The sequence below is a fragment of the Mesorhizobium sp. WSM4841 genome (assembly GCF_055811515.1).
This window is the reverse complement of sequence record NZ_JBVVQC010000001.1, coordinates 229,260-341,124: the sequence shown is the minus strand read 5'-3', so window position 1 is coordinate 341,124 and position 111,865 is coordinate 229,260. Positions and strand designations below refer to the sequence as shown.

113 protein-coding genes and 3 pseudogenes (2 of these 116 only partly in view) are annotated in these 111,865 nt (G+C 62.2%); 71 read left to right on the top strand and 45 right to left on the bottom strand.

Annotated features, from left to right (window positions below; all coding sequences use genetic code 11):
• The 4 genes in view from AC0L14_RS01645 to AC0L14_RS01630 are tightly spaced (at most 20 nt apart) and all read left to right on the top strand, a layout consistent with a single transcriptional unit that may run on beyond the window.
• Positions 1-377 carry the 3' portion of a hydrogenase-4 component E gene (locus AC0L14_RS01645; RefSeq protein WP_123147006.1) on the top strand. The gene continues 286 nt to the left of window position 1, outside the view, so only the last 377 of its 663 coding nucleotides appear in the window; its start codon lies beyond the left edge, outside the window; it ends in the stop codon at positions 375-377.
• On the top strand, positions 374-1,822 hold the full coding sequence (locus tag AC0L14_RS01640) for a hydrogenase 4 subunit F (RefSeq protein WP_473748466.1): 1,449 nt from the start codon (positions 374-376) through the stop codon (positions 1,820-1,822). Before AC0L14_RS01645 ends, AC0L14_RS01640 begins: the two co-directional genes overlap by 4 nt.
• Before the next feature lie 20 nt (positions 1,823-1,842).
• Complete coding sequence (locus AC0L14_RS01635) at positions 1,843-3,426, top strand: hydrogenase large subunit (protein WP_473748522.1); 1,584 nt, start codon at positions 1,843-1,845, stop codon at positions 3,424-3,426.
• Between the two features lie 11 nt (positions 3,427-3,437).
• The gene (locus AC0L14_RS01630) at positions 3,438-3,977 is read left to right on the top strand and encodes an NADH-quinone oxidoreductase subunit B family protein (protein WP_473748465.1); all 540 of its coding nucleotides are present in this window, start codon (positions 3,438-3,440) and stop codon (positions 3,975-3,977) included.
• 52 nt (positions 3,978-4,029) lie between these two features.
• Here the strand turns inward: AC0L14_RS01630 and AC0L14_RS01625 are convergent, their stop codons facing one another.
• From AC0L14_RS01625 to AC0L14_RS01615, 3 genes are all read right to left on the bottom strand, one after another.
• Positions 4,030-4,386, bottom strand: a complete 357-nt coding sequence (locus tag AC0L14_RS01625) for a DUF488 domain-containing protein (RefSeq protein WP_473748464.1) — start codon at positions 4,384-4,386, stop codon at positions 4,030-4,032.
• A gap of 45 nt (positions 4,387-4,431) precedes the next feature.
• A complete protein-coding gene (locus tag AC0L14_RS01620; RefSeq protein WP_473748463.1) occupies positions 4,432-5,688 on the bottom strand; it encodes an aminopeptidase in 1,257 nt (418 codons plus the stop codon).
• A gap of 84 nt (positions 5,689-5,772) precedes the next feature.
• Positions 5,773-6,687 carry a LysR substrate-binding domain-containing protein gene (locus AC0L14_RS01615; protein WP_473748462.1) on the bottom strand — a complete coding sequence of 305 codons (915 nt, stop codon included), beginning with the start codon at positions 6,685-6,687 and terminating at the stop codon, positions 5,773-5,775.
• Between the two features lie 98 nt (positions 6,688-6,785).
• Between AC0L14_RS01615 and AC0L14_RS01610 the strand changes: the two genes are divergently transcribed.
• The 3 genes from AC0L14_RS01610 to sbmA all read left to right on the top strand — a co-directional run bounded on the left by AC0L14_RS01610 (position 6,786) and on the right by sbmA (position 9,679).
• On the top strand, positions 6,786-7,001 hold the full coding sequence (locus AC0L14_RS01610; RefSeq protein ID WP_473748461.1) for a hypothetical protein: 216 nt from the start codon (positions 6,786-6,788) through the stop codon (positions 6,999-7,001).
• A gap of 117 nt (positions 7,002-7,118) precedes the next feature.
• Positions 7,119-8,279, top strand: coding sequence for a YbfB/YjiJ family MFS transporter (locus AC0L14_RS01605; protein ID WP_473748460.1), 1,161 nt, complete (start codon positions 7,119-7,121; stop codon positions 8,277-8,279).
• A 122-nt stretch (positions 8,280-8,401) separates the two neighbouring features.
• Positions 8,402-9,679, top strand: a complete 1,278-nt coding sequence (gene sbmA / locus AC0L14_RS01600) for a peptide antibiotic transporter SbmA (RefSeq protein WP_473528695.1) — start codon at positions 8,402-8,404, stop codon at positions 9,677-9,679.
• Between the two features lie 16 nt (positions 9,680-9,695).
• Here sbmA and AC0L14_RS01595 read toward each other — a convergent pair whose 3' ends face one another.
• Positions 9,696-10,712, bottom strand: a complete 1,017-nt coding sequence (locus AC0L14_RS01595; protein ID WP_473528694.1) for a polysaccharide deacetylase family protein — start codon at positions 10,710-10,712, stop codon at positions 9,696-9,698.
• Between the two features lie 282 nt (positions 10,713-10,994).
• Between AC0L14_RS01595 and AC0L14_RS01590 the strand changes: the two genes are divergently transcribed.
• Together AC0L14_RS01590 and der are read left to right on the top strand one after the other, a co-directional pair.
• Positions 10,995-11,660 (top strand): tetratricopeptide repeat protein, encoded by a 666-nt coding sequence (locus tag AC0L14_RS01590; protein WP_473528693.1) that lies wholly within the window; start codon positions 10,995-10,997, stop codon positions 11,658-11,660.
• A 118-nt stretch (positions 11,661-11,778) separates the two neighbouring features.
• Positions 11,779-13,212, top strand: a complete 1,434-nt coding sequence (gene der / locus AC0L14_RS01585; protein ID WP_473528692.1) for a ribosome biogenesis GTPase Der — start codon at positions 11,779-11,781, stop codon at positions 13,210-13,212.
• Positions 13,213-13,462: 250 nt separating this feature from the next.
• Here the strand turns inward: der and AC0L14_RS01580 are convergent, their stop codons facing one another.
• Complete coding sequence (locus AC0L14_RS01580) at positions 13,463-14,218, bottom strand: SDR family NAD(P)-dependent oxidoreductase (protein ID WP_473748459.1); 756 nt, start codon at positions 14,216-14,218, stop codon at positions 13,463-13,465.
• A gap of 188 nt (positions 14,219-14,406) precedes the next feature.
• On the opposite strand from AC0L14_RS01580, the gene AC0L14_RS01575 reads away from it, so the two are divergent.
• The 12 genes from AC0L14_RS01575 to AC0L14_RS01520 all read left to right on the top strand — a co-directional run bounded on the left by AC0L14_RS01575 (position 14,407) and on the right by AC0L14_RS01520 (position 22,891).
• A complete protein-coding gene (locus AC0L14_RS01575) occupies positions 14,407-15,003 on the top strand; it encodes a L,D-transpeptidase (protein WP_473528690.1) in 597 nt (198 codons plus the stop codon).
• A 199-nt stretch (positions 15,004-15,202) separates the two neighbouring features.
• Complete coding sequence (locus AC0L14_RS01570) at positions 15,203-15,343, top strand: ABC transporter (RefSeq protein ID WP_082982116.1); 141 nt, start codon at positions 15,203-15,205, stop codon at positions 15,341-15,343.
• 142 nt (positions 15,344-15,485) lie between these two features.
• Positions 15,486-16,085 (top strand): hypothetical protein, encoded by a 600-nt coding sequence (locus tag AC0L14_RS01565; protein ID WP_473748458.1) that lies wholly within the window; start codon positions 15,486-15,488, stop codon positions 16,083-16,085.
• Positions 16,086-16,242: 157 nt separating this feature from the next.
• The gene (locus tag AC0L14_RS01560) at positions 16,243-16,830 is read left to right on the top strand and encodes a protein-S-isoprenylcysteine O-methyltransferase (RefSeq protein WP_473748521.1); all 588 of its coding nucleotides are present in this window, start codon (positions 16,243-16,245) and stop codon (positions 16,828-16,830) included.
• Positions 16,831-16,840: 10 nt separating this feature from the next.
• Complete coding sequence (locus AC0L14_RS01555) at positions 16,841-17,620, top strand: hypothetical protein (protein ID WP_473487680.1); 780 nt, start codon at positions 16,841-16,843, stop codon at positions 17,618-17,620.
• Positions 17,620-18,507: an SDR family NAD(P)-dependent oxidoreductase gene (locus AC0L14_RS01550; protein WP_473487694.1), complete on the top strand. Its 888-nt coding sequence runs from the start codon at positions 17,620-17,622 to the stop codon at positions 18,505-18,507. The genes AC0L14_RS01555 and AC0L14_RS01550 overlap by 1 nt, the downstream gene beginning before the upstream one ends.
• A gap of 259 nt (positions 18,508-18,766) precedes the next feature.
• A complete protein-coding gene (locus tag AC0L14_RS01545) occupies positions 18,767-19,951 on the top strand; it encodes a cell wall hydrolase (RefSeq protein ID WP_473487679.1) in 1,185 nt (394 codons plus the stop codon).
• A 242-nt stretch (positions 19,952-20,193) separates the two neighbouring features.
• Positions 20,194-20,592, top strand: coding sequence for an AtpZ/AtpI family protein (locus AC0L14_RS01540; protein ID WP_023799399.1), 399 nt, complete (start codon positions 20,194-20,196; stop codon positions 20,590-20,592).
• Positions 20,593-20,662: 70 nt separating this feature from the next.
• Positions 20,663-21,421: a F0F1 ATP synthase subunit A gene (locus tag AC0L14_RS01535; protein WP_077381387.1), complete on the top strand. Its 759-nt coding sequence runs from the start codon at positions 20,663-20,665 to the stop codon at positions 21,419-21,421.
• Between the two features lie 83 nt (positions 21,422-21,504).
• The gene (locus tag AC0L14_RS01530) at positions 21,505-21,729 is read left to right on the top strand and encodes a F0F1 ATP synthase subunit C (protein WP_023799397.1); all 225 of its coding nucleotides are present in this window, start codon (positions 21,505-21,507) and stop codon (positions 21,727-21,729) included.
• Positions 21,730-21,789: 60 nt separating this feature from the next.
• Positions 21,790-22,389 (top strand): F0F1 ATP synthase subunit B, encoded by a 600-nt coding sequence (locus AC0L14_RS01525; protein WP_473528688.1) that lies wholly within the window; start codon positions 21,790-21,792, stop codon positions 22,387-22,389.
• A 10-nt stretch (positions 22,390-22,399) separates the two neighbouring features.
• Positions 22,400-22,891, top strand: coding sequence for a F0F1 ATP synthase subunit B (locus tag AC0L14_RS01520; RefSeq protein WP_473528687.1), 492 nt, complete (start codon positions 22,400-22,402; stop codon positions 22,889-22,891).
• Between the two features lie 264 nt (positions 22,892-23,155).
• Here AC0L14_RS01520 and AC0L14_RS01515 read toward each other — a convergent pair whose 3' ends face one another.
• Both AC0L14_RS01515 and AC0L14_RS01510 read right to left on the bottom strand, forming a co-directional pair.
• Positions 23,156-23,851 (bottom strand): ribonuclease HII, encoded by a 696-nt coding sequence (locus tag AC0L14_RS01515; RefSeq protein WP_473487676.1) that lies wholly within the window; start codon positions 23,849-23,851, stop codon positions 23,156-23,158.
• A 155-nt stretch (positions 23,852-24,006) separates the two neighbouring features.
• Positions 24,007-25,161, bottom strand: coding sequence for a PA0069 family radical SAM protein (locus AC0L14_RS01510; RefSeq protein ID WP_473528686.1), 1,155 nt, complete (start codon positions 25,159-25,161; stop codon positions 24,007-24,009).
• A 151-nt stretch (positions 25,162-25,312) separates the two neighbouring features.
• Between AC0L14_RS01510 and AC0L14_RS01505 the strand changes: the two genes are divergently transcribed.
• The 4 genes from AC0L14_RS01505 (at position 25,313) to AC0L14_RS01490 (ending at position 29,196) form a co-directional block, all read left to right on the top strand.
• Positions 25,313-25,819 (top strand): glycosyltransferase, encoded by a 507-nt coding sequence (locus tag AC0L14_RS01505; protein ID WP_473641512.1) that lies wholly within the window; start codon positions 25,313-25,315, stop codon positions 25,817-25,819.
• A gap of 188 nt (positions 25,820-26,007) precedes the next feature.
• Positions 26,008-26,943: a cyclase family protein gene (locus AC0L14_RS01500; protein WP_473528684.1), complete on the top strand. Its 936-nt coding sequence runs from the start codon at positions 26,008-26,010 to the stop codon at positions 26,941-26,943.
• A 192-nt stretch (positions 26,944-27,135) separates the two neighbouring features.
• Positions 27,136-27,963 carry an MBL fold metallo-hydrolase gene (locus AC0L14_RS01495; protein WP_473528683.1) on the top strand — a complete coding sequence of 276 codons (828 nt, stop codon included), beginning with the start codon at positions 27,136-27,138 and terminating at the stop codon, positions 27,961-27,963.
• Positions 27,964-28,221: 258 nt separating this feature from the next.
• Complete coding sequence (locus tag AC0L14_RS01490) at positions 28,222-29,196, top strand: phytanoyl-CoA dioxygenase family protein (RefSeq protein ID WP_473487670.1); 975 nt, start codon at positions 28,222-28,224, stop codon at positions 29,194-29,196.
• Between the two features lie 47 nt (positions 29,197-29,243).
• Here AC0L14_RS01490 and moaB read toward each other — a convergent pair whose 3' ends face one another.
• The 6 genes from moaB to AC0L14_RS01460 all read right to left on the bottom strand — a co-directional run bounded on the left by moaB (position 29,244) and on the right by AC0L14_RS01460 (position 32,958).
• Positions 29,244-29,801 (bottom strand): molybdenum cofactor biosynthesis protein B, encoded by a 558-nt coding sequence (gene moaB / locus AC0L14_RS01485; RefSeq protein WP_258119209.1) that lies wholly within the window; start codon positions 29,799-29,801, stop codon positions 29,244-29,246.
• Complete coding sequence (locus tag AC0L14_RS01480; protein WP_473748520.1) at positions 29,788-30,711, bottom strand: 4-(cytidine 5'-diphospho)-2-C-methyl-D-erythritol kinase; 924 nt, start codon at positions 30,709-30,711, stop codon at positions 29,788-29,790. Before AC0L14_RS01480 ends, moaB begins: the two co-directional genes overlap by 14 nt.
• A 4-nt stretch (positions 30,712-30,715) precedes the next feature.
• Complete coding sequence (locus AC0L14_RS01475) at positions 30,716-30,901, bottom strand: hypothetical protein (RefSeq protein WP_077381693.1); 186 nt, start codon at positions 30,899-30,901, stop codon at positions 30,716-30,718.
• Positions 30,902-30,982: 81 nt separating this feature from the next.
• A complete protein-coding gene (locus AC0L14_RS01470) occupies positions 30,983-31,849 on the bottom strand; it encodes a S49 family peptidase (RefSeq protein WP_473487669.1) in 867 nt (288 codons plus the stop codon).
• A gap of 84 nt (positions 31,850-31,933) precedes the next feature.
• Complete coding sequence (locus AC0L14_RS01465; RefSeq protein WP_473528682.1) at positions 31,934-32,734, bottom strand: tRNA1(Val) (adenine(37)-N6)-methyltransferase; 801 nt, start codon at positions 32,732-32,734, stop codon at positions 31,934-31,936.
• Positions 32,734-32,958, bottom strand: a complete 225-nt coding sequence (locus AC0L14_RS01460) for a putative signal transducing protein (RefSeq protein WP_023799382.1) — start codon at positions 32,956-32,958, stop codon at positions 32,734-32,736. Before AC0L14_RS01460 ends, AC0L14_RS01465 begins: the two co-directional genes overlap by 1 nt.
• A 162-nt stretch (positions 32,959-33,120) precedes the next feature.
• On the opposite strand from AC0L14_RS01460, the gene AC0L14_RS01455 reads away from it, so the two are divergent.
• On the top strand, positions 33,121-34,137 hold the full coding sequence (locus AC0L14_RS01455) for a polyprenyl synthetase family protein (protein ID WP_473487667.1): 1,017 nt from the start codon (positions 33,121-33,123) through the stop codon (positions 34,135-34,137).
• A gap of 149 nt (positions 34,138-34,286) precedes the next feature.
• On the opposite strand, the gene AC0L14_RS01450 is transcribed toward AC0L14_RS01455, so the two are convergent.
• Positions 34,287-35,435, bottom strand: coding sequence for a helix-turn-helix transcriptional regulator (locus tag AC0L14_RS01450; RefSeq protein ID WP_473528681.1), 1,149 nt, complete (start codon positions 35,433-35,435; stop codon positions 34,287-34,289).
• A gap of 298 nt (positions 35,436-35,733) precedes the next feature.
• Here AC0L14_RS01450 and AC0L14_RS01445 point away from each other — a divergent pair, with 298 nt between their 5' ends.
• Positions 35,734-37,509, top strand: coding sequence for a tetratricopeptide repeat protein (locus AC0L14_RS01445; protein ID WP_473528707.1), 1,776 nt, complete (start codon positions 35,734-35,736; stop codon positions 37,507-37,509).
• 66 nt (positions 37,510-37,575) lie between these two features.
• Here AC0L14_RS01445 and AC0L14_RS01440 read toward each other — a convergent pair whose 3' ends face one another.
• Both AC0L14_RS01440 and AC0L14_RS01435 read right to left on the bottom strand, forming a co-directional pair.
• Positions 37,576-39,411 (bottom strand): patatin-like phospholipase family protein, encoded by a 1,836-nt coding sequence (locus AC0L14_RS01440; RefSeq protein WP_473748457.1) that lies wholly within the window; start codon positions 39,409-39,411, stop codon positions 37,576-37,578.
• A 151-nt stretch (positions 39,412-39,562) separates the two neighbouring features.
• Positions 39,563-40,486, bottom strand: a pseudogene (locus AC0L14_RS01435) (NmrA/HSCARG family protein).
• On the opposite strand from AC0L14_RS01435, the gene AC0L14_RS01430 reads away from it, so the two are divergent.
• The 3 genes from AC0L14_RS01430 to AC0L14_RS01420 all read left to right on the top strand — a co-directional run bounded on the left by AC0L14_RS01430 (position 40,463) and on the right by AC0L14_RS01420 (position 44,750).
• Entirely contained in the window at positions 40,463-41,530 is a 1,068-nt protein-coding gene (locus AC0L14_RS01430) for a glycine--tRNA ligase subunit alpha (protein WP_473528679.1), read from the top strand. The pseudogene AC0L14_RS01435 and the gene AC0L14_RS01430 overlap by 24 nt on opposite strands.
• A gap of 404 nt (positions 41,531-41,934) precedes the next feature.
• On the top strand, positions 41,935-44,382 hold the full coding sequence (gene glyS, locus AC0L14_RS01425; protein WP_473748456.1) for a glycine--tRNA ligase subunit beta: 2,448 nt from the start codon (positions 41,935-41,937) through the stop codon (positions 44,380-44,382).
• 110 nt (positions 44,383-44,492) lie between these two features.
• Positions 44,493-44,750: an ATPase gene (locus AC0L14_RS01420; protein WP_473487659.1), complete on the top strand. Its 258-nt coding sequence runs from the start codon at positions 44,493-44,495 to the stop codon at positions 44,748-44,750.
• Between the two features lie 130 nt (positions 44,751-44,880).
• Here AC0L14_RS01420 and AC0L14_RS01415 read toward each other — a convergent pair whose 3' ends face one another.
• Positions 44,881-45,333, bottom strand: a complete 453-nt coding sequence (locus tag AC0L14_RS01415) for a hypothetical protein (RefSeq protein WP_473528677.1) — start codon at positions 45,331-45,333, stop codon at positions 44,881-44,883.
• 176 nt (positions 45,334-45,509) lie between these two features.
• Here AC0L14_RS01415 and AC0L14_RS01410 point away from each other — a divergent pair, with 176 nt between their 5' ends.
• From AC0L14_RS01410 to AC0L14_RS01400, 3 genes are all read left to right on the top strand, one after another.
• Positions 45,510-46,481 (top strand): L-threonylcarbamoyladenylate synthase, encoded by a 972-nt coding sequence (locus AC0L14_RS01410; RefSeq protein WP_473528676.1) that lies wholly within the window; start codon positions 45,510-45,512, stop codon positions 46,479-46,481.
• Between the two features lie 9 nt (positions 46,482-46,490).
• Positions 46,491-47,921 carry an FAD-binding oxidoreductase gene (locus tag AC0L14_RS01405; RefSeq protein ID WP_473528675.1) on the top strand — a complete coding sequence of 477 codons (1,431 nt, stop codon included), beginning with the start codon at positions 46,491-46,493 and terminating at the stop codon, positions 47,919-47,921.
• A gap of 184 nt (positions 47,922-48,105) precedes the next feature.
• Positions 48,106-48,672, top strand: a complete 567-nt coding sequence (locus AC0L14_RS01400; protein ID WP_473487655.1) for a DUF6101 family protein — start codon at positions 48,106-48,108, stop codon at positions 48,670-48,672.
• Here AC0L14_RS01400 and ubiA read toward each other — a convergent pair whose 3' ends face one another.
• Positions 48,673-49,656 carry a 4-hydroxybenzoate octaprenyltransferase gene (gene ubiA, locus AC0L14_RS01395; RefSeq protein ID WP_473748455.1) on the bottom strand — a complete coding sequence of 328 codons (984 nt, stop codon included), beginning with the start codon at positions 49,654-49,656 and terminating at the stop codon, positions 48,673-48,675.
• Positions 49,657-49,862: 206 nt separating this feature from the next.
• On the opposite strand from ubiA, the gene purD reads away from it, so the two are divergent.
• A complete protein-coding gene (purD, locus tag AC0L14_RS01390) occupies positions 49,863-51,140 on the top strand; it encodes a phosphoribosylamine--glycine ligase (RefSeq protein WP_473748454.1) in 1,278 nt (425 codons plus the stop codon).
• Positions 51,141-51,160: 20 nt separating this feature from the next.
• Here the strand turns inward: purD and AC0L14_RS01385 are convergent, their stop codons facing one another.
• Entirely contained in the window at positions 51,161-52,267 is a 1,107-nt protein-coding gene (locus AC0L14_RS01385; protein WP_473487651.1) for a glycoside hydrolase family 25 protein, read from the bottom strand.
• Between the two features lie 169 nt (positions 52,268-52,436).
• Complete coding sequence (locus AC0L14_RS01380) at positions 52,437-52,667, bottom strand: hypothetical protein (RefSeq protein WP_473487650.1); 231 nt, start codon at positions 52,665-52,667, stop codon at positions 52,437-52,439.
• A gap of 211 nt (positions 52,668-52,878) precedes the next feature.
• On the opposite strand from AC0L14_RS01380, the gene AC0L14_RS01375 reads away from it, so the two are divergent.
• Entirely contained in the window at positions 52,879-54,648 is a 1,770-nt protein-coding gene (locus tag AC0L14_RS01375; protein ID WP_473748453.1) for an acyl-CoA dehydrogenase, read from the top strand.
• A 56-nt stretch (positions 54,649-54,704) separates the two neighbouring features.
• Complete coding sequence (locus AC0L14_RS01370) at positions 54,705-55,463, top strand: crotonase/enoyl-CoA hydratase family protein (protein ID WP_473748452.1); 759 nt, start codon at positions 54,705-54,707, stop codon at positions 55,461-55,463.
• Here AC0L14_RS01370 and pdxH read toward each other — a convergent pair.
• Entirely contained in the window at positions 55,460-56,077 is a 618-nt protein-coding gene (gene pdxH, locus AC0L14_RS01365) for a pyridoxamine 5'-phosphate oxidase (protein ID WP_292186738.1), read from the bottom strand. The genes AC0L14_RS01370 and pdxH overlap by 4 nt on opposite strands.
• A 40-nt stretch (positions 56,078-56,117) precedes the next feature.
• On the opposite strand from pdxH, the gene AC0L14_RS01360 reads away from it, so the two are divergent.
• From AC0L14_RS01360 to AC0L14_RS01345, 4 genes are all read left to right on the top strand, one after another.
• Complete coding sequence (locus AC0L14_RS01360) at positions 56,118-56,594, top strand: RT0821/Lpp0805 family surface protein (RefSeq protein WP_473487647.1); 477 nt, start codon at positions 56,118-56,120, stop codon at positions 56,592-56,594.
• A gap of 99 nt (positions 56,595-56,693) precedes the next feature.
• On the top strand, positions 56,694-57,614 hold the full coding sequence (locus AC0L14_RS01355) for a DnaJ C-terminal domain-containing protein (protein ID WP_473528672.1): 921 nt from the start codon (positions 56,694-56,696) through the stop codon (positions 57,612-57,614).
• A 140-nt stretch (positions 57,615-57,754) separates the two neighbouring features.
• Positions 57,755-58,573, top strand: a complete 819-nt coding sequence (gene fabI, locus AC0L14_RS01350) for an enoyl-ACP reductase FabI (RefSeq protein ID WP_473487645.1) — start codon at positions 57,755-57,757, stop codon at positions 58,571-58,573.
• 54 nt (positions 58,574-58,627) lie between these two features.
• A complete protein-coding gene (locus AC0L14_RS01345; protein WP_473748451.1) occupies positions 58,628-59,215 on the top strand; it encodes a histidine phosphatase family protein in 588 nt (195 codons plus the stop codon).
• 145 nt (positions 59,216-59,360) lie between these two features.
• Here AC0L14_RS01345 and AC0L14_RS01340 read toward each other — a convergent pair whose 3' ends face one another.
• Both AC0L14_RS01340 and AC0L14_RS01335 read right to left on the bottom strand, forming a co-directional pair.
• Positions 59,361-60,149 carry a DUF1194 domain-containing protein gene (locus AC0L14_RS01340; protein ID WP_473748450.1) on the bottom strand — a complete coding sequence of 263 codons (789 nt, stop codon included), beginning with the start codon at positions 60,147-60,149 and terminating at the stop codon, positions 59,361-59,363.
• A 1,499-nt stretch (positions 60,150-61,648) separates the two neighbouring features.
• A complete protein-coding gene (locus tag AC0L14_RS01335; RefSeq protein ID WP_095491131.1) occupies positions 61,649-61,912 on the bottom strand; it encodes a DUF1344 domain-containing protein in 264 nt (87 codons plus the stop codon).
• A 277-nt stretch (positions 61,913-62,189) separates the two neighbouring features.
• Here AC0L14_RS01335 and aroC point away from each other — a divergent pair, with 277 nt between their 5' ends.
• Entirely contained in the window at positions 62,190-63,299 is a 1,110-nt protein-coding gene (gene aroC, locus AC0L14_RS01330) for a chorismate synthase (protein ID WP_473748449.1), read from the top strand.
• Between the two features lie 92 nt (positions 63,300-63,391).
• Positions 63,392-64,492, top strand: a complete 1,101-nt coding sequence (gene ribB, locus AC0L14_RS01325; protein ID WP_473487639.1) for a 3,4-dihydroxy-2-butanone-4-phosphate synthase — start codon at positions 63,392-63,394, stop codon at positions 64,490-64,492.
• 61 nt (positions 64,493-64,553) lie between these two features.
• Here the strand turns inward: ribB and AC0L14_RS01320 are convergent, their stop codons facing one another.
• On the bottom strand, positions 64,554-65,774 hold the full coding sequence (locus AC0L14_RS01320; RefSeq protein ID WP_473487638.1) for an MFS transporter: 1,221 nt from the start codon (positions 65,772-65,774) through the stop codon (positions 64,554-64,556).
• Positions 65,775-65,893: 119 nt separating this feature from the next.
• On the opposite strand from AC0L14_RS01320, the gene AC0L14_RS01315 reads away from it, so the two are divergent.
• The 7 genes from AC0L14_RS01315 (at position 65,894) to AC0L14_RS01285 (ending at position 73,464) form a co-directional block, all read left to right on the top strand.
• Entirely contained in the window at positions 65,894-66,538 is a 645-nt protein-coding gene (locus AC0L14_RS01315) for a TetR/AcrR family transcriptional regulator (RefSeq protein WP_473528666.1), read from the top strand.
• A 182-nt stretch (positions 66,539-66,720) separates the two neighbouring features.
• Positions 66,721-67,647 (top strand): histone deacetylase family protein, encoded by a 927-nt coding sequence (locus AC0L14_RS01310; protein WP_473528705.1) that lies wholly within the window; start codon positions 66,721-66,723, stop codon positions 67,645-67,647.
• A 3-nt stretch (positions 67,648-67,650) separates the two neighbouring features.
• Positions 67,651-67,902, top strand: coding sequence for an exodeoxyribonuclease VII small subunit (locus AC0L14_RS01305; protein WP_352965601.1), 252 nt, complete (start codon positions 67,651-67,653; stop codon positions 67,900-67,902).
• 111 nt (positions 67,903-68,013) lie between these two features.
• Positions 68,014-68,280: a DUF2277 domain-containing protein gene (locus AC0L14_RS01300; RefSeq protein WP_473528665.1), complete on the top strand. Its 267-nt coding sequence runs from the start codon at positions 68,014-68,016 to the stop codon at positions 68,278-68,280.
• Between the two features lie 10 nt (positions 68,281-68,290).
• Positions 68,291-69,211, top strand: coding sequence for a pirin family protein (locus tag AC0L14_RS01295; RefSeq protein WP_473528664.1), 921 nt, complete (start codon positions 68,291-68,293; stop codon positions 69,209-69,211).
• A 133-nt stretch (positions 69,212-69,344) separates the two neighbouring features.
• Positions 69,345-71,258 (top strand): 1-deoxy-D-xylulose-5-phosphate synthase, encoded by a 1,914-nt coding sequence (gene dxs, locus AC0L14_RS01290; RefSeq protein WP_473487635.1) that lies wholly within the window; start codon positions 69,345-69,347, stop codon positions 71,256-71,258.
• A gap of 610 nt (positions 71,259-71,868) precedes the next feature.
• Complete coding sequence (locus AC0L14_RS01285) at positions 71,869-73,464, top strand: ABC transporter substrate-binding protein (RefSeq protein WP_473487634.1); 1,596 nt, start codon at positions 71,869-71,871, stop codon at positions 73,462-73,464.
• A 139-nt stretch (positions 73,465-73,603) separates the two neighbouring features.
• Here AC0L14_RS01285 and AC0L14_RS01280 read toward each other — a convergent pair whose 3' ends face one another.
• Together AC0L14_RS01280 and AC0L14_RS01275 are read right to left on the bottom strand one after the other, a co-directional pair.
• Positions 73,604-75,793: an adenylate/guanylate cyclase domain-containing protein gene (locus AC0L14_RS01280; protein ID WP_473487633.1), complete on the bottom strand. Its 2,190-nt coding sequence runs from the start codon at positions 75,791-75,793 to the stop codon at positions 73,604-73,606.
• A 347-nt stretch (positions 75,794-76,140) separates the two neighbouring features.
• A pseudogene (locus tag AC0L14_RS01275) lies at positions 76,141-76,541 on the bottom strand (GFA family protein).
• Between the two features lie 176 nt (positions 76,542-76,717).
• On the opposite strand from AC0L14_RS01275, the gene AC0L14_RS01270 reads away from it, so the two are divergent.
• From AC0L14_RS01270 to AC0L14_RS01255, 4 genes are all read left to right on the top strand, one after another.
• Positions 76,718-77,512, top strand: coding sequence for a TlyA family RNA methyltransferase (locus AC0L14_RS01270; RefSeq protein WP_473487631.1), 795 nt, complete (start codon positions 76,718-76,720; stop codon positions 77,510-77,512).
• Positions 77,509-78,750, top strand: coding sequence for a class I SAM-dependent RNA methyltransferase (locus tag AC0L14_RS01265; protein WP_473748448.1), 1,242 nt, complete (start codon positions 77,509-77,511; stop codon positions 78,748-78,750). Before AC0L14_RS01270 ends, AC0L14_RS01265 begins: the two co-directional genes overlap by 4 nt.
• An 85-nt stretch (positions 78,751-78,835) precedes the next feature.
• Positions 78,836-79,207 (top strand): antitoxin Xre/MbcA/ParS toxin-binding domain-containing protein, encoded by a 372-nt coding sequence (locus tag AC0L14_RS01260; RefSeq protein WP_095492412.1) that lies wholly within the window; start codon positions 78,836-78,838, stop codon positions 79,205-79,207.
• The gene (locus tag AC0L14_RS01255) at positions 79,173-79,706 is read left to right on the top strand and encodes an RES family NAD+ phosphorylase (RefSeq protein ID WP_473748519.1); all 534 of its coding nucleotides are present in this window, start codon (positions 79,173-79,175) and stop codon (positions 79,704-79,706) included. The genes AC0L14_RS01260 and AC0L14_RS01255 overlap by 35 nt, the downstream gene beginning before the upstream one ends.
• A gap of 123 nt (positions 79,707-79,829) precedes the next feature.
• Here AC0L14_RS01255 and AC0L14_RS01250 read toward each other — a convergent pair whose 3' ends face one another.
• From AC0L14_RS01250 to AC0L14_RS01230, 5 genes and pseudogenes are all read right to left on the bottom strand, one after another.
• Positions 79,830-80,219 (bottom strand): type II toxin-antitoxin system VapC family toxin, encoded by a 390-nt coding sequence (locus AC0L14_RS01250; RefSeq protein ID WP_473748447.1) that lies wholly within the window; start codon positions 80,217-80,219, stop codon positions 79,830-79,832.
• Entirely contained in the window at positions 80,206-80,481 is a 276-nt protein-coding gene (locus tag AC0L14_RS01245) for an AbrB/MazE/SpoVT family DNA-binding domain-containing protein (protein WP_123147067.1), read from the bottom strand. Before AC0L14_RS01245 ends, AC0L14_RS01250 begins: the two co-directional genes overlap by 14 nt.
• 143 nt (positions 80,482-80,624) lie before the next feature.
• Complete coding sequence (gene tldD / locus AC0L14_RS01240; RefSeq protein WP_473748446.1) at positions 80,625-82,037, bottom strand: metalloprotease TldD; 1,413 nt, start codon at positions 82,035-82,037, stop codon at positions 80,625-80,627.
• Positions 82,038-82,118: 81 nt separating this feature from the next.
• Positions 82,119-82,611 (bottom strand): annotated as a pseudogene (locus AC0L14_RS01235) (GNAT family N-acetyltransferase).
• A 10-nt stretch (positions 82,612-82,621) separates the two neighbouring features.
• Positions 82,622-83,197 carry an invasion associated locus B family protein gene (locus tag AC0L14_RS01230; protein ID WP_473748445.1) on the bottom strand — a complete coding sequence of 192 codons (576 nt, stop codon included), beginning with the start codon at positions 83,195-83,197 and terminating at the stop codon, positions 82,622-82,624.
• A gap of 374 nt (positions 83,198-83,571) precedes the next feature.
• Between AC0L14_RS01230 and coxB the strand changes: the two genes are divergently transcribed.
• The 12 genes from coxB (at position 83,572) to AC0L14_RS01170 (ending at position 93,319) form a co-directional block, all read left to right on the top strand.
• Positions 83,572-84,456, top strand: a complete 885-nt coding sequence (gene coxB / locus AC0L14_RS01225) for a cytochrome c oxidase subunit II (RefSeq protein ID WP_473528658.1) — start codon at positions 83,572-83,574, stop codon at positions 84,454-84,456.
• A gap of 37 nt (positions 84,457-84,493) precedes the next feature.
• Positions 84,494-86,143 (top strand): cytochrome c oxidase subunit I, encoded by a 1,650-nt coding sequence (gene ctaD / locus AC0L14_RS01220; RefSeq protein ID WP_123147071.1) that lies wholly within the window; start codon positions 84,494-84,496, stop codon positions 86,141-86,143.
• A gap of 77 nt (positions 86,144-86,220) precedes the next feature.
• Positions 86,221-87,165, top strand: coding sequence for a heme o synthase (locus AC0L14_RS01215; RefSeq protein ID WP_473748444.1), 945 nt, complete (start codon positions 86,221-86,223; stop codon positions 87,163-87,165).
• 2 nt (positions 87,166-87,167) lie between these two features.
• Complete coding sequence (locus tag AC0L14_RS01210) at positions 87,168-87,329, top strand: hypothetical protein (RefSeq protein ID WP_077381685.1); 162 nt, start codon at positions 87,168-87,170, stop codon at positions 87,327-87,329.
• Between the two features lie 8 nt (positions 87,330-87,337).
• On the top strand, positions 87,338-87,979 hold the full coding sequence (locus tag AC0L14_RS01205; RefSeq protein ID WP_473748443.1) for a cytochrome c oxidase assembly protein: 642 nt from the start codon (positions 87,338-87,340) through the stop codon (positions 87,977-87,979).
• A gap of 1 nt (position 87,980) precedes the next feature.
• Complete coding sequence (locus AC0L14_RS01200) at positions 87,981-88,862, top strand: cytochrome c oxidase subunit 3 (RefSeq protein WP_473748442.1); 882 nt, start codon at positions 87,981-87,983, stop codon at positions 88,860-88,862.
• Positions 88,863-88,943: 81 nt separating this feature from the next.
• Entirely contained in the window at positions 88,944-89,330 is a 387-nt protein-coding gene (locus AC0L14_RS01195) for a DUF983 domain-containing protein (RefSeq protein ID WP_095492400.1), read from the top strand.
• Positions 89,327-90,082 carry an SURF1 family protein gene (locus AC0L14_RS01190; RefSeq protein ID WP_473748441.1) on the top strand — a complete coding sequence of 252 codons (756 nt, stop codon included), beginning with the start codon at positions 89,327-89,329 and terminating at the stop codon, positions 90,080-90,082. Before AC0L14_RS01195 ends, AC0L14_RS01190 begins: the two co-directional genes overlap by 4 nt.
• Positions 90,083-90,179: 97 nt before the next feature.
• Complete coding sequence (ispH, locus tag AC0L14_RS01185; RefSeq protein WP_258119018.1) at positions 90,180-91,190, top strand: 4-hydroxy-3-methylbut-2-enyl diphosphate reductase; 1,011 nt, start codon at positions 90,180-90,182, stop codon at positions 91,188-91,190.
• Between the two features lie 7 nt (positions 91,191-91,197).
• Positions 91,198-92,160 (top strand): homoserine kinase, encoded by a 963-nt coding sequence (locus tag AC0L14_RS01180; protein ID WP_473748440.1) that lies wholly within the window; start codon positions 91,198-91,200, stop codon positions 92,158-92,160.
• The gene (rnhA, locus tag AC0L14_RS01175; RefSeq protein WP_473637124.1) at positions 92,157-92,684 is read left to right on the top strand and encodes a ribonuclease HI; all 528 of its coding nucleotides are present in this window, start codon (positions 92,157-92,159) and stop codon (positions 92,682-92,684) included. Before AC0L14_RS01180 ends, rnhA begins: the two co-directional genes overlap by 4 nt.
• 41 nt (positions 92,685-92,725) lie before the next feature.
• Complete coding sequence (locus tag AC0L14_RS01170; RefSeq protein ID WP_473528650.1) at positions 92,726-93,319, top strand: histidine phosphatase family protein; 594 nt, start codon at positions 92,726-92,728, stop codon at positions 93,317-93,319.
• Between the two features lie 5 nt (positions 93,320-93,324).
• On the opposite strand, the gene AC0L14_RS01165 is transcribed toward AC0L14_RS01170, so the two are convergent.
• From AC0L14_RS01165 to AC0L14_RS01155, 3 genes are all read right to left on the bottom strand, one after another.
• Entirely contained in the window at positions 93,325-93,804 is a 480-nt protein-coding gene (locus AC0L14_RS01165; protein ID WP_473637159.1) for a DUF2938 domain-containing protein, read from the bottom strand.
• A 147-nt stretch (positions 93,805-93,951) separates the two neighbouring features.
• Entirely contained in the window at positions 93,952-94,434 is a 483-nt protein-coding gene (locus tag AC0L14_RS01160; RefSeq protein ID WP_473748518.1) for a redoxin family protein, read from the bottom strand.
• Positions 94,435-94,557: 123 nt separating this feature from the next.
• Entirely contained in the window at positions 94,558-95,364 is an 807-nt protein-coding gene (locus tag AC0L14_RS01155) for a protein-disulfide reductase DsbD domain-containing protein (protein WP_473487617.1), read from the bottom strand.
• 191 nt (positions 95,365-95,555) lie between these two features.
• On the opposite strand from AC0L14_RS01155, the gene AC0L14_RS01150 reads away from it, so the two are divergent.
• Positions 95,556-96,164 (top strand): YqgE/AlgH family protein, encoded by a 609-nt coding sequence (locus AC0L14_RS01150; protein WP_023799312.1) that lies wholly within the window; start codon positions 95,556-95,558, stop codon positions 96,162-96,164.
• A 128-nt stretch (positions 96,165-96,292) separates the two neighbouring features.
• Here AC0L14_RS01150 and AC0L14_RS01145 read toward each other — a convergent pair whose 3' ends face one another.
• The 4 genes from AC0L14_RS01145 to AC0L14_RS01130 all read right to left on the bottom strand — a co-directional run bounded on the left by AC0L14_RS01145 (position 96,293) and on the right by AC0L14_RS01130 (position 99,907).
• Positions 96,293-97,318: a transglycosylase SLT domain-containing protein gene (locus AC0L14_RS01145; RefSeq protein ID WP_473528647.1), complete on the bottom strand. Its 1,026-nt coding sequence runs from the start codon at positions 97,316-97,318 to the stop codon at positions 96,293-96,295.
• Between the two features lie 440 nt (positions 97,319-97,758).
• Positions 97,759-98,568 (bottom strand): class I SAM-dependent methyltransferase, encoded by an 810-nt coding sequence (locus tag AC0L14_RS01140; protein ID WP_473748438.1) that lies wholly within the window; start codon positions 98,566-98,568, stop codon positions 97,759-97,761.
• Between the two features lie 146 nt (positions 98,569-98,714).
• Entirely contained in the window at positions 98,715-99,011 is a 297-nt protein-coding gene (locus AC0L14_RS01135) for a hypothetical protein (RefSeq protein WP_473528645.1), read from the bottom strand.
• Between the two features lie 17 nt (positions 99,012-99,028).
• Positions 99,029-99,907 (bottom strand): LysR family transcriptional regulator, encoded by an 879-nt coding sequence (locus AC0L14_RS01130; RefSeq protein WP_473528644.1) that lies wholly within the window; start codon positions 99,905-99,907, stop codon positions 99,029-99,031.
• A 151-nt stretch (positions 99,908-100,058) separates the two neighbouring features.
• Between AC0L14_RS01130 and AC0L14_RS01125 the strand changes: the two genes are divergently transcribed.
• Together AC0L14_RS01125 and AC0L14_RS01120 are read left to right on the top strand one after the other, a co-directional pair.
• Positions 100,059-100,322: a DUF4242 domain-containing protein gene (locus AC0L14_RS01125; RefSeq protein WP_292180858.1), complete on the top strand. Its 264-nt coding sequence runs from the start codon at positions 100,059-100,061 to the stop codon at positions 100,320-100,322.
• A gap of 165 nt (positions 100,323-100,487) precedes the next feature.
• Positions 100,488-101,414: an oxygenase MpaB family protein gene (locus AC0L14_RS01120; RefSeq protein WP_473748437.1), complete on the top strand. Its 927-nt coding sequence runs from the start codon at positions 100,488-100,490 to the stop codon at positions 101,412-101,414.
• 163 nt (positions 101,415-101,577) lie between these two features.
• On the opposite strand, the gene AC0L14_RS01115 is transcribed toward AC0L14_RS01120, so the two are convergent.
• Genes AC0L14_RS01115 through thrC form a run of 4 tightly spaced genes read right to left on the bottom strand, consistent with a single transcriptional unit; the run spans position 101,578 to position 107,786 of the window.
• The gene (locus tag AC0L14_RS01115) at positions 101,578-104,466 is read right to left on the bottom strand and encodes an EAL domain-containing protein (RefSeq protein WP_473487611.1); all 2,889 of its coding nucleotides are present in this window, start codon (positions 104,464-104,466) and stop codon (positions 101,578-101,580) included.
• Between the two features lie 3 nt (positions 104,467-104,469).
• Complete coding sequence (locus tag AC0L14_RS01110; protein ID WP_473748436.1) at positions 104,470-105,066, bottom strand: GNAT family N-acetyltransferase; 597 nt, start codon at positions 105,064-105,066, stop codon at positions 104,470-104,472.
• A 15-nt stretch (positions 105,067-105,081) separates the two neighbouring features.
• Positions 105,082-106,374: a M16 family metallopeptidase gene (locus tag AC0L14_RS01105; RefSeq protein ID WP_095492384.1), complete on the bottom strand. Its 1,293-nt coding sequence runs from the start codon at positions 106,372-106,374 to the stop codon at positions 105,082-105,084.
• A gap of 14 nt (positions 106,375-106,388) precedes the next feature.
• Complete coding sequence (gene thrC, locus AC0L14_RS01100) at positions 106,389-107,786, bottom strand: threonine synthase (RefSeq protein ID WP_473748435.1); 1,398 nt, start codon at positions 107,784-107,786, stop codon at positions 106,389-106,391.
• A 126-nt stretch (positions 107,787-107,912) separates the two neighbouring features.
• Here thrC and AC0L14_RS01095 point away from each other — a divergent pair, with 126 nt between their 5' ends.
• Positions 107,913-108,587 carry a hypothetical protein gene (locus tag AC0L14_RS01095; protein ID WP_473487686.1) on the top strand — a complete coding sequence of 225 codons (675 nt, stop codon included), beginning with the start codon at positions 107,913-107,915 and terminating at the stop codon, positions 108,585-108,587.
• A 39-nt stretch (positions 108,588-108,626) separates the two neighbouring features.
• On the opposite strand, the gene AC0L14_RS01090 is transcribed toward AC0L14_RS01095, so the two are convergent.
• The gene (locus AC0L14_RS01090; protein WP_473487608.1) at positions 108,627-109,316 is read right to left on the bottom strand and encodes an HAD family hydrolase; all 690 of its coding nucleotides are present in this window, start codon (positions 109,314-109,316) and stop codon (positions 108,627-108,629) included.
• Between the two features lie 173 nt (positions 109,317-109,489).
• Between AC0L14_RS01090 and AC0L14_RS01085 the strand changes: the two genes are divergently transcribed.
• On the top strand, positions 109,490-110,623 hold the full coding sequence (locus AC0L14_RS01085; RefSeq protein WP_095492380.1) for a site-specific DNA-methyltransferase: 1,134 nt from the start codon (positions 109,490-109,492) through the stop codon (positions 110,621-110,623).
• 277 nt (positions 110,624-110,900) lie between these two features.
• Here AC0L14_RS01085 and vapC read toward each other — a convergent pair whose 3' ends face one another.
• Together vapC and AC0L14_RS01075 are read right to left on the bottom strand one after the other, a co-directional pair.
• The gene (gene vapC, locus AC0L14_RS01080) at positions 110,901-111,290 is read right to left on the bottom strand and encodes a type II toxin-antitoxin system VapC family toxin (RefSeq protein ID WP_473748434.1); all 390 of its coding nucleotides are present in this window, start codon (positions 111,288-111,290) and stop codon (positions 110,901-110,903) included.
• Positions 111,287-111,499, bottom strand: coding sequence for a type II toxin-antitoxin system VapB family antitoxin (locus AC0L14_RS01075; protein ID WP_135936002.1), 213 nt, complete (start codon positions 111,497-111,499; stop codon positions 111,287-111,289). Before AC0L14_RS01075 ends, vapC begins: the two co-directional genes overlap by 4 nt.
• A 183-nt stretch (positions 111,500-111,682) precedes the next feature.
• Here AC0L14_RS01075 and AC0L14_RS01070 point away from each other — a divergent pair, with 183 nt between their 5' ends.
• On the top strand, positions 111,683-111,865 hold the 5' end (the start) of the coding sequence (locus tag AC0L14_RS01070) for a transporter substrate-binding domain-containing protein (RefSeq protein ID WP_473748433.1). It continues 612 nt past the right edge of the window; 183 of the gene's 795 nt are visible here — the first part of the coding sequence; it begins with the start codon at positions 111,683-111,685; the stop codon falls past the right edge of the window.

Genomic DNA, 111,865 nt, shown 5'->3' with positions numbered 1-111,865 from the left:
GCATCGGTCCGACCATGCTTGCCGGCATCGGTCTGGTGGCTTTGTCGATGGTGCTGATGCTGCGGGTCACACCCGAAGCCGACCCGCTCGCCCGCGAGGATCTCGCATTCGCGCTGTCGATAATATTGCTGGGCCTGCTGGTGATGGTCACCCGCCGCAACGCCGTCAGCCAGGTTGTAGGCTTCATGTCGCTCGAGAACGGCCTGGTGCTGGCCGCCACCGGCGCCAAGGGCATGCCGCTGGTCGTCGAGATCAGCGTCGCCTTCTCGATCCTGATCGCCTTCATCGTCATCGGTGTCTTCCTGTTCCGCATCCGCGAGCGGTTCGACTCGGTGGATGTCGGCGCGCTCGACGACTACAGGGGAGAACGCCGTTGACCGCTCCCTTCGACGCGGTGGCCGCCATCCTGCTGATACCCGTCGGCGCGGCCGCACTTCTGGCGGCGCTGCCGAACTACCGGATGTCGGCAGGCCTGAATGTCGCCGCGAGCTTCCTGACCTTGCTCGCCGCGCTGTCGCTGTTCGTCACCGATCGGCCGCAGCCAGGCCAATACCTGCTCGTCGACGATCTCAACATCGTTTTCATCGTGCTCAACACATTCGTCGGCTTCACCACCAGCGTGTTCAGCGCCTCCTACATTGCGCACGAACTGGAGACCGGCCGGCTGACCGCGCCGAACCTGCGATTCTATCACGCGATGTACCAGATCATGATGTTCGGCATGAACCTCGCCTTCGTGTCGAACAATATCGGTTTGATGTGGGTGGCAGTGGAGCTTGCGACGCTGACCACCGTGCTGATGGTCGGCATCTATCGCACGCATGAAGCGCTGGAGGCGGCCTGGAAATATTTCATCCTGGGAAGCGTCGGCATCGCGCTTGCGCTGTTCGGCACCATCCTCGTCTACATGGCCGCACAGCCGGTCGTCGGCGAGGGCACCAACGCCATGGTCTGGACGGTGCTCATCGAACAGGCGGCGTATTTCGACCCGGCTTTGCTCAACGTCGCCTTCGTCTTTCTGCTGCTCGGCTACGGCACCAAGGTCGGCCTTGCTCCCTTGCATGCCTGGCTGCCCGACGCGCATGCCGAAGGCCCGACGCCGATCTCGGCGGTGCTCTCGGGCTTGCTGCTGAACGTCGCACTCTATGCCGTGCTGCGCTTCAAGCTGTTGCTCGCGGCAAGCCCGGAGGCGATAGCCCCGGGACCATTGATGGTCGCAATGGGGCTCACCTCGCTCATCTTCGCGGCCTTCATGCTTTACCGCCGCCGCGACATCAAACGCCTGTTCGCCTACTCCTCGATCGAGCACATGGGCATCATCGTGTTCGCGTTCGGCATGGGCGGCCCGCTCGCGAACTTCGCCGGCCTGCTGCACATGGTCATGCACAGCCTGACCAAGTCGGCGATCTTCTTCGCGGTCGGGCACATCGCGCAGGTCAAGGGAACACAAAAAATCGCCGACATCAGAGGGCTGACGGAAACGCATCCCGGACTCGGTTGGGGGCTCGTCATCGGCGTCGTTGCCATTGCCGGTCTGCCTCCGCTCGGCATCTTCATGAGCGAATTCCTGGTCGTCAGCTCGACCTTTGCGAGGCAGCCGCTTCTGGCGATCCCACTGGTGTTCGGGCTTCTCATCGCCTTCGGCGCCCTGCTGCTGCGGCTGACTGGCGTCGCCTTCGGCGAGCCGCGCGGCGGCACCGCGCCCGTCGAGGCATCCTACGTGCCGATGTATTCCCACCTGGCCCTGGTGTTCGGCGCCGGCATCTACCTGCCGGCGCCTCTGGTCACCTGGTTCCAGCACGTCGCGACCATCCTGGGATGAAACGGATGAGCAAAAGAAAGATGCCCGCGCTGACCGACCTCATCGAGGCGGGCCGTCCTGTCGAACAGCACGCTCCCTGGCGACGCGCCGTGGTTGCTCCGAAAATCTGGAACCTTGCCGTCGAGCAGCTTGCCGCGGGCCACTGGAGCCTGCTCGGTCTTTGGGCCGAACCGGACACCGTCCACATGGCGCTTCTCGACGCGGTTCGAGACATCGGTGTCATCAGCCTGAAATGCGCCGGCGGCCGCTACCCATCGGTCGGCCAGCGGCATCCGCCGGCACTGCGCCTCGAGCGCGCCGCCGCGGACCTGTTCGGGCTTCTGCCGCAAGGACTTCCGGATACACGACGCTGGCTCGATCACGGCCAATGGGGCGTCAGTCATCCCCTGGCAGCGGGGGCATTGGCGGCGGAAGCATCAGCAGCGCCGGCTCATGCGCCAGCCATGGCCTCTTACCGCTTCCTTCCCGCGGAAGGCGAAAGCCTGCACCAGATTCCGGTCGGGCCCGTGCATGCCGGCATCATCGAGCCGGGGCATTTTCGCTTCACGGCAAGCGGCGAAATAGTTGTCCGGCTGGAAGAGCGTCTCGGCTACGTGCACAAGGGCATAGAAGGCCTGATGGCAGGTTCGCCTGTCGAGCGCGCGGCCAAACTGGCGGGGAGGACGTCCGGCGACAGCACCGTGGCGTATTCGCTGGCCTTTGCTCGCGCGGTCGAAGCGGCGCTCGGCGTCGAAGTGCCCTTGCGTGCCGTCTGGCTGCGGGCGCTGATGGCGGAACTCGAGCGTCTTGCCAACCATCTCGGCGATATCGGCGCCATCTGCAATGACGCCGCCTTCGTGCTCATGCATGCCCATTGCGGCGTGCTGCGCGAACGCGTCTTGCGTGCCAGCGATGCGGCCTTCGGCCATCGCCTGATGCGCGACCGCATCGTGCCTGGCGGGGTGGCAAGCGACCTGAGCGAAGAGGGGACGGCCGCGGTCCGGTCTGTGGTCACGGAGATCAGGCAGCGGTTTCCTCATTTGGTCGAACTCTACGACAACACGGCGTCGCTGCAGGACCGGACCGCCGCGACCGGTCGGCTCAAGCCGGCCCTTGCCCGGCAATACGCAGCGGGCGGTTATGTCGGCCGCGCCTCCGGCCGAGAGTTCGATGCGCGGCGCAGTCCAGGCTACCCGCCTTATGACGAACTCGCCTTCGACGTCCCTCTCCTTCAGGAGGGCGACGTGAATGCGCGCGTCTGGATCCGCATCCGCGAGGTCGAGCAGAGCTTATCGCTGACCGAGCAGATCCTTCAAAGGCTGCCTGACGGCCCGATCCGCGTCGATGTCGCCGAGGCGAGCGTTGCCCAGACAGGCGTCACCAAGACCGGCGTCACCAAGACAGGCGGGCCGCGTGAAGGCATGGCGCTGGTCGAGGGGTTCCGGGGCGACATTCTGGCCTGGCTGCGCATTGGCGAAGGCGGTATGGTCGAGCGCTGTCACCTGCGTGACCCGTCATGGTTTCAATGGCCGCTGCTTGAAGCGGCCGTTGAGGGCAACATCGTCGCCGACTTTCCGCTCTGCAACAAATCGTTCAACTGTTCCTACTCCGGTCACGATCTCTAAGGCATTCCGCCATGCGCAAGCACCTCTTTGAAGGCCTGACACGGCCCCCACTCACAGAGCGTCCGCCCAAGGCGAGCCAGACGGCGATCGACGAACTCTCGCGCGCGCTAGACGGCGCTGCCCGCAAGCGACTGGGCCGCAGCCTGTCGATCCGGGCGGTCGACGCTGGTTCCTGTAACGGCTGCGAACTCGAAATGCATGCGCTCAACAACGCCTTCTATGACGTCGAACGCTTCGGAATCCGGTTCGTCGCGTCGCCGCGCCATGCCGATGTGCTGCTTGTCACAGGGCCGGTCACCAAAAACATGCGCGAGGCACTGAAACGGACTTATGACGCAACTCCCAATCCCAAATGGGTGGTCGCGCTTGGCGACTGCGGCAGGAACGGTGGCTGTTTCGCCGGGAGTTATGCAGTCGTCGGCGGCGTGTCGGAGGTACTGCCTGTCGATCTGCACATTCCGGGCTGCCCGCCATCGCCAATCGAAATTCTAAAGGGATTACTAGCGTTGCTTGAGAGGGTGAACGCAAAGACTGCTGCCCCCCGAGGTTGATATCGAACAAGCACCGCTATACCGGCGAACGGCCGGCAGCGTGCGCGCTGCCTCAGCCCCTTAGACGCAGATAGTCAGCCAAAGCCACTGCGTTGTTGTGCAGCTCGTCCTGGGCGCCGTAGAGCAGCGTCACCCGGCCGTTGTCGAGCAGGGCGCGCAACTGGCCGACCGCATCGCTGTTCCTGTCGAGCTCGCCGCGATAGCGCTGCTGGAATTCCATCCAGCGCGTCGGCTCGTGGCCGAACCATTTGCGCAATTCATCGCTTGGCGCGAGGTTCTTCAGCCATAGCGTCAGCGCGGCGTCTTCTTTGCGGCCGCCGCGCGGCCATACGCGGTCTATGAGCACCCGCTGCCCATCGCCAGGCGAGGGCGGCTCGTAGATGCGCTTGACCTTGACATCGAGTTTCATCGTCAACTCCGCGGTTGACCGCCAAGACGGCTTGCTGGCGGCTCCTTACGCCCACTCGCCCTTACGCATGACCGGTACGCGGCTGCCGTCCTTGCCGACGCCGTCGATGTCGATCTTGTCCGAACCGATCATCCAATCGATATGGATAAAGCTCTTGTTGCCGCCACGCGCCGCGATCTCGTCCTGGCTGAGCGAGGCACCGTCGACGAAGCACTTCGAATAGCACTGGCCGAGCGCGATATGGCAGGCGGCATTCTCGTCGAACAGCGTGTTGAAGAACAGCAGACCGCTCTTCGAGATCGGTGAGGAATGCGGCACCAGCGCGACCTCACCGAGCCGGCGTGAGCCTTCATCGGTATCGAGCACCTTTTTCAGCACATCCTCGCCGCGGCTAGCCTTCGCCTCGACGATGCGGCCGCCTTCAAAACGCACCGCAATGCCGTCGATCAGCGTGCCTTGGTAGGACAGCGGCTTGGTGCTCGTAACATGGCCTTCGACGCGCCTTGCATGCGGGGTGGTGAAAACCTCCTCGGTCGGGATGTTCGGGTTGCAGGTGATGCCGTTCCTGGCGGTCGAAGCGCCGCCCATCCACTCATGCCCATCGGCCAGCCCGACGGTCAGGTCGGTGCCGGGTCCGGTGAAATGCAGCGCGTGGAAATTATGGCCGTTCAGCCATTCGGTGCGGCTGCGCAGAGCCGCATTGTGCGCCGTCCAATTGCCGATCGGGTCGTCCACATCAACCCGTGAGGCGGCAAAGATGGCGTCGGCGAGTTTTGCCACGGCGACGTCGTCGGTATCGCCGGGAAACACCTGCTTGGCCCAGGCCAGGTCGGGGTAGGCGACGATGTTCCAGTTGATGTCGAAGCCGGTGATCTTCTCCAGTGCCGGCTGGTAGGCGACCGAATTCGCCTTGTTGGCGCGCGCCACTTTCGCCGGATCCTGCGCCGATAGCAGCGACGGATCCTCGCCCCGCACGGCAAGCCGCGCCGCATTGTTGGCGAAGGCCTTCGCCATGCCCTCATAGAGCCAGCCGGCGGCGTGGTCGAAGCCGGCATCGGTGCCATAGCGGAAGCGCGCAAGCGTCATCTCGTCGTCGTTGAAGATCGGCGTCACCAGGCCGGCGCCGGCCTTGTACGCATGCTCGACGATCCGTCGCGTCAGAGGCAGAGCTGCGATCGACGATGTCAGCACCAGATCCTGCCCCGGTTGCAATTGCAGCCCGACCTTGATGGCGACTTCGGCCAGCCTGTCGAGTTTCACCGGGTCGATCGTTGCGGAAACGCCGCGCGAATGTGTGGTCATGATCCTGCCTGTCGCGATGTGGGAGTCTGGTTCTTACATAGACCCGCACTGCTCTCCTTTCCACCGCGATTGCACGCGGGGGGTTCAGTTCGCGCTGGCGAGCGACCCGAAATGCGCCATGGTCGCCGCTATCTCTTCGCGGACCCAGACCTTGAAATCCCTGACCTTGCGGCTTTCGGTCTTGGTGGCGGAGGTCACCAGCCAATAGCCGAGCCCGCTCTGGGCGCGGACGCCAAAGGGGGCGACAAGGCGGCCGTCGGCCAGCGCGTCGGCAGCCAGCAATTGCCAGCCGAGCATGACGCCGTGGCCGGCGATCGCCGATTCCAGGCACAGCATCGGGTCGGTGAAGCGCGCGCCTTTGAGGAAGGTGATCGGCTTAACCCCGGCGGCCTCGAACCAGCTTTCCCAACTGATCATCGCCCGTTCGTCGGTGATCGCGCAGGTCAGGGCAAGATCTTCGATCGATTTCAGTTTGTCGGCGATCACCGGGGCGCAGACCGGGAAGACCTCCTGCGCTAGCAGCAATTCCGCCCGCGCACCCGGCCACGTCCCGTCGCCAAGCCGGATGGCGATGTCGATGTCCGAGCGGTCCAGATCGGCAATCCGCACCGAGGCGTCGATGCGCAAAAGCACATTCGGATGCCGGGCGAAGTGACGTGACAGCCTCGGCAGCAGCCACTTCGACGCGAAAGCCGGCGCCACCGAAACCACCAGCGTGCATTCGGAGGCCTCGTCGGCGAGCGCCACGGCTTGGGCGAGCTCGCGGAACCCAGCTCCGAGCCGCGCGGTGAAGACGGTGCCGAATTCGGTCAGCAAGAGACCACTCGTCGTTCGTTCGAACAGCGCCTGGCCGAGTTGCTCTTCCGTTCGCTTGACCTGCTGGCTGACGGCGCTGGCGGACACGTTGAGTTCGCTCGCCGCAGCCGAAAGCGATCCCAAGCGGGCGACGGTTTCCACGGCGCGCAGGCCGTTGAGGTGGACGCGGTTCAGCATAACCATACAGTTTTTCTAAACCGGGACGGTTGAAATCTCAATTGAAACATAGGGCCGGGTGGCAGATCTTTAAGGAAATAAGCAGACCTGTAGAGGAAAATCCGATGAAGATTTTATCACTGCTCAGGGACTTTTCCGTTGTCGTCACAGAGCAAAGCCGGTCGTATGAAAGCGAGACCACCCGATGGGCGACCGATCCGCTGTCGCATCCTGTGCTCGACACCATGTCGGAGCGTGAACTCGGCGACGTGCCGTTCAGGCTGACGGCCCGGCGCACTGCCTACGAGACGGGCACCGCGCAGGTCGGCTGCGGCTGCTGAACCAGATTTAGCGGGTCGGCCCTCTGCGGCGAACACTAGCCAACAGCCGTTGCGAGCCGTTCTGGCCCAACACAAGCGGATTGTTTGACAGGCTCGTGCACCTATTGTGCACCGCAAATGAAAGCCGCTTCGCCGTCCCCTTTGCGTCTCGCCTTTGCCGGCATGATTGCCCTGGCCGTTGCCATGGGCATCGGCCGCTTCGTCTACACGCCGATCCTGCCCGGCATGATGGAGGAACTAGGCCTGTCGCCGGCCGATGCCGGATGGATCGCATCCGCCAACTATCTCGGCTATCTCATCGGTGCGCTTGCGGCCGTCGGCGGCTGGGCGCACGGTCGCGAGCGCCTGCTGATGCTGGCCGGTCTTGCCGCCACCGCAGTCCTCACCGGGCTGATGGGCCTGGCCGGTACTATCCCGGCCTTTCTCGTCATCCGCTTTCTTGCCGGTGTGGCCAGCGCCTTTGTCTTGGTCTTCATGTCCAGCATCGTTTTCGGCCATCTGGCCGCGACCGGCCGAAACGACCTGCAGGCGCTGCATTTCGGCGGCGTCGGCCTCGGCATAGCGGCGTCCTCGGCGCTGATGGCAATCCTCGTCAACGAACATGCCGGCTGGACGGCGGCCTGGTTCTGGTCCGCCGCGATCTCAGCCTGCGCCTTTGCCGCCGTGGCCTTGCTGGCCGGCGGCACTGTGGCCGCCAACGGCGCCGATGGTCGCGAACCGGCGCTGCCGAAGGACCGGTCGCTGGTGAAGATCATTGTCGCCTATGGGCTGTTCGGCTTCGGCTACATCGTGACGGCGACCTTTCTGGTCGCCATCGTCCGGCAGGGCGGCGGCGGCCGCGTCTTCGAAGCCGTGGTCTGGATGGTCACCGGCCTTGCCGGGATTCCCTCGGTCTGGCTTTGGCAGAAGATCGCCGGAAAGATCGGGCTCTACCAGGCTTATGCCTTCGGGTGCCTCGTCGAGGTGGTCGGCGTCACCGCGAGCGTCGCCATGGGCGGACACATTGGGCCGCTACTCGGCGGATTTCTGCTTGGCGGGACCTTCATCGCCATCACCGCGCTCGGCCTGCAGACCGGAAGGCAGCTTGCCCCGCAAGCGCCACGCCGGATCCTGGCGTTGATGACGGCCTCCTTCGGCCTCGGCCAGATCATCGGTCCGATCGTCGCCGGGCTGCTTGCCGAAGCATCGGGCGACTTCTTCCTTGCATCGATCCTGGCCGCCGCCGTGCTGCTTGTCTCCGGCGCGATCACCTGGTCGGCTGCGCCAAAATCGCCATGATTGTGGTCTTGCTCGGTGCCGGGCATCACGCACCGGCCATTTTCATTCCGATCGATGTGTGACCTTATGCCCGCTGAACAGCAACGCCGCTGATTTGCGCATCGACCGAGGATTTCCCCACCGTGTTCGTATCCTTCTTCCCGCAGCCGAAGCTTTTTTTCATCTCGGCCGCCGTCTGGAGCCTTCTGCTCGTCCTCCTGTGGTTTTTCGGCGGCGAACACCTTGGCACGATGCTTGGGATGCCGCCGGTCGATCCGCGGGCCGCACCCGTCATCAGCCCAATAAGATTCCTGACGCCGGCATTCCTCTGGTTCTACGCATATTTCTTCGCCGGTATGGGCGTATTCTACCTTTTTTGGTCGCTGTATGCCCCACACCGTTGGCAGAACTGGTCGATCCTTGGCTCTGCTTTGATTATTTTCGTCACCAATTTCATCGTGCAGATAAGTGTGGCGCTCAATGACTGGCGTGGCATGTTTTACGACATGGTGCAGAAGGCGCTCACCACGCCCGGGTCCGTTGCGCCTGCCGAGCTTTACTACGGAGTATGGCAGTTTCTGTCTTTGGCCCTGGTCTATATGACCATTGCCGTTCTGAACGTTTTCTTCGTCAGGCACTATGTTTTCCGCTGGCGTACGGCGATGAACGATTATTTTACCGCTTACTGGCCGAGGCTGCGCCATATCGAAGGGGCGTCGCAGCGCGTTCAGGACGACACGATGCGCTTCTCGGGCACAATGCAGGGGCTCGGAGTGAACTTCATCGACTCCATCATGACCCTGATTGCTTTTCTACCCTTGCTGGCATCCCTTTCTCTCCATGTTCCAACTCTCCCAATAGTCGGAGCAATCCCTTATCCGTTGGTTGTTGCGGCGATCGCCTGGTCGTTGTTTGGCACCGGCTTGTTGGCAGTCGTCGGCGTCAAGCTGCCCGGGCTGGAATTTCGTAATCAGCGTGTTGAAGCCGCTCTGCGCAAGGAACTTGTCCTCGGTGAGGACGATACGGCGCGAGCGCAGCCACCAACGTTGGTCGAGCTTTTCAGAAATGTTCGCAAGAACTATTTCACTCTCTATGCACACTATGTCTATTTCGACATGGTCCGCTATCTATACCTTCAAGTCGACAACGTCTTCGCTACGCTTATTCTCGTTCCAACCTTGGCAATCGGTAAGATAACATTTGGCGTTTTCCAGCAAATTGTCACCGCCTTTTCACAAGTCGCCACTTCGTTCCAATATCTCGTGAATTCCTGGCCGACTATCGTCGAGCTGATATCCATCTACAAGCGCCTGCGCGCCTTCGAGGCGACGCTTGAAGGGGCGCCGCTGCCGGAAATCGACCAGCACTATCTGGAGCGAGAGCGAGCCGGCTTGCGCCCTGAGGATCAGCCGGTGAGCTAACAGTGGCGGGCGGCTGTCACTTCCGGATCCAGCCGCCCACCGACGCCTGCGTTTGGCCGCCATCGCGCCGCGAAACATAGTCGCGATAGCTGATGCACTCGACGTCGGGCCTGGTGCAGACCTCGCCGGCAAAGCGTTCCAGCGCGTGCCAGTAGGCGCCGTCATTCATCAGTGTGAAATGGAAGCCGAGTTCCAGCGGAATGCGTTTGCCCTGGTATTGGGCATCGAACGCGGCGCGAAAGGCGTCATGGGTCCGGTTGGCGAATTCGTCCGCCTTGCTCGGCCGCTCGAAGCCGCCGGAATGCCTGATATAGAGATTGTAGTCCATGGCGATCACCCGTCTTGTGTCAGGACCTTCCGGGATCTGCGGCAGCGAGAAGCGTGTGATGCCGTCGCGGGTCGGTGGCCGGGCAGGGCCGCGCGACACACCGCTCGCGTCAAACAAATAGCCCGCCTTTGGCAGCGCCTCGTAGAGCGCCTTGTTTGCCGACAGATAGGGGGCGCGAAAGCCGACCGCCTTGCGCGCGATTTCGCGCCAGCCCGCGGGTTCAGCGGTAATAGCGTTAATCGAATAGGCGTTCTCGAGAATATGCTTGAACGAACCGAACTCGCTCAGCCAGTCGGCCTTGCTCCAGTCCTTGCCGTCGAAATGGCCGCAAGCGTGGCTGCCGATATCGTGGCCTTCTGAGACGGCAAGGTTTATCTGCTCGAGCCGGTCGGCGACGTCCTGTTTCGAGGCGGCAAAGCCGATGTTGGATTTGCCCGATGTCTTGCCGGGCGCCATGTACGCCTTGTGCGTTTCCGGCGAGAGCAGGAAGACGCAGGACACGAAGTAAGTGAAATGCGCGCCGGTGCGCGCGGCCAGCGCCCTGCTGCGCTTCCACTGCGAAATATCGCGAGCGCTGTCGAACGAGATGATGACGGCCTGTTTCGGCCTTGCCGGCGGTGGCGCCGCGGGCGGATCGGCGACAGCGGCGCCCGCTGCAGCAAGCGACGCGATGGAGAATGCAACAACGCGGGACGAACGAGGCATTAGCATCTGATCTGGATTGGAGGAGGGTTCGAGCACCGGCTATCGGCGAAATGTGGCGCGGGTGCGGTTGCCTCGGGCGGCCACGTGTCGGCGATTAGCCGATTTTCCTGTCCAACCCCTTCCATGCCGGCAAAATTTCGCTAAAACGCGGGCTACCGCATCGGCCTGAAAAGCAGCATTGATTTTCAGGAAGCACGATGCGCAAATTCAAAGTGTTAGAGCGTACTTTCCATGGACGCACGTCGCTCTAAACCGCCCTGGGGCGGGCAGGATGGTTTTGAGATGTCGGACGACAGTTTTATCCGCGAAGTCAACGAAGAGATGCGTCGCGATCAGGCGCATGCGCTATGGGACCGTTTTGGTCCTGCCTTGCTTGCGCTTGCGATACTGGTGGTGGTCGGCACCGCGGCCTTCGTCGGCTATCGCTATTGGGACGAGACTCGCGCCAATCGCTCGGGCGACGCCTTCTCGCAGGCGCTGAAGCTTGCCAATGAGGGCAAGAGCGACGAAGCGCTGACTGCCCTCGCTGCGTTGGAAAAGGATGGCTACGGCGCCTATCCGCTGCTCGCCCGCATGCGCGCGGCAACCGTCAAGGCGGATAAGGGCGATGTCGTCGCCGCCGTCAAGGACTTCGACGAGGTCGCCGCCGACACGGACATTCCATCAGGCCTTCGCGACATGGCGCGCATCAGGGCAGCGCTGCTGCTCGTAGACCACGGTTCGTTCGCCGATGTCTCCAGCCGCGTCGAGACGCTCACCGCCGACACCAATCCGCTGCGCCATACCGCGCGCGAGGCGCTCGGCCTTGCCGCCTGGAAGGAAGGCAAGGCGACGGACGCACTGAAACTGTTCGACCAGATCGCCTCGGATGACGGCGCCCCGCGCAACGCGCGCGAGCGGGCGACGTTGATGTCCGAGCTGATCCGTGGGTCGGGCAGCGTGTCGTAATGTATGTCGCCCAAAAGTGTGTTGCGGTTTTGGGACAACGACATGCATGGCAGATGCATGTCGCCAAAAAGTGTGCAGCGGTTTTGGGACGACGACATGCTGGCAGATGTAGGGCCGCATGACGTTCAAAGTCGCCATCATCGGCCGGCCTAACGTCGGCAAATCGACCCTTTTCAATCGTCTGGTGGGAAGGAAGCTGGCGCTTGTCGACGACACGCCGGGCGTCACTCGTGACCGTCGCGTCCATGCCGCCAAGCTTTACGATCTGCATTTCGACGTCATCGACACCGCCGGCTTCGAGGATGCTGCTGCTTCGACGCTGCCGGGCCGCATGCGCGCCCAGACCGAGATCGCCATCCGGGAAGCCGACCTGATCTTTTTCACGATCGATGCCAAGTCCGGGCTGATGCCTGACGACAAGACCTTCGCTGAGATCGTGCGCAAGTCCGGCAAACCGGTTGTCGTCGTCGCCAACAAGGCCGAGGCGCGCGGCGCCCAGGGCGGCATGCTGGAGGCCTGGGAACTCGGCCTTGGCGAGCCAATCCCGGTCTCGGCCGAACACGGCCAGGGCCTGCCCGATTTGCGCGATGCGGTGATATCAGCACTGGGCGAGGCGCGCGCCTTCGGCGAAGAAGAAGAGGATGCGGACGAGGAGACCGCCGCCAGCGAGGTGCTGATCGGCGAGGACATCACCGATCCGGATGCCGAGCCGAGCTACGACGATACCAAACCGATGCGCATCGCCGTCGTCGGGCGCCCAAATTCCGGCAAATCGACGCTGATCAACGCGCTGATCGGTGAGGAGCGGCTCTTGACCGGGCCGGAAGCCGGCATCACCCGCGATTCCATCTCCGTCGACTGGGACTGGCATGGCCGCCGCCTGAAGCTGTTCGACACCGCCGGCATGCGCCGCAAGGCCAGGATCCACGAAAAGCTGGAAGTCATGTCGGTGCAGGATGCCCTGCGCGCCATTCGCTTTGCCGAGATCGTCATCATCGTGCTCGACGCCACCATTCCTTTCGAGAAGCAGGATCTGCAGATCGCCGACCTGATCATCCGCGAGGGCCGCGCGCCGGTGATCGCCTTCAACAAATGGGATATGATCGACCACCCCCAGGAACTCCTGGCGGAACTGCGCGAGAAGACCGAGCGGCTGTTGCCGCAGGCGCGCGGCATGCAGGCGGTTCCGGTCTCGGCCGAAACCGGGCGCGGCCTCGACAAGCTGATGGATGCCGTCATCCGGACGCACAGAGTGTGGAACAGCCGCGTCTCGACCGGCAAGCTCAACCGCTGGCTGGAAGGCATCCTGGCGCATCATCCGCCGCCTGCCGTGGCAGGGCGTCGGCTGAAGATCAAATATGTCACCCAGGCCAAGACGCGCCCGCCGGGCTTCGTCGTGTCCTGCTCACGGCCGGACGCGATGCCGCAATCCTATGTCCGCTATCTCTCTAACAGCCTGCGCGAAGCCTTTGACATGCCCGGCGTGCCGATCCGCATCGCCCTGCGCACCTCGGAAAATCCGTTCGCCAGCAAGGCGAAAAAACGCCGCTGAGCTGCGCGTCTTCTGGGCGCCAGCATCAGGCTACGCTCCGCAGGCCGCTCGCGGGCAGCGCCTGCACATTTTCGGGTAGGCGATTCCACCGCCACCTGCAGCAGGATGTCGGCAAGTCGCGCCGCCACCGGGTCTGGCTCGGCCTTCCTTGCGATGCGGGAACAGCGCCATCTCAGGCAGTGCGGGCAGCCGGCGATCTGCGGCGTCATCGCCCTGACAGTAGCCAGCACGAGTGGGACAGCCTCTGCACCTAATGGGCGGTGTAAGCTCCGTCGACCAGATGGTAGCTGCCAGTGATAAAGCTGGCCTGATCCGACAACAGGAAGCACACAAGAGCCGCTACCTCTTCCGGTTTGCCGCGTCTGCCCATCGGCTGAAGGGCTGCCATGCGCCGGGTGGTCAATGCCTCCACTTGCTCCGACAAAAGCGGCGTTTCGATCCAGCCGGGGCCGACGACATTGATCCGGATGCCCATCCTCGCATATTCGATCGCCGCAACCTTGGTCAGTCCAACGACCCCGTGTTTCGCTGCCGTGTATGCGGACGCAGTTGGCAAGCCGACGGAACCGAGAATGGAGGACATGTTCACGATGGCGCCTCCGCCTCGATCCAGCATGGCGGCGATTTCGTACTTCATGCTGTAGAAGACGCCATTCAGATTGACGTCTATAAGCTTGTGCCAGTTGTCGAGCGGATAGTCTGCCGTTGCTTTTCGAACGCCGTCGATGCCTGCATTGTTTACCGCCATATCCAGTCCGCCGCATTTCTGGACAGTGAACTCGATCAGCTTTTCGACGGCTGCCGCATCCGTGACATCGACCGCAAAGTCGTAGGCCCTGCCCCCTTGCGACCTTATTTCGGCGGCTTTGCAGTGCGCGGCCTCGGCATCAAGGTCGGCGACAACAACCTCGGCTCCTTCTTGCGCGAGTTGCCGTGAAACAGCCGCTCCTATTCCGGAGCCTGCACCGGTCACAATCGCGACTTTCCCATGGAAGTCAGCCTTCATCGTCTCTGTCCTTTGCCCATTGTGACATAACCGAGCAGAGGCAGACGCTTATCGCAAGAAGTTTCGCTCCAATTCGCTTGTCAATCCTGTGAATTCATTTTGCCACCACACAGCGAGACTTGGCCCGCAGGCCTTGGAATGGTAGAGACGAGGGCGGGGTAGATTAACCAGTTTCCTAGCAGGTAGAAATGGAAGAACACCACATTGCGCGCCGGGGGCTCGTGCTGGGTAGTCTGGCTCTGATGCTTTCCGGATGTACGTCGACGCTACGACAGGTGGCGGAGCCGATTTCATCCGCGTTCGGACCAAGGAATGGCCTCAATCCTCGTTTCCGACGGCGGCATGTGCGGTACGACGGAAACGAGCCGCCTGGAACGATCGTCGTCGATACTTCGCAACGTTTTCTCTATGCCGTCGAGACCGACGGGTGGGCGACGCGCTACGGCGTCGGCGTCGGCGAGCAGGGACTTTCGTTCAAGGGTACAGCGACCGTCGCCCGCAAGGCGGACTGGCCGTCGTGGACACCCACCGCCAGCATGATGAGGCGCAAGCCGCGCCTGGTGCAGTATGCAGGGGGGGTCCCTGGCGGACCAAACAACCCGCTAGGTGCGCGTGCCCTTTATCTCTATCGCGACGGGCGCGACACCCACTTCCGGATACATGGTACAAACGAGCCATGGACGATAGGCACAGCGGTATCGAACGGGTGCATCCGTTTGATAAATGACGACATCATTGACCTCTACGAACGTACTCCTTTGGGCACGACGGTGGTGGTTGTTTGATGGTGGGCAGGCCTGATCTCCGTTGGATGGTGAGCCCTGCCGGCACGTCACCGCAAAGCAGCCGCCTGCAACCGGGTGCCAACTGTGTCATTTCTGCACTAGGCGTTGGTGTAGATCGCAGCTAACTTGGTGGGGCTGCATATCGTTTTATTTGTGGCGATTCTATTGGCTGTTCCGCCCCTGGGGAAAGGATTGCTTGATGAGCAGGATGTTGATTGTAATGGTTGCTACCCTCGCCGTTGCCAGCCTGAGCGGCTGCGCGAACGGCTGGATCGGTAAAGGAAAGGGGAAGGCTCCTCCGCCGGAACCCGCTGCCGTAGAAGAGCCCGTGATTAAATAAGCACCGGCTTTCGGAGATTTGGGGAAGGGCCGCCAGGCCCTTCCCCATCGATATGCAGGGGCCAAGGCCGGATTCGCAGCCTACCTGAGGTTGGCGGGCATAGGCTGGCACTAGGTCTGCGGTCCTCGGAGTTCTGGATGAGATGACGCTTGTAAGTGGCCGTTCAACAATTGTGGCCCTGCTCGCGCTTGTCGCGGCGTCATGTCAGTCGCAGGACAAAAAGCCCCAGCCGACTTTCGTGTCCGATGATCGGGCACTGAGATCCGCGGCGATGATGGCGCCCGCGGCGGCATCAACTCAAGCCCAACGGCATTTCATCGAATTCCGCTCCCGGTACGCCCTTACCTACGGCCATTCCTTCGTGATTTTTGGACGATTGAACCAGGCGGGACGGATGGTCAACCCCGAAGTCGCGGGGCTCGCTCCGAAGTCCAGTGATCCCAATGTCTATGTTCTCGGCCATTTGGCGCCCGTGCCAGCCTCGACCGGGTGGACGGACGGCGACCTGGAAGATGCCTACCGGTCGGCAAGCTGGCGTGTTTTACTTACCGAAGCCGAATATAGGAAAGTCGTCGCGAGCATACGAAGGCTGCAGGCCAGCTCTCCACTTTGGCACGCCTCGCTCTACAACTGCAACGCATTCGTAGCGGACATCGCCAGATCGATGGGGTATAAGACCCCCGGTACCTGGCTCCGGCCGCAACAATTCATAACCAAGCTTCGGGAGATGAACGGCGGTTGAAATGCGATTGGCAAACCCGCTTTCGCCTCATTCGCCCGGTCAACTCCGAAAGGAGCGCGCTCTGAATGTCTTCGGTCGACAGTTCGGACGCTGACATCGTTGCGACGGTTTATCGTAGTCCCAGATCGAGAAAAGGCTCCGGTGACCTGAAGTGACCATTTCTGTAGCTTCACTTGGCGAGATCATTTGGGTGATCGGCATCGTTGCCTGGTATGTGATCCGGTATCCCTTCGAGCGCCGGGCAAGGCGCGTGCGAATTGTAGCTGGCGGCCGCTCAAGTTCCGACACCGTCGGGCTTGCATTGGCTCTCCTTGGCCTGGCTATCCTGCCTGGCTTCTATGTCGCCACCGGCATCCCCGCAGCGGCTGACCATCCGGCCAGCGTGTGGTCGGTGGCGCTCGGAACCATCATCTTCTGCTCCGCGCTGTGGATTTTTCGCATGTCCCACAAGGAACTTGGCCGTAACTGGTCGATCACGCTCGAGATTCGCGAGCGGCATGAACTGGTCAGCGCCGGGCCATACGCCTTGGTCCGTCACCCGATGTACACCTCGTTTCTGCTTATGGGGCTCGGCCAGCTCTTTCTGCTGCCGAACTGGGTTGCGGGCATATCTGGTTTGATCGGATTCGCAGTGCTTTTCCTGCTGAGAGTGGATAAGGAAGAGCGTATGATGCTGGAGAATTTAGGCCCGCAATACCGCGCCTATATGGAAAGGACCAAGCGAATATTCCCTTATCTTTATTAGAGGTCGTTTGATGCGAGGCCGAGCCCTCAAGCTTTCGGCGCCCCGGCGCCTTGTTGGCGATCTGATGAGGTTTTCGATCGGCGTGCCACGCGTCGCGGTGCAGCGTCAGATGAACCTCGGCCCACTCGTAAGGGCTAGAATGGCGCAGCAGACCAGGCCCTCGTGGACTGCGATCTTCCTGAAAGGATATGCGCTTCTCGCCCTGGAGATGCCGGAGCTGCGGCGCGCCTATGTCAAGTTGCCCTGGCCGCAGCTTTACGAGTATCCGGCAAGCGTAGCCTCGATTGCCCACGAGCGCGAATATGACGGCGAGCCGGCCGTTCTGCTGAGCTGCATCAAGTGCCCGGAGCGCTACTCCATCACGGAACTTGAGGGGTCCATCCACGCGGCTCGATCACGGCCGATCCTGGAGGTCCCGGAGTTCCGGCGTGCCTTGCGGATGGCAGGTGCGCCTGCGCCAGTCAGGTGGCTGCTTATGTGGCTAGGGTTGAACATCGGCCGGCAAAGGGCAAATTACTTCGGTACCTTCCAACTGTCCGTCTATTCTGGTCTCGGTGCGGAATCACTCAACCCGCTGACACCACTGACCACGCTTCTAAACTACGGTCCGATCGAAAAAGACGGATCGGTGAATGTCCGCATCCACTACGATCACCGGGTCATGGATGGAGCGAACGTCGCACGAGCACTGGAGCGATTCGAAAAGATCCTGAACGGCACCGTCGCGAATGAAGTGGTGCTGCTCAGGCAAGGTGCTTCCGCTCCTGCAAGACGGAGTAACGCGACGTGATTTCGCACTATGAATTCCGGCCAGCCGTCGTCGTGATTGGCGGCTCGGGTGGAATTGGCCGGGCGATTGCGGGCGTCGCTGCACGGGAGCGCGGTGCGGTTGTGCTGGTTGCCCGCTCGCCCGAGGGTTTGGCCGCCGCGGCGTCTGAGGTTCGGGAGGCGGGCGGCGAGGCATTCACGCTCGAGCTGGATCTCGTGGCAGGCGATGCGCCAACGCGCCTGGAGGGCTTTCTGTCCGCACACGGCCTGGTCTGTGATGTCCTGGTCAACAGCGCCGGCTATGGCCTGCGGGGCGCGGCGACGGCGCTGCCCATTGATGGTCAACTCGGTATCATCGATCTCAACATACATTCCCTCACGGAACTGACCCTCCATTTTCTGCCGGGCATGGTGGCGCGCCGACGGGGCGGGGTGCTCAATCTCAGTTCCGTGGCCGGGTTCCTTCCTGGGCCTTATATGGCTCTGTACTTCGCTAGCAAAGGTTTCGTGCGCGTCTTCTCAGAGGCGCTTCACCAGGAATTGCGCCGAACCGGTGTGACGGTCACATGCGTGGCGCCAGGCCCGGTGTCGACGGAGTTTCTCGCAAGGTCAGGCGCCAATCAGACGGTGCTCTTCAACATCTTGCCCAAGGTGGGTCCGGAGTATGTGGCCGAACGGGCGTGGCGAGGGTTCAAATCCGGTCGTCGCCTCGTCGTGCCGGGAATCTCGGCCAAGTTGGCTGCCCTTGCGGCATCGCTCCTGCCTTCCGCAGCGCTGCTGCCCCTGGTCGGCCGGCTGCAACGCGGCGGCAATGATCAATGTCCTTGCGGTTCAGGTATGAAGTTCAAGAAATGCTGCGGTACCCGCCAGATCCAGCTGCGCCGGGGCCCTCGGGGAATTATCCCCTGACCGACCAGCACGCCACCGAAAAACCTCATTGAAGCAAGAGACCGCTCGCCGATGGCGGGCCGTAAAGCATGTTCGTGGCATAGAGGAGAATCCCTCCATCTCTGAACAGCGCTCTGCGGAGCGGTCATTGGGACCGTTGGAGCCGTTTCCAACAAAGCCTTTGAAATGATGGGCGCTGTCGAACTCCGTTAACGCCCCATCAAGGTTAATGCATCATCGTGCCTCTCCAGTGGGGTCCGTTGCGTTTCTGGAGAGTTCCGTGCATCGACGTGTTTTGAAGCGGCTTGTCGCTTTCGCCGGTGAGAAAAGACGTTCCTTTCTGTCTCCTCTGGTCGTTGGAATTGGCATCTGGGTCGGCTTTCCCAATGCCATTGCCTACCAGGACATGACGAGCCTGGTTTCCGGCCTCAAGGCGCCGAACGCCCGCTGGAACGCCTATGTCGAGAAATCCGTCGCCGGCTCGGTCCATGCCGCCGAAATGCCTTTCCTCGATTCCGACACCACCGGTTCGATCTCGGGTTCCGGCGTCCGGTTGCCCGGCATCGGCGCCGTGTCGTTTCGCGGCAAGGGCAGCGTGGCCAGCACGACGCCCGACGAGGACCGCATCATGCGCGCCGACAAGAAGGGCCGCATCATCATCGTCTCGCCGGTCGCGCCGCCGAAGAACTTCAATGCCGGCTCGGTGTTTGAGCGCTCCTCCTCGCTGCTTCGCCCGAGCATGGACAGTGGCCTGAAAATGGCTTTCGCCAAGCCCGAGATCAAAGGCAAGGAGATCCAGATTGCCGCCGCGTTTCATAGGCGCGTCGACAAGAAGCCGGATCCCGGCGTGCCGGCCATGCTGGCCGCACTGGTCAACAACGATCGCCCCGACGTCCTGGCGACGGCCTACGCAGCGGCCGCGCCCGACTATGCCCAGGCTTCGCCCTTCGAGGCCTTGCTTCAGGACGAGAAGCCGAATGATGGCCGCTTCATTCCGCCGGTGGCCAAGGGCGATCATTCGTGGATGCAAACTCCGCTGCCGGCGAGCGTATTCTCCAAAGCGGAACAGACTTGCCTCGCCAACGGCATCTATTTCGAGGCGCGGGGTGAAACGGTGCGCGGCCAGGCCGCCGTCGCCCAGGTCATCCTCAATCGCGTTCGCAATCCGGCCTATCCGAACTCAATCTGCGGCGTCGTCTATCAGAACGACAAATGGTTCAACCGTTGCCAGTTTTCCTTCGCTTGCGACGGCAGGAAGAAGCGCATCCAGAGTCCCGCCCACTACAAGACCGCGCAGGACATCGCCATGGCGGTCACTGCCGGCAAGATCTTCATCCCGGAAGTCGGATCGTCGACCCATTACTACGCCAACTACGTCAACCCGGGTTGGGCGCGGACGATGAAAAAAATGACCAGGATCGGCCTGCACATCTTCTATCGCACCTATGGCGGCGGCTGGAGCTGAGCGCTCCGGCAAGGCCCCGGGCGCGGCCGATCGAAGACCCGTCGCCGCAGGGATTCGGCCGCGGCACGCCAGCGGCGGTAGCGGGCACGATGTCGCACCCTGGCAAGCCATTGATATGAATGGAGAAAATACTTAAGGCGGAAGTCCCGCCCGTGGCTTGACGGGCGCGGACCCTCTAACTATGTTGCCGGCGACTTAAGAGCGGACGGACGGTGACGATCTGAACGGGCAAGGGGGTTGCGATGGCCGACAAGAATGGGCCAGACGGAACCGGAGAAACCGGCCGCGGCAAACAGCGTCAAGCCGACATCCGCGACGACGATCTTGAGCGCCGCCGGCGCGACCTTGAAGCATCGCTTGCGACAAGGCGGCCGGACCGGCTCGAGGGGAAAGACGACGCGAAAGCGGGCAGTGCGGCCGGATATGGCCAGGCGCTCAAGCTATCCAGCGAGTTCATCGCCGGGATAGTGGTTGGTGCTGGTCTTGGCTGGATCATCGACCGTGTGGCGGGGACATCGCCATGGGGTCTGATCGTTTTTTTGCTGCTCGGTTTTGGCGCCGGCGTGCTCAATGTCCTGCGCTCCGCGGGACTTATGGCGGAATTCGGACAGGGCGACAAAGCCCGCGATCCGAAAGAATGACTTGAGGCGCCGCTTGCCGGCGCAGTGAACAGGACACTAAAGCCGCGCGCGGCTTTGATGGGGATTTAAAGTGGCTGCTGACAAGGTCGATCCGATCCACCAGTTCCATATCAACAAGCTGATTCCGATCGAGATCGGCGGCTACGACCTGTCGTTCACCAATTCTGCACTCTTCATGGTCGCGACCGTCGCCGTTGCCTCGGCGTTTCTCTATCTCAGCACCTCGAGCCGCAGCCTCGTTCCTAGCCGTCTTCAGTCGGTCTCGGAAATGGCCTACGAATTCGTCGGCAACATGCTGAGGGACGCAGCCGGAACCCAAGGCATGAAGTTCTTTCCCTTGGTATTTTCGCTGTTCATGTTCGTGCTCGTTGCCAATCTGCTCGGTCTTTTTCCATATTTCTTCACCGTCACAAGCCATATCATCGTCACCTTCGGCCTTGCCGCGCTGGTGATCGGAACCGTCGTCGTCTACGGCTTCATGAAGCATGGCCTTGGTTTCCTGAAACTGTTCGTGCCGCATGGCGTGCCGGTTTACCTGCTGCCGCTGGTGGTGCTGATCGAGGTGATTTCCTTCGTTTCGCGCCCGGTCAGCCTCTCGGTTCGTCTGTTCGCCAACATGCTGGCCGGCCACATCACGCTGAAGGTGTTCTCGGGCTTCGTGGTGAGCTTGAGCGCGCTTGGCACGCTCGGCATTGCCGGATCGGTCCTGCCGCTGGCGATGGCTGTGGCGCTGACGGCGCTGGAACTGCTGGTCGCCTTCCTGCAGGCCTACGTCTTTGCCGTGCTGACCTGCATGTATCTGAACGACGCCCTGCATCCCGGGCACTGACCCAGGTTGACCCAAGAGTTTCCGGCCTTGCTGCCGGGATAGAAAATCGCAACGGAATTTTTAGATCCAAAGGAGTTGAACACATGGAAGCAGAAGCAGCAAAGTTCATCGGCGCCGGCATCGCATGCCTCGGCATGGGTGGCGCCGGTATTGGCCTTGGCAACATCTTCGGCAGCTATCTGGCGGGCGCATTGCGTAATCCGTCGGCCGCGGATGGCCAGTTCGGCCGCCTGATCTTCGGCTTCGCCGTGACTGAAGCGCTGGGCATCTTCTCCCTGCTCATCGCGCTTCTGGCCCTGTTCGGCTAACATTGGGAATTGGACGGGCCGGCCGCAATCAGCGGCAGGCCTGACATCAGGGGATAGTCCATGTTCGTGACATCTGCCTTTGCGCAAGAGTCCGCGCCCGCTGTCGAAGGCGGCCATACCGGCACGGAAGGCGATACGCATTCCGGCACCGGTGTGCCTGCCGAGGCGCACGGCGTGTTCCCGCCATTCGATCCGGCGACATTCCCGTCGCAGCTTGTGTGGCTGGCGATCACCTTCGGGCTGTTCTACCTGTTCCTGAAGAAGGTGGTGATGCCGCGTGTTGGCGGCATCATCGATGTCCGCAACGACCGCATCACCCAGGATCTCGATCATGCCGCCAGGCTGAAGGGCGAGGCCGATGCCGCCGTTGCCGCCTATGAGCAGGAACTGGCGGAGGCCAAGATCAAGGCCAATGCGATCGGCCAGCAGGCCAACGATGCCGCCAAGGCGGAAGCCGAGGCCGCCCGCAAGAAGGTCGAGGCTGCGCTCGACCAGAAGCTTGGCGAAGCCGAGGCTCGCATTTCGTCCATCAAGGCCAATGCCATGAAGGAAGTCGGCACGATCGCCGAGGACACTGCTTCGGCAATCGTCGAGGCGCTTGTCGGCGGCAAGGCCAGCAAGGCCGAGATCGCGGCAGCCGTCAAATCCGTGGCCCGGTGAGGAGCGCATTATGGACGCCACATCACTCGCGACGCTTTGGGCCACTGTTGCCCTCGTCATTTTTCTGGCCATTGCCGTCTACGTCAAGGTGCCTAAGCTGATCGCCAAGGCGCTTGACGCCCGCGCCGACAAGATCAGCAACGAGCTTGAAGAAGCGCGCCGGCTGCGCGAGGAGGCCCAGCAATTGCTCGGCCAATACCAGCGCAAGCGCAAGGAAGCCGAGCAGGAGGCCGCCGCCATCGTCGCCGCCGCCAAGCGCGAGGCCGACATGCTGGCTGCCGAGGCGCACAAGAAGACCGAGGATTATGTCGCCCGGCGCACCGCACTTGCCGAACAGAAGATCGGTCAGGCCGAGCGCGAGGCGATCAGCGAGGTGCGCGCCAGCGCCGTCGATATCGCCGTCGAAGCCGCACGCACGCTGCTCGCCGGCAAGATTGACGCAAAGGCGGGCGCCGACCTGTTCAAGGCCTCGCTTCAGGATGTGAAGTCCAAGCTGAATTAAGCGACTTCATCAGGAAGTCATCGAAGCCGCCCGGGAAACCTGGCGGCTTTTTTTGTTAGGCGAAAGCGCCTGAGCGGTAATCTCCCCCCTTGAGGGGGAGATGTCGCCGAAGGCGACAGAGGGGGTCGCCTCGGCTGGCGCGACGCGATATCGGATAATACGTCGAATGAGAGAGGAGGTTGGCGCTTCACGCGCTGCTACCCCCTCTGGCCTGCCGGCCATCTCCCCCTCAAGGGGGGAGAAAGCGCGACGATGGACCATCGCTTAATCCAGACCCGAAAAACTCTCTTCGTCCTGCACCTCGGTTCCGCCAAGCCGGAACGGTGCGAAGGACGCGCGGTGCAGCCGCGCCACCGGTCCATGCACCTCGATCGCGGCACGGTGGCGGACCGTGGCGTAGCCCATATGGAGTTCGAAACCGTAATGCGCGTGATGGCCGCCGCAGCCGCACATCATGCGGTCGCGCATCACCTTGGCGACGATCGACGCGGCGGCGATCGACTGCGAGCGCTGGTCGCCCTTGATCAGCGCTCTGCCTTCGCATGGCAGTCCGGGCGGCACGTCGCGTCCGTCGACCAGGGCCAGCTTTGGCTGCACCGAGAGCCCGACCAAAGCGCGACGCATCGCCTCGAGGCTTGCCCTGAGAATATTGCTGCCATCGATGCCTTCCGCGCCGACCGAAGCCATCGACACGCCAAGAGCGGAGCCGAGGATTTTCAGGAACAGCGCCTCGCGCTGCAGATGGCTGAGGCGCTTGGAATCGTCGAGGCCGTCGGGAATGTTGGCGGGATCGAGCACCACCGCTGCCGCCACGACCGGCCCGGCGAGCGGGCCACGGCCTGCCTCGTCCATTCCCGCCACCGGCCATAGGCCTTCGGCCATCGCCTTCGCCTCGAAAGAGAAATCGGGTCTCTCAACGATTTCGAAGAGAAGCGGAGAATCAGAACGCGCGCGAGCCATGTTGCGGCGAGGTTCGCATCGGCTCCGATTCTCCGCAAGCCCCTCCGGGTCGGGTGAGGCACCGGACCCGGAGGGCACCGTCTGCAAGCCCGGGGACAAGGACAGGCCGGACGGGATTTTTCATGTGCCGCCGGCAGCGGCGGCACACGATGTCTTCACAGCAGCATCAGTTGCTCGGTTGCCTTGGCCGCCGCAACGAACTGGTCGGTCCTGAGCGACCGCCGCTCGGCGTTAAGGCCAAGCCGTTTGGCGGCGATCTCGAAGCGCCGGCCGATCTGCCAGGCATAGGGGCCGGCGCCTTTCATGCGCTTGCCCCAATCCGAATCGTAATCCTTGCCGTCACGCATCGAGCGGATCAGTGACATGACGTGACGGTAGCGGTCCGGATAATGGCGCAGCAGCCAATCCTTGAAGATCGGCGCGACCTCCAGCGGCAGGCGCAGCACGACATAGCCGGCCTCGCGCGCTCCTGCTGCACGTGCCGAATCGAGGATGCGTTCCATCTCCTGATCGGTCAGGCCGGGGATGATCGGAGCGACCATGACCGAGGCCGGAATGCCGGCGTCCGAAAGCTGCCTGATCGCCTCCAGCCGCTTGGTCGGCGTCGACGCGCGGGGCTCCATCGTTCTGGCCAGCATCCGGTCAAGCGTCGTCACCGACAGCGCCACCTTGGCCAGCCCGCGTTCGGCCATGCGCGACAGGATGTCGATGTCGCGCGTCACCAGCGCGGACTTGGTGACGATGCCGACCGGGTGGCCGCGCGCCTCCAGCACTTCGAGGATCTCGCGCATGATCCGGTACTGCTTCTCGATCGGCTGGTAGGGATCGGTGTTGGTGCCGATGGCGATGGTGCGCGGCTGGTAGCCGTCCTTCGACAGTTCCTTGTCGAGTAGCCGCGCCGCATCCGGCTTGGCGAACAGCCTCGATTCGAAATCCAGCCCCGGCGACAGGCCCATGAAGCTGTGCGTCGGCCGCGCGAAGCAATAGACGCAGCCATGCTCACAGCCGCGGTAGGGGTTGATCGAGCGGTCGAAGGAAATGTCGGGCGATTCGTTACGGGTGATGATGGTGCGCGGCTTTTCGACCTGCACCTCGGTCTTGAAAGGCGGCAGCTCCTCCAGCGAGTTCCAGCCATCATCGAACACATGCCGGCTGACCGGTTCGAACCGGCCGGACGGGTTGATGCCGGCGGACCGGCCGCGATTGCGGTCTGGACGGATTCGGACGCCACTCTGCTCGATCATTGCATTGGCCATCTCGGCCCTTCCAGCCCCGAAGGCGGCAATGTCGGCACGTACGATCTGTTCCATTTTTGCCCTCTCCCAGGGACTGTCGGCTGGCTGTCGAATCGCTCTGTTCATGAAAATAATCCTATTTTATCCACCAGAACAAATCAAGAACATTTTTGCCATGCTACGCAAAAACTGGCACTGCGCCCCGCATTCCGCTATTCGGCTAACGATGCTTAGCGTTCTCATCCAGACCCTGAATGACGAAGAGAGACTTGCCCGCACGCTTGCCTCACTGATTGGCGGCGCGGTCGAGGGCGTGGTGCGCGATGTCATCGTCTGCGACACCGGCTCGACCGACCAGACGCACCGCGTTGCCGAACATGCCGGCTGCCTTTATGTGGCGAGCGGCGGCATTGCCGCCGGCATCAGGCAGGCCAAGGGCGACTGGCTGCTGCTGCTGGAGCCGGGGGCGCGGTTGGCGGAAGGCTGGATCGACGAAGTCGTCGCCCACACGGCCCGGCAAACCATGCCGGCGCGGTTTTCGCGGGCGCGCGGCAGTCGCGTGCCGTTCCTGTCGCGGGTGTTTTCGGGAAACCGGGCTCTGGCCGAAGGGCTGGTGATCAGCAAGCGTCAGGCCGCGGCCTTATCGAAAAACGCCCGCAGCGCCGAAGCCATCGCGCGCGGCCTTTCGACCAAGAGGCTCGACGCCGAAATCTGGGTGGCGCCGGCGAAGTGACGGTCGTCACTCTCCCCATAGCGGGCGAGGGAACGTCGCGTCCTTCGTTAGGGTGAGGCGGCGCGCAAGCCGTGGGCGGAAAGCGGCATGATGGAATCCGCATTGGCGCGATACTCTTGGGAGGAATGCATATGCTTGTCGTCCTGCGGGAAACTCGCGATACTCAGCAATATTCGGGGAGATTGCAGATGAATGTATCTAAATTCGTTCGTATCGCCTCGCTGGCAGCCGCTTGGTCAGTGCCGGCGATCGCGGTGGCGCAGGAATCGTCGCTTTGGTCGGTTTATGAGAACACGCTCAAATCGGCCAAGTACATCGATCTGACCCACGCCTTCGAGCCGGTGCAGCCCGTATGGCCGGGCTTCGCCAATGCCAAATTCAAACCGGCTGTCGCCGGGAAGGACATCGAGGGCTACGTCAAGGCCGGCGAAGAGTTCACCTATGACAAGCATGGGTTCGTCGGGAGCGCCTACGAATTGTCGACGGACCAATATGGCACGCAGCTCGATCCGCCCTCCCACTGGAACCCACTCGGTGCAACGATCAGCGACCTGCCGGCCACTTATGCCGTGCGGCCGCTCGTCGTGATCGACATCAGCGGCAAGGTGCAGACCGACGAAGGCTATCACCTCCAGGTCGCCGACATCGAAGAATGGGAAAAGGAGCACGGCCGCATACCGGAGGGTTCGGTCGTCTTCGTGCGTTCGGATTGGTACAAGAAATGGTCCGATGCCGCCCGCTTCAACCAGAAGCCGTTTCCAGGCGTCAGTTTGGACGCGCTGAAGTTCCTGCATCTGGAGCGGAAGATTCTGTTTCATGGTCATGAGCCGCTCGACACCGACACCACGCCCAATCTCGAGGGCGAACATTGGCTGCTTCACAACAATTTCACGCAGGCAGAAGGTGTTGCAAACCTCGACAAGGTGCCTGAGGCTGGGGCGTTGGTTACAATCGGCTTTGCCAAGCCGCTTGGCGGGTCAGGCGGATATGCGCGTTACATCGCTATTGCACCCGCCGATTGGACAGAGGGCGTTTCGGTCACCGAAGCGCCTGGTGCCCCGCTTTTCCGGCAAAAGGCGCCGCTCAAGCGCGACGAGAACGGCGTCTTCCGTCCGACGCCCTGATCGTTGACGATATCATCGGGGCGGCAGGGCCGTGGCGCGTCCCATTCGACGCGATTTGTCGCGTAAGTCGGGACAAAAGGTTCAGACGACCAGCCCGTCCGGCGCTCGCGAAAACGTGACTGTCCCGATGATAGCCATCACAATTGCTGGCGCTATCGTGGCATGAGCGCCGATCCTGCCAGGGAGGCAGTCATGCTCCGCCTATCTGCCGCCGTTCTGCTGAGCCTGGCTTTCTGGCCGTTCGCCGCGTCGGCCCAGGAAGAGCCGCCGCCGTCGAGATGCGTTGCGATCGCCGAAGCGCTGCCGTCGGCCACCTATGCCAGCTTCACAGCGCCAAAGGCGCAGACGCCTCCGCTGGCCGAGGCTTTCGTCGACGGCGACGTTACGATCACCTATGCCGGCCATTCGACCTACATCATCGAGACGCCCGCCGGCGTCAGGATCGCCACCGACTTTTCCGGCGTTTACGGCGCTGACCCGCTGCCGCGCGTGGTGACCATGAACAAGGCGCACCGCACCCATTATTCGGACCATCCGGATCCCGCCATTGAGTATGTGCTGCGCGGCTGGAATCCGGACGGCGGTCCGGCGCGGCACGCCCTTGTCGTGGACGATGTCTACATCCGCAACGTGCCGACGGATATCCGCAATGGCGGCGACCTCGGCAAGGACGGCAATTCCATCTTCATTTTCGAAGTGGCGGGGCTCTGCATCGGCCATCTCGGCCATCTGCACCACCGGCTGGAAGACGCGCATTACGGCGCCATCGGCCGGCTCGACATCCTTATGGTGCCTATCGACGGCGGCATGACGCTGTCGCTCGACCGGATGACCGAAATCACCGCGCGGCTCTATTCCTCGATGATCCTGCCGATGCATCGCCATGCGACTCCGATCAGCGAATTCACAGGTAGGATGGGCGACGATTTCGCAGTGGAATTCCTGTCCGGCCAGTCGCTGACGGTTTCGCTGAAGACCCTGCCAGACCGGCCGACGATCGTCATTCTCGACGGGGTTTGAATCGCTTCGTCGCGATCTTCTCCACCGTGCGCAACCTCTTCGTTCCACCTCGCTCGAAACACTCGCTGTCGCGAAATCAACGAGCCTTAATGCTCCGTCAAGCTTGCCGGAAAGTTTGCGACAGCTCCTTTCATTGTGCATTGCACAAAATCTAACCGGGGCTTACCATTCCTTTGATGCGGGCGGATGGGTTTGGGTAACGCCTGAGCGGTGAGCGGCCGACGCTTCGTCGACGCGCCCTTATAGCTGAGGATCCTGATGACCCTTTCAAGTCCTGACCAATCCGGTGCTGCAAGCCTCGAGTCGATCGCCCGAAACGGCAGCCTGCTGCGCCGCATTGCGGTGCGGATTCCGACCTATCTGTCGGACCTTCGCGAAAATCCGGCATGGCTGCCGATGTTTATGCTGGCGCGCACCATGCCGGCGCGGCGGTTGCATTGGCGTGGCGCAAAACCGGTTCGACCCACACAAAAAGACCAGGAGACGATGTTCGCTGGCGTCGATCGTGACGCGGTGGTCGGCGCGCTCCGCTCGGACGGCCTCTTTTCCGGGCTTGCCCTGCCGTCGTCGATCCACGAGGAAATCGCCAGCTTTGCGCAGCGCACGCCTTGCTTCGGCAATTTCGACCGTCGCCTGGAGTTCCTGCCGGCCGAACATGCCGAGGCCGAGAAGCACTTCGGCCGTCCCTTGCTCAGCGGCCATTTTTTCGAGCGGGTTCTCGACTGCAACGCTGCGCTTACGGTACAGCGCGACCCGCTGCTTCTCGACATCGCAGCCCATTATCTCGGCAGCCAGGCGAAGCTGATCACCACGCGCGTCTGGTGGAGCTTTCCGACGAGCTCCGTCTCCGACGCCGAGAAGAACCTGGCGTCGCTTGGCAAATACCACTTCGATCTCGACGATTGGCGGATGCTGAAATTCTTCTTCTATCTCAATCCGGTCGATGCCGAGACCGGTCCGCATGTCTATGTTCGCGGCAGCCATAATCGCCGCATCCTCAAGCATCAGATGACGCTTCTTGTCGGCCACCCCGCGGAAGAGGTTCTGAGTGTCTACGGCGCGCAGAGCCCGATTATGCTGACCGGCGAGGCAGGTTTGGGCTTTGTCGAGGATCCCTTCGGCTTCCACATGGGCACCGTGCCGACGCGCAAACCGCGGCTGATGATGGAAGTCGGCTTCGGCGTTTCGCCGCCCTCGCGTCGGCGGTTCCACGGCGAGCCGGTTATTCGCTGATTTTTGGCGCTGATTTTTGGCCCGAAACAGCCTTTTGGGAACCTGGCCTAACTTGTCTTGGTGCCGCCGCGCCGCAGATGCTCGTCCAGGCGCGGCATGATCTCGACGAAGTTGCAGGGCATGTGCCGGTAGTCGAGCTGCGGCTTCAGAATGCCGTCCCAGGCGTCCTTGCAGGCGCCGGGCGAACCCGGCAGCACGAAAACGAAGGTCGCGTTGACGACGCCGCCGGTCGCCCGGCTCTGGATCGTCGAAGTGCCGATCTTGTCATAGGAAATGCGGTGGAACACTTCGGAAAAGCCGTCCATGCGCTTTTCGAAGATCGGCTCCAGCGCCTCCGGCGTCACATCGCGGCCGGTAAAGCCGGTGCCGCCGGTGGTGATGACGACATCGATCGCGTCGTCCCTCGACCAGCCCAGAACCTTGTCTCGGATTTTTTCGCGGTCGTCGGTGACGATGTCGCGGGCGGCCAGGATATGGCCGGCCTCCACGATGCGGTCGGCCAGCGTTTCGCCGGATTTATCGTCGGCGAGGCTGCGCGTATCGGAAACGGCCAGCACCGCGATGCGCACGGGAATGAAGGAGCGGCTCTCGTCAATCCTGGCCATGCGTGTCAGCCTCCGATGTCATGCTTCGCGTCGCGGCGACGAACCAGTCGGGATGGCGGCTGCGGATATCGACGGCCGCGCGCTTGGCGACATTGCCGGTCTCGAACAGCCCGAAGCAGGTTGCGCCGGAACCGGACATCCGGGCGAACCCCGCTCCGGACTTGTTGAGCACCGACAGCGCCTTGCCGACGGCGGGTTGGATCGCCCGCGCCGCGGGCTCGAGATCGTTGCGGGTGATCTCCAGCCAATTGCGGATGCTGTGGAAGTCGAGGTCGCGCGGCAGCGGCGGCAGTCCCTCATTGTCGCGATCAGAAAGCGCATTGAACACCTCGGCCGTGGAGATGGCAGTGCCGGGATTGACGAGAACCAGCCCGATCGCGGGAAAGCCCGGCACGACCGACAGTTCGTCACCGACGCCGCGCGCGATCAGCGGCTTTGCCATAAGGCACATGGGAACGTCGGCGCCCAGCGAGAGGCCGACTCGCGCCAGGTCGGCATCGCCGAGGTCCAGCCTCCATATCTCAACCAGCCCGCGTAGCGCCGTTGCGGCGTCGCTCGACCCGCCGCCGACGCCGGATGCGACCGGCAGGTTTTTTTCGAGCCTGATGGCGACCGGCGGTGTGTGCCGCTGACCGGCCTGCTCTCGCAGCGCGTCGCGCGCTTTAACGACCAGATTGCTGTCGTCGAGCGGGACTGCGGAGGCATATCGGCCCGAGACGGAAAACCCGTCGCTGTCGGCAAGCTCGATGTCAACCCGGTCGCCGAAGCGCGTGAACACCGCCAGGCTCTCGATCGTGTGATAGCCGTCGGCGCGCCTGCCGGTGACGTGCAGCGCGAGATTTAACTTGGCATGCGCATGCAATGCCCGGACCCCATTGCCGGAAGCCACTGTCTCAGTCACGAGGGGGATGATGTCAGTCCTTGGCCAGGCGGTATTCGCCGGTCTTCGGGTCTCTGACCAGCGTGCCCATTGTGCCGTTGGTAGCCTGCTTTTCGGTGCGCCGTATCTTGGCCGTCACGCGCTCGGCTTCCCTGACGAAGGAGCGATAGCCGAAATAGGCGAGCAGGCCGACTGCGATAAAGAAAATGATCTGTGGCATGTCAAACTCCTCCCTCGCAAGGCCGACTGCGGCGCCGGTCGGGCCGGTCAAGCTTTTAAGTTAAACGCTTTCGCCGGTTTTTCAAAGCCCGAAGCGCGCCCATAGCGCGCGCTCTTCCGCCGCATCGATCACGCCGCTTGCGGCAGCAGCGGCGATCTCGGGCGCCGAAAAGCCGCCTCTGCTTGAGCCGAACCAACCGAAGCGGCCGAACAGGCCGCGCGGCGCCGTGATCAGCTTGAGCTGGGTTTTTGGCCCGAAACGGGCCCTCAGCACGCTGCGCATATCGCCAAGCGCATCGACAAGGCCGAGCTCCAGTCCCTTCTTGCCGGTCCAGAACAGGCCGGTGAACAGGTCCGGGTCGTCCTTGAGCTTGGCCCCGCGCCGGTCCTTGACGAGGTCGATGAAGGTCTCGTGGACCTCGAGCTGCAGCGCCTTCAGCCGCTCGATATCTTCCTTCTTCTCTGGCTTGAACGGATCGAGCACCGCCTTGTTCTGGCCGGCCGTGTGGACGCGGCGCTCGACGCCGATCTTCTTCAACAACTCGGGAAAGCCGAACGAGGCCGACACCACGCCGATCGAGCCGACGATAGACGACGGATCGGCAACGATCTCGTCGCCGGCGACCGCGATCATGTAGCCGCCCGACGCCGCCACGTCCTCGACGAAGACCAGTACCTTTTTGTTCTTCTCGGTCGCCAGGTCGCGGATGCGTCTGAAGATCAGCCGCGACTGCACCGGCGAGCCGCCCGGCGAATTGATCGAGATGGCGACCACGGGCGCATCGAAGGAAAACGCCTTCTCGATAGGGCCGGCAGTGGATGCGAGCGACAGGCTAGGCCGGAACTGGCCGCCGCCGGGCATGATCGTGCCGTGCAGCCGGATGACGGGAATGACGACGATGTCGGAACGCCAGGATTTCGGCAGCAGGCGGTTCAGGAAGCGTTTCACGGGGTCTCCGCTCGATTGGCTTGAAGGCATGTAGGGATTCGCCGGCCAACGGCAATGCCGCGCCGCCGGCCGGTAGAAAAAGGCTCAGTCGCCGAACAGCGAAGCCAGCCCGTTGTTGATCATCTCGGTCCGCTCGGTTGGGCCGTCGCCCGATTGTGCATGCAGCATCAGCGGCGGGCGGATCGACAGTTTTCCGCGTGCGCCGAGTATTGCCCTGACGACAATGCGGATCGCCGCTGCCTCGGGGCGAGGGTGGACGGCCAGCATCTCGGCGTCGCCGAAGCGGCCTGATATCGCATCGAGGATGGCGCCGAGCTGATCGGGCCTGGCAATCACGGCAAGACCGCAGCGCGGCCTGACCACAGCAGCCGCGCTTCGGATCCAGCTGTCGAACAGCCCGTCCTCCATCACATGCGCCGCCTTCCTGAGCGGGTCGGGCGTGGCGCGATCCTCGGCCGCGTTGAAGGGCGGGTTCATGATGACGAAATCAAAGGAATTGTCGGCAAGCCCAGTGGCGGTTCGCGCCCGGCCCGACAGCGCGACGTCGGCGGCGAGCACCGAGGCGCGGTCGTTGAGATGCGCATTACCGGGGTGGGCAAGCGTCGTTGCGGCGAAGGCCGCCATTTCCGGAGACCGTTCGATGAGCACGGCCTCGGCATCAGGACAGCGCGACAGCACGGCCAGGCCTGCGGCGCCAGCACCGGCGCCGAAATCGGCAAGGCGCCCGGCGAAGGAGGACGGCACGGCAGCCGCCAGCATCATGGCGTCCATGCCGGCGCGATGGCCTGCCTGTTTAGGCTGCACCAGCCAGAACCGCCCGCGATGGAAAGCATCGACGGTATGGGCCGGCGTGTCCTGGACCAGGGTGGCGCGCGCCGCGGACATTACTTCTGGCGCATCTCGTTGGCGATGCCGGCATCCGTCAGGATGCGCCGCGCCGCATCGGCCTGGTCGGCTTCGACCATGATGCGCCTGGGCAAGATGCCGATCGAACCGTCGAGCACGCTCATGTTCTGGTCGGCGACGAAACAGCCGATGCCGGCATCGCGCATCAGCGATTCGACAAAGGAGATGATCACGGCGTCGTTGGTGCGGATAAGCTCTATCATAGGAAGAAACTCGCAGGTTGCAGCGTCTATGTAAACGTGGGTGGCTTCCGTCGCCACCTCGACCGCGCCAAATCGCCTCTTGCCGTGCCTGTGGGTAGCGCCCTAGAGTTTGCGGCGGTATCGGGGTGCCGTCGTGCGCGTGACATAAGACGGGAGTTTGTCGTGGGTGTCGTTCTCAACATCGAAAACGGGAAGCGGGAAGCCGCCTCCATTAAGGATCTCATCGACCTGACTTCGGCCGATATGGGGCGTGTCAACAAATTGATCCTGTCGAAGGCCGGTTCCGACGTCGAGATGATCCCGGAGATTGCCAACCACCTGATCTCTTCGGGTGGCAAACGGCTGAGGCCGATGCTGACGCTCGCCTCAGCGCAGATGTTCGGCTATTCCGGCGACGGCCATGTCAAGCTCGCCACATCAGTCGAGTTCATGCACACCGCCACGCTCCTCCACGACGATGTCGTCGACGAGAGCGGCATGCGGCGCGGCAAGAAGACCGCCCGCATGATCTGGGGCAACCAGGCGAGCGTGCTGGTCGGCGATTTCCTGCTCGGCCAGGCTTTCCGCATGATGGTCGATGTCGGTTCGCTGGAAGCGCTCGACATCCTGTCCAGCGCCGCCTCGATCATTGCCGAGGGCGAGGTGATGCAGCTCGCCGCCGCCAAGAACCTCGAAACCACAGAGGATGAGCATTTCGCGGTGATCAAGGCCAAGACCGCGGCCCTGTTCTCGGCCGCCGCCGAGGTCGGTCCGGTTATCGCCCAGGCGACGCGAAACGATCGCGCGGCGCTGCGCTCCTATGGCATGAATCTCGGCCTTGCCTTCCAGCTGATCGACGATGCGCTGGATTATGGCGGCACCAGCAAGGATCTGGGCAAGAATGTCGGCGACGACTTCCGCGAAGGCAAGGTGACGCTGCCGGTGATCCTCGCCTACCGGCGCGGCACCAAGGCCGAGCGCATCTTCTGGAAGCGCGCCATTGAGGACAATGTCACCGACGACGCCGGGCTGGAAAAGGCGATCGGATTGATGACCCGTCACGGCGCGATCGCCGACACGATCGGGCGCGCCGGCCATTTCGGCGAGATCGCCCGCGACGCGCTGGCGCCGCTCGAAGCGACACCGCAGAAATCGGCGCTGATCGACGTCATCGATTTCTGCATCAGCCGGGTGAACTGAAAGACATCGCCGGCGGCCGGCACCGCGCCGGCCCGCGATTTTGGTCTTCCCGGAATTGCGGCGGTGAAATCATGCACGTTCCGCAGCAGCATGGTTAGCAAGTAGGGCAGGGCTCTGTGACGGTCAGCGCGCCCGGCAAACTGTCGAGGTCATGAAAATGACCACGCGCTCTTCAGCAGCGCCACGAGCTCGCTCTGACGGCTGGTTTCGGTTTTCCGAAAAATTCGCTCGAGATAGGTGCGGGCCGATTTGACGGCGATGCCGATTTCCATGGCCGCCTCCTGCACCGAAAGGCCCGAGGCAAGCTCGACGGCGAGCCGGGCTTCTGCCGGCGTCAGGTCGAACAGGCCTGAAAGGATACTGGGCGATGGAACAGTCGCGCCGATGCCGACCACGGTTGCGGCAACGAGAATGTCCGCGCCCGAAAAAATATCATGCGCGGCGCGGCGCAGCGGCAACAGGTGAACGACCAGCGCGGACCGCCCCTTGATGGCAGCGACGGGGATGGACCGCACGACGCGGTTATCCCGGTTCTGCGCGATCGCCTGCTGGAACAGCGCGTTTGCAGTTTGATCGGCAATCGCGATGCCGCCATGGGCTGTGGGAAGGAAGACGTCGGCCATGTCTTCGAAAAGCGGATTGGCCGTCAGCACACGGCCCGATCCACTCATGCCCGATCCATTCATGATTGCGGCCGGCAGCCCGATTTCCCGGAGAATGGATACGGCGGTCCTGGCCCGTTCCAGGCCCAGGCGCCCGGCGACAAGGCTCGCCCGTGCGAGGTGCGGACGCAGTCCGTTCAACAGTCCGATTGCGGCCTGGTCATAACTCCCGTCCTTCAGCCAGCGCTGGAAGACAAAAAGGACAAGCTCGCGGCCAGGCATGGGGATGGCTGTGCACAGATGCGGCCCGATGCCAAACGCGGTGGCACTTTTGCGAACGGGATCGCACTCGATCTCCTCGCAGATGATGAAATTATCGACCCACACAAAGGTTGCCGGCTGCGCGGCGCACATGCGCTTCACGCTCTCGGAGAACCGCCAAGTATCCCCCTTCATGAACGCGTCGAGCAAGGGCTGGACATGCGTTTCGGTGATGGCGCGGACCGGCGAATGATCGCTGACTACAAAGATCGCGCCGTTTGCCGAGCGGGAGATCGCGCTTGCCGCCGCCAATACCTCCGGCCACAGCTCGGCCGCGAACGCCGCTTCGTAGATTCGATCGACAATGGCGAAGGCCTGCTGGTCCTGCGGCATTTCCAGCATCGGCATCTTCCTGGGCGAAGCAACGGCATCCATCTGCACAGTTCCACGCATCATTCCGCTGCGTAAACTTTCGCCGCCCGTCGCTTACGGATCGCTTACGGCATCGCGGCGCCGGTGCTGCAGCAGGACAGGCCGGCGGCGCGTCAGGCCGGCAAAGCGCGGTCGACGGTCGCAGTTGGGCGCATTTTCGCGTGGTTTTTGATAGCATGACCCGATTGTGAATTCGGGCCGGGTTGAAGCGTGACCCCAAAAAGGCCATGCTTTACCTGGAAAAGATCGAGTCTACGGCGATCCCGCTGACGCGGGCATGGCTTTGACTGAAAGGGATACGATGCGGCAAGGATGTGCGCGCTGGCTGACAGGGCTGGCAGTTGTGACGGGCATGGCGATCTCCGGTCTGCCCGCCTATGCCAAAGAGACCACCGAGCCGGTCAATATCATGTCGTTCTCGGGGGCCTATCTTGCCGCGCGGGTCGCCGAAGGCGACAATGATCTCGACAGCGCCATCGCCTACTACAAGCAGGCGCTCGCCTTCGCTCCCGGTGATACCTCGTTGCAGCAAAGCCTGATGCTGTCGCTGATCGCGCAAGGGCGCTTCGAAGAATCCCTGGTCTATGCAGACAAGCTCAAGACGGTTCCCGACGTCGAGCGGTTCTCGCGCCTGGCGCTGGCCGTCGGCTCCTTTCACAAGAAGGACTTTTCCAAGGCCGAATACTGGCTCAAGCTTTCGCTCGAATCCGATCTCGACCGGCTGATCTCCGGCGTCATGACCGGCTGGGCCAAGCAGGGCGCCGGCGACCCCGGCGAGGCCATGGCCTCGATCGACAGGCTGCAGGGCCCGGACTGGTTCGGCCTCTTCAAATCCTTCCATCGCGCGCTTATCGCCGATGCCTCGGGCCTGCCCGAAAAGGCGGATGCGATTTACGCCGCGACCTTGCAGGACACCGCGACCGGCGCCGCCGCGCCCGAAACCTGGATGCGCAATGCGCAGGCCTATGCCTCCTTCCTTGCCCGCAAGGGCGACAATGACAAGGCGCTGTCCGTGCTCGATCAGGCCGAGGCATTTGCCCCCGGCAAGGTCGAGATATCAGCGCTTCGCGACAAGATCACCAAGGGCGAGAAGGTCGAACCCTTCGTTGTAGGCCCGTCCGACGGCGCCTCGGAAATTCTGCTCGATCTCGCCACCGCGCTCAATCGCGGTGGCGGCGAGCCGTTCGTTCGCCTCTATCTGCAATATGCCCTGGCACTGCGGGCCGACAGCGACGCGGCCCTTGTCCAACTCGCCGCCGTTTCCGAGCAGTTGAAGGACGGCGAGGGCGCCATCGCCTTCTATCGCCGCATCCCGGCCAGTTCGCCACTGAAGGCGCTTTCGGAACTGCAGCTCGGCCTCAACCTTGCCGATCTCGACCGCTATGACGAGGCCATCGCCCATCTGAAGGCCCTCGTCCAAGCGCATCCCGACGACATGCGTGCCTATCAGGCGCTCGGTGGCGTCTATGCCTCAAAGGAGGATTTCCGCTCCGCGGCTGGTCTCTATGACAATGCGGTAGCGATGCTGAAGTCCCCGACCCGCGCTGACTGGAATATTTTCTACCAGCGCGGCATCGCCTATGAGCGGCTGAAGGAGTGGCCCAAGGCCGAGCCGAATTTTCGCAAGGCGCTGGAATTGTTCCCCGACCAGCCGCAGGTTCTGAACTATCTCGGCTATTCCTGGGTGGACATGAACGTCAACCTCGAGGAAGGCCTTCAGATGATCCAGAAGGCCGTCGACCTCAGGCCGAGCGACGGCTACATCGTCGATTCGCTGGGCTGGGCCTATTTCCGCATGGGCAGGTTTGAAGACGCTGTGCGCGAAATGGAGCGCGCCGTGTCGCTGAAGCCGGAAGATCCGGTGCTGAACGATCACCTCGGCGATGCCTATTGGCGCGTCGGCCGCAGGCTGGAAGCCACCTTCCAGTGGAACCAGGCCCGCGACCTGAAGCCGGATCCCGACGTGCTCGCCGCCTTGCAGCAGAAACTGCTAAAGGGCCTGCCGCCGATCGAATCCAACACAGCGCAGGAAACCCCGAAGGTCAAGCCCGAGCCGGCGCCCGCGCCGAAGGGCTGAATACTCTGAATTCGATTATGCGGGGCTCGTCGCCGCTGTCGCTAAGGGTCTGGACTATAAGCCATGCTAATCGTGCTCGGTGCCGAGCACCGCTCGGAGCCCTGAGTCGTTCTGGCGGAGATGTTCCTCGATCCATCGGGTCGTACGGTCGTAGGCATCCGAAAACAACTCGGAATGCCGACTCCAATCCATGAAGCTGATCGTGTTCGGAACCTCCGGACAGACCAAGATATCCTCTTCGCCGACGGCAATGTCCTGCGGCCGGTGTGCCAGCATGCTCGAGGCAATGACCTGAAGCATGCTGGGAACCCGAGGCAAGCGGGCACGACCGAAAGGGTTCAGCAAGGCCAATGCCAGTTCGGAAGCTCCGGGGATGCGGTCATAGTCTATGTCGTATTTCTGCGGTGCACTCGTCCCGAAGGTAACGATGACATTGGGTCCGGTCTTGAGCTCCGTCATCTGCTCCAGCGGCAAATTGTTCATGATAGCGCCGTCCACCAGCATATCGCCGTCATCTGTAAAGAACGGCGGCAGGACGCCCGGGATGGAGCCCGACGCCCGAACGGCGTGCCAGAGCTTTCCACGACGGTGGACATGGGGCTGACGGCTGCTCAGATTGGTCGAAAGCGCAAAGAACGGAAGCCAAAGATCCTCGATCAGAACGTCGCCGTATTCCAGCCGAAGAGCCCGATCAAACGCTTTGTGATCCAGAAGCGCGAAATGCGGCAAGGTGGGACGGCGAAACGCCCGGCTCTTGATAAATATGTTGTGGGTGCCTCGGTCGATCTGGTCGGCATCCAAGCCTCTTGCGAAGCCGGCCATCATCGCCGCTCCGGAACTTGTCCCGCCGAGATAGTCGAAGCAAGCGCCCGCCTCAACGAAAGCCTTGTAGACGCCTAAATGAGCGCTGCCGAGGGACCCACCCCCTGCCGCCACGAAGCCCAATGCCTTGCCCGAAATAAATCGGACCAGGCGCTGGAAATCAGACCCGTCGTCCAGCGCAACATGATGATGCTGGTCAACATAGGGTCGCTCATCGAGCCATGCAGAGGTACCGGAGACCGCTGCCGAGCGATTGTCGTGAATTAGGACAAGCCGACTGGTCGATGGCGGATGGACCGCTAGCGTCAGTTCCTCAGACGGGTTCAGGCGAGGCGAGCAGGACGCGTTGGCCAGCAACAGGACGGTATCGGCCTGGCGAATGCAGACTTGGGTCCATTCATTAGGTTCCTCATCGGCAACATAGACGATGAATTGGGCTTCCGCCTCCAGTTCGTTCAACCAGTTAAGGATCGGCTGGTCGTCGATCGGAAGACCTGGGAACTTCGCTTGGATCTCAAGCCGGGAAACGAACCGAGCGCGCGTGGCCGCGCCGAACGCTTGCCGCAGGTGCTGGATGAGCACCGGTGAGATGCGACTTCCGCCGGCTGCAATGATCGCAAGCGTTCGGATCTTGGCAGGTTCCTTGAGACGCGACGAACTCGGAGATTGGGTGGCAAACCGGCGCGCCAGAAATACCGTGACCGCCTCTCTCAGGCTCGGCAATGTCTCGGCCGCCTTCTCGAAATGATTGCGACCGATTTCAAGGACGATCGAATCGCGCGCTGCAAGGACAGTGGCCGTGCGGGGTAGTCCTGCGAAGAAACCGATTTCACCGATGAGTTCACCCTGTGCGATCTCGGCGACCGAGCCAGTCGAATCTCCTTTGTGTACCGTAAAGCGTCCAGACAGCACGATGAAAAACCTGTCCGACGCATCGCCTTCGCGAACCAGAACCTCACCGCGTCTCAGGACCCGACGGTCGGATTCGGCAGCTAAAGCCTCGAGCGCCAGCAACGACGCCCGATCGAACATCAATGTCGCCGACAATAAACTCGCTGCAAGAGAATCGACGGAGGACATCTGAGCCATCCCTTGGGAATCCATGACTTTTGTCTCCTCGAGGGTGCTGGACGCCCTGCCGAATGACACCATACCACACATGAGAGCCGCCGAACGGCTGAGGCGCGGGACTGACCGCTGGGCGCTCTCTGGCTCCCAGCAAGGGCCACGATCAGGCCGCCACGCCGCTCTCGGCGTCCGTCTTTTGGGCCGGGAAATTCACTTGAGCCCACATCGCGAACCTGCTCGCTTGCCTGCCTGCTATTTTGTTTGCAAGCGCAATCTCGTCGTGCGGACCCGGGCCAAGGTAAGTGTGAACCTGGAAGTAGCTAAAAGTCCCTGCCACCTCGGCGGCCCCAGGAAAAGAGGTAGCAAAAACGTCCGTTGGGACTTGTTTGAATGAAATCTTATGTCCCTGCCGTTTCAGCGTGTCGACGATTTCATTGAAGCTTATGAAATCACCGACCAAAGGCAGATGCTCGCCGTTTCCTGGCTCATCCGGGTGTCCGAATGCGCCGGCCACGATGTCGCCGAGTTCGGTGATGTCGCCCATGTGAATGCAACGTACGTCCGGATCAAGGGGAAGAGCCCAGCCCAGGTTTCCATCTTCCTGCTTTTGCGGAGCAAGTGCGCCCACAAAGTTCTGGTAGAAAAATGGCGCGATAACGAACGTATGATGCGCAAAGCTGGCCTTCTTCACGATCCAATCAATTTTGGCTTTGCCGGTGAAGTGGGGAACGTGGGGCTTGCCGCCGCTGATTGCTTCTACATTGGGCAACGTTGACTAGACAAAATGCTGGACGCCGGCCTCTTTGGCGGCGCGCACCGCTGCTGTTGCCTGCTTGAACTCGTCGGTACCTTCTTCCCAAAAATTGGTGACCAGAAAGACGCCGTATGCCCCTTCAAATGCAGCTTTGAGGCTTTCCGGGCGGTCCAGATCTGCTTCGACGACTTCCTCGGCGAGTTCGCGGTTTTTGCTGGGACACGCCTCTGCGGCCGGCCCCTTGCCTTGACGCTTGCCGGTGGGCGCTCTAGGGAGGGCCGCATCCCCGCCTTTCCCGTCGAGGCCGCCGTGACTGTTGATATCCCAGCCCATATGCATCCCAGCCGCTCGTTCCAGGGGCTGATCCTGACCTTGCATAACTACTGGGCTGACTATGGCTGCGTCGTTCTCCAGCCCTACGACATGGAAGTTGGCGCCGGCACGTTCCATCCGGCGACGACGCTGCGCGCGCTCGGGCCAAAGCGCTGGAACGCGGCCTATGTGCAGCCTTCGCGCCGGCCCAAGGACGGGCGCTACGGCGAGAACCCGAACCGGCTTCAGCACTATTACCAGTACCAGGTGATCCTGAAGCCGAACCCGGCTAATCTGCAGGAGCTTTATCTCCGCTCGCTGTCGGCCATTGGCGTCGATCCACTTCTGCATGACATCCGCTTCGTCGAGGACGACTGGGAAAGCCCGACGCTCGGCGCCTGGGGGCTGGGCTGGGAGTGCTGGTGCGACGGCATGGAAGTGTCGCAGTTCACTTATTTCCAGCAGGTCTGCGGCATCGAATGCGCGCCGGTGGCGGGCGAGCTCACCTACGGGCTGGAGCGGCTGGCCATGTATGTGCAGGGCGTCGACAATGTCTACGACCTCAACTTCAACGGCCGCGAGGGCGCCGACAAGGTGACCTATGGCGACGTCTTCCTGCAGGCCGAGCAGGAATATTCGCGCCACAATTTCGAATTCGCCAACACGGCGATGCTGCTTCGGCATTTCGAGGACGCCGAAGCCGAGTGCAAGGCGCTGCTCGATGCCGGCGCGCCCTTCTCCCCCCTCGAGGGGGAGATGCCCGCGAAGCGGGCAGAGGGGGTTGCCTCAGAAGGCACCGCAAGTAGGACGTCGAGCACTGCCCGAGCGACCTCTCCCGGCCAGGCTTCGTCCGGCCACCCTCCCCCCAAAGGGGAGGGGAACCACCGCCTGGTATTCCCCGCCTACGACCAGTGCATCAAGGCCAGCCACGTCTTCAACCTGCTCGACGCGCGCGGCGTGATTTCCGTCACCGAGCGGCAGAGCTACATCTTGCGGGTACGCAATCTGGCGAAAGCCTGCGGCGAGGCGTTTTTGCTGACGCAGGCTGGCGGGCTGGCGGCTTAGCTCCAGAGGCTATTTGCGATTTCGACTGAAGCGCTGATTGGCAATACGCCTTGGCCGCTGGAGCCAGCCATCGTCCGCAGCGCTTGTCTAACGCCAGGCATCGCGAACGTCCCATGAGCCTGCGCTGCGAAACAGGCGCTGAGCGCGAGGATCTGTAGGAATGTCGATGCCGTCTTCATGGTCGTTCAGCCAATAGTTTCCTGCCTGAGCGTTGGTCGCTTCAGCGCTGCGTTCGGTTCATGGAAATCTTTGACCCAAGGACGGATAGCCCCGCTTCGACCCGACAGGCAGCGGAAATTTTTTGGAAATCGTCGGTAGACACGCCGATTGCATGGGGAAGGGTGACAGCGGCCAGCCGAGTTGCTATGCCCCGCCCGGACCATTTTGCCGCGTGAGCACAATCAATGCCCGACCTGCTTTTAGAACTCCGTTCGGAAGAGATTCCCGCGCGCATGCAGCGCAAGGCGGCGGGCGACTTGAAGAAGATGATGACGGACGGTTTGGTCGAGGCCGGGCTGACCTATGAGGCGGCGCGCGAATATTGGACGCCGCGGCGGTTGGCGCTCGACATTCGCGGCGTGACCGCGCGCTCGAAGGACATAAGCGAGGAGATCAAGGGACCCTCGACCAAGGCGCCCGAACAGGCGGTGCAAGGTTTTCTGCGCAAGGCCGGCCTTTCCTCGATCGCCGAGGCGCATGTCCATGCCGATCCGAAGAAGGGCGACTTCTATGTCGCCCATATTGCGAAGCCGGGCCGGGCGGCGGAAGAAATCATCGCCGAACTGGTGCCGGGCATCATCCGCGGCTTTCCATGGCCGAAATCGATGCGCTGGGGGCCGGCCTCGGCGAAACCCGGATCGTTGCGCTGGGTACGGCCGCTGCAATCCATCCTTTGCACCTTCGGCCCGGAGACCGAGGAGCCGGTGGTCGTCGACTTCGAGATCGACGGCATCCGCTCGGGCAATGTCACCTACGGCCACCGTTTTCATGCGCCGGGCGCGATCACCGTGCGCCGCTTCGACGACTATGCCGCCAAGCTGGAGGCGGCGAAGGTCGTGCTCGACGCCGACCGGCGCAAGGAGATCATCCTTTCCGACGGCAGGAATCTCGCTTTCGCCAACGGGCTCGATCTGGTCGAGGACGAGGGGCTGCTCGAGGAAGTGTCAGGCCTGGTCGAATGGCCTGTCGTGCTGATGGGCGAGTTCGAGCAGGACTTTCTCGCCATTCCGGCCGAGGTGATCCGGCTGACCATCCGCGCCAACCAGAAGTGCTTCGTTACGCGGCCACCGGGTGTCGGTGAAGCGCTTTCCAACCGCTTCATCCTGACCGCCAACATCGAAGCAAGCGACGGTGGCAAGGAGATCGCCCACGGCAACGGCAAGGTGGTGCGCGCCCGCCTGTCCGACGCGCTCTATTTCTGGAAGACCGACCAGGGCGACCTGCCTGATCTCGACCAGTTGCAGGCATCGGCGGAAAAGTTCGGGCTTGATCTCAAAAAGCCGCTCGACCAGCGCATGGCCCGTCTCGACCATCTCGGCGTCACCTTCCACGCCAAGCTCGGGACGCAGGGTGAGCGGGTTGAGCGCATTGCGCGGCTTGCCGAGGTGTTGGCGCCGATCGTGGCGAAGTCGATCTCCCCCCTTGAGGGGGAGATGGCCGGCAGGCCAGAGGGGGTTGTCTCGCGTGAAACGCCGGCATTCTCTGTCCGCGATAGGGCGTCGCGTCAGGACGTGCCGACCCCCTCTGTCGCCTTCGGCGACATCTCCCCCTCGAGGGGGGAGATTACCGCGCTCGCACGTCGTGCTGCCGTCCTGGCCAAGGCCGACCTCACCACCGAGGTAGTCGGCGAGTTCCCGGAATTGCAGGGCGCCATGGGCTGCAAATATGCGCTGCTGCAGGGAGAGCATCCCTCGGTCGCCGCCGCGATTGAGGAACATTATAAGCCGCAGGGCCCGTCCGACCGTGTTCCGACCGACCCGGTATCGGTGGCCGTAGCGCTCGCCGACAAGCTCGACACGCTGGTCGGCTTCTGGGCGATTGACGAAAAGCCGACGGGGTCAAAGGACCCGTATGCGCTGAGGAGGGCGGCGCTGGGAGTGATCAGGATTTTGGTCGAGAATCGTGTCCGGCTTGCGCTGACATCTCTCTTCGACCGCGTTTACAAGATGGCGAACTATCTCGCGTCCGGACGGCCCTTTAGCGCCGATCTCCTCGCCTTCTTCCACGACCGCCTGAAGGTCTATCTCCGCGACCAGGGCGCGCGGCACGATCTGATTGACGCGGTGTTGTCAAGTGGCGAAGCCCCCTCATCCGGCCCTTCGGGCCACCTTCTCCCCGCTGGGGAGAAGAGGTTGGCACCAGCGTTGGCGACCTCTTCTCCCCTCGGGGAGAAGGTGGCCGCAGAGCGGCCGGATGAGGGGGCTTCGCGGTCCGACGACCTGCTCCAAATCGTCCGCCGCGTCCAAGCACTTGGCACGTTCCTCGACACCGAGGACGGCAAGAACCTGCTTGCCGGCACCAAGCGTGCGGCCAATATCCTGGCTGCCGAGGAGAAGAAGAAAACGACCATCGCCGAACGTGTTGAGCCGGCTCTATTCCGGGAAGATGCCGAGAAAGCGCTGTTTGCCGCGGTGAATCAGGCCGAGAGAGAAGCCGGCCAAGCGATTCACAATGAAGACTTTTCCGCCGCCATGCTGGCGCTTAGCGCGTTGCGTGAACCGGTTGATTCATTCTTTGAACGCGTTCTCGTGAATGATGAGGACCTGGCCGTGCGCGCCAATCGTCTGGCACTGCTGGCACGCATCCGGGCAGCGACCGACAAGGTTGCGGATTTCTCGAAAATCGCCGGCTGAGGCTTGGGAAAATATTTCTTTCCCAATAGCCGGTCGAGCCGGCTTACAGTCATATGACGATCATCTCTGCTGGCACAAGGAACATGTTCGCCAACCCCGCGGAGGCTTTCATGAATTCCGCTCGCGACATCGAAGTGACAGAAGAAACCGCCGCCGAGACGCTTGAGCCCGTTTCCGAAACAACCCTCGACGAGGCAGCTGCCGCGATCGAAGCTGCCGATCTGTCGGAAGACGATGAGGACGGTGACGACGAAAGCGACGCGACGGCCGAGGAAGGCGCTGAAGACGACAAAGCCGCTACCCTCTTGGATGACGACGAGGACGAGGAAGACGGCGTGAAGGCCGAAGCGCCGGACGCTGACGAATAGGACACCGACGAAGAGGAAGAGTCGGACGCCACCGACGCGGACGACGAAGTCGCGGCCTGAGGTTTTTCAGGCGACGGAATTTTACTCAATGAACCAGGCGGCGCGCGAGCGTCGTCCTGGCCTCGAACGGCTATCTGGCCTGGTCGATCTCGGGAATGGGCGTCGGTTGCGGCGTTGCGGGCTCAGGCGGGCTGTTCGTTGCACTTATCTTTTCGTCGGATCTGGTGGCCGCCCCAGGTGCTGCGACAGCGGTTGTCGCGGCAGGTGCGACGCTGGGGGCCGGCTTTGCGAAGGCGTCGCCGACGATGCCGCCGCGAATGATCATCGGGCTTTGCATGAAGTCATGCTTGGGCTGGCTCGGGATCGCAGCAACTTTTTCATAGGTGACGTCGGGCACTGGTTCGCCGAGCGCCACGATCGATGGCGTCGAGGAGCTCCCAGCCATCTTCACCGCTTCAGGCGCGCCGAGCCTGACGACGGATGGCGTCGAGGATGGTGCACCGAGAACAACGAATGACGAAGCCTGTGCTCCGCCCGCCGCCAGAGTGAGACCGAGCGCTGCCAGGATACGCACCCAGACCATGATAGTTCCCCTTGCCCAACAAGTCGGCACCATATCGTCCGGGAATTGATGCGGGCTTGCGAGGAAAGCTAGCATTTTAGCGATTTGATAATTCGCTAACGTCCGGACTTGCCCCGTAAACGTCACCGTATTACGCACCCACACCTGTGAGGTCCCGCATCTGTAAGGTGATGAGAGTGGCTGAGATACTTGCCGCCGGCGAGGCGATGGAGCGGGCGCTGGCGCTGCTCGAAGTCGGCGATGTCGTCGCCATTCCGACGGAAACCGTCTACGGGCTGGCCGCCGACGCCACCAATGGCGTTGGCGTGGCGCGCATCTTCGAGGTCAAGGGCCGGCCGCGCTTCAACCCGCTGATCGCCCATGTCGCCGATCTGGCGATGGCCGAGCGCCTCGCGCTGTTCGATCCGCTGTCGAAAAGACTGGCGCAGTCATTCTGGCCGGGACCGCTGACGCTGGTGCTGCCGCAGCGGCCCGGCAACGGCATTCATCCGCTGGTCACCGCCGGGCTCGATACGATTGCGCTGCGCATGCCGAAGGGCTTTGGCGGCGAACTGATCGCCAGGCTCGGACGCCCGCTTGCCGCGCCCAGCGCCAATTCCTCAGGCAAGATCAGTGCAACGACGGCCGAGGCCGTGGCGGCGGATCTTGGTGCAAAAATCAAGCTGGTGGTCGATGGCGGCGCGACGTCGGTCGGGCTCGAATCGACAATCGTGAAGATCGAGGGGGGAAAGCTGCGGCTGCTGCGACCGGGAGGCATTGCCGCCGGGGAGATCGAAGCGGCCGCCGGCGTGAAGCTGTCGCGCGGTGCGGCGGGCATCGAGGCGCCGGGCATGCTCGCCTCGCATTACGCGCCTGGTGCTGCGGTGCGGGTCAACGCCGCAAAAGTCGCAATGGGCGAAGCCTTGCTGGCGTTCGGGCCCCGCCGTGCCGAAGGCTGGCAAGGCGCTGCCGCCTTGCGCAACCTGTCGGAGACCGGCGATCTGCGCGAGGCCGCGGCCAACCTCTTTGCCCATATGCAGGATCTCGATCGCAGCGGCGCCAAGACAATCGCCGTCGAGCCGATCCCCCTCGACGGGCTGGGCGAGGCGATCAACGACCGGCTTTCGCGCGCCGCCGCCCCTCGTGACAAGATCGACGCAGGGCCATAGTTTCCAGCTATGAACGACATATCCCGGGATATCGACCCCGCCATCATCGACCGCTTTGCGGCCATCGTCGGCGACAAATATGCGCTTCGCGACCGGCAGGACATCGCGCCCTACCTCACCGAAAGGCGCGGCCTGTGGCATGGCCGAACGGCGCTGGTGCTGAGGCCCGGCAGCGTCGACGAGGTCAGCCGCATTATGCGGCTGGCGACCGAGACGGGAACGCCGGTGGTGCCGCAAAGCGGCAACACCGGGCTGGTCGGCGCGCAGGTGCCGGATATGTCCGGCCGCGAGATCGTGCTGTCGCTGTCGCGGCTGAACCGCATCCGCGAGATCGACATCCTGTCCAACACGGTCACCGTCGAGGCCGGCGTCATCCTGCAGACGCTGCAGGAAGCGGCCGATGCCGCCGACCGGCTGTTTCCGCTGTCGCTTGCTGCGCAAGGCTCCTGCCAGATCGGCGGCAATCTCTCTTCCAACGCCGGCGGTACCGGTGTGCTTGCCTATGGCAATGCGCGTGAGCTCTGTCTCGGCGTCGAAGTGGTGCTGCCGACTGGCGAGGTCTTCGATGATCTGCGCAAGCTGAAGAAGGACAACACCGGCTACGATCTGAAGAACCTGTTTGTCGGCGCGGAGGGCACGCTCGGCATCATCACCGCCGCCGTGCTCAAGCTTTTCCCCAAGCCCAAGGGGCGCGAGGTGGCCTTTGCCGGCCTGTCGTCACCTGAGGCGGCACTGTCTCTGTTCAGCCTGGCGATGGATCGCGCCGGTGCCGCGCTCACCGCGTTCGAACTGATCGGCCAGAGGCCCTACGACTTTACGCTTCTGCACGCGCCAGGCGTCGTGCGGCCGCTGTCCGGGGACTGGCCGTGGTATGTGCTGATGCAGATCTCTTCGGGCCGCTCGGCGGAGGATGCGAGGGCCCTGATCGAAGAGGTGCTCTCAGCCGGCCTCGAACAGGAGATCGCCGGTGATGCGGTGATTGCGGCGAGCATCACGCAGGGCGATGCCTTCTGGAATTTCCGCGAGGTGCTGCCCGAGGCGCAGAAGCCCGAAGGCGCCTCGATCAAGCACGACATCTCGGTGCCGGTGGCGGCCATCCCGCAATTCATCGAAAAAGCGGCCGGCGCCGTGCAATCGGTCAGCCCGGGCGCGCGCGAGGTCTGTTTCGGCCACATGGGCGACGGCAATCTCCACTACAATATCTCCCGGCCGATCGGCGGCGATGACGAAGCGTTTCTCGAGCTCTATCACGCCATGAACAAGGCCGTGCATGATGTCGTGCGCAGCTTCCACGGCTCGATTTCGGCCGAGCACGGCATTGGCCAGCTGAAGCGCGATGAATTGATCGCGACGGCGCCGCCGATGGCGATCGAATTGATGCGTAGGGTGAAGACGGCCTTCGACCCGGCCGGCATCATGAATCCCGGTAAGGTTATCTGATCCTTTCGATGTCTTGTGAATGGTCGCATTCCGATAACCATCCCCTTGAGATCAGCAAAATTTAACCGACTTTCTTAAGCGCTGCGATAAGAAGCCCGCGCTAACGTTTCCCCATAACGAGGCTGGAAAAACCGGCCCGGAGAACCGGAAGACCGGCTCTCAGGAGAGACAGGAAAGGCACAATATGAACACTGGACTGAAGCCAGTCTGGGCCGGGCGCAACATGCGCCTCGACCCATTCCGCCTGCCGCAGGTGGTGAGCTACGGCACGCGCGACGATTATGGCGACGTTACCTTCACCATCGACCACCGTGGCGCCGTCATTCGCCGCATGCTGGAGATGAGCGGCGTGCCGGCGTTCATCGCTCTGCCTGCCAACGCGTTTCGTGGCGTGGCCGCCCGCGCGATGGAGGATCCGGATGGCAATGTCACGGTGACGCTGGAGCTTCTGCACAATGATCCGATGCTGTCGGTGCCGCTGCTGGTGGCCGACGATCTCGAGGATGTCGCCGCCGACTGGCGCGCCTGGGCCGCTGCCTACCGCCTGCCGATGCTTCTGATCGAATCGGACGGCATCGCCCGCACGCTGGAGGAATCGCTTGGCGCCGCCATCAAGACATTGCCGGCGCAGAACCGCCGCAAGGGTCGGGTTTCGACCACGCGTCGTCCGCGCTTCCTCGCCCGTCGCAGGGCCGGCGATCTCGGCCTCAGGCTGGTGATTGGCGGCCAGGAAATTGTCTCGCGGGAATAACTACACCAGCGGCTTTAGCGCCACCCACAGCGCGCCACCGATCAGGCCGAGAAAGATCAGCCAGCCGACCTGGTTGTTCGACCTGAACAAAAGCATGCACTGGTCCGGATCGTCGATGTCCAGCCTTGCTATCTGCTGCGCCATATGGGCGCCGGCGGCGATCAGCCCGGCTAGCGCCGGCACCGGCGCCTGCGCCGACGCAAAGGCGATGGCGAAGCTGACCAGCGCCCCGCCATAAAGCCCAACGAGCCAGGTCTTGGTGTTGTCGCCGAACAGGCGTGCGGTCGAACGCACGCCGACGATGGCGTCGTCCTCCTTGTCCTGATGCGCATAGATCGTGTCGTAACCGATCACCCACAGGATCGAGCCGATATAGAGCATGACGGGCGGGCCATCGAGATCGCCGAATTCGACCGCCCATCCCATCAGCGCACCCCAGGAAAAGGCAAGGCCGAGAACCAGTTGCGGCCAGTTGGTGAATCGCTTCATGAATGGGTAGATGGCGACGACGGCGAGCGAGCAGATGCCGAGTAGGATGGCAAAGCTGTTGAACTGCAGAAGCACAGCGAGTCCAATCAATGCCTGGATAACGAGAAACGCCCAGGCCTGCCGGCGCGTGACCTTTCCCGCCGGCAGCGGCCGCGAGCGCGTGCGTTCCACCTGGTTGTCGATGTCCTGGTCGACCAGATCGTTGTAGGTGCAGCCGGCGCCGCGCATGGCGATGGCGCCGATCAGGAACAGCACGAGATACCATGGCGCCGGCAGCAGCGAGAGCAGTGGATCAGTAGGGCGTGGATAGGCACTCGCGGCAAGGGCTGCCGACCACCAGCACGGCCACAATAGCAACTGCCAACCGATCGGCCGGTCCCACCGGGCAAGCTGCGCATAGGGCCACAGCCAGCGCGGCAGAATGCGGTAGACCCAGTGGCCGCTCGGCGCATCGGCGACGCGGCCCTGGGCAGCTTTCGATTGGATGGGTTCCATCGTGCTGAAGTGGCAGCAGAGGCGAACGCCGTCAAGCATCAAGCCAAATGGTCATGCCGTAAAATATCGTAGGCGGCGAAACAGCCTTTCCCCGTTGATGTCCGACGTTCCCGTGCGCAATTGGTCCCAAATCATCCAAATGTCTTGACCCATCGTCCGGGGCGCAATAGCGCAGTCCTGATCGTGGAATGGCAAGGAATCTGGGCATGCGTGTTTTGTTGATCGGCTCCGGCGGCCGCGAACATGCGCTGGCCTGGAAGATCGCGGCCTCGCCGCTGCTGACGAAGCTTTACGCGGCGCCGGGCAACCCAGGCATCGGCCAAGAAGCCGAACTGGTGACGTTGGACATTGCCGATCATGCGGCGGTGGCCCGGTTCTGCGCGGAGAAAAAGATCGACCTCGTCGTGGTCGGGCCGGAAGGGCCGCTGGTCGCCGGCATTGCAGACGACCTCCGCGCTGAAAACATTCGCGTCTTCGGCCCGTCCAAGGCGGCGGCGCGGCTGGAAGGCTCGAAGGGTTTCACCAAGGATCTTTGCGCGAAATACGACATCCCGACCGCCGCCTATGGCCGTTTCGGCGACCTTGCGTCGGCCAGGGCCTATGTCGAAAAGATGGGCGCGCCGATCGTCATCAAGGCCAACGGCCTCGCCGCCGGCAAGGGCGTCACCGTCGCCATGAATTTGGCCGATGCGCTGGCAGCACTCGATGCCTGTTTCGACGGATCCTTCGGACAGGCCGGCGCCGAGGTCGTGGTCGAGGAGTTTCTCACCGGCGAGGAGGCGAGTTTCTTTTGCCTGTGCGACGGCGCCACCGCGCTGCCGTTCGGCACCGCACAGGACCACAAGCGCGTCGGCGACGGCGACATCGGCCCGAACACCGGCGGCATGGGCGCCTATTCGCCGGCCCCGGTGATGACGCCGGAGATGATCGAGCGCACCATGCGCGAGATCGTCGAGCCGACCATGCGCGGCATGGCCGAACTTGGCGCGCCGTTTTCCGGCGTGCTGTTTGCCGGGCTGATGATATCAGGCGAGGGGCCGAAGCTGATCGAATACAACACCCGTTTCGGCGACCCGGAATGCCAGGTGCTGATGATGCGGCTGAAGGACGACCTCCTGGTCCTGCTCAACGCTTCTGCCGACGGCCAGCTTGCGCATACCTCAGTGCGCTGGCGCGACGAGGCGGCGCTCACCGTGGTGATGGCGGCAAGGGGTTACCCCGGCACGCCGGAAAAGGGCTCGATGATCCGCGGCGTCGAAGAGGCCGCGGGCGATGCTGTCGAGATCTTTCATGCCGGCACCGCCATCAACAGCGGCGCGCTGGTCGCCAATGGCGGCCGTGTGCTCGACGTCACGGCCGTCGGCGGCACAGTCGGCGAGGCGCAGAGACGAGCCTATGCGGCGCTCGACCGGATCGATTGGCCGCAAGGCTTCTGCCGCCGCGACATCGGCTGGCAGGCCGTCGCGCGCGAGCAGGCGCGCTGACGCCGAACGGCTTTCAGCTTTCAGCGCAGGCCACGGTCGAACTCGGTTGATGCGGTGCTGACCGGATCGCTGGCGGCGGGCGCGGCTTCAACGGCTGATGCGGAGGGCTTTTCTTTCCGCGTCCAGGCCACATATTCGGCAATCCCGCGCGGAAGGCGCAGCAACGTCTTCACAGCAGGCATTTGAAAGCTGCTGCGGAACTTGGCCCAGCGGGCGCTGAACATGGCGATCATTTCGGAGAAGGTCGGTGATGCCACCACGGTGGCGTAGGTGATGGCATTGCCCGCAAGGCCGGCCTCGCGCGAGAGAGGCACCGGTATCGAGGCGAGGTAATCCGGCTGCGCATCGATCAGGCCGCCGAAGGGCCATTGCGCGCGCAATGTGGCGGCATCCATCGGTGCGACATTGACGTCGATATCGTTGGGCGTGCCGGCCACCCGGTAAGGACAGCGGAACCGTCCGCAATTGGCTTTTGCCGAAAACTGCCAGAGTGCGTAGCCTTGCCAGTTGCCCATCGGAAAATGCACGCCGATGTCCGGCTTGTAGCGCGCATACCAGAGCGGCAGCCGCGACAGGAGCCGGTATTTGTACTTATTGTCGGCGATGTGCCTGGCGGTCTTGCCGTTGGTGTAGAGCACCGGAAAGCGGCCCAGTCGCCGATGCACATGGCGCACGAACTCCTCTGCATCCTCGAGCGACATCCATTTCGTGGGGTCGTCATCCTCGATGTCGAGGGCAAGCAGGTCATCCGGACCAGGTTTCGCGAAATTGATGAAATTATTGGCCTGTCCCACAGGGTTGCCGGGGCGGGCGAGATGATAGGCGCCCCATTTCAGGCCGAGCGCCTTGGCCACTACCTTGCGCGTCTGGAACAGTTCCTGTGCCACCGCATGGCGCTTCCACAGCGTCTTGCAGAGCCGCGTCTCGGTCTCGTCGCCGAAACAGAAATAGACTGGCGGCATCCCGTCGGACGCCTTGTTGATGAAGCCGACGATCCGCTTGTCGGTCGCAAGTTCAGCCCAATCAATGGGATTGTATTCGTAGGCGTCGATCACCAGCGCCCGGTCGGCATCCTTCCACGGCGCGGAGAAATCCGAGGCTTGTGTCGGCCCCAACACCATTGTCATCGCGGTCGCGACGACGAGGAGTCCTAGGCGGCGAAGAGGGTGCGCCGGCGGCTTCAAACAGCAGATCCTTGCTGGCCAAAACCTGATCCTGAACCGCCATGGTTAAGGAAATACTTTCGGCGGCCCGCGGCGAATGCCGCAATTCTGCCGGTGGTGGCTTTACTGGCCATCAACGGGGGGAGAGCGGCTGGAACGGGTCGGGCGCCGGCGCTTGCGGCAGCGTTCCCTCAGCCTGGCGCTTGCGGTGATGGGCCAGCGAGCATTGCGGCGAACACAGAATGCCGCGATCCGACCAATAGGCGGCGCCGTCCTCGATCTTGCCCCGATGGTGCCAAAAACCTGCCGCTCGATAGGGCAGGCCGCATTCGATGCAGCGAAAGGCGTCAGGTCTGGCGAGCACGGGCGGTCCGATCCAGTATTCTTGAATCTGTCGCCGGTCGACTTGTCCGGCTTTTTGCCGATTTTAGCGTGAACAGCTCCAATTGCAAAATCCGCGTGACAAAATTTGACGTTTACGTAAAAAGAAGGCGGGAGAGGCGACCCAAAAGCGAATGGTTTTGTGTCCGCACGGATATTAAGTTTCCCTGCCGGACAGAGGAGGAGCGAGCGGCATGTATCGGGCACCGGTCGAGGAGATCGCCTTCACGCTGAAGCATGTGGCCGGCCTGAAGCCGGCGCTCGACGCCGGCACCTTTGGCGAGCTTGGCGAAGACCTCGTCGACGCCATTCTGGCGGAAGCCGGCCGCTTCGCCACAGAAGAGGTCGCGCCGCTCTACAAGATCGGCGATGAACAAGGCGCGGTGCTGAGCGGCGCTGCCGTCACCATGCCGCCCGGCTGGAAGGCGCTCTATCGCCGCTGGATCGACGGCGGTTGGAACGCGCTGTCCGCACCGGAGGAATTCGGCGGCCAGGCGCTGCCGACCATGCTGGGCGTCGCCGCGCTCGAAATGTGGAACTCCGCCGCCATGGCCTTTGGCATCGGCCCGACGCTCACCATGGGCGCGGTCGAAGCACTCGACAAGCACGCCTCACAGGCGCTGAAGGCCAAATACTTGGAAAAGCTCGTCTCCGGCGAGTGGATGGGCACGATGAACTTGACCGAGCCGCAGGCGGGCTCGGATCTGAACGCTTTGCGCGCCCGCGCCGAGCCGGCCGGCGACGGCACCTACCGCATCTTCGGCCAGAAGATTTTCATCACCTATGGCGAGCACGATTTCACCGACAACATCATCCATCTGGTGCTGGCGCGGCTGCCTGACGCGCCGGCCGGTACGCGTGGCCTTTCGCTGTTCCTGGTGCCGAAATTCCTTGTCGGCGACGACGGCGCGCTGGGCGCACGCAACGACGTCTTCTGCTCAGGGCTGGAGCACAAATTGGGCATCCACGCCTCGCCGACCTGCACCATGATCTATGGCGACGGTTTCGAAGGGACCACCCCCGGCGCGATCGGCTGGCTGATCGGCGAGGAAAACAAGGGCCTCGCCTGCATGTTCACCATGATGAACAATGCGCGGCTCGCCGTCGGCATGCAGGGCGTGGCGGTTGCCGAAACGGCCACGCAGAAGGCGCTCGCCTACGCCAATGACCGCCGGCAAGGCAAGGCTGCAAGCCATGACGGCAATGGCATGGCGCCGATCGTCCATCACCCGGACGTGCAGCGCAATCTCCTGACCATGAAGGCGCTGACCCAGATTGCGCGCGCCATCAGCTATTCCTGTGCGCATGCCATTGACCACGCGCGCGTATCTGTCGGCGATGAAGCCACCCATTGGCAGGAACGTGCCAATCTGTTGACGCCGCTGGCCAAGGCCTTTTCCACCGATGTCGGCGTTGAGGTCGCCTCGCTCGGGTTGCAGGTGCATGGTGGCATGGGTTTCATCGAGGAGACCGGTGCGGCAGCACTTTATCGTGACGCGCGCATCGCGCCGATCTACGAAGGCACCAACGGTATCCAGGCGATCGACCTGGTGGTGCGCAAGCTGCCGCTTGGCGGTGGCGAGCATGTGCATGGTTACATCGCCGAACTGAAAGCGGTCGCCAATCAAGTGCGGACCTCAAATCTTCAGGGTTTTGGCCGCACCGCCGATAGTCTCGACCAGGCGCTCGACGACCTCGGCCAGGCGACGCGTTTCCTGCAAGGGCAGCTTGCCGACGGGCGTTCGGACGAGGGGCTGGCCGGTGCGACGCCGTATCTGCGGCTGATCTCGCTTGCGGCGGGCGGCGCCTATCTGGCACGCGGTGCGCTTGCCGACCAAAGCCGCGTCGCCCTTTGCCGTTTCTTCGCCGAAAACCTGCTCGGCGAGGCGGGCGCGCTGAAGGAGCGGGTCATCGGCGGCGCCGAAAGCCTTGCCGCTGCCGGCAAGACACTGATTTCTGCCTGACATCCACAAGGTCGACGTTTTACAAAAGCCCGGCGTCTCACAAAGGACCACCACCCGTGACAGACCATATCCTCGTCGAGCGCCAGGGCGCCATCCAGATCATCCGCATGAACCGTCCGGACAAGAAGAACGCCTTGACGCGCGCCATGTATGCGAAAATGTCCAAAACCCTTGCCGAGGGCGACGCGGATCCGGTGATCCGTGTTCACGTCTTCCTCGGTGTTTCCGGCGCTTTCTCGTCCGGCAACGATCTTGCCGATTTCATGGTCGTCGCCACCGGCGGCGAGGGCGGCGCCGAGGTTTGGGATTTCCTGATGGCGCTGGCCAGGGCGGAAAAGCCCATGGTTTCCGGCGTCGACGGCATCGCGGTCGGCATCGGCACCACGCTCAACCTGCACTGCGACCTGACCTTCGCCACACCGCGCACGATCTTCTGCACGCCTTTCGTCGATCTCGGACTGGTCCCCGAGGCGGGGTCGAGCCTGCTTGCGCCGCAGATTCTCGGCCGGCAAGGCGCCTTCGCGCTGCTTGGCCTCGGCGAAGGCTTTTCGGCCGAGCGGGCGAAAGCGGCCGGACTGATCTACGCGGTGGTCGAGGAGAACGAGCTCGAATCCGCCGTGCTTGCCGCCGCCGGGCAGATCGCGGCCAAGCCGCCCCAAGCGCTGAAGATCGCGCGTGACCTGATGCGCGGCTCGCGTGAAGAGCTCGTTGCCCGCATCGGCCAGGAAAGCGAGCATTTCCGCGAGCGGCTCAAATCCGACGAGGCCCGCGCGGCCTTGATGGCCTTCATGACCAGGAAGAGAGCTGGTAATTAGGGGTAAAGCCTTGTCTTGTCCCAGCCGCCCTTGGCGTTGCGGGAAAAGACGACGCGGTCGTGCAGCCGGAAAGGCCGGTCGTGCCAGAACTCGATCGTCTGCGGCACGATACGAAAGCCCGACCAGTGTTTCGGCCGTGGGATCTCGCCGACCGCGTGGCGCGCCGTGTATTCGGCGACGGCTTTTTCCAATGCGAAGCGGCTCTCCAGAGGCCGCGATTGTTTCGAGGCCCAAGCGCCGATTCGGCTGCCGCGCGGACGCGTCGCGTAATAGGCGTCTGCTTCCGCCTCGGTAACGATCTCCACCGGCCCGCGCGCGCGCACCTGCCGGCGCAGCGATTTCCAGTGAAAGCACATCGCCGCCTTCATGCTGCCAAGAATCTCGCGGCCTTTGGCGCTCTCGAAATTCGTATAGAACACAAATCCGCTTTCATCGAACCCCTTGAGCAGCACCATCCGCACATTCGGCATGCCCTCGGCATCGACGGTCGCCAGCGCTACGCTGTTGGGATCGTTGATCTCACTCTTCGTCGCGTCGTCGAGCCATGCGGCAAAGAGGCGGAATGGCTCGGCAGCCTCGGTAAAGTCACCGCTTGTTAACTCAGTTTCGCTCATAGTTTTTCCAAATTCTATTGCCGGCCGGGGAGATTGCCGATTGTCGCGCATCGCGCAACCTTTTGACAGCAGGCAATGGAGCCTTATTGCTTCGGCCAGCGCCCAGGCTGCGGTCAAGGCCGCCGCGATCGTGCTGGTCGCCTTGCCGCTTGCCGCCTGCGGTGCCGGCGGCTTCAGTTTGGAGCAGGCGGAGGTCGACCGTTCGATCCTGACCAGCAGCACGCCTGCTGTTGCCTCACCGATCGATCAGGATCGCGCCTCGGACCAGGCGACGATCCGCAACGCGGTGTCTTCCGCCGATATTCAGGAGCTTGGCGGGCAGGTCGTTCCCTGGGCGAATTCCGATACCGGTTCGCGGGGCTCGATCATCGAACTGGCGGAGTCTAGGGACAACGGTCAGCTTTGCCGCCGCTTCACCGCGTCGCGCGAAAGCTTCGACGGCGTCGCCCTGTTCAAGGGCGAGGTGTGCCTGGCCGGCGCCGGCGCGTGGCGGATGCAGGACTTCAAAGCGCTCTGATTTTCCGCCATCATATGACCGCGCGCCACTGGAATTTCTTCCTATGCGAGCGCATATAGGTGGCAATCGTGGACTCACTTCTTCTCCAGGGCAGGAAGCATGCGCGACCCCTATGAGGTGCTGGGCGTTGCCAAGAACGCATCGGCCAAGGATATAAAATCGGCGTACCGCAAACTCGCCAAGGAGTATCATCCGGACCAGAATCCGGATCCCAAGGCGAAGGAGCGGTTTGCCGCAGCCAACCAGGCTTACGAGATCGTCGGCGACGAGAAGAACCGTGCGGCTTTCGATCGCGGCGAGATTGACGCCGAGGGCAAGCCGCGTTTTCAAGGCTTCGAGGGTGCCGCCGGCGGCGCCGATCCGTTCGCCGGCTTTCGTCGGCAGCAAGGACCGGGCGGCTCGCGCTTCGAGTTTCGCTCAGGCCGTCCGGGCGGCGATCCGTTCGACGGCAACAGCGACATCTTCAGCCAGATTTTCGGCGAGACCTTCTCTCGCGGTGCCGGGACGGGCGCCGGCCGGCAGGCGCCGTCCGGCGCCGACCTGAACGTGACGCTCGACGTCACCATCGAGGAAGCGGCGACTGCGGAAAAGGTAACGGCGATGTTCCCCGACGGGCGCAAGGTCGCTGTCAAACTGCCAGCCTATGTCGAGGACGGCCAGACGATCCGGCTGAAAGGCCAGGGCGAGCAAGGGCCGGGGCAGCCGGGCGACGCGCTGGTCAAGATCCGCTTCCGGCGGCACCCGCGCTATCGTGTCGAAGGCCGCGACCTCCACGCCGACCTGCTGGTTGCACTGGCGGATGCGGTGCTGGGTGCTAAGGTGGCGGTCGAAACGCCGACCGGCAGGCTTGCGGTAAATGTTCCCGCCTGGTCGAGCTCGGACAAGGTCCTGCGGCTGAAGGGCAGGGGCCTGCCGGAAAAAGTTGGCGGTCACGGTGATCTCTACGCGCACGTGCGGTTGATGCTGCCTGAAGGTGGCGACAGCGATCTCGAAGCGCTGATGCGCAACCGAAAGCGCTAGTTTTGCGCGTCCAAAAGGACGCGCGGCGCTGTAGAGCGATGCTTTTGTCCCCTGAACTGTCCGTGTTGAGCGCTTGAAGGGGCTCTGTGCCTGTGCGATAGCCACTCCACAAAGCAGAAGATCTTGCGGAGAGCGCTCACATGACGGGTGGACAAGGCATTATGGCCGGCAAGCGCGGGCTTGTCCTGGGCGTCGCGAACAATCGGTCGATCGCCTATGGCATAGCCAAGGCCTGCGTCGACAACGGCGCCGAGATTGCGCTGACCTACCAGGGCGAGGCGTTCAAGAAACGCGTCGAGCCGCTGGCGGCTGAACTCAACGCCCGTGTCGTCGGTCATTGCGATGTGACCGATCCGGCAACGCTCGATGCGGTCTTCGACGACATCGCCAAGCATTGGGGCAAGCTCGATTTCCTCGTCCACGCCATCGCCTTTTCCGACAAGGACGAACTGACAGGCCGCTATGTCGAGACGACGCGCGACAATTTCTTGCGCACAATGGACATTTCGGTGTTTTCCTTCACCACCATCGCCAAGCGCGCCGAGGCGCTGATGACCGATGGCGGTTCGCTGCTGACGCTGACCTATTACGGTGCGGAAAAAGTGATGCCGCACTACAACGTCATGGGTGTCGCCAAGGCGGCGCTTGAAGCCAGCGTGCGCTACCTGGCCGTCGACCTCGGCGCCAAGAAAATTCGCGTCAACGCCATCTCCGCCGGCCCGATCAAGACGCTGGCCGCCTCCGGCATCGGCGATTTTCGCTATATATTGAAGTGGAACGAATACAATTCACCGCTGAAGCAGACGGTAACGCAAGAGGAAGTCGGCGATTCAGCCGTCTATTTCCTGTCCAATCTTTCGCGCGGCGTCACCGGCGAGATCCACCATGTCGATTCCGGTTACCATGTCGTCGGCATGAAGGCGGTCGACGCGCCTGATATTTCGACCGTCAAGGAATAACCCCTCGAACTCTCCCGCCTCCAGCCTGCTCTCGACCGCTCTCCGGATGACCTGATGTATCCGCTCGTCTACATCGCGCGCCATGGCCAGACGGTGTGGAACGCCGAGTCCCGGCTGCAAGGACAGGCCGACACCGATCTCAACCCGCTTGGCTGCGAGCAGGCGACCCGCAACGGCCATCGGCTTGCCGAGTTCGTTGATAACCCCGAGGATTTCGACTTTGTCGCCAGTCCGATGCGGCGGACGCGCCAGACCATGGAACGCATTCGCATCGCGATGGGGCTCGATCCCCAGGCCTACCGCACCGATCCCCGCCTTGTCGAAATGAGTTTCGGCGATTGGCAGGGTTTCACCTTTCCCGAACTCAAGGCCCGGCATCTGGGCTCGGGCAGGGAGAGGCGCCTCGACAAATGGAATTTCCTGCCGCCCGGCGAGGGCGCCGAAAGCTATCAAATGCTGCTCGAGCGGGTAAAGCCGTGGTTCGACGCGCTGGACCGCCCGACGGTCTGCGTGACCCATGGCGGCGTCGTGCGCGCCCTGTTTCGCATGGTGCTGGGAATGCCCGAGTCAGAAGCCGCAAACCTGGATGTGCCGCAGGATCGCTTGCTCAGGCTGGAGGGACGAACCTTGGAGTGGCTCTGAAGCACGCGAGTTCCGCCCTTCTCAGACATTGATTCAGAAATTGATGCCAAGTCGGGACGACGTAGAGAAGCGGGCGGAGGTTGGCGGCCGGTCCCCGTACGGCCTCTCCCAGGCGGATGCGGTCCTGCTCTGCTATCTTTTCGAATCAAGGCCGCCAGGCAAGCTCCACTTCCTGCACATGCTCAAGCGGATTGTGCGACAAACCGGCAATCTCCGTGACGATTTTGCGGCGGAGGACAGGAAAATAATCCTCCAATGTACGAGCTGTGGTCGCGAAGCTGTTGGGACCGCCGGCAACGTGGCTGTAGAGATAGTCGGTTGGGTGCTGCCACGCTCCTTCGTATGGGTCGAGGCTGACGGCTAAATCCTTAGGTGGTAGCACCGGTGCGGGGATGGCAAGCGCATTGATGATGTGGCCCATGGCCAAGGCATGGTCCCGCGCAGCCTCTGGGGCAGGACCATCATTATTGGGTCCATTCGCTGAGATGTCGATAATTGTGCGGTCGGGTGTCGCGGGGCAGTCGGCTAGGCTCTGGGACGCGTAGGAAATGGCCCAGCTGAGGCTAGTGAGGCCGAGGCGGTCTTGACCGGTACGGTGGCCCATATCTCGAATAACGTCAGCTGCCTCTCGCGCGCCGCGCGCATTTTCTATGATGCGCCAAGGCAATATGGTGTGGGCGGTATGATGGCTGGACCATTCGACGTAGGTCACGGCGATCCGCCCAGTGCGGGTCAGTGCTATGGCGGACACGATGTCAGGGTGGCTCAACGCCTGGGCGTGACCCTCACGCTGCATATGGGCTGTGTCATTAGCGATGCTGGCCGAGATATCAGCGGCCAGGACGAGGCACACGTCAACCGCGGTGTCGGCCTTCTGCGCGCGGACGGATGCAGCTGGAATAAGGCAGCTTGTGCAGATGATGAGGGTAGGCATGAGGGCGCCCCGGTGTTTCGGTGCGACTGCGGGGGTCGCCGTAAGAGCGTGGAGAGTTCCGTTGGTAGGGGCGATGTCGCCATTGATTTGGACGGTGCGTGCGCCGTGCGTTGCAATTTTAGCCACCGATCCCCCCATTCACAAAAGACGCCTACGGCCCGCTTTACGCTCGCGCCGAGACAACTGAACACGCAAGGATGCGTCGTTCGTCTTTTGACCCCGTGACCTCGCCGGTTCCCGAAGGCTGTTTTATAGAAATTCAAGTCTTGCGCATACCCCAACTGGGTCAGACCAAGTGTACTAGCCCTACTCGTCAGGCTCCCTTGGCCGCGGACGGCTGGAAGTTTCGAGTTCGCTAATGTAAGCTCGGATTGCTTCTCGGTTGCGGGACGGAGATGGGGCGCAGCTTTCGATCTTAATGCAGTGGGCAATGCCATAGCCGAAGCGGCGGCCAACCCGGCGCTTTGGGATGCTGCAATGGATGTGGCTGCGGACGCTACTGGAAGCTTTGGCGCAATGCTGTTCGACGCGAAAGGGCATCTCCCCGGCATACCGAAAAGTCGCCGAATGGGTCCGTCGCTCGAGACATAAGTCAAGGATGGCTGGATCGACCGGGACGACCGGTACAATCTGTTGCCTCTGTTGGTTCGGAGAGGGCCCGTCAGCGAGCTTGACGTCCTGACGCCCGAGGAAATCGCCAGGCATCCTTACTATCAGGAATTTCTCGCGCCGTTCGGTCTGCGGTGGTTTGCGGGTGTGAAGGTTGCTGCAGGCGACGACCTCTGGTGCCTGTCGATCCAGAGGTCGATCCAGCAAGGCCCTTTTCGCCATCCGAGATTCAAAGCCTTGCCGACTTCTCAAGACAGCTGGGTTCCGCGGTCGCGCTCGCGAGAATGCTGAGCTTCGCGCGTGCCGAAGGCGCGATGGGTGCATTCAGCGCAAGCGGCACGCCTGCAGTGATTCTTGACCGGAACGCCGCCGTGATCCTGGTGAACGAACCTGCAGAGAGACTGTTCGGTCGAGACCTTTGGGTGATCGGCCGCCATTTGGCTTGTGCCGACAAGAACGCCACTGATGCCCTTAGGCGCGCATTTCACGTGCTGCTGCGAAATCCGACCCCGCCAGCAATGGTGAACCCCGTCCCGCTGCCCGGCCTCGGAGGCAGACCTCTGCTAGCTTATCCGACGCGCCTGCCAAGAATTACCACGAACGCCTTTGCGTCCTGTCAGATAGTTGTCTGCTTTATCGATCCGGACATTTATCCTCAACCGTCGGAGGTTGCCTTGCGGACTTGGCTTCGGGCTGACCCCTGCCGAGGCGAGACTGGCTCGCCGGGTCTCATCGGGCGCAGAGTTGAAGGCCATCGCGGATGAGTTGGGTGTCACTTACGAAACCGCCAGGAATCAGCTGAAAGCCGTCTTCGCCAAAACCGAGACCCATCGCCAGCCCCTGGTAGCGTTGCTCGCGAGAATAGCCAGCACCGCGCAAACTGAATGACTCTATTCGGTTGAATCGCTGTCCGGCAATTGCATGTCGGTGATGACGTTCTCGCCGTTAGTCTCGTCATAGGCGATCACGATATCCATGCCGGGTTTCAGCGCATCGAGATCGGTTTCGGCATTGAGCTTGTAGGATTTGCCGTCGTCGAGTGTCAGCGTCAACGTGTCCTTGTCGACCTCTTTGATCAGGCCTTCGGTCTGGCCGGCAAAGGCGGCAGTGGAAAACAGCAACATGGCGGCAACGGCGCCGATCAGGATACGCATCATCGTCCTCTTATCATTGCGCCGGCACGGTGGCGGCGGGTGTTCAACAGACGGATCGAGGGAAGCAGAAACCAACCGAATGTGTCAAAACTAAATCCGCCAGATCACAGTTTGACCACTGCGGAAAACGCCAATAGAACGCAGACTGCAGCGCCGCGCGTCCCTGTTGGACGGGCGCAGGACACTGTAGCACTTTGATTTTGCGCATGACCCCAAAAATCGCTCCGATTTTCGGGTCATGTGCTAAGCCGGCTCCCATGCCGGCAGGGCTGGTTTCATGTCTCACAATACGTTTGGCCACCTTTTCCGCGTCACCACCTGGGGCGAAAGCCATGGCCCAGCGCTCGGCTGCGTGGTCGACGGCTGTCCGCCCGGCATCCGCTTCACGCGCGCTGAGATCCAGGCCGACCTCGACAAGCGCCGCCCGGGTCAATCGCGTTTTGTGACGCAGCGTCGCGAACCCGACGAGGTCAAGATCCTGTCCGGCTTCATTCTGGATGAGGACGGCGAGACCATGATCACCACCGGCACGCCGGTGTCGATGCTGATCGAGAATGTCGACCAGCGCTCCAAGGACTATGGCGAGATCGCCCGCCAGTACCGGCCTGGTCATGCCGATTACACCTACGATGCCAAATACGGCCTGCGCGACTATCGCGGTGGCGGCCGGTCTTCGGCCCGCGAGACAGCGGCGCGGGTGGCGGCCGGAGCCTTGGCCCGCAAGGTCGTGCCCGGCATGACCGTGCGCGGTGCGCTGGTATCGATGGGAGAGAAATCGATCGACCGCGCCAACTGGAACTGGAATTTCGTCGGCGACGCCGAAAATCCGTTCTTCACGCCCGACCCAGCCTCGGTCGCCGTCTTTACCGCGTATCTTGACGGCATCCGCAAGGCTGGTTCCTCGGTCGGCGCGGTGATCGAGATCGTCGCCGACGGCGTTCCGGCAGGCCTCGGCGCGCCGATCTATGCCAAGCTCGACCAGGACATTGCCTCGGGCCTGATGTCGATCAATGCGGTAAAGGGTGTCGAGATCGGTAACGGCTTCGAGGCCGCCCGCATCACCGGCGAAGAGAATGCCGACGAGATGCGTATGGGCAATGACGGCAAGCCGGTCTTCCTCTCCAATAATGCGGGCGGCATCCTCGGCGGCATCTCGACCGGCCAGGCGATCGTCGCGCGCTTCGCCGTCAAGCCGACCTCGTCGATCCTGACCCCGCGAAAGTCGATCGACAAGGACGGCAACGACGTCGAGATCATGACCAAGGGCCGGCACGACCCGTGCGTCGGCATCCGCGCCGTGCCGATCGGCGAGGCGATGGTTGCCTGCGCGATCGCCGATCACTATCTACGTCATCGGGGACAGACGGGGAAGGCAGTAGGGGAGTAGGGCAGTAGGGGAGTATGTTACGCGACCTGCCGAGGTGACAAACTTTCTTCTTTCCCCTACTGCCCTACTCCCGCGAGCAAAGCGAGCACCTTATGCCTTACGACCAGAAGAAGATCGTCGAAGCCCTGCGCGCATTCGAACGCGGCGAAATCGTCGTCGTCATGGACGATGACGGGCGCGAGAACGAGGGCGATCTGATCGTCGCCGCCGTCCATTGCACGCCGGAAAAGATGGCGTTCATCGTCCGCAACACCTCCGGCATCGTCTGTACGCCGATGCCGCGCGAGGAAGCCAAGCGGCTGAATCTTTCGCCGATGGTCGCCGACAATGACTCGGCCCACACCACCGCCTTCACCGTCAGCGTCGATTTCAAGCACGGCACGACGACGGGCATCTCGGCCGACGACCGCACATTGACCGTGCGCAACCTTGCCAACGGCAATGTCGGGGCGTCCGATTTCGTCCGCCCCGGCCACATCTTTCCGCTGATTGCGCGCGAAGGCGGCGTGCTGATGCGCTCGGGCCATACCGAAGCCGCAGTCGACCTCTGCAAGCTTGCCGGCCTGCCGCCGGTCGGTGTTATTTCCGAGCTGGTCAATGATGACGGCACTGTGATGCGCGGCCCGCAGGTACAGGCCTTCGCCGAAAAGAACGGTTTGAAGCAGATTTCGGTCGCCGACCTCATCGCCTACCGCCAGCGCAAGGAAACCTTGGTCGAGCGTGTCGCCTGTTCGGACATCGACACGCCTGGCGGCAAGGCGCAGGTCTTCACCTACACGCTGCCCTGGGACTCGATGCACCATGTGGCGATCGTCTTCGGCGACATCCGCGACGGCGAGGAGGTGCCGGTGCGGCTGCATTCAGAGGATGTTGTGACGGACGTCTTCGGCACCAGCCACAGGCTGGACGCCATCATGAAATCGATGGGCGAGCGCCGGCGCGGCGTCATCGTCTATCTGCGCGAAGGCTCCGTCGGCGTCGCCCATCAGGAGCGCAACCGGCCGGCTGCCGGCGATCGCGAGGACCATGAAGAGGCGCGCCGCCGCGAAAGCGAATGGCGCGAGATCGGTCTTGGCGCGCAAATCTTGAAGGATCTTGGCATTTCCTCGATCAACCTGATCGCCTCGCGCGAACGCCACTATGTCGGGTTGGAAGGCTTCGGCATCCATATCGCCAAGACCGAGATTCTCTAGGGCTGGTCTAGCGGATCGCCGGCATGCGTCCGGCCCCGCTTGGGACCGGACGCATAGGAGCCTATTCGGCAGGAACCGCGGCTGCGTCGGATTGCGACACCGTATGCGCCGTGGCAAGGCTGCGCTGGCCGGCGAGCACTATGACCAGCGCGATTGCGCCCGCCGCCACCGACACCAGGAACCCGCTCTGTGCGCCGAAGGCGTCCACCACCCATCCAGCGGCGAAGGAGCCGAGCGCCATGCCGATGCCTATGCCGGTCATGACCCAAGTGACGCCCTCGGTCAGCACGGCCTCCGGCACGCGCCGCTCGATCAGGCCGAATGCCGTGATGAAGGTCGGCGAGATCGCCACGCCGCTAACGAACACGGCCAGTGCCAGAAGAGGTACCGTTTCTGCGACGAGCAGCGGCAGCGTGGTGAGCGCGATGATAGCGACCGCGATGGCAAGCTGAATTTGCAGCGGTGTTTTCAGGTTCAGGGCGCCGATGATGATGCCGACGACGAACGATCCGAGGGCATAGACGCCGATGACGAGGCTGGCGGCGCCCGGCTGGCCGAGCTCCTTGGTGATCGCCACGGTGCTCACCTCCGTGGTTGCGAAGGTCGCGCCGATGAAGATCAGGGCCAAGGTGATGATTTGGACCGGCCGCAGGCGGATTGCCGAGCCGCGCGAACCAATTTCCACCGGTCGCACTCGCGGCTCGGTCGAGCGCTGCAGGATGAAGGCTGTCGAGCCGAACGCGAGGAACAATGTGCTCGCCAACATTCCCGCTTCCGGGAAAAGGGCGACGCTCAGGCCCACCGATAGCGATGCCCCGGCGATGTAGACCAACTCGTCGGCCGCCGACTCGAAAGCGAACGCGGTGTTCATTTCGGGGCGATCCCGGAAGAGCTCTGTCCAGCGCGCGCGCACCATTGCGGGGATGCTGGGCATTGCGGCGGCCAGCAGCGCTGACACGAACAGTGTCCATATCGGCCAGTCCTGATTGGCCGCCGCAATCAGCACTACGAAAGCGAGCGCGGAAATGACGGTGGTGGGCACCACAATCCGCGATTGGCCGAGGCGGTCCACCAGCCGCGATATCTGCGGCGCGACAAAAGCATTGGCCAGCGCATATGTCGCGGAGACGGCGCCGGCCAGCCAGTACTCACCGTGCGTTTGCGACAGCATCGCGACGATCCCGATCGGAGCCATGGCCATCGGCATCCTGGCAACGAAGCCGGCTGCGGCGAAGCCCTTTGCTCCCCTTGCCTTGAAGATTTCGCGATAGGGATTGGGCATGAGAACACTCCTGGATTTTTGAGGCCGAGCCACTTATATACGTGGCGTATGCAAATCAGATAATGACATACGACGCGTATGTCAATTAATATACGAGGCGTATGTGAAGGAATGAGCGAATGGGGCACAAACCACGCAAGGAGATGATCGCGGAGACCCGCGCCAAACTGGTCGCGGCGGCGCGCCATGCCTTTGGCACTGTCGGCTATGCGGAGGCGTCGATGGACGACTTCACCGCATCGGCCGGGCTGACGCGTGGCGCGCTTTATCATCACTTCGGCGATAAGAAGGGCCTTCTCCAGGCGGTCATCGCCGAGATCGACGGGGAAATGTTGGCCCGGCTGAAGATCGTTTCGGCCAGGGCGGACACTCTCTGGCAGGGCTTTGTCGACGAATGTACCGCCTATATCGAGATGGCGCTGGAGCCGGAGATCCAGCGTATCGTCCTTCGCGATGGACCGGCGGTGCTCGGCGATCCTTCGCAATGGCCGAGCCAGAATGAATGCATCCGCTCGATGAGCGAGAACCTTCAGAAGCTGAGGGACGAGGGAACCATCGTTGCGGTTGATCCCGAAGCCGCAGCAAGGCTGGTCAGCGGCGCCTCGCTGCATGCCGCGCAGTGGATCGCAAATTCGGACAATCCCGAAGCGACGTCGAAAAAGGCGGTGAAGGCCTTCAACGTGCTTCTGGAGGGATTGCTCAAGCAAGGCCGCAGGATTGACAGTCCGCAAGCACCGGCTGAGATTGACAAATCGCTGGCCTGACTTTGTTCAAGACCATCGAAGGCTAGGTGCCCGACACCGACTGGGCCCGGCGGCTGGCCGAGCCTCGGTCGGTGGCTCGCGCCGGACCCAACCGGCACCCAGCATCTAAACCCTGTTGAACGTCTGCCTTTGGCCGTGCCAAAAACATGGTCAAAGCTGCCGGACGCGCCTATATCGGGGGCATGGTCACAAGGCTTTATACCCACCCGGTCTTTCTCGAGCACATAACGCCGCCCGGTCATCCGGAGCGGCCGGACCGTCTGCGTGCCATCGAACGTGTGCTCGACGACGAGGCCTTTGCCGCCCTTGATCGTGCCGAGGCGCCGGAAGGCGACGAGGCCACCATTCTCTACGCTCATCCGCAGGAATTCGTCGAACGGGTCCGCGCTACGATACCGGACACCGGTATCGCTCGCGTCGACGCCGACACCACCGCCAGCCCGAAAAGCTGGCAGGCGGCCGTGACGGCGATCGGCGCTGCCAACGCCGCCGTCGACGATGTCTTTCGGGGCAACGTCGCCAATGTCTTTGTCGCCGCCCGCCCGCCCGGCCACCACGCCGAAAAGACGACGTCCATGGGCTTCTGCCTGTTCAACACCGCGGCGATCGCGGCGCGCTACGCGCAAAGGCAGCACCAGGCCGAGCGCGTTGCCATCGTCGACTGGGACGTGCATCACGGCAATGGCACGCAGGATATTTTCTGGGACGATCCGTCGGTGCTCTATTGCTCGACGCACCAGATGCCGCTTTATCCCGGAACCGGAGCCGTGAGCGAAACCGGCGCCGGCAATATCGTCAACGCGCCGCTGGCGCCGCAGACCGGCAGCGAGGTTTTCCGCGACGCTTTCCTGTCGCGCATCTTGCCGGCGCTCGACAATTTCGCGCCCGACCTCATCATAATTTCCGCCGGCTTCGACGCGCATCACCGCGATCCGCTGGCCGAGATCAACTTGACCGAGGACGATTTCGACTGGGCAACCGGCCAGCTGATGCAGCGCGCCGGTCGCCACAGCGACAACCGGCTCGTCAGCCTGCTCGAGGGCGGCTACGATCTGCAGGGATTGGCATTTTCAGTCGCCGCCCATGTCGGGCGACTGATGAAAGGATAGACGATGGCTGGTGAGATCAACGAAGACGTCAAGGCAATGAGCTTCGAGCAGGCGCTCGACGCGCTGGAGAAAATCGTCGATGATCTGGAACGCGGCGACGTGCCGCTCGACCAGTCGATCCGCATCTATGAGCGCGGCGAGGCACTGAAGGTCCATTGCGATCGGCTGCTCAAGGCGGCCGAGGACAAGGTCGAAAAGATCAGGCTTTCGCGCGACGGCAAGCCTGTGGGGACAGAGCCGCTGGACGCGGAGTAATGCATGATCTCGAACGACAATTTCGCCTTGCGGCTTTTGGACTTGATCATGATTGAGGATAAAATTCATCCCGTTTGAAAACGGCTCCAGGATGAGAGGAGATTGCGAACGATGTGCAGAAACATCAAGACCCTGTTCAATTTCGATCCGCCGGCAACCAATGACGAGGTCCGCGATGCCGCACTCCAGTTTGTCCGCAAGCTGAGCGGAACGACGCGGCCGTCGAAACACAACCAGCATGCGTTCGACCACGCCGTCGAGGCCATAGCCGTGTCGGCGTGCGAATTGCTAGACAGCCTCGAGACGACACAGCATCCGCGCAATCGCGAAGAGGTGGCGGCCAAGGCGAAAGCCAGGTCTGCACTCCGCTTCGCCTGAGGAAGACCGCATGAGCTTCTTCCCCGGAAACGACCCCCTGCCCGGTGACGCCTTCGCCAGCGACCAGATCGAACTGATGGTTATTCCGAACGCCAAGGACATTGGCGGCTTTCAGGTTCGCCGTGCCTTGCCGACCGCCAGGCGTCGGCTGGTCGGTCCCTTCATCTTCTTCGATCGCATGGGCCCGGCGATTTTGCGGGCCGGCCAGGCGCTCGACGTCCGTCCGCATCCGCATATCGGCCTGTCGACGGTGACTTACCTGTTCGACGGCAAGATCAGGCATCGCGATTCGCTCGGCACCGAAATGGTAATCCAGCCCGGCGACGTGAATTTGATGACCGCCGGCCGCGGTATCGTCCATTCCGAGCGTACGCCACAGGAGCTGCGCGGCGCGCCGATGTCGGTTTCCGGCCTGCAGACATGGCTGGCGCTGCCCGACGATAAGGAGGAGGTCGACCCGATCTTCGAGAGTACGGCGGCCATGCGTCTGCCAGAGATCGACGCCGAAGGCGTCAGCGGGCGCGTCGTCATCGGCGCCTTTTCCGGGCTGCGGTCTCCGGTCGTGACCGCTTCTGACACGCTCTATGCAGACCTCAGCCTGGCGCCCGGCGCCAGCGTGAAAATCCCTGCCAATGCCGAGGAGCGCGCCATCTATACGTTGGAGGGAGAGGTCTCGATCTCCGGCGACCGCTTTCCGGCAGAGCGGCTGCTGGTGTTTCGGCCCGGCGACGAGATTGTCGTGTCCTCGGAGGGTGGAGCGCATTTTATGCTGTTCGGCGGCGCCTCACTTGGCTCGAAGCGCTACATCTGGTGGAATTTCGTGTCATCGTCGAAGGAACGCATCGAACAGGCCAAAGAAGAGTGGAAGACAGGCCGCTTCGATATCGTTCCTGGGGATGAAGAAGAGTTCATTCCTCTGCCGGACAATTAGAGCGCCGCGTGCGGTTTTGGACACGCAAAGGAAACCTTAACACTTTGAATCTGGCCCGCGTCACTCACACGCATTTACATTCGCCGGCCAGCGGCCTATTTCGCACGTGAATAAAAAGCAGGCCCTACCACCAGTGAACGCAAAGCTCCATACGCCCCTTCTCGACAAGGTCCGCATACCCGCCGACCTCAGGACGCTTGACGAACGTGATCTGCCGCAGTTGGCATTGGAGCTTCGCACCGAGTTGATCGACGCCGTGTCCCACACCGGCGGACATCTCGGTGCTGGCCTTGGCGTGGTCGAACTGACGGTCGCATTGCACTATGTCTTCAACACGCCAGACGACCGGCTGATCTGGGATGTCGGTCACCAGGCCTATCCACACAAGATCCTGACCGGCCGCCGCGACCGTATCCGCTCGCTGCGGCAAGAGGGCGGCCTGTCCGGCTTCACCCAGCGCGCCGAGAGCGAATACGATCCGTTCGGCGCCGCCCACTCGTCGACCTCCATTTCCGCCGGCCTCGGCATGGCAATGGCACGCGATCTCTCCGGTGGCCGCAACAATGTCATTGCCGTTATCGGCGACGGCGCCATGTCGGCCGGCATGGCCTATGAGGCGATGAACAATGCCGGCGCGCTCGATGCCCGTCTGATCGTCATCCTCAACGACAACGACATGTCGATCGCTCCGCCGACCGGCGCAATGAGCGCCTATCTGGCCCGCCTTGCGTCGGGCAAGGCCTATCTGGGCTTGCGCGATTTCGGCAAGAAGCTGACTTCTTATCTGGGCGAGCGCGCCGATCGCGCCATCAAGCGGGCGGTCGAACATGCGCGCGGCTACGTCACTGGCGGCACGCTGTTCGAGGAAATGGGTTTCTATCACATCGGCCCGATCGACGGTCACAATCTCGAGCACCTGATCCCGGTGCTGAAGAACGTCCGCGACAATGCCGACGGCCCGGTGCTGATCCACGTCGTGACCCAGAAGGGCAAGGGCTATGGACCGGCCGAGGCGGCCGCCGACAAATATCACGGCGTCAACAAGTTCGACGTCATCACCGGCGCCCAGGCCAAGGCGCCGGCCAACGCGCCGAGCTACACGAAGGTCTTTGCCGAAAGCCTGGTCCAGGAGGCCCGAGAGGACGACCGCATCGTCGCCATCACCGCCGCCATGCCGAACGGCACCGGCCTCGACCTCTTCGGCGAGGCGTTCCCGTCGAGGACCTTCGACGTCGGTATCGCCGAGCAACATGCGGTGACCTTTGCCGCCGGCCTTGCCACGGAAGGCTTCAAACCTTTCGCTGCGATCTATTCGACCTTCCTGCAGCGCGCCTATGACCAGGTCGTCCATGACGTCGCCATCCAAAAACTGCCGGTCCGCTTTCCGATCGATCGCGCCGGCTTCGTCGGTGCCGACGGGGCGACCCATTGCGGCGCCTTTGACACGACTTTTTTGGCGACGCTGCCCGGTTTCGTCGTCATGGCTGCGGCGGACGAGGCGGAACTGCGCCACATGGTGCGCACGGCGGCAAGCTACGATGAAGGCCCCATCGCCTTCCGCTACCCGCGCGGCAACGGCGTCGGCGTCGACTTGCCAGAGCGTGGCTCGGTTCTCGAAATCGGCAAGGGCCGTATCGTCAAGGAGGGCACCAAGGTTGCGCTCCTTTCCTTCGGCACGCGGCTGCAGGATTGCCTGGCTGCGGCCGAGGAACTCGGCGCGGCAGGGCTTTCCACCACGGTCGCCGATGCTCGTTTCGCCAAGCCGCTCGACGAGGACCTGATCCGGCGGCTGGCGCGCTCGCATGAGGTGCTGGTAACAGTGGAAGAGGGCGCGGTCGGTGGCTTCGCCAGCCATGTGCTGCAATTCCTGGCCCATGAAGGGCTGCTGGAAAACGGCCTGAAGGTACGCCCGCTTGTGTTGCCCGACACTTTTGTCGATCACGCCAAGCCCGAAAAGATGTACGCCGACGCCGGGCTTGATGCCGCCGGTATCGTTCGCACCGTCTTCGTGGCGCTGGGACACACCGCCAGCGCGCAAAGCGCCTGAATCAAAATCTCAACGGCTTGCATCAGTTTGCCGACCGGCGGTCGTAACCGACTGTTTGCGTTGTCATTTGGCATTCGCCTACGGTGTCTCTTGGCACCGGTCTCGCGGCCAATCTTCTAGAAGCAGAGTGAAATCCTGATGCTTGCTACCGCGTGTGAAGAGCAGAACTGGGTGGTTTCGTGCCGTTCGATTGTCGACTGGAAATGAGCGACCAGCCAGAAACGGACATTAGCGAAAGCGATTCCAGGGCAGCTTTGAAAGAGCGGACATTCGACATCCTCATATCAATTCATCAGCTTCGGCTCCGGGAATACCCATGTGCGATCTAAAATTTGCGTGCGCGGGTGATAGAGGCGGACCCAGTAACTCCAGCCTGGTGTAATCGAAATACAGTTGGCAATCTTTCCGTCGCAGCCAACGAACTGAATATCGACCGATCCATCCGCCCCGGGCGAGGCCCAAGTCCGCGCGGGAGCAAGCGAGAGGACACGAGTCCGACCGTGCGCTGCCGGAGGTCCTCGTTAGCTCGGGAATGCCTGTTGTGCTATCGTCCTAAGTCTCTCGGGCCGCCGAGGGTCTCGCATGATCTTCCGTTCGAGGGTGAGCATCTGTGACGGAATTTGAAACGAAACTGAAGTTGGCCGCCACGCTTGCCGCCAAAGGCAGGGTTTCGCGTCGTGACTTTGTTCAGCTGGCGCTCGCCTCCGGCCTTACCGCCACGGCCGCCAATGCAATGTTCGTCAGGGTCGCGCGCGCCGAGCCCAAGAAGGGCGGCACCTTGAAGATCGGCATCAGCGATGCCGCCGCCACCGATTCACTGGACCCGAGTACCTACGTCAACCGGTTCACCGGCACCGCGCTAGGGGGAACCTTGTCGAACAGCCTGACCGAGATCGATTCCAAGGGCAACGTGGTCCCCGACCTCGCCGAGAGCTTTGAGCCGTCAGACGGCGCCAAGAAGTGGGTGTTCAAACTGAGGAAAGGCGCCACCTTTCACAATGGCAAGACGGTTACCGCTGATGATGTCGTGGCCTCGGTCAGGCATCACACCATGGAGGGCACGAAATCGATGATGAAATCGCTCTTGGCTACGGTCAGGAATGTCGTCGCCGACGGTGCCTTGACGGTGGTGTTCGAACTCGACGGCGGCAATGCCGACTTCCCCTACATCATGTCGGACATCCTGGTCATGCCGGCGAAAGAGGGCGGCGTCGACTGGGAGTCGGGCACCCGCACCGGCCCCTATATGCTCGAAAAGTTCGAGCCGGGCGTCATCGCCACCTTTAATAAGAACCCGAACTACTTCAAATCCGACAAGGGCTGGTTCGACCGTGTCGAATACCTGGCGATCAATGATGTAACGGCGCGCACCAACGCGCTCAACACCGGCGAAGTCCATTACATGGATCGCTGCGATCTGAAAACGCTCGACATTTTGAAGCAGAACCCCGATCTCGTGATCTCAGAGACGACGGGCTACGGCCACTACGTCTATGTCATGAACGTCCAGAAGGCGCCCTTCGACAATCCCGATGTGCGCAATGCGTTGAAGTACTCGCTCAATCGTGACGAGATCGTGCGGAAGGTGTTTCTTGGCCACGGCGCCATCGGCAACGACAATCCGATCGCGCCGACCGTCAAGTTCGCGACTGATCCGCAGCCGAAGCACGTCTACGACCCCGACATGGTCAAGAGCCTGCTCAAGAAGGCGGGGGCCGAGAACACCCAGTTCGACCTGTCGGTCGCGGATGCCGGGTTCACGGGTGCTACCGACTCCGCTTTCCTCTGGCAGGAGCATGCCCGCGCCGCCGGCCTCAACCTGAATGTGATCCGGGAGCCCAACGACGGCTATTGGGACAATGTCTGGCTCCAGAAGCCGTTCTACGCCTCTTACTGGGCCGGCCGGCCGACGTGCGACTGGATGTTCACCACCGGCTATGCGGCGGAAGCGGTGTGGAACGAAACGTTCTGGAAAAATCCGCGCTTTAATGAGCTGCTCGTCGCCGCCCGCTCGGAGACCGACGATACCAAGCGCGCCGGCATGTATGCCGAAATGCAGCAATTGCTGCATGACGACGGCGGGCTCATCAACCTCGTCTTCAACTCCTATGTCGATGCCCACACCAAGGCTCTCGCCCATGGCGAGTTGGCGTCGAACTGGCCGATGGACGGGTCGAAGATCGCCGAACGCTGGTGGTTCGCCTAGGCCGTCTACTCGACAATTGGGATGGCGGACTGGACGCGTTTGATGTCTCCTTGTCCCCCAACAGCGGCTCCGGAGCGGACATCGCAGCAGGTCCGAGTTGGGCCACAAGCGGAAATCCCTGACGCGCGTCCAGGGTCCATCAATTGCCTCTGATTTTGGACAGCGCGTCCTTTGCGTAAATGCCAACCAGAGCTTCATTCTGGAGTGCGACAAGCGCAGGTATCGCAGCTTGTGCCGGAGGTCCGATCTTTCCCAGCGCCTCGATGGCCTCCCGGCGGAGATACTCAACCTTAAGCGCTTCAACCAGAGCCGGAACGGCTTGTAATGCCGCTGGTCCAAACCAGCCCAGTCGTTTTGCTGCATATAGCTGGGAAAAGGGATCGCCGGCGCCAAGCTCTGCTTCCAGGCTCGTAACGGTGACGTCCAGCGGCAGCGCAGCGATACGGACACCATCATTCAGGCGCTCCCCGACATTTGCGTGTTCATAATCCCATTTGAACGAGTGGTGTAAGGTGTCGGGAATGTTTTCGAGGCCTTTCTGGCCTATGCCGGGCCGGAACTTCATCAGCATTTGCCTCGCTTCTTCCCGGCGACCGAGCTGCGCCAGCACGGAACTGAGAGGTAGAAAGAGCGCAGTTGCGTCTGGGTTTCGCCTGACGCCTTCTCCGAACACCTCAGCCGCTTGTTTCAGATCGCCCATTGCAAAGAGCGCCAATCCACGAGCGAGAACGTAGTGGCTTGGATAGCTCGGGTTAAGCCGCATGGCGGTCGCGACGAAATTCAGCGCGTCGGCAGGTTCGCCTGAGATCGTCAGCGCCCAAGCCGTTGCGATGTGTGCCTCGGGGTCGTTGGGATCCAATGCAATCGCTCGACCGGCATTCCTGCGTGCATCTTTGGCCAGGCCTTGATAACCGTCCCGCAATGCCTCGACCGTATAAGACAGTGACGTTGGATATTTCTTGGCCAACTCTACGTAATCGTGAGCTCCCCACCAGAAATATGGTTCGTCCCTACCGAGTTCTTTACCCCAGAGTGAGTCAACGACGCGGAAGTAGGCCAGCGCCAGGGCGGCATAAGCTCGCCCATATTCGGGATCAAGTTCGGTTGCTTTTTTCAAGGACGTGATGGCGGCAGCTGTATCCTTTGCGTTGTAACGGAGATAAAGGCTCCAACCCTTTTCGAAAGCTTCCTTGGCTGCAATGTTGTCCGGCTTGGCGCGGGCAATTTCCGTTTTTTCGGTGGTGGTGAGGTTGACCTTCAACGCTTCGACGATCTTTGCGACAAAAACGTCCTGGACCGCAAAAATATCGGCGACGTTTCCATCGAACCTGTCCGCCCACACATGCCCGCCGGTGAGGGCATCGATGAGCTGGGCGTTGACTCGCACCTGCTCGCCGGCTCGCCGTACGCTCCCCTCGAGAACGTAACGCACGCCAAGTTCTTCGGCGACCTGGCTGATTTTTACCGGCTTGCCGCGGTAAACGAATGTCGAGTTTCGCGCGATCACGAAGAGGCCGGAAACCTTGGAAAGGTCGGTGATCAAGTCATCGGTCATGCCGTCGGCGAAGTGCTCCTGGCCGGCGTCGCTCGAGATGTTGGTGAATGGCAATACAGCGACTGACGGCTTATCGGGCAGCGGCAACGCCATTCTTTCCCTGGAGGCCACCTCGACCGGCGGTCCTGAACCGTCCCCGACCACCTTCCAAAGCGCTACACCTCCGGCGATCAGGATCAGCGCCGTCGCCGCGACTGTCAGCCGGCGCCATTCGATATGACGTTTGCGTTTTGCTGGAACTGTTCCGGACGCGGCGCGTGCCCGCGGGCCTACCCGATACAGACGAACAGGTTTTTCGATGTTCTTGAGCTTTTGTTCACCCAAAAATTCGAACTCAAAATCCAGCTTTCTCTCGACCTGATCAAATGCCGTTCCTGAAATCAGGACGCCCCCGGGTTCGGCCAATCCTTCCAGTCTCGCCGCGACATTCACGCCGTCGCCATAGATGTCCTGTCCTTCGACAATCACATCACCAAGGTTTACGCCAATGCGGAATTCGAGCTGTTTTTCCTTCGGCAGTTCGGCGTTGCACTCCGCCATCGTCCGCTGGATTTCGACGGCGCAACCGACCGCGTCGACCACGCTGGAGAATTCTATCAGCGCGCCGTCGCCCATGAGCTTCACGATGCGCCCCTTATGAGCGGCGATCTTCGGATCGATCAGGTTCTCGCGGGTGCTCTTCAGGCGCGCGAGGGTATCCGCCTCATCGGCTTCCATAAGGCGGCTGTAGCCAACGATGTCAGCGGCAAGTATCGCCGCAAGCCTGCGCTCCATGGAGGTTTCCGGCGCTGGGCAACTGTTTCCATGATAATAGAGTATCGCTTCGGAGCCTAGTCCTGCTCTGGTCGGCTTTGGGTCAGGAACGCTGGTTGGGGTGAACGTCGGCCATCGGGCAGCGAAATGGGCTGATGAAGGTCAGCTCAGGGTCATGGGCGTGAATTCGGCCGGTCGCGAACGAACCACCGCCAAGGGGTCATCTTCCGCCCTTCCGCACCGGTACTGAGTGTCAGATTTCCGCTAAAGCGCGTCGCATTTGAACGGATTCATGCGACGCGCTTTAAGTTCTTGTTTTTACGCATGTCGTTGTCGCAAAACCGCTGCGCACTTCTGCGCGACATGCATTAGAACCACATATCGCGCACGCAGCGACCATCGCGCGGCAGGTCCTCGAACTTATGGAGACCATCGAAATGGTCGATTGGCAGGTCGGCGACGGCGTCAGGCGGCGCAAGCCTCACATTGACGGCGATTCGAGTGCGACCGGCGGCACTGGAGCGCAAACCACGCCAGGCCAGAACGCAGGCGCATGTCGGACAGAACAGAATCTCGAGCGACGGGTCATCCTTTCCGGAGCGCGTATAAGCACTTGTCGGTCCCGCAGACGGATGCGTTCGTCAACATAATTGTAAGCCCACAGCGCGCCATAGCGGCGGCAAAGCGTGCAATTGCAGGCTGTGATCGAGCCGGGATCGCCCTCCAACGTCCAGTGGGCCGCGCCACAATGGCAGGTTCCGGTCAGCATCCGTCCTCCTCACGTTCTGGCAGCAACACGAGCATATCGTTCCCAACATTGTGCCGGACCTGGTGCGATATTCCAACAGATTGTGGCGCGGCCTGATGCGCTCGCCGCTTTCGCAAGATGTTCGTTGTCTTCCCCAATATCCTTGCCTTCGTGACGGGCTTTCGCCATGAAGGCCGATGAACTCCCCTTTGCCAGCCAGCACACGCCAGCGGCTCGACGAACTTCTCGTCGCGCGCGGCCTGTTCCCCAGCCGCTCTCGCGCCCGCGACGCGATCGAGCGCGGTACTGTGACGGTTGACGGCGTCATCGCCCGCAAGCCCGGCCAGACCGTCCTGGCTGATTGCCTCATAGCCGTCGATGATCCGGCGCAGGGTTACGTGTCGCGTGCTGCGCTGAAGCTGATCGTCGGGCTCGATCATTTCGGTCTCGATCCAGCCGGCAGCGAAGCGCTCGACGTCGGCGCCTCGACCGGAGGCTTCACTCAGGTCTTGCTCGAACGCGGCGCGGCACATGTCACGGCGATCGATGTCGGGCATGGCCAGATACATCAGGATATCGCTGGCGATCCGCGTGTGACGGTGATCGAGGGATTGAACGCCCGTGATCTTTCCGCCGCCGATCTTGCCGATCGCATTCCGGATTTTATCGTCTCCGATGTCAGCTTCATCTCGTTGAAGCTGGCGCTGCCGCCGGCGCTCGCCATTGCCAGGAGCGGCGCCAGAGCAATATTTCTGGTCAAGCCGCAATTCGAGGCGGGCCGCGAGGCGATCGGCAAGGGCGGCTTGCTGAAAGACCCATACGATGCCGCGCGGGTTGCCGGCCTGCTGCAGGATTGGCTCGACGGCGTCCCGGGCTGGCGCTCGCTGGGACTGCATCTGTCACCGATCGAAGGCGGCGACGGCAACCGCGAGTTCCTGCTCGCCGGGATCAAAGACGCCGGAGTCGAGAACAGGGGGATCGGAGGCCGATGAACGCGCGCTTCACGATCACAAGGCTGGGCTCCCAGGCCGACGGCGTCGCCGAGACCGAAACCGGCGAGCTTTTCATTCCGTTCACGCTGCCCGGTGAAACCGTCACCGCCGCGCGCGAAAAGGACCGTGCCACGCTGATGTCGGTGCTGGAGGCTTCGCCGCTTCGCATCGACCCTGCCTGTCGGCATTTCACCGAATGCGGCGGCTGCGCCATCCAGCATCTCGAGGCCGAAGCTTATCATCGGTGGAAGCGCGACAAGGTTGCGCATGCGCTCAACAGCAAGGGTATCACTTGCGACATTGACGCGCTGGTGCCGTGCGCGCCGCAGACGCGTCGGCGCGTCGTGTTCACCGCCCGACGGAGCGAGGCCGGCATGCTGCTCGGCTTCGTTCGCGCGCTGTCGTCCGAAATAATTTCAATCGAGGAATGCCCGATCTCGCTGCCCGAGATCGTCGCAAAGCTCGACCGTCTGACAGCACTCACCGAATTGGTTTGCGCAACGACGAAATCGTTCCGCATGACGGTCACGGCGACCGCTTCCGGCCTCGATATCGCGGTTCACGAGTCCGGCAAGCTTGGCGAAAACCAGCGCCGCGTCGCCTCCAATTTCGTCATCGCTCAGGGATTGGCAAGGCTTTCGGTCGATGGCGAGATTATCATCGAGCCCAAAAAGCCGGTTGTCACGTTCGGTGGCGTCGCTGTCGCGGTGCCGCCGGGCGCCTTCCTGCAGGCCACCGAGGCCGCCGAGCAGACGATGGCGGACATCGTCGGCCGGCACCTAGCGCGCGCCAAAAAGGTCGCCGATCTCTTCGCCGGCTGCGGCAGCTTTGCGCTACGTCTCGCCGCCAAGTCGGAAGTCCATGCGGTGGAGGGTGACGCGGCAGCGCTTTCGGCGCTCGACCGGGCGTTCCGTTTCGCCAGCGGTCTGAAGCGCGTGACCAGCGAACGCCGCGACCTGTTTCGGCGGCCGCTCACATTCAAGGAGTTGAATGCCTTCGATGGCATTGTGTTCGATCCGCCCCGCGCCGGCGCCGAGGACCAGTCGAAGCAGATTGCCCGTTCCGACGTGCCGCTGGTCGCCGCGGTTTCCTGCAATCCGGTGACGCTGGCGCGGGACCTGCGCATCCTGATCGACGGCGGCTATGCCCTGAAAAGCGTAGCGCCGATCGACCAGTTCCTGTGGTCGCCGCATGTCGAGGCCGTCGCGTTATTGGAGAAGCCGAGGAGAAGGCGGTAAGAGGTATCCATTTGTTGAGCTTGAATTTCGCGTAAAATGAGCATACTTTGATCGTATTCTGTTCAAAATGTGCTAGGATCCTGTTATGAATACCGCAGCCCTCGATATCAGAGCATCGCGCTTTGGCGAGGAACGGACGCCATTTCTTTCGGCAAGACGGGTGGCTGAACTGCTGGGCGTCAATCTGACCGAACTGGCGGGCCTGATCGGCGTCGCGCGCAACACGCTTGCCGCCAAGACCGGCGCGCGCAAGGTCGACGCCGCATTGAGTCCGATTGTCCGTATCCTGGCGATGGCAGGCGAGATGGCCGGCGATGAACAGCGTGCGGCGATCTGGTTCAAGCATCAGCCAATCCCCGGCTGGGCGGGAAAGACCGCCTACGATCTTGTTCGAGAGGGCAAAACGGACAAGGTGCTTGCCTATCTGGAGGCAGTCCGCTCCGGCATCTATGCCTGAAAGCAGACTGAGCCTATGGCGTTCCTTCGTGCCGCGTTGGGCGCATCTGCCGCTTTCCGGCGAAGGAGCGGCCCGCTTTGGCGGTCGCTGGAATCCGGTGGGGACCCCGACGATCTATGCCGCGCGGGAATTGTCCACTGCTTGGGCGGAGTACAATCAGGGCTTTGTCCAGCATCCGGCGCTGATTGCGCAGCTCGAACTTTCAGGCGCGCGGCTGGCCGACCTGACGGACGCTGATGTGCTGATCAAGCTCGGCGTCACGGCAGACATTCACCGATGTGAGTGGCGCGACATCATTGATCAAGGCCTTGTGCCTGAGACGCACACGCTGAGAGATCGCCTGATTGCCGATGGGCAGCATGGCGTGATCTACCCGTCCTTCATGTCGCCCGGCGGAACATGCGTCGCCCTCTGGCGATGGAACGAGAGCAACGCACCCCGTCTGAAGGTCATCGATCCCGACCATCGCCTGCCGAAAACGCCGGCTTCATGGCTTTAATGCATGTCGCGCAAAAGTGTGCAGCGGTTTTGCGATAACGACAAAACAACAACCTAAAGCGCGTCGCATGAGCCCGGTCAAATGCCACGCGCTTTAGGCAGTTCGAACCTGGTCGGGAGACGGCTAGGCTTCTTGCACGCCCTCATATCCGGCCGCCCTTGCGGCCTTGACGAACTTACGGTCAAAAGTCGCGAAGCCGGCGCAGTGAGCGGACTTGCCCAGATGCAGCGCATCAGCGAAATCTAATCCTCTTTCCGAGAGGTCGAGCGCGGACGACACGACCGCTCCGTCTTCCACCTCCACCGTGGGAAGCCCACTAAACGCCCGTAGCGTACGGGCGATTTCGAGCGGCGCAAAACCATAGGTGCTGCGCAACACCCACTCGACCTCCAGGATCACTGTAATGGCGACAAAGACCGGCTGGCTATCGATCAGCGCCCCGGCGCGGGGAGACTGTGCCGGGTGATCGCCTGTCAGGTAGCGGACGATAAGATTGGTATCAATCGCGAGCATGGCGCCGCCGCGCTTCGGCCAGCACACCCGCATCCATTTCTTCCAACGTCTTCGGCCTGCCTCTATGGGGCAGGGATCCAAACACGTCTTCTGGCCGTGTCTCGGCGAAGACTGGCGCAGGCTTCAGTAGCACGCCCTCCGGAGTGTCTTCGACCAGAAGACGCGTGCCGGCGTCCCATTCCCTCCGTTTCCGGATTGCGCTGGGCAAAATGACCTGTCCCTTGGTCGAGACGGTGGTTATGAGCTTTTCCGTAGCAGCCACAGCACGTACGCCAGATGTAAGACAAACGTAAGATAATAGGAGGTCGCGCCAAATTCAAGGCGCAAGCTACGCATTTGACGAGATGGAGCAGCAGTGGCGGCCGGGATGGTATTCGCGACCACAAAACCAGCCGGCAGCTTCTATCAAACCCTTGTGCCACCGACCGTCATCTGGTTCATCCTGAGATGCGGCTGGCCGACGCCGACCGGCACGCCTTGGCCGGCCTTGCCGCACATGCCGATACCGGTGTCGAGCTTCATGTCGTTGCCGATCATCGAAACCCGATGCATGGCATCCGGTCCATTGCCGATCAGCATGGCGCCCTTGATCGGCTGCGTCACCTTGCCGTTCTCGATCATGTAGGCCTCCGTGCAGCCGAACACGAATTTGCCCGAGGTGATGTCGACCTGACCGCCGCCGAAGGAGACGGCATAGACGCCGTTCTTGACCGAGGCGATGATTTCGTCCGGCTCCATATCGCCTGAAGTCATGTAGGTGTTGGTCATACGCGGCATCGGCTGGTGCGCATAGCCTTCGCGCCGTCCGTTGCCGGTCGCGTTCATGCCCATCAGCCGGGCGTTCTGGCGGTCTTGCATGTAGCCGACAAGCTTGCCGTCATCGATCAGCACGTTGCGGGCCGACGGCGTGCCTTCGTCATCGACTGTTAGCGAGCCACGCCGCTCGGCCATGGTGCCGTCGTCGACGACGGTGACGCCCTTAGCGGCCACCTGCTGGCCCATCAGCCCGGCGAAGGCTGATGTCTTCTTGCGGTTGAAGTCGCCTTCCAGCCCGTGGCCGACGGCCTCGTGCAGCATGACGCCCGGCCAGCCGCTGGACAGGACGATGTCGAAGGTGCCGGCCGGGGCCGGGATGGCCTCGAGGTTGACCAGCGCTTGCCGCAGCGCTTCCTTGGCGGCGTGCTTCCAACTCTCCTCGACCAGGAATTCGCCAAACCCTTTGCGACCGCCCATGCCGTAGGAGCCGCTCTCCTGGCGGTCGCCATTGCCGACCACCACCGACACATTGATCCTGACCAGCGGGCGGATGTCGCGCACCATCTGGCCGTCGGCACGCACGATCTCGACATGCTGCCAGGAGGCGGCGAGTGACGCCGTCACCTGCCGCACGCGCGGATCCTCGGCTCGCAGCCACGCATCGATTTGCTGAAGGAGCTTGGCCTTGGCCTCGAAGGAGGGCGAGGGGATCGGGTTCTCGTCGCCATAGAGATGGCGGTTGGTGCGGGCGGGAGCCGCAGCAAGCGTGCCGGAATAGCCGCTCTTGACCGTCGAGACGGCATCGGCCGCGCGCAGCAGCGACGCTTCCGAAAGATCGCTGGAATGCGCATAGCCACTCGCTTCGCCGGCGACCGCGCGCAGGCCAAAGCCTTGGTCTGTGTTGAAATTGGCGGTCTTCAGCCGGCCATTGTCGAACATCAGCGCTTCGCTCTCGCTGTATTCGAGGAACAGCTCGCCGTCGTCGGCGCCGTTGATGGTCTCGGCGACGATCTGCTTGATGCGATCGTCGGAAATGTCGAATTGGCCGATGAGGCTGTTCATGGCGCGGGCCCTTCAATAAGCAATTTACTGCATGTAGGCGCCAGGGCGCCGTTCGGCAATCTTCACGATGGAACTGCGATCCTAAGTCAAACGGCGTGCCTTCACGATTTCGTCGATCTCCCGGCCTTCATGAAGAAAGCCGGCAGGTATGCAGCCTATTTCGTGAAAACCTTCTCGTTGATAAAACCGGATGGCCGCTAGATTTTCGGCGCTTACAGCCAACTCGACCTGCCTTATGCCCCAATGCTCGGGCGTGATCGAGCAGCAGGTTGAGCATCCCGACGGCGTATCCGCCGCCTCGCTCGCTGTCGCGCAAATAGACCATGATGACGGTCGCCCGGTGCGCCATCTTGCTGGCCCGCTGCCGCTTCAGGCCCATTATGCCGACAGGCTCCTCGCCGCGAAAGCTGACGACGACCGGGTCGTTCGTCAGGCGCCGCCGCCATTCCTCGTCGGGGAGATTCTCCCATTCCGCCGCGCTGCTGGCGAAGGCCTCGGGTGCAGCGCGCAAAGCCTCCAGGCGAATTCGCTTGAAGATCTCGAAGTCGTTCGGATCGAGCAGTTTCAAGGTCAAACGTGCAGTCTCAAGGCAGCGCGGCGAAACCGTCGGCGAAACCCTTGAGCTCGACCGGAATGCCGATGCCTTCCTCCGGCGTCTGGAAGACGATGAAGGTGGCCGACGTTCCGGTTTTCAGCGTGTCGAGCAGCGGCTTTTCGAGAATGACCTCGGCATAGCAGCCGTCCTGGAAGCAGCGCACGAAATAGGCCCGGCCGATGTCCTTGCCGTCGACATTGAGACCGAGTCCGTTGGGCAGCAGCACTCCGAGCGGCGCCAGAACGCGCAGTATTTCGGCCTTGTTGTCGGCGGTGCGCAGCACGACGACGGAAAGCCCCATCTCGGGACGGTCCTCGGCGACGACGTTCTGCATCATCACGCATTGTTCTGATGTGGCTCCGGCCGGCGTGTCGCAGATGACCGACCATGCGCCATGCGTCGACCGCACCTTGCCGCTTGGCTGCGCAGCATTGGCCTGGCCGATGCCAGACAAGCCAACACCAGATAGGCCAACGCCAGACACGGCAGCGAGAAGAATGACCTTCGCCAAGCTTCTCCAAAGCCCAAGTCTCGAAAGCCCAAGTCTCCAAAGCCAAGAGTTCATGACGGCTCCATTGCGAATCACGGCACTTTAAGCCGCGCCAAGGGCAAGTAAAGGATGAGACCACTGCCGGCCTGCCTCGACCAAGGCAATTGTGCGCTTTTCCGTGTCAAATTCGCCCGAATTGCGACAGCCCGGCGCATTTTGCCAGGACACTCCGCCGCTCGGACTTCCGCGATCCGCCACCGCCGCGGCCGCCGCCAAAATGCGCAGCCGCGCTTGCGCGCAAAAATGCCGCACGGTTTCCTCCGCTCATTTCTTGCAGAGGCAAATAGAGTATGGTTTGAACCAGCCTCGGGACTGTCCGGGATTCCCGTCCCGGCGTTGTTCGATATTCTTGCGGTCCGATCGCGAGGAACTGGGAGATAATGACGGCAATGAGAAAATTCCTAGCAGGCGCCAAATTCCTGACAAGCGCTTGGGCTGCCGCCACACTGTTCGCCGGCGCGTCCGCCCATGCGGCCCAGCCTGCGCCGTGGGAGGTGAGCTTCCAGCCCGCCGCCACCGACATGATGCGGCAGATCGCCTGGTTCGAGCACTATACGCTGTGGTTCATCGTGCCGATCACCCTCTTCGTGCTCTTTCTCATCGGCTATTGCATCCTGAAGTTTCGCGCGAGCGTCAACCCGATCCCGTCGCGCACCAGCCACAACACGCTGATCGAGGTGATCTGGACGGTTGGGCCGGTCGTCGTCCTGCTCATGCTCGCCATCCCCTCGTTCCAGCTTTTGACCGCGCAATACACACCGCCGGAGGAAGCCAAGTTGACCGTCAAGGCGACGGGAAACCAGTGGAACTGGGACTACGAATACCAGACCGAAAACACGCTTTCCTTCAACTCAGCGATCCTGGCGGATTCTGACCGAGCGGCGGCCGGTAAGGAGGACCGCGGCGCTTATCCGCGCCTGCTCGCCGTCGACAACGAGATGGTGGTGCCGGTCAACACCATGACCCGGGTGCTGGTGACGGCGGCGGACGTGATCCACGCCTTTGCCATGCCGTCCTTCGGCATCAAGACCGACGCGGTTCCGGGCCGCATCAACGAGGTCTGGTTCAAGGCGGAAAAGGAAGGCCTCTATTACGGCCAGTGTTCGGAGCTCTGCGGCAAGGACCACGCATTCATGCCGATCGCGATCCGCGTCGTCTCCGACGCCCAGTACAAGACCTGGCTGGCGGCAGCCGGCACCGACCTTCCCGGCGCCAACAAGGCGCTGATGGCCGAGGTCGACGGCAAAGACAAGGTAGCGGCCGCCGGCAACTGATGCCGCGACCAGAAAAGATCAGGGAACGGAGCCGAACATGGCAGACGCTGCAGCTCACGACCACGACCACAAGCCGTATCATGGCTGGGTCCGGTGGGTGTATTCGACCAACCACAAGGATATCGGTACGCTCTATCTGATCTTCGCGATCATGGCCGGCTGCGTCGGCGGTGCCCTTTCGGTCGTCATGCGCATGGAACTGCAGGAGCCGGGGATCCAGATTTTCACCGGCCTGGCGCAGATGGTCTACGGCTTGAACGCCGACGCTGCGCTCGACGGCGGCAAGAGCATGTACAACGCCTTCACCACCGCGCATGCGCTGATCATGATCTTCTTCATGGTCATGCCGGCGCTGATCGGTGGCTTCGCCAACTGGATGGTGCCGATCATGATCGGCGCGCCCGACATGGCTTTCCCGCGCATGAACAACGTCTCGTTCTGGTTGCTGCCACCGGCTTTCATCCTGCTGATCATCTCGGCCTTCATGCCGAGCGCGCCTGGCGCCTACGGCGTCGGCGGCGGCTGGACGATCTATCCGCCGCTATCGACATCGGGCCAGCCGGGACCGGCGATGGATCTTGCGATCCTGTCGCTGCACATCGCCGGCGCCTCGTCGATCCTCGGCGCCATCAATTTCATCACCACCATTTTCAACATGCGCGCGCCTGGCATGACGCTGCACAAGATGCCGCTGTTCGCCTGGTCGGTGCTGATCACCGCTTTCCTGCTGCTGTTGTCGCTTCCGGTTCTGGCCGGCGGCATCACCATGCTTTTGACCGATCGCAACTTCGGCACCACCTTCTTCGCGCCGGACGGCGGCGGCGACCCGATCCTGTTCCAGCACCTGTTCTGGTTCTTCGGGCACCCGGAAGTCTACATCCTGATCCTGCCGGGCTTCGGCATCGTCAGCCACATCGTCTCAACCTTCTCGAGGAAGCCCATCTTCGGCTATCTCGGCATGGCCTATGCCATGGTCGCGATCGGTGCGGTCGGCTTCATCGTCTGGGCGCACCACATGTACACGACCGGCCTGTCGCTCGACACGCAGCGCTATTTCGTCTTCGCCACGATGGTTATCGCCGTGCCGACGGGCGTGAAGATATTCTCGTGGATCGCCACCATGTGGGGCGGGTCGATTTCGCTCAAGACCCCGATGCTTTGGGCGATCGGCTTCATCTTCCTGTTCACCGTCGGCGGCGTTACCGGCGTCCAGCTTGCCAACGCCGGTCTCGACCGCCCGCTGCACGACACCTATTACGTGGTCGCGCATTTCCACTATGTGCTGTCGCTGGGCGCGGTCTTTGCCATCTTCGCCGGCTGGTACTACTGGTTCCCGAAGATGACCGGCTACATGTATTCGCCTGTCATCGCCAACACCCACTTCTGGGTCACCTTCGTCGGCGTCAACCTCGTCTTCTTCCCGCAGCATTTCCTCGGCCTCTCCGGCATGCCGCGCCGCTACATCGATTATCCGGATGCGTTTGCCGGCTGGAACATGGTGTCGTCCTACGGCTCGTACATTTCGGCCGTCGGCGTGGTCATCTTCCTCTATGGCGTGTTCGAGGCGTTCCAGAAGAAGCGGGTTGCCGGCGCCAACCCATGGGGCGAGGGTGCAACGACGCTCGAATGGCAGCTGCCTTCGCCGCCGCCCTTCCACCAGTGGGAACAGCTGCCGAAGATCAAATAGGCTTCTGCCTGGGGGAAATACGGAACCGCCGGTTCGCCGGCGGTTTTGGCCAACGGAATGATGGACTTTAAGTACGCATGGCCCTTGTCGACGACACCTTGACTGACGAACCGGGCTTTCGCGTGTCGGAAGCGACGGCGGGCGATTTCTTCGCCCTGTTGAAGCCGCGCGTCATGTCGCTGGTGGTGTTCACCGCCTTTGTCGGCCTGGTCGCGGCACCTGTGACCATCAATCCGCTTCTGGCGGTGATCGCTATCCTGGCCATTGCCATTGGTGCAGGGGCCTCCGGCGCGCTCAACATGTGGTATGACGCCGATATCGATGCGGTGATGACCAGGACCGCCGGCCGTCCGGTGCCGGCCGGCCGCATCCGGCCCGGCGAGGCGCTGAGTTTCGGCCTGGTGCTGTCGGTGCTGTCGGTGATGACGCTCGGCGTGCTGGTCAACTGGCTGTCGGCGACGCTGCTGGCCTTCACCATCTTCTTTTATGCCGTCGTCTACACGATGTGGCTGAAGCGCTGGACGCCACAGAACATTGTCATCGGCGGTGCTGCCGGCGCCATTCCGCCGGTGATCGGCTGGGGCGCAGTGACCGGAACAGTTAGCCTGGAAAGTATCGTCCTGTTCCTGATCATCTTCCTGTGGACGCCGCCGCATTTCTGGGCGCTCGCCCTCTTCAAGTCCGAGGACTATGCCAGGGCCGGCATCCCGATGATGCCGAATGTCGCGGGCCAGGCTTCGACCCGACGCCAGATCTTTGCCTACGCGCTGATCCTTGCACCGGTTGGCGTGCTGCCATGGACGCTCGGTTTCACCACCCCCGCTTATGGTGTCTTTGCGGTGCTGCTTGGTGCCGGCTTCGTCTGGTACGCGTGGAAGGTGCTGCAGATGGCGGACGACGACCATGTGATGAAGCCGGCCAAGGCATTGTTCGGCTACTCGCTGCTTTACCTCTTTGCCATTTTCGCCGTCTACCTTGCCGACTGCGTTGTCGGGCGCGTGCTTGCCATGGGTGGAGCATGACCATGGCCGACAAGAAGCTTGAACTCGTCACGCTGACGGAGCGCCAGCAGAAGGCCCGGCGCAACCGCTCGGTAGCCATCGGCCTGGCGCTGGCGGTGCTTGTCGTCATCTTCTATATCGCGACCGTCGTGAAATTCGGTCACAACCTCACCGGAACGATGTGAGGCTCAAGATGAACCGCCAAACAGTGACCCATCCTCAAAAGAAGAACACCAACCGCGTCGTCGCCGGCGTCTGCATCGCCTTTTTCGGCGGCATGATTGGCATGGCCTATGCCGCGGTGCCGCTCTACGCGATGTTCTGCCAGGCGACCGGTTACGGCGGCACCGTAAAACGCGCAACGCAGCAATATGCCGACCGGGTGCTCGACCGCGATATCACCATCCGTTTCGACGCCAACACAGTCGGTGTGCCCTGGCAGTTCCAGCCGGTCGCCCGCTCGGTCACCATCAAGATAGGCGAGACGGCGCAGGCGCATTATAGCGCGACCAACAAATTCGTCCGCGCCACCACCGGCCGCGCCACCTTCAACGTGCAGCCGGAACTTGCAGGATCCTACTTCAACAAGGTCGAGTGTTTCTGCTTTACCGACACGACGTTGAAGCCTGGAGAGACGCTGGACATGCCGGTTGTGTTCTATGTAGATCCCGACATCGTCAATGCGCCGGAACTGAAGGACCTGAAGACGATTACCCTGTCCTACACGATGTTCCCGGTCGAGAAGAACGAGAAAAACAAGCCGGTGACGTCATCAGTGCCGGCCGAAGGCACAAGCAACAAAGTTTCACATACCGAACGAAGCCTCGGGGGTTGATATGGCAGACGCGCACGCAAAACCACAACATGACTACCATCTCGTCGACCCAAGCCCGTGGCCGTTCCTAGGCTCGATCGGCGCCCTGGTCACCGCGATCGGCGGCGTCTGTTACATGCAGTATCTCAAGGGCGGCGATTTCCCCATTTTCGGCTTCAACATCGCCAATCCGTGGCTGTTCTTCATCGGCCTTTTGATCGTCCTCTACACCATGTACGCCTGGTGGTCGGACACCATCAAGGAAGCTCACGAAGGCCACCACACGCGTGTCGTGTCGCTGCATCTGCGCTACGGCATGATCATGTTCATCGCTTCCGAGGTGATGTTCTTCGCCGCCTGGTTCTGGGCTTTCTTCGACGCCAGCCTGTTTCCCGGCGAAGCACAGCAATACGCCCGCGCCGCTTTCACCGGCGGTGTCTGGCCGCCGAAGGGCCTTGAGGTCCTCGACCCCTTCCACCTGCCGCTCTACAACACCGTCATCCTGCTTCTGTCGGCCACCACTGTGACCTGGGCGCACCACGCGCTGCTTCATGGCGATCGCAAGGGGCTGATCAACGGCCTGGTGCTGACGGTCGGTCTCGGCATGCTGTTCACCATGGTGCAGGCTTACGAATATATGCATGCGCCGTTCGGCTTCAGGGATTCGATTTACGGCGCCACCTTCTTCATGGCGACCGGCTTCCACGGCTTCCATGTCATCATCGGCACCATCTTCCTGCTGGTCTGCCTGGTTCGCGCGATGAAGGGCGATTTCACGCCCAAGCACCATTTCGGCTTCGAGGCGGCCGCCTGGTACTGGCACTTCGTCGACGTGGTCTGGCTTTTCCTGTTCGCGTCGATCTATGTCTGGGCCTCGAGCGGCGCGGTGATCGAAGGTCACTGAAATCTTCTTGAGGAATTGCGTGGGCGGCTGCGGCGACGTGGCCGCCTTATCTTTTGGGGCGAAGGGCACTAAGGTATCGCAATGAGCGACGACAAGGCGATCTGGCCACCAATCGATCCGATCTCGGCCGGCCTTCACGGCCGCTGCCCGCGTTGCGGCGAGGGACAGCTGTTTTCCGGCTTCCTCACCGTCGGCAAACGCTGCGCCAATTGCGGCCTCGACTATTCCTACGCCGATGCCGGCGACGGTCCGGCGGTGTTCGTCATCCTGATCATCGGCTTCATCGTCGTCGGGCTGGCGCTGTGGATGGAGGTGACGCTGAATCCGCCGCTCTGGCTGCATTTCCTGCTGTGGATACCGCTGACGCTTGTGCTTTGCCTGGGCGCGCTCAGGCTGATCAAGGGTGTGCTCCTGACGCTGCAATACCGCAACAAGGCGGCGGAGGGCAGGCTGGACCTCGGCGAATGAGCACGACATCCGCCTCGATCGCAGGCCGTTCGCGGCCGAAGACGGCATTGCTGCTTGGCCTCGGCCTCGTGCTGTTCTTCATCCTGCTGGCGCTCGGCACCTGGCAGGTCCAGCGCCTGTACTGGAAAGAGGGTCTTCTCCAGACCATCGGCCAGCGCACGCATTCCGCACCTGTGCCTTTGGCCGAGGTCGAAAAGCGGTTCGCCGCAACCGGCGATGTGGATTACACGCCGGTGACGGCATCAGGCACTTTCCTGCATCAAGGCGAGCGGCATTTCTTCGCGACCTGGGAAGGCCAGTCCGGTTTCGATATCTTCACACCGCTGCATCTGGAGGACGGCCGCTTCGTCCTGATCAATCGCGGCTTCGTGCCCTACGATCTCAAGGACGCGGCCAAGCGCCCGCAAAGCCAGGGTGCGGGCCAGGTGACGGTGACGGGGCTCGCCCGCAATCCGCTGCCGGCAAAGCCCTCGATGATGCTTCCCGACAATGATCCGCAAAAGAACATCTTCTACTGGAAGGATCGCGATGCCATGGCGGCCAGCGCCGGTCTGCCGGCCGGCGCGGGGTTGGTGCCATTCTTCCTCGACGCGGACGCCACGCCGAACCCGGGTGGGCTGCCGGTCGGCGGCGTTACAATCATCGACCTGCCGAACAGCCATTTGCAATACGCCGTAACCTGGTACGGCCTTGCCGCTGCCCTTGCCGGCGTCCTCATCTTCACGCTTCGCCGCCCGGCGAAAGAAGAATGATCGGCACCGGCGCCCTTGACAGGGCAGGGGTGCGCACCTCATTTCGCGCCTTGAGTTCAAGACTTGAGCTCACGTTACGACCAACCGGCCGGGAATCATGCTTCACACGACCACAAAGCCACCGCTGACCGTCAGGCTCTGCCAACCGCGGGGCTTCTGCGCCGGCGTCGATCGCGCCATCCAGATCGTCGTGCTGGCGCTGAAGAAATACGGCGCGCCGGTCTATGTCCGCCACGAGATCGTACACAATCGCTACGTCGTCGAGGGGCTGCAAAGCCTCGGTGCGGTGTTCATCGAGGAACTCTCCGAGATACCGGCGGAACATCGCCAGAGCCCGGTCGTCTTTTCGGCGCATGGCGTGCCGAAGTCGGTGCCGGCGGACGCCCAGGCGCGCAATCTCTTCTATCTCGACGCCACCTGCCCGCTGGTGTCGAAGGTCCACAAGCAGGCGATGCGTCATCAGCGGCTCGGCCGCCATGTGCTTCTGATCGGCCATGCCGGCCACCCGGAAGTGATCGGCACGATGGGGCAGTTGCCGGACGGCGCCGTCACCTTGATCGAGACCGAAGCCGACGCGGCGAATCTGGTGCCCGCCGACCCGCAGGCGCTCGGTTTCGTCACCCAGACGACGCTGTCGGTCGAGGACACCGCCGGCATCATCCGGGTGCTTAAGGATCGTTTTCCCGATCTGCATGCGGCGGCCGCGGAATCGATCTGCTACGCCACCACCAACCGTCAGGAAGCGGTCAAGGAGACCGCCGCGGGCTCCGATCTCTTCCTGATTGTCGGCGCCCCCAACTCCTCCAATTCGCGGCGTCTTGTCGAAGTGGCCGAACGCGCCGGCGCCTCGATGTCGCTTCTCGTACAGCGCGCCTCCGAAATTCCGTGGACCGACATTGCCGGAATCTCGACGCTCGGTCTGTCGGCCGGCGCGTCGGCGCCGGAAATCATCGTCGACGAGATCATCGACGCCTTCCGGCAGCGCTTCGACGTGACGATCGAGCTGGCGGTGACGGCGACGGAAACGGAGGATTTTCCGGTGATGCGGGTCCTGCGCGACGTCGAACTGACGGCGGCCGACATGGCCTTCGTCAACGGAGCCGCGTGAAGAGCCCATGGCGGTCTACACCGACGTCAACGAAGGCGAGCTCGGCGCGTTCCTGAAGGCCTATCCGGTTGGCGATCTCCTATCCTACAAGGGCATCGCCGAAGGCACCGAGAACTCGAATTTCCTGCTGCACACGACCAGCGGCTCCTACATCCTGACGCTCTACGAAAAGCGCGTCGACAAGGCCGACCTGCCGTTCTTCCTCGGCCTCATGGGCCATCTCGCCAGGAAGGGCATTTCCTGCCCGCTTCCGGTGACGGCGCATGATGGCGACGTCATCGGAACACTTGCCGGCCGGCCGGCGGTCATCATCACTTTCCTCGAAGGTCTTTCGCTGCGGCGGCCGACATCAGCGCATTGCGGCGAGGTCGGCAAGGCGCTGGCGGCACTGCATCTTGCCGGCGCCGACTTTCCGATGACCCGTCCGAATGCTCTTGCCATCGATGGCTGGCGCAAGCTGTGGAGCGCCGCTCGCCCTCGCGCCGACGAGGTCGAGCCGGGACTGGCGGCCGAGGTCGATGCCGACTTCGCCGATTTCGAGCGGAACTGGCCCAAGGACCTGCCGGAAGGCATCATCCACGCCGATCTTTTCCCCGACAATGTCTTCTTCCTCGGCGAAAAACTGTCCGGCCTGATCGACTTCTATTTCGCCTGCAACGATCTCTACGCCTATGATGTCGCGACCTGCCTCAACGCCTGGTGCTTCGAGAAGGATTTTTCCTTCAACCTGACCAAGGGCACGGCGCTGCTTGCCGGCTACCAAAGCGTGCGGCCCTTGAGCGGCGAGGAGAAAGCTGCGCTGCCGATACTGGCGCGCGGCTCGGCGCTGCGCTTCATGCTGACCCGGCTTTACGACTGGCTGACCGTTGCCAACGGCGGGCTGGTCATAAAACGCGACCCGACCGAATATATCAGGCGGATGCGTTTCCACCGGGCGATCAAATCTCCTTCCGAGTATGGACTGACATGACAAAGCGCGTTGAAATCTTCACCGATGGTGCCTGTTCGGGCAATCCGGGGCCTGGCGGCTGGGGGGCGGTCCTGCGCTTCAACGGCGTCACGAAAGAACTGTCGGGCGGCGAGGCTGCTACCACCAACAACCGCATGGAACTTTTGGCCGCCATCTCGGCGCTCAATGCGCTGAAAGAACCCTGCGCCGTCGATCTTTATACCGACAGCAACTACGTCAAGGACGGTATTTTCAGCTGGATCGACGGCTGGAAGCGCAACGGCTGGAAGACCGCTGCCAGGCAACCGGTGAAGAATGCCGAGCTGTGGCAGGCCCTCGACGAGGCGCGCAACCGTCATCAGGTCATCTGGCATTGGGTCAAGGGCCACGCCGGCCATCCGGAGAACGAGCGTGCCGACGAGCTGGCGCGGCGTGGCATGGCGCCGTTCAAGAAAGGCCCCGTCAAGACCGCGACGCCGAAGCCAGGCCCGCAGTCGAAGCAGCCGGCGGTCGCAAAGCCACGGCGCTCGACCCAGAGTTATTGAATTCCCGCTGCGGGTCCGCTCTCTGGCAGGAAGACCCTATCATGCCGATCGCATACTACATCACGCATCCTCAGGTTCGGATCGATGCCAATGTTCCAGTGCCAGAGTGGGGGCTATCCGACATCGGGCGAGCGAGAACGTCTGCAATGCTCGATCAGCCGTGGGTTCGGTCGATCCGGCGTATCGTGTCATCGGGTGAACGCAAGGCGATGGAAACCGCCGAGATACTCGGAAGGCATCTCCGCCTTGAGGTCGAGGTGAGGGAACGGATGCATGAGAATGACCGATCGGCAACCGGTTTCCTACCGCCTGCGGAGTTCGAAGCGGTCGCGGACCAATTCTTCGCCAATCCATACAGCAGCATTCGCGGATGGGAGCGGGCTATCGATGCTCAGCATCGTATTCTGAGCGAGGTAGACACTGTGCTCGGCACAGATGACGCCGCCGACGTTGCTTTCGTGGGCCACGGAGGTGTCGGAACGCTTCTGCTGGTTTCTCTCGGCGAGCGGGAGATCAGCCGCGAGGCGGATCAGCCAGCGGGCGGCGGGAACTATTTCGCGTACGATATCCGCGCGCGTCGCGTTGTCCACGGATGGCGGCCGATCGACAGGCTGGCGCAGCACCGCGACGATTAATTTGGCTAACGGATCAGCAGCGCCGTGCCGAAAAGTCCGAGCGCGAACACAGTATGCGACACGAGGTTGAGGGCGCGGATCTGCATAGGGTTGGGGCGCTTTGATGCGGCCCAGCCGGCACCCATGCCGGGCGCCAGCAGGAACCAGCCGGCGCCCACGGTGACGATTCCGAGGATGAACGCCGGCAGGAAGGTCGGCGCGGCCAGCCACGCCGCTCCTGCCAAAACGGCCAGAACGACGCCGTAGACGATGCCGACAAAATAGTGGAAGGCCCAGCCCAGCGCCGATTCATGCGCGTAGGGTGCTGCCTCGCCGATGTCGTCGTGGAACACCTTGCCGCGCTTCAGATGCCAGACCCAGCGACCGACCAGTCGCCAGTTCGGCCGCGGCTGAGCAAACACGGTGTTCAGAAAAATCGCCCAGAGGTCCATGAGCGCCGTGGCGCCGATGCCGATCGCCACAGCGCGCCAGAAGATGTCAAACATCATTGAGGTCCCCCAAGCAAACAATCCCTAATGCATGTCGCCCAAAAGCTTGCCCTCGCGCTTGACCCGAGCGTGCGCAACGGTTTTGGGATAACGAAAAACAAAGACTTAAAAGCGCGACGCGCTTTAAGAGCCCAAGCCGAAAATCTAAAGCTGTCCGAGAATATGAGCCGCCCCGGATTCGTCGACGCCGGGCTTTGTCTCGACATTGAGCGCGGTGACCTTGCCGTCGTCGACGATCATCGAAAACCGCTTCGAGCGCAGCCCCATGCCGCCGCTGGAAAGATCGGCGTCAAGGCCGATCGACTTGACGAAATCGCCATTGCCGTCGGCAAGATAAAAGAGCTTGCCTTCACCGCCGCTGAAGCGAGCCCAGGCGCCCATCACGTGAACATCGTTGACGGCAACGACGGCGATGGTGTCGACGCCGCGCGCCAGGATGGCGTCGTAATTATCCAGATAGCCGGGCAGATGATTGTTGGAGCAGGTCGGCGTGAAAGCGCCGGGAACGGCGAACAGCACCACCTTCTTTCCCGAGAAAATCTCGGCCGTCGTGATCGCTTTTGCGCCGTCGGCAGTCATCGTCTTGAAGGTCGCATCGGGCAGGTTATCGCCAATGGCAATCGTCATCATGGTCCTCGCTTGAGAGATGGAATGGAAGTGTTCTTGCGATAGCGAACTCAGCTGTTTCCCGCAACATCGGGGAGCCGGGAACACAAAAGGATGTTCGACCTGAACATCCTTTGCTCGGGATCAAGGGAACGGCAGCAGGCCTTCGACCGCTCCGGCCGCAGTTGTCAGCGTGTAGTAAAGTCCGCCATCCGTCGGCGTCGTCGTCGGCCTGTCGAGGATAGGCACGGTAAACACCAGCTTGCCTTCCTTTTCGCTGCGGGCCGGCACGCCGAACATGTAATCCCGCTCACCGGCGACGAAGAAATCCGCTGCTTCGGGATTGCCCGGAAAGCTCGCCTCGACAATCAGTGTCTCGCGGTCGCCCGGCAGGATATTGATGCCGAAATCGGGTCCTGCGGGAGCAGGCAGGGTTGCAAGGGCCGCCTTCACCAATGCGGCATCTTCGACATTGTCCGGATCGGAGCCCGGATCGATGGTCAGCTTCGTCTGCACCGGGATGCAGATCGTCTCGCAAATGCCGAGAAAGATATCGGCATCGATGACGGCCGGCTCGTTCGGCGCCGACAGCGTGAAGGTCACCGGCAGCGAAACCGGATGGTCATAGCCGGCCCATTTGCCGTAGCCGTCGTCGTGGCGCTGGGGCGGTGGAAACGAAAACGTCGCGTTGACAATGTTGGTGCTGGCCGAGATATCGATTTGCGGCGGCACGCCCGCGTCGCCCGGATCGCGCCAGTAGGTTTTCCAGCCAGGCTTGAGCGCAATATCGAGGACGCCATGGATGCGCCCGGCTTCGTCGGGCTTGCCGCTGGTCACAAGCCGCACTTTGCCGCCTTCGCTATTGTACCAGATCGACGAGGAGGCTGCGGCGGGAAGGCCGGTTCCACATCCGACAGCGGCGCTGAGCAGCAGGACTTTCAAGCTTTGCATGGCGGTGATTTGAGCGTCCTTTCATGGCTGCGCAATGACTTCATGGGGTCGCTGCTATCATATTTGCGTGACCTCGGGCACAGCTTTTGCGTGACCTCGGGCACAGCTTGCGTGACCTTAGATGCACATCTGCGACCAAATCGCGCGCGGCGCATCTTTTCGGCGCTCCAGAAACGCGTTACGCTCCCCTCATGGACTTGTTGCGCCACAAGAAGATGGCTGCGGGACGCGGCTTTCTCGACGACCAGTTCCTGATTGCCATGCCCGGCATGAAGGACGACCGCTTCACGCGTTCCGTCATCTACATTTGCGCGCACAGCGACGAAGGCGCGATGGGCCTGGTCATCAACCAGACGCAGCAGATGCTGTTTCCGGATCTGCTCGTGCAACTCGGCATCATGAACGAACAGGAGGCGATCCGCTTGCCCGCGCAGGCCCGCGACTTCGTCGTGCGCAACGGCGGACCGGTGGACCGCAGCCGCGGCTTCGTCCTGCATTCGGGCGACTACCGGGTGGAATCGTCGCTGGCCGTCTCCGACGACATTTGCCTGACCGCGACCGTCGACATATTGCGCGCCATTTCGTCGGGCCGTGGGCCCCGGCACGCGCTGATGGCGCTCGGCTATTCGGGCTGGGGCGCCGGTCAGCTGGAAAGCGAAATCGCCGAGAACGGTTGGCTGACCTGCCCGGCAAATGCGGAGCTTCTGTTCGATACCGACATCGAGCGCAAATACGACCGGATTCTCGCTTCGATCGGCATCGACCTCGCGCATCTCAGCCTGGCGGCCGGGCACGCCTAATGCATGTCGCGCAAAAGTGTGCAGCGGTTTTGCGATAACGATATGCATAAAACAACAACCTAAAGCGCGTCGCGTGAGGCCGATCAAACGCGACGCGCTTTAGTGGTGAAAACCCGATACCTGGCTGGCTACCGCTGCAGTGTCATCGCCAGCCGTTTGCCCAAATCGTAGACGAGATTCTCGATACCGGCTGTCCAGGACAGGTCAGCCTGTTTCACGCGGGTTTCGACATCGCTGTATTTGCCGATGCGGGCTTCCAGGAAGGAGCGCATGCGCTGGTGAAACTGGCCGACGGTGAGCTGATTTCCCTCGGCCTTGAAGATGGCAGTATTGAAGCGCGCCGCCTTGGGGAAGATTTTGCTGGCCGTGGCATTGGGCTTCTCTTCGGCATTCGACAGGAGTGTTGCTGCCCCGTTTGTGCCAAGGAAATGGGGGAGGTAAAGATCCCTTTCGTCCATAGCCTTCTCGAGACGGGCTTCGATGCGTTCCTTGGCCGCGAGAAGGTTCTTGGCCGCCAGTGCTGCCGACAGATAGGGATCGCGCCTGAATTCAAGGATGCGCTCTTCTTCGGCCTTGTCGTCGACGAAATGGTGTTCGCGCTTGCCCTCGGGGCGGATCCGGATCAGTTCCGCTTCGTCGCCCAGGCCGAACTCTGCACCGTACTTCTTCACCGCCTCGAGCCATGTCTGGTCGAGGAACTGCATAAGACCAAGTGCCGACCCTTTAGGCGGGCGGTTGTTGATGTCGAAGGAGGATTCCTTCTCGGCGATCGCGAAAAGGGTGTCGGCTGGAAATTGGGTGTCCTTGGCGGCACGCAGAATCTCGGTGGCAATGTACTGCGACACCTTGTATTCGCCGAACTCGTGCACCGACATCCCGATGACGATCTGTTCCGCGCCTTCGGAAAGGATGGAGACGGTGCCCTTCAACGCGTCGGCCAGTGTGCCTTCTCCCTTGCGTCGGGAGGTCGATATGGTGCCCGGATCGATGATGTCGAACTCGGACGCGGCCGAGGGGAAACTCAAAGCGGAGTACGGAACAGCAGTGGCAACTGCGGCTTCGGTCACTCCGTTGACCAAAACTCCCGAATAGACCGGCCATGGCATGGCTGCCACTGTCGCCGCCAGGCCAAGCCCCGCGATCCTTTTCGACAAAGGCCGTCCGCCCGAAAGGAGGACGCCTCCGCAAGCAAAGAATTCAATTGTCCTTTGGAGTGACGCCAGGTCCCCCTCCGTTCCTTGTCTAGCCGCCCAGATATTCTGGGGCAGATCTATTTCCAACGTTGAGCCGTCAACGTCGAAAAAGACAAGAAGAACGGTCAGTGCTTCATTTAGCTAGTCATGGATAATGGCGGCACAATGGCCACAGTGCGGCAAAATAATTCGAAATGTAAAGCAAGCTGATTTTAATCGAGGGCTGCGTAGCCGATGCGTTGCTTGTGAAGCCTCTCGATTGCGGGCAGAAATTTCCCTGAGGTGGTCTGCGCTCGACCGCAGCGGGGCAATCCCTTCGGTTCTCGAACGGAAGATTGTGCATGAGCAGCCATTCTCGGCGCAATACTCGATCGAACGAGTTCTCCGTTGGTGAGAGTCATTTAGCCTTTGGCTGTCGCCAGATTGGTGCTGAGCTCGAAGGCCAGTCCCGACCCAATGGTGTATGGCTGCAGCACGGGCGCACTCTCGCTCACGATCGCCTCCACGACGCGCTTGCGTTCCTGATCGCCCATTTCCTTGGCTAAGGAACTCATCCCGACCAGCGCCATCGTATTCAAATGCAGGAAAGGTGCGCCTTCCCCGAGATGGATGGTGCGCGAAACAATCCTCGATCGGACCTCGTGGAAGCCGGCGTCTCGCAGCAGCGCCTCAAGTGGAGCCGCTTCCCCGAAGCTGTACCGTTGATCGGCGATGGCGCCCAGATGGCGCTCCGCGACGCGGCGCAATTCGCGAAAGAACGGGATTTCGTCGTCTGGGCGCCACGTGGCGATCGCCAGCCTGCCACCCTTCGCCAGCGCGCGACGCATCTGCGCCGCCGCCGCGGGTTTGTCAGGAAAGAACTGCAGTCCTTGCTGGCAGACGACCACGTCGAACATCTCACCGTTACGCAGAGGCAGCTCGCTGGCATTGCCCTGACGCCAGTCGATGGCTGGTTCTACAGCCCGCGCCACGGCAAGCATGTCGGGGCTGATGTCGACGCCGACGATGTATCCGGCTTCATCGAGCCGCTCTCTTGCAACGCGCGCCACTATTCCTGTTCCGCAAGCGATATCGAGTACGCGATCGCCCGAAGACAATTCCAGCTCGTCAAGAGCCATCTCGGCCCATGGACGGAAGAGAGGGCCGACGAGCCACCGCTCGTACATCTCCGGGAAACTTGCCTGGTTCATTGCGTAGCTGGGCAAGGTCATGATTGTCCTCCCTCAAATTTCCATCCGGCCATTGTGAGCCTTCACCCGCGCTCCTTGGGCGAGCGCGATTCCAACGAAGCAAGAAAGTTGCAGTCGTTCCGAAGAAAAAGAAAATGCTAATATTTTGTCGCGCCGATGCATGGCTGTCATCGGGAAAGGGCGAATCCATGCAGATGCACGAAATCCGCTACTTCCTGGCAGCGTCGCTGCTGCGTGACCCAGCCGGCGCTGACCCGCGCTATCCAGAAGCTTGAGGCAGAGCTTGGAGGCATCTCTTCCACCGCGAGCAAAGCCATGTCCATCTCACCGCCTTTAGGCGTCTCATACAGCCACATCGCCCAAAATGCGCAGCGATCGAGTGTCGGCAGGTCCTGAATACGGTCGGTACCGGCCGGAGGAACACCAGGGCGGCGCAGACGCATCTCAAACCAGCAGTAGCTCAAGCCTCAGCAATAAACGCCTAGCCTGGCCAATCGAACGTCTGGGCAGCTCGGACCATTGCCGCCGTCGCCGGGCTATAGGGCCGGCCCGGAACGCTAGCCAGGGACACCGTGCGTGCCACCGCTGGTTCGATCAGCGGACGCTGCAAAAGTTCAGGCGATGTCACCGAATATTCAGGCATGAAGGCGAAGCCGATCCGCGCCAGCACCATTGATTGGATCCAATCCTCGCGCTCGGAACGAAAGCGGGCATAAAGGCTGACGTTTCTTTCCCGGCACACACCCATTACCAAGTCCCGCATTTCGCAGGACAGACGATCGACATAGGATTCTTGAGAGAGATCGACCAACTTGATTGCATTGAGGCTCGCAAGCCGGTGATCCGGCGCGAATACGACGACGTAACGCTCACTGTAGAGATCATGGACGCGGAACGCCGCTCCCAATCCCTCCAGCGGATTGAGAACGGCAAGATCGAGATCGCCTTGCTCAAGCCTGTTTTTCAGTTCCTGAACGCTCGCCTCGCTAACTTCAAGCTCGACGCCGTGATAGTCGCGCTGGAACTTTGCGAGGAACCGGGCGAGTTTCACATGGCCGATGGTCGACATGACGCCGAGGCGGATCGGCACCTGGTTGAGCAGCCTGAAATTGTCGGCAAGCGTCCTGGTTGCGTGGGCCTCCTGCATGATCTGCTGAAGATGCGGCAGAATGGAGCGCCCGAACTCACTCAGGAGGACGCGCTTTCCCTCGCGGTGGAACAAGGGCGCGCCAAGCTCATCCTCGAGCGTCTTGACCGCTTTGGTGAGCGCCGGCTGAGACACGTTGCAATCGGTGGCGGCCTTGGTGAAGTTCAGCATCTTCGCGGCGGCAAGCACGTAGCGGACCTGAAACATCTCCATGGCGAGCCCTCCCGAGGCGGTTCCACGAAACCACATTGTAATCCTTTCATCGATAACTGTCGGCTATCGATCGATAGAAAAAATGTCGTTCTCTTTCGACCGCCGCTGCATTCAACTCCTGTGGTCACTGTTCACAGGAGGAGATCTGGAAATGACTGTCTACATGGTGGAACGCGACCTCAAGGGCATCAGCATGGAAGCTCTGGGAGGTGCGCAGAAGGCGGCGATCAGCAAAGCCGCCGAGATGACCTCCAACGGCACCGACATCAGCTATCTGCGCTCGACCTTCGCACCGGAGGACGGCCGCTGCATGTGCCTGTTTGACGCTGCCTCCGATACCGACGTGAAGCGTCTAAACGACGATGCGGGGCTGCCCTATCACAGGATCGTACCGGCGCTCGATCTTACCCCATAAGGCCAGCACGACCGGGCTCGTGATCATCCGGGCCCGGTGTTCTTGCGGGTCATGCGCAGCGCGCCAGGCTGATCATTTGGAACGACGGAAAGACCAGGACGTTCTTGCTGTATCCGCTAGCCCACAGGTCTAACGCTTGCTGTTCGCAGGAGTCGGAGGCGCACCATGTTTGGCAACTCGGGCGTCATTCCTCTGCCTCGCCCGCTTGAGCGCCGCGTGGATACTCTTGCGCAGTCGTTCATGCGCCAGCGGCTCGGATCGCAGATGGACTTCTCGACCCCGGAAGGCGAGCCGGCGCTGTTAGCGCCCAACTCGGTATCCTGGCGTATTTTCAAGAACCCTGTTGCGCTGTTCATCGGCGGGGTTACGGCGGTGCTGCTCGAATTGGCAGAGCCGCGAGTTCGCGACGCCATTTGGCAGCACAGCACATTCCGCTCGCAGGCGCTCCGACGATTACAGCGTACCGGCCTCGCTGCCTTGGTTACGGTCTATGGCCCTCGAACCAAGGCTAAGGCCATGATTGAAGGTGTGGTCAGGATGCATGGGCGCGTTTCGGGTCGAACCAGCGAAGGTGAGCCATACCACGCCACCGACCCGGAGTTGCTGGACTGGGTGCAAGCGACGGCCGGGTTTGGTTTCATGGAGGCGTATCACGTCTATGTGCATCGTCTGTATTTTTTCGAACGGGACGCAATGTCTGCTGAGGCTCGCCCCGTCGCGCTTCTCTATGGTGCGGCCGGGGCGCCCACGTCGCAGGCCGAGCTTTACGCGCTGTTCGACGTGATGCGGCAAAGACTCGTCCCGTCGCCGATCGTCTTGGAATTCCTGCAGATCATGGAAGACGTTCCCGCCTTGCCGGGAGTGGCTCGACCGCTTCAGCGGCCATTTCTGAAGGCGGCAGTCGAGATCCTACCCCGCTGGGTGCGCACACGCTTGGCACTCGGCGACCGCTGGACGTTGAAGCCGTGGGAGCGTGCTTTTGTGAAGACGACGGCTGCAATCTGCGAGAGCATCGTCCTCCCTTCATCCCCGGCCGTTCAATCGTGCCGTCGCCTCGGCCTTTCCGAGAACTATCTCTATCGCCGACGTTAATTCAGGCTTTCCAACATTGATGGAGCCGCGCCGCGGGTAGCAAATTAGTTTTCGATACCGCGTGACCAAAACGGGTTACTCGCAACCTCCGAGCGCCCGGAGGCGGACCCCTAGCATGTCACCCAAAGTGCGCAGCAATTTTGGGACAACGACTTGCACGAAATCAAGCCCGAGTCAGCGGATACTGTTCCTTCAGCGTCTTCAGCACCTGATCGCCGGGCATCGGCGCGCCGAACATGAAGCTCTGCACATACTCGCAGCCCATCTGGCGCAGTTCGAGCGCGTCGCTTTCATCCGAAATGCCCTCCGCCACGACCGAAAGGCCGAGTTCATGCGCCATGTTGACCATGGATTTGAGCAGCACCGCGCGTTTCGGTGTCGCGTCGTCGACGAAGCTCTTGTCGATCTTGATCGTGTCGAAGGGGAAGCGCGTCAGATAGGCCAGCGATGAGTAGCCGGTGCCGAAATCGTCCAGCGACAGGCCGATACCAAGCTTCTTCAGCTTGTTCAGCACATGGGCCGTCTGCTCGGGATTGTCCATCACCAGCGATTCGGTGAGTTCGAGCCGGAAGCAGCGCGGCTTCAGATTGGCCCGCGCGATTACCGAGCGGACGTCGCTGACCAGATCGCGGCGGATGAGCTGGCGGCTGGACAGGTTGACCGAAACCGACAGCGGCGCGTCGCCGATCTGCTTTTGCCATCCGGCCAGATCTTCGGCGGCCTGTTGCATGGCGAACAAGCCAAGCTGCACGATCAGGCCGCAGCTCTCGGCGACCGGGATGAAATCGCCCGGCGGGATCATGCCGCGGCGCGGATGGTCCCAGCGCAAAAGCGCCTCGAAGCCGGCAACGCTGCCGTCTTCGAGCCGCACGATGGGCTGGTAAGCGAGTGTGAATTCGCGCCGATCGATGGCGCGGCGCAGGTCGGACTCGAACTGCAGCCGGTCGGTGCCGACGGTGCGGAAGGCGGGGCGGAACGGCTCGATCCTGTCGCCGCCGAAACGCTTGGCCTGGTGCATGGCAAGCTCGGCATCCTTGACCATGTCCTCGGCCGAACTCTGCGCCGAGGTCCAGGTGACCAGCCCGATCGAGGCGGTCAGCACGATCTCGCGCTTGGCAAAGGTGATCGGATTGTTGATCGCATGCTTGATGGCGTCGGCAACTGCTGCGATGCGGGCCGGGTCCTGTTCGGAAAGCAGCATCAGTGCGAACTGGTCGCCAGCAAAGCGTGACAGCGAATCCTTCGGCTTGAGCAGCCGGTGCAGCCGGCGCGCAATGGTCAGCAGGATGGTATCGCCGGCCGAGATGCCGAGCCCGTCATTAACCTGCTTGAACCGGTCGATGTCGATGACGAAGACGGTCGGACGCACCTTCTCTTCGGTGCGCGCGATCGAGATGATCGCCTCCAGCCGGTTCATCAGCAATTCCCGGTTCGGCAGGCCGGTCAGATTGTCGTGCACGGCATCGTGCAGCAGCCTCTCCTCGGACTTTTTCTGCTCCGTCACGTCGACCATGGTGCCGACGCACCGGATGACCTCGCCGTCCGATCCGATCACCGGCCGGGCGCGGAGCGAAAACCAGTGATAGTGCCCATCGGCACCGCGCAGGCGGAAATTCTGCGACACCCGGCCGCGCCGGTGTTCGAGCACCACGTCGAGCGTTGTGCGGAACGTGTCGCGATCATCGGCATGCAGCACCGGCAGCCAGTTGCGGGCGGCGCCGCCCAGGCTGTCGGGCGCAAGGCCAAGCTGGATGCTGACATCCGGCTTGGTGACGACGCGGTCGCGCATCACGTCCCAGTCCCAAACCGTGTCGCCCGATCCGGCGACGGCCAGCGCCTGCCGTTCGAGATCGGAGAACAGGCCCTGATGCAGCGCGCCGCCGGCAAAGGCGTGCTGCATGACGGTGAAGCCGATCAGTAGGATGATGAGGATCAGCCCGCCGCCCAATGCCGGCTGGGCGATGTCGTTGTCGAGCATGCCGGTGATCGCCATCCACGACCCGCATAGCCACAACAGGACCATGACCCAACTGGGCACCAGCATGATGGCACGGTCGTAGCCGCGTATGCCGAGGAAGATGATCAGGCCGAGGCCGGTCAGCGCGGTGGCGGCGAAGGACAGCCTGGCGATGCCGGCGGCGACCGCCGGATCGACGATTGCAACGCCTGCGATCAGTACCAGCCCCAGAATCCAGACCAGCGCGCCGTAGCTGAAATGGCCGTGCCATCGGTTGAGGTTGAGATAGGCGAACAGGAACACCACGAAGGTCGCCGCAAGCGCCACCTCCGTTCCGGCTCGCCACATCTGCTCGTTGCCGGGCGATATTTCCAAAACCTTGTTGAGAAAGCCGAAATCAATGCAGATATAGGCGAGCACCGCCCAGGCGAGTGCTGCGGTTGCCGGGAACATCGAGGTCCCCTTGACGACGAAAAGGATGGTCAGGAACAGCGCCAGAAGGCCGGCGATGCCGATGACGATACCGCGAAACAGCGTGTAGGAGTTGACCGAGTCCTTGTAGGATTCCGGATCCCATAGATAGACCTGCGGCAGTTTGGGCGAGGCAAGTTCGGCAATGAAGGTGATCACCGTTCCGGGGTTCAGCGTCACCCGAAACACATCGGCGTCGGGGCTGGTCTGGCGGTCGAGCGCGAAGCCCTCGCTGGGTGTGATCGCGGCAATGCGGGTCGAGCCGAGATCCGGCCAGAAGATGCCGGAATTCACCAGCCGGAAATGAGGTGCGACGATCAGCCTGTCGAGCTGCTGATCGGTGGTGTTGGCAAGCGCGAACACTGCCCAGTCGCCGGTCGAGCGCGCATCATTGGCCTCGACCTCGATGCGCCGCACGATGCCGTCCGGGCCCGGAGCGGTCGACACCTGAAAGTTCTCGCCCTGGTTGCGGTAGATTTCGACGGCGCCCGAAAGATCGAGCGCCACGTCGTCGCGGGCGATCTTGATCGGCTCGACGGCGAAGGCCGAGGACGCCGCGCAGAGCACGACGATTGCCGTCAGCACAAAGGCGAACAACGACCCGATTCGCAGGAAATTCGTCAAAAATCAGTCCTTCGTTCCCGCGCCCGGCGGATCGTCTTCGATCCGGGCGTAGAGGTAGTGGTCCTGCCAGATGCCATTGATCCTGAGATAGGATCGCAGAAGTCCTTCGCGCCGGAATCCGGCTTTTTCAAGCACGCGGATCGACCGGGCGTTGTCGGGAATACAGGCCGCTTCGATCCGGTGCAACCTCAGCGTATCGAAGGCGAAGCGCGTCACCACCTTGACCGCGTCGGTCATCAGGCCACGGCCGCCGTAGCGCTCGCCGATCCAGTAGCCGATATGACCGCTTTGTGCGACGCCGTGGCGGATGTTGCCGAGGGTGATTCCACCGACAAGCTTGCCGTTGCCTTTCTCGAAGATGAAGAAGGCTATGGCCGTTCCCTGCGCATAGTCTTCGCGATAGCGGCTGAGGCGATGCCGCCAGGCCGTGCGGTCGAGCTCGTCGGGGTTCCACCGCGGCTCCCACGGCTCCAGGAAGGAGCGGCTTTCCCCGCGCAGCACCGACCATTCACGATAGTCATTGGTCAGCGGCACGCGCAGCGTGACCCGGTCACCCTTCAGTGCCGGCAGGTCACGGCGAAAGAAAGGGAGCGCGAACATGACGCTTTGATGGACTTAGCCGGCGAGCTTTCGGGCCGTGGTCTGCGTGCCCGATAGCGATTCGAGGACCGCCTCATAGGGAGCGAGCGTACCCACCGGTCCGACGGCAGTCAGCGTCGGCTTGGTCGAAAACAGCCGTGACGACAGGTCCGTCAGCCGCTCGACCGTCAGCGCCGACAGCCGTTCCATCAGCTCTTCCTTTGCGATCGGCCGGCCGAACAGAAGCATTTGCCGGGCGATCTGCGAGGCACGGCTGGCCGGGCTCTCGGCGGACATGATCAGGCCTGCGCGGTACTGGGCGCGTGCCCGGTCGAGTTCCTCCTGCAGGATGCTCTCGCCGGCCTTCTGCAACTCGTCGATAACCACCGGCACCAGTTCGGCGATGTCGCTCTGCCCGGTCGCGGCATGGACGCCGAATATGCCGGTGTCGGAAAAGCCCCAGTGGAAGGCATAGACCGAATAGCAAAGCCCGCGCTTTTCGCGGACCTCCTGGAAAAGACGCGACGACATGCCGCCGCCAAGGATCATCGACAGGACCTGCGAGGCGTAGAAGTCGCGTACATGATAGGCGCGGCCCTCGAACCCCAGCACGATCTGCGCGTCCATCAGGTCGCGGTCCTCGCGGAAATCGCCGCCGACATATTGCGCAAACTGCGGCATCGTGTTGTCGGACTTGCTGCGGAAACCGCCGAGATGCTTCTCGACCTCGCGCACGAAATTGTCGTGCTTGATGTCGCCGGCGGCGACGACCACCATGCGCTCGGCGCCATATTGCCGTTCGATGAATTTGTGCAATTGCTTCGAGGTGAAGGATTTGACGGTTTCCGGCGTGCCGAGGATGGAGCGGCCGATCGTCTGGTGGCGGAAAGCCGTCTCGGTGAAGCGGTCGAAGACGATATCGTCGGGCGTATCGTGAGCGGCGCCGATCTCCTGCAGGATCACATGCTGCTCGCGCTCCAGCTCCTGCGGGTCGAACTCGGATTCCTGCAGGATGTCGGAGAGGATATCGACGGCCAGGGGCACATCGTCGCTCAGCACCCTGGCATAATAGGAGGTGGTCTCGACACTGGTGGCGGCATTGATCTCGCCGCCGACATCCTCGATTTCCGAGGCGATCTCGAAGGCGCTTCGCCTTCTGGTTCCCTTGAACGCCATATGTTCAAGCAAGTGGGCCATTCCGTGCTCTTCGCTACGCTCGTTGCGGGCCCCTGATTTGACCCAGGCACCAAGAGCGACGGATTCGAGGCTTGGAAGGGTTTCGGTGGCGACTGTCAGGCCGTTCGACAGACGGCTTACCTCAACACCCATAAAGCAAATACTCCCTAACTTGCCGCCCGCGTGTGGCGGCTAACATAATCTTCCACCATTTTCAGGTCGGATGGAAGTACCGTGTATTTTTCCTCTGATGTCATCAACCCGCCTAGCCATGCGGGCAGGGCAGGCGACACGCCGCTGGCGGCTTCGACGGCGGCCGGGAACTTTGCCGGATGGGCGGTGCCCAGCACGACCATCGGGACGGCACTGGTGGCCTTCGCAACCGCAACATGCATGGCCGCGGCCGTGTGCGGGTCGAGCAGATACTCGCTGGCTGCGAGCGTCGAGCGGATCGTAGCGGCGACTTCGTCCATGGTCGAACGACCGGCATCGAATTCGGAGCGGACCCTGGCAATCTCGCCGGCTTCGATGATGAAGGCTCCGGACTGCTTGAGACCGTTCATGTAGCGCCGCACGGTCGAGGCGTCGCGGCCGGCCGCCTCGAACAGCAAGCGCTCGAAATTCGAAGAGACCTGGATGTCCATCGACGGCGACGTGGTCGAAAAGACGCCTTTCGTGCGGTATTCGCCGCTCGACAGCGTGCGCGCCAGAATGTCGTTGTCGTTGGTCGCGATGACCAGCCGCTCGATCGGCAGCCCCATCTTCTTGGCGGCGTAGCCGGCGAAGATGTCGCCGAAATTGCCGGTCGGCACCGTGAAGGAGACCGGCCGGTCGGGCGCGCCGAGCGACAGCGCCGACGAGAAGTAATAGACGATCTGGGCCATGATGCGGGCCCAGTTGATCGAATTGACCCCGGACAGCGACACCCGGTCGCGAAAACCGTGATCGTTGAACATGTCCTTCACCAGGCCCTGGCAGTCATCGAAATTGCCTTCGACCGCCAGTGCATGGACATTTGCGGCGATGGACGTCGTCATTTGCCGCTGCTGCACCGGCGAGACCCGGCCGTGCGGGAAAAGGACGAAGATGTCGGTGCGATTGCGCCCGGCGAAGGCATCGATGGCGGCCCCGCCGGTATCGCCGGACGTGGCGCCGACAATGGTGGCGCGCTGGCCGCGTTCGGCAAGCACATGGTCCATCAGCCGGGCGAGAAGCTGCATGGCCACGTCCTTGAAGGCAAGTGTGGGGCCATGGAAGAGTTCCAGAACGAACATGTTCGAGCCGGTCTGCACCAGCGGGCAGACCGCCTCGTGACGGAACGTCGCATAAGCTTCGCGCACCAGGCGTTCGAACACCGGCATCGCGATCTCGCCGCCGAGAAACGGCGACAGCACGCGGATGGCGAGGTCGGGATAGGCAAGGCCGCGCATGGCGCGGATCTCTGCCGCCGAAAACTGCGGCCAGATATCAGGCACATAAAGACCGCCATCGCGCGCCAAGCCCGCGAGCACCGCGTCGGAAAATCCAAGCACGGGCGCTTCCCCGCGGGTACTCACATATTGCATCGTCATGTTCCATTGCTGCCGGGCGGTCCGTCCGCGGCAAAGTGGTTAATTTCCGTAGTTGCTCAGTCGCATTTTTGCCGCGCGGTTGATATACGTCACCCGCTTTGCGAGAGGGAAGTGCAGTTCATGGCGTTTCATTCATCCAACGGTCGTTTCGTCGCGGGTCTGGCGCTCACCGGCTTTATGCTTACCGCCGCCGGCTGCCAATCAGGCGGCAGTAGCATGCTGGGCTTCGGAAAGAAGGACACGACACCGCCACCACCGCCGGACCCCAAGATTCTCGCCAGCCAGTTGCTGGCCTATTGTCCGAAAGTGACGCTGCGCGACGGCACCGCCTTCTTCAATACCTATGCCAAAGGCAACCAAAAGCCTAAGAAAAAAGCCGCCGCTCAGGACGCCGAAGCTGCTGCGCTTGAAGTGAGCAGCGATCAGCAGGACGATTCCGCGAAGATCATCTACCAGGCTTCGATCACCGACGTGACCCGCGACTGCAACCGTGCCAACGGCTCGCTGACGATGAAGATCGCCGTCGCCGGCAAGGTCGTTCCGGGACCGATGTTCAGCCCGGGCACCATCACCATGCCGATCCGTATCGCTGTGATGCACGGCACCGAGGTCCTTTACTCGCAGCTTCACCAACATCAGGTCCAGGTTACCAATCCCTCCAGTGCCACCCAGTTCGTCTTCACCGATTCGAACGTTGTCGTTCCCGAGCCGACCGCGAAGGATTATCAGGCGTTCGCCGGCTATGACGAAGGCCCGCCGAAGAAGACCGACAAGAAGATTGCCGCGGCCGAATAGCCGCGGCTTTGGAGCTGCGCGTCCATTTGGACGCCTGTCTCACGCATCCGCCGACCACTCCGACAGGGCGGCGATCACGCTTTTCAGTTCCGCCCAGCGGCGGATGACCGTTTCGGCGCCGGCCTCGGTCAGCGCGTCGGCATGCCCGGGATAGCTATGCGCCGCTCCGGTGAAGCCGATCACACGCATGCCGGCTGTCCTGGCGCCGGTCACGCCATGCACGGAATCCTCGATGACGAAGGTGTTCGCCGGATCGGCCTGGAGCTTTGCCGCGGCAAAGAGAAACACGTCTGGGGCCGGCTTGGATTTTCCGCTCGGTGTTTCCAGAGAGGAAAAAATCCGGCCGCTGAAAAACGGCAGCAGATGAACCTTCTCCAGCATGAACTCGATCCGCTCGGTGCGCGAATTCGAGCAGATGCAGCGCGGCGCAGTCACCGCGGCGACCGCTTCGTGCACCCCGTCGACGGCGCGCACGTCGCTGCGCAGCCGGCGGTCGACCAGGTCTTCGGCACGATCGATCAGCGAGGCCTGGAACGGGACGCGGGATTTTTCCTCGACCCGCATCATGATGTCCTTGAAGGTCAGCCCGGCATAGGTTTCGGAAACCTCCTCGGCCGATATCTCGTAACCGGCCGACGTCAAAAGCTCGGCTTCGATGCGCGCGGCGATGATTTCGGAATCGACGAGCACGCCGTCGCAATCGAAGATGACAAGGTCTGGCTGAGGCATGGCGATCCGGAAAGCGGGAGGGAGGCGGCTGGGACGGTTCAGGCGGCGCGGCATACACCAACAGGCCGATCTTCGCAAATTACCTGGGGTCCGAACCAGGCCTTCACCGAATATTTACGCTGATCGGTAACCATAACAGGGAGTAAACAGTAACGCGTGCTTTGGGTGTAACAATGTCTGCCGTGCGTCTTCTCGACGAGCTTTCCCACGCTCCCCAGCAATCTGAATGGCTGGATACGATCCTGAAGGGCGATTGTGTCGCCGCGCTCGACCGGCTGCCGGAAAAATCCATCGACGTGATCTTTGCCGATCCGCCCTACAATCTGCAACTCGACGGCGATCTGCACCGGCCCGACCAGTCCAAGGTCGATGCCGTCGACGACGACTGGGACCAGTTCGCGAGTTTTGAGGTCTACGACGCCTTCACCCGGGCCTGGCTGCTGGCGGCGCGCCGCGTGCTGAAGCCCAACGGCACCATCTGGGTCATCGGCTCCTACCACAACATTTTCAGGGTCGGCGCCAAGATGCAGGATCTGGGGTTCTGGATCCTCAACGATGTCGTCTGGCGCAAGACCAATCCGATGCCGAATTTCCGCGGCCGCCGCTTTCAGAACGCCCATGAGACGATGATCTGGGCCTCGCGCGACCAAAAGGGCAAGGGCTACACCTTCAACTATGAAGCGCTGAAGGCGTCGAATGACGACATCCAGATGCGTTCCGACTGGCTGTTTCCGATCTGCACCGGCGGCGAGCGCCTGAAGAACGAAAATGGCGACAAGCTGCATCCGACGCAGAAGCCCGAAGCGCTGCTCGCCCGCATCATGATGGCCTCGACGAAGCCCGGAGATATCGTGCTCGATCCCTTCTTCGGTTCCGGCACCACCGGCGCCGTGGCCAAGCGCCTCGGCCGCCATTTCGTCGGCATCGAGCGCGAGCAGGCCTATATCGACGCCGCCAACGAGCGCATCGATGCAGTTCGGCCGCTGGACGGCGCTGCTCTTACCGTGCTTACCGGCAAGCGCGCCGAGCCGCGCGTTGCTTTCGTCAGCCTCATCGACACCGGGCTGATGCTGCCGGGCGCCACGCTCTACGACGCCAAGAAGCGCTGGGCGGCCAGGGTGCGCGCCGACGGCACCGTGGCCGTCGGCGACAGCGCCGGATCGATCCACAAGATCGGCGCGGAAGTGCAGGGGCTGGATGCCTGCAACGGCTGGACCTTCTGGCACTATGAGCGCAGCGGGGGCCTGACCCCGATCGACGAGCTTCGCCGCATCGCCCGTCTCGGCATGGAGCGGGCAGGGGCCTGACGATAACCGCTATAGCGGTCTCGTTGCACATCGTTCCCGAAGGAAGCAGGGTCGCGCTTTCTCGACGAGAAGTGCCGCGACGCGCCCCGCCAATGTCGCCGTCGAGTCTTCGTCCTTCTGCTCGTCGCATCGCCTCGATCGGTTTGGTTTCGTATCGCTGTAAAGATCGATGAACGGGCTGTCAGGCATCTTGGCCTGTCTTTTCACCGGGTTACACCTTGATGCCGCGCACACGCCTGTGGAGGGAAGACCAGCGTCGCCGGTTGGAATCTCACGATCATGCGAGTCGCAGACCGAGGTAGCGAACCATCGGGTCGAAGTCTCGGTCATCATGCAACAGCGCGTGTCCGCCCAGGATGCAGAATGTGCCGATAATCATATCGATTGTCTTGCGGATGGTGATGCCCTGCTGCCGGAGCATGCGATAGTTTCGGGCAGCTTCGACTGACGTCGCCGGATCCAGCATCGGCACAATGGCGAATTGTCGGAGGTTCCGCTCAATCAGTTGGGCATGCGGTTCGTTGAGCGCGCCTTGTAGCACTTCCAGCAGGATCAAGTCTCCGATCAGAATCTCCTGAGTGTCATCGAGATGCCTGAGTTTGGCGACCGAGACGCTGTCCGTATTGCGGAGATGGGCGATCCACACGGAACTGTCGACGACGATCATCGATGCCGATCGGGCGAACGGCCTTCCCGCATGGCGTCAAGATCGCCCTCCCAGCCGGCGCCAGCAAGGGCGGCGATAGCCATATCCTGCCTGTGCCGGCGCACCAGAGTGCGCAGCGCCGCCTCAATCGTCGCTTTCTTGGTCTTGAGGCCGGAGGCGGCCATGGCCTCCGCGATCAATTCATCGTCGAGTTCGATGTTGGTTCGCATGGTGATGCTCGATGTGTACAGATTGGACTAAATATACACATTCTGCTGCTGACCCACAAGCCGTCACAACGAAAAGCCGCCCCGTCGGAGGGATCACGGTGAGCGATTCCCCAGGAAGAGTTATTAACCTTTGCCCACCGTTTCTCGAATGCTTGATTCCCTTATCCAACGGAGACCAATTCCATGAAAGCTCTTGCCTCGCCGTTTGTCGCCGCCGCCCTCGTCATGGCGTTGTTGGCCCCTCCGGCGATTGCGCAGAACACCGGCGCAGAAAACCAGCTTGATGCGATTATCGAGGACGGCAAGCTGCGCGTTTGTACGACCGGCGACTACAAGCCCTTCACCTTTCATGACAAGACCGCGAAC

Excerpts from the sequence above, each read along its gene's own strand:
- AC0L14_RS01635 (WP_473748522.1), top strand. The coding sequence starts at position 1,843 with ATGCCCGCGCTGACCGACCTCATCGAGGCGGGCCGTCCTGTCGAACAG.
- AC0L14_RS01630 (WP_473748465.1), top strand. The coding sequence starts at position 3,438 with ATGCGCAAGCACCTCTTTGAAGGCCTGACACGGCCCCCACTCACAGAG.
- AC0L14_RS01625 (WP_473748464.1), bottom strand. The coding sequence starts at position 4,386 with ATGAAACTCGATGTCAAGGTCAAGCGCATCTACGAGCCGCCCTCGCCT.
- AC0L14_RS01620 (WP_473748463.1), bottom strand. The coding sequence starts at position 5,688 with ATGACCACACATTCGCGCGGCGTTTCCGCAACGATCGACCCGGTGAAA.
- AC0L14_RS01615 (WP_473748462.1), bottom strand. The coding sequence starts at position 6,687 with ATGGTTATGCTGAACCGCGTCCACCTCAACGGCCTGCGCGCCGTGGAA.
- AC0L14_RS01610 (WP_473748461.1), top strand. The coding sequence starts at position 6,786 with ATGAAGATTTTATCACTGCTCAGGGACTTTTCCGTTGTCGTCACAGAG.
- AC0L14_RS01605 (WP_473748460.1), top strand. The coding sequence starts at position 7,119 with ATGAAAGCCGCTTCGCCGTCCCCTTTGCGTCTCGCCTTTGCCGGCATG.
- AC0L14_RS01595 (WP_473528694.1), bottom strand. The coding sequence starts at position 10,712 with ATGCCTCGTTCGTCCCGCGTTGTTGCATTCTCCATCGCGTCGCTTGCT.
- AC0L14_RS01590 (WP_473528693.1), top strand. The coding sequence starts at position 10,995 with ATGTCGGACGACAGTTTTATCCGCGAAGTCAACGAAGAGATGCGTCGC.
- der (WP_473528692.1), top strand. The coding sequence starts at position 11,779 with ATGACGTTCAAAGTCGCCATCATCGGCCGGCCTAACGTCGGCAAATCG.
- AC0L14_RS01580 (WP_473748459.1), bottom strand. The coding sequence starts at position 14,218 with ATGAAGGCTGACTTCCATGGGAAAGTCGCGATTGTGACCGGTGCAGGC.
- AC0L14_RS01575 (WP_473528690.1), top strand. The coding sequence starts at position 14,407 with ATGGAAGAACACCACATTGCGCGCCGGGGGCTCGTGCTGGGTAGTCTG.
- AC0L14_RS01570 (WP_082982116.1), top strand. The coding sequence starts at position 15,203 with ATGAGCAGGATGTTGATTGTAATGGTTGCTACCCTCGCCGTTGCCAGC.
- AC0L14_RS01565 (WP_473748458.1), top strand. The coding sequence starts at position 15,486 with ATGACGCTTGTAAGTGGCCGTTCAACAATTGTGGCCCTGCTCGCGCTT.
- AC0L14_RS01555 (WP_473487680.1), top strand. The coding sequence starts at position 16,841 with ATGCGAGGCCGAGCCCTCAAGCTTTCGGCGCCCCGGCGCCTTGTTGGC.
- AC0L14_RS01540 (WP_023799399.1), top strand. The coding sequence starts at position 20,194 with ATGGCCGACAAGAATGGGCCAGACGGAACCGGAGAAACCGGCCGCGGC.
- AC0L14_RS01530 (WP_023799397.1), top strand. The coding sequence starts at position 21,505 with ATGGAAGCAGAAGCAGCAAAGTTCATCGGCGCCGGCATCGCATGCCTC.
- AC0L14_RS01525 (WP_473528688.1), top strand. The coding sequence starts at position 21,790 with ATGTTCGTGACATCTGCCTTTGCGCAAGAGTCCGCGCCCGCTGTCGAA.
- AC0L14_RS01520 (WP_473528687.1), top strand. The coding sequence starts at position 22,400 with ATGGACGCCACATCACTCGCGACGCTTTGGGCCACTGTTGCCCTCGTC.
- AC0L14_RS01515 (WP_473487676.1), bottom strand. The coding sequence starts at position 23,851 with ATGGCTCGCGCGCGTTCTGATTCTCCGCTTCTCTTCGAAATCGTTGAG.
- AC0L14_RS01510 (WP_473528686.1), bottom strand. The coding sequence starts at position 25,161 with ATGGAACAGATCGTACGTGCCGACATTGCCGCCTTCGGGGCTGGAAGG.
- AC0L14_RS01505 (WP_473641512.1), top strand. The coding sequence starts at position 25,313 with ATGCTTAGCGTTCTCATCCAGACCCTGAATGACGAAGAGAGACTTGCC.
- AC0L14_RS01500 (WP_473528684.1), top strand. The coding sequence starts at position 26,008 with ATGAATGTATCTAAATTCGTTCGTATCGCCTCGCTGGCAGCCGCTTGG.
- AC0L14_RS01495 (WP_473528683.1), top strand. The coding sequence starts at position 27,136 with ATGCTCCGCCTATCTGCCGCCGTTCTGCTGAGCCTGGCTTTCTGGCCG.
- AC0L14_RS01490 (WP_473487670.1), top strand. The coding sequence starts at position 28,222 with ATGACCCTTTCAAGTCCTGACCAATCCGGTGCTGCAAGCCTCGAGTCG.
- moaB (WP_258119209.1), bottom strand. The coding sequence starts at position 29,801 with ATGGCCAGGATTGACGAGAGCCGCTCCTTCATTCCCGTGCGCATCGCG.
- AC0L14_RS01475 (WP_077381693.1), bottom strand. The coding sequence starts at position 30,901 with ATGCCACAGATCATTTTCTTTATCGCAGTCGGCCTGCTCGCCTATTTC.
- AC0L14_RS01465 (WP_473528682.1), bottom strand. The coding sequence starts at position 32,734 with ATGTCCGCGGCGCGCGCCACCCTGGTCCAGGACACGCCGGCCCATACC.
- AC0L14_RS01460 (WP_023799382.1), bottom strand. The coding sequence starts at position 32,958 with ATGATAGAGCTTATCCGCACCAACGACGCCGTGATCATCTCCTTTGTC.
- AC0L14_RS01450 (WP_473528681.1), bottom strand. The coding sequence starts at position 35,435 with ATGGATGCCGTTGCTTCGCCCAGGAAGATGCCGATGCTGGAAATGCCG.
- AC0L14_RS01445 (WP_473528707.1), top strand. The coding sequence starts at position 35,734 with ATGCGGCAAGGATGTGCGCGCTGGCTGACAGGGCTGGCAGTTGTGACG.
- AC0L14_RS01440 (WP_473748457.1), bottom strand. The coding sequence starts at position 39,411 with ATGTCCTCCGTCGATTCTCTTGCAGCGAGTTTATTGTCGGCGACATTG.
- glyS (WP_473748456.1), top strand. The coding sequence starts at position 41,935 with ATGCCCGACCTGCTTTTAGAACTCCGTTCGGAAGAGATTCCCGCGCGC.
- AC0L14_RS01420 (WP_473487659.1), top strand. The coding sequence starts at position 44,493 with ATGAATTCCGCTCGCGACATCGAAGTGACAGAAGAAACCGCCGCCGAG.
- AC0L14_RS01415 (WP_473528677.1), bottom strand. The coding sequence starts at position 45,333 with ATGGTCTGGGTGCGTATCCTGGCAGCGCTCGGTCTCACTCTGGCGGCG.
- AC0L14_RS01405 (WP_473528675.1), top strand. The coding sequence starts at position 46,491 with ATGAACGACATATCCCGGGATATCGACCCCGCCATCATCGACCGCTTT.
- AC0L14_RS01400 (WP_473487655.1), top strand. The coding sequence starts at position 48,106 with ATGAACACTGGACTGAAGCCAGTCTGGGCCGGGCGCAACATGCGCCTC.
- ubiA (WP_473748455.1), bottom strand. The coding sequence starts at position 49,656 with ATGGAACCCATCCAATCGAAAGCTGCCCAGGGCCGCGTCGCCGATGCG.
- purD (WP_473748454.1), top strand. The coding sequence starts at position 49,863 with ATGCGTGTTTTGTTGATCGGCTCCGGCGGCCGCGAACATGCGCTGGCC.
- AC0L14_RS01385 (WP_473487651.1), bottom strand. The coding sequence starts at position 52,267 with ATGACAATGGTGTTGGGGCCGACACAAGCCTCGGATTTCTCCGCGCCG.
- AC0L14_RS01375 (WP_473748453.1), top strand. The coding sequence starts at position 52,879 with ATGTATCGGGCACCGGTCGAGGAGATCGCCTTCACGCTGAAGCATGTG.
- pdxH (WP_292186738.1), bottom strand. The coding sequence starts at position 56,077 with ATGAGCGAAACTGAGTTAACAAGCGGTGACTTTACCGAGGCTGCCGAG.
- AC0L14_RS01355 (WP_473528672.1), top strand. The coding sequence starts at position 56,694 with ATGCGCGACCCCTATGAGGTGCTGGGCGTTGCCAAGAACGCATCGGCC.
- fabI (WP_473487645.1), top strand. The coding sequence starts at position 57,755 with ATGACGGGTGGACAAGGCATTATGGCCGGCAAGCGCGGGCTTGTCCTG.
- AC0L14_RS01345 (WP_473748451.1), top strand. The coding sequence starts at position 58,628 with ATGTATCCGCTCGTCTACATCGCGCGCCATGGCCAGACGGTGTGGAAC.
- AC0L14_RS01340 (WP_473748450.1), bottom strand. The coding sequence starts at position 60,149 with ATGCCTACCCTCATCATCTGCACAAGCTGCCTTATTCCAGCTGCATCC.
- AC0L14_RS01335 (WP_095491131.1), bottom strand. The coding sequence starts at position 61,912 with ATGCGTATCCTGATCGGCGCCGTTGCCGCCATGTTGCTGTTTTCCACT.
- aroC (WP_473748449.1), top strand. The coding sequence starts at position 62,190 with ATGTCTCACAATACGTTTGGCCACCTTTTCCGCGTCACCACCTGGGGC.
- ribB (WP_473487639.1), top strand. The coding sequence starts at position 63,392 with ATGCCTTACGACCAGAAGAAGATCGTCGAAGCCCTGCGCGCATTCGAA.
- AC0L14_RS01320 (WP_473487638.1), bottom strand. The coding sequence starts at position 65,774 with ATGCCCAATCCCTATCGCGAAATCTTCAAGGCAAGGGGAGCAAAGGGC.
- AC0L14_RS01315 (WP_473528666.1), top strand. The coding sequence starts at position 65,894 with ATGGGGCACAAACCACGCAAGGAGATGATCGCGGAGACCCGCGCCAAA.
- AC0L14_RS01310 (WP_473528705.1), top strand. The coding sequence starts at position 66,721 with ATGGTCACAAGGCTTTATACCCACCCGGTCTTTCTCGAGCACATAACG.
- AC0L14_RS01305 (WP_352965601.1), top strand. The coding sequence starts at position 67,651 with ATGGCTGGTGAGATCAACGAAGACGTCAAGGCAATGAGCTTCGAGCAG.
- AC0L14_RS01300 (WP_473528665.1), top strand. The coding sequence starts at position 68,014 with ATGTGCAGAAACATCAAGACCCTGTTCAATTTCGATCCGCCGGCAACC.
- AC0L14_RS01295 (WP_473528664.1), top strand. The coding sequence starts at position 68,291 with ATGAGCTTCTTCCCCGGAAACGACCCCCTGCCCGGTGACGCCTTCGCC.
- AC0L14_RS01280 (WP_473487633.1), bottom strand. The coding sequence starts at position 75,793 with ATGGAGCGCAGGCTTGCGGCGATACTTGCCGCTGACATCGTTGGCTAC.
- AC0L14_RS01270 (WP_473487631.1), top strand. The coding sequence starts at position 76,718 with ATGAACTCCCCTTTGCCAGCCAGCACACGCCAGCGGCTCGACGAACTT.
- AC0L14_RS01265 (WP_473748448.1), top strand. The coding sequence starts at position 77,509 with ATGAACGCGCGCTTCACGATCACAAGGCTGGGCTCCCAGGCCGACGGC.
- AC0L14_RS01260 (WP_095492412.1), top strand. The coding sequence starts at position 78,836 with ATGAATACCGCAGCCCTCGATATCAGAGCATCGCGCTTTGGCGAGGAA.
- AC0L14_RS01250 (WP_473748447.1), bottom strand. The coding sequence starts at position 80,219 with ATGCTCGCGATTGATACCAATCTTATCGTCCGCTACCTGACAGGCGAT.
- tldD (WP_473748446.1), bottom strand. The coding sequence starts at position 82,037 with ATGAACAGCCTCATCGGCCAATTCGACATTTCCGACGATCGCATCAAG.
- AC0L14_RS01230 (WP_473748445.1), bottom strand. The coding sequence starts at position 83,197 with ATGAACTCTTGGCTTTGGAGACTTGGGCTTTCGAGACTTGGGCTTTGG.
- coxB (WP_473528658.1), top strand. The coding sequence starts at position 83,572 with ATGAGAAAATTCCTAGCAGGCGCCAAATTCCTGACAAGCGCTTGGGCT.
- ctaD (WP_123147071.1), top strand. The coding sequence starts at position 84,494 with ATGGCAGACGCTGCAGCTCACGACCACGACCACAAGCCGTATCATGGC.
- AC0L14_RS01215 (WP_473748444.1), top strand. The coding sequence starts at position 86,221 with ATGGCCCTTGTCGACGACACCTTGACTGACGAACCGGGCTTTCGCGTG.
- AC0L14_RS01210 (WP_077381685.1), top strand. The coding sequence starts at position 87,168 with ATGGCCGACAAGAAGCTTGAACTCGTCACGCTGACGGAGCGCCAGCAG.
- AC0L14_RS01205 (WP_473748443.1), top strand. The coding sequence starts at position 87,338 with ATGAACCGCCAAACAGTGACCCATCCTCAAAAGAAGAACACCAACCGC.
- AC0L14_RS01200 (WP_473748442.1), top strand. The coding sequence starts at position 87,981 with ATGGCAGACGCGCACGCAAAACCACAACATGACTACCATCTCGTCGAC.
- AC0L14_RS01195 (WP_095492400.1), top strand. The coding sequence starts at position 88,944 with ATGAGCGACGACAAGGCGATCTGGCCACCAATCGATCCGATCTCGGCC.
- AC0L14_RS01190 (WP_473748441.1), top strand. The coding sequence starts at position 89,327 with ATGAGCACGACATCCGCCTCGATCGCAGGCCGTTCGCGGCCGAAGACG.
- ispH (WP_258119018.1), top strand. The coding sequence starts at position 90,180 with ATGCTTCACACGACCACAAAGCCACCGCTGACCGTCAGGCTCTGCCAA.
- AC0L14_RS01180 (WP_473748440.1), top strand. The coding sequence starts at position 91,198 with ATGGCGGTCTACACCGACGTCAACGAAGGCGAGCTCGGCGCGTTCCTG.
- rnhA (WP_473637124.1), top strand. The coding sequence starts at position 92,157 with ATGACAAAGCGCGTTGAAATCTTCACCGATGGTGCCTGTTCGGGCAAT.
- AC0L14_RS01170 (WP_473528650.1), top strand. The coding sequence starts at position 92,726 with ATGCCGATCGCATACTACATCACGCATCCTCAGGTTCGGATCGATGCC.
- AC0L14_RS01165 (WP_473637159.1), bottom strand. The coding sequence starts at position 93,804 with ATGTTTGACATCTTCTGGCGCGCTGTGGCGATCGGCATCGGCGCCACG.
- AC0L14_RS01160 (WP_473748518.1), bottom strand. The coding sequence starts at position 94,434 with ATGACGATTGCCATTGGCGATAACCTGCCCGATGCGACCTTCAAGACG.
- AC0L14_RS01155 (WP_473487617.1), bottom strand. The coding sequence starts at position 95,364 with ATGCAAAGCTTGAAAGTCCTGCTGCTCAGCGCCGCTGTCGGATGTGGA.
- AC0L14_RS01150 (WP_023799312.1), top strand. The coding sequence starts at position 95,556 with ATGGACTTGTTGCGCCACAAGAAGATGGCTGCGGGACGCGGCTTTCTC.
- AC0L14_RS01140 (WP_473748438.1), bottom strand. The coding sequence starts at position 98,568 with ATGACCTTGCCCAGCTACGCAATGAACCAGGCAAGTTTCCCGGAGATG.
- AC0L14_RS01130 (WP_473528644.1), bottom strand. The coding sequence starts at position 99,907 with ATGGAGATGTTTCAGGTCCGCTACGTGCTTGCCGCCGCGAAGATGCTG.
- AC0L14_RS01125 (WP_292180858.1), top strand. The coding sequence starts at position 100,059 with ATGACTGTCTACATGGTGGAACGCGACCTCAAGGGCATCAGCATGGAA.
- AC0L14_RS01120 (WP_473748437.1), top strand. The coding sequence starts at position 100,488 with ATGTTTGGCAACTCGGGCGTCATTCCTCTGCCTCGCCCGCTTGAGCGC.
- AC0L14_RS01110 (WP_473748436.1), bottom strand. The coding sequence starts at position 105,066 with ATGTTCGCGCTCCCTTTCTTTCGCCGTGACCTGCCGGCACTGAAGGGT.
- AC0L14_RS01105 (WP_095492384.1), bottom strand. The coding sequence starts at position 106,374 with ATGGGTGTTGAGGTAAGCCGTCTGTCGAACGGCCTGACAGTCGCCACC.
- thrC (WP_473748435.1), bottom strand. The coding sequence starts at position 107,786 with ATGCAATATGTGAGTACCCGCGGGGAAGCGCCCGTGCTTGGATTTTCC.
- AC0L14_RS01095 (WP_473487686.1), top strand. The coding sequence starts at position 107,913 with ATGGCGTTTCATTCATCCAACGGTCGTTTCGTCGCGGGTCTGGCGCTC.
- AC0L14_RS01090 (WP_473487608.1), bottom strand. The coding sequence starts at position 109,316 with ATGCCTCAGCCAGACCTTGTCATCTTCGATTGCGACGGCGTGCTCGTC.
- AC0L14_RS01085 (WP_095492380.1), top strand. The coding sequence starts at position 109,490 with ATGTCTGCCGTGCGTCTTCTCGACGAGCTTTCCCACGCTCCCCAGCAA.
- vapC (WP_473748434.1), bottom strand. The coding sequence starts at position 111,290 with ATGATCGTCGTCGACAGTTCCGTGTGGATCGCCCATCTCCGCAATACG.
- AC0L14_RS01075 (WP_135936002.1), bottom strand. The coding sequence starts at position 111,499 with ATGCGAACCAACATCGAACTCGACGATGAATTGATCGCGGAGGCCATG.